Consider the following 88,209-nt stretch of genomic DNA (forward strand, 5'->3'; position numbering starts at 1 on the left):
GCGGTCGCCGACCGCGAGCCGCCCGACCGGCACCCGCACCTCCCGCCCGTCCCGCAGCACGGCCACGTCCTTGGCCCCCAGGTCGAGCAGCGCCTTCAGCGCGGCGCCCGCGGTCCGCTTCGAGCGGGCCTCGAAGTAGCGTCCGGCCAGGATGAACGCGGTGACACCGGCCGCCGCCTCCAGGTAGATGTTCGACGCGCCGTCCGAGCGGGCGATGGTGAACTCGAAGCCGTGCCGCATCCCGGTCATGCCCGCGTCGCCGAAGAACAGCGCCCACAGCGACCACAGGAACGCGGCGCCGGTGCCGACCGAGACCAGGGTGTCCATGGTCGCGGCGCCGTGCCGGGCGTTGGTCCAGGCGGCCTTGTGGAACGGCCAGGCGGCGTACGTCACCACGGGCGCGGCCAGGGTCAGCGACAGCCACTGCCAGTTGTCGAACTGCAGGGCGGGCACCATCGCCATGGCGATCACCGGCACCGCCAGCGCGACGGCGGTGACCAGCCGCTGCCGCAGCGGCGCCAGCCCGTCGGCGGGGCCGGTGGCCGCGGTGGTCGCGGTCTCCGGCGCCGCCGGGGGCTCGGGGACGGCGGCGGTGTAGCCGGTGGCCTCGACGGTCGCGATCAGGTCGGCGACCTCGACCGGCCCGTCGACGACCACCTTGGCCTTCTCGGTGGCGTAGTTGACGGTGGCCCGGACGCCGTCCATGCGGTTGAGCTTCTTCTCGATCCGCGCGGCGCAGGACGCACACGTCATGCCGCCGATGCGGAGTTCCACCTCGGTGGAGGCGGGTGCTGCCTGGGTGGTCATCAGGGCTCCTCGTGGTCTCTCCCGGCCGCGGGCCGGATTCCTACGGGTGGGGGCCGGGCTCAGACCCGGCCGGTCAGCTCGTAGCCGGCCTCGTCGATCGCGGCGCGCACCGCCGCGTCGTCCAGCTCGGCGGCCGAGTCGACGCTCACCAGGCCGCCCTGCACGTCGACCCGGACGGCCCGCACGCCCTCCAGGGCGCCGACGGCCTTGCCGACCGCCTGCTCGCAGTGGCCGCAGGTCATTCCGGCGATGGTGAACACGGTGGTGACGGCGGCCGGGGCGGTCGCGGTCGTGGTGGTGGAGCAGGTGCCGTCGGTGGAGCAGCAGGACACGGGAACCTCCGCAGTGATCCGGTGATACCCAGTGGGGGTATCGGCTTCGATGGCTCCAGTTATACCCGCGGGGGGTATGCGGCGCAAGCACTCCTTCCGATGCCCCCGCACTCCATCCGTTCCCGGGCGAATTTCAGGGCCCCGCCGCGCCTGCTCTGACCTGCATGGATGGCGACCCGTGCGGGTGCGGTCGCCCCGCCCTCCCGCTCCCACCCCGATTGACACATACCCCCTGGGGGTATCTACTCGCTGCGTCGGAACGCCCCGGATCCCACCGGGGCGGCCCCCTCACCCCACCCGCAGGAGCGCGCCGTGAACACCGCCCTCAAGGTCACCGCCTTCGCCACTGGCCTCGCCGCCGCCTTCACCGCCGCGTACGGCGTCGGCCGCGCGGTCGGCCCCGTCCCGGCCCGCGCCGCCCAGCCGCACACCGCCCACGCCGCCCGCGGCGAGGATCCCGCGGCTGCCCACGGCGAGGAGCCCGCGGCCGCCCACGGCGACCACCGGGTCGGCGGCCTGCAGGTCGCCGACCGCGGCTACGCCCTCCGCCTGGACCGCACCGTCGTCCCGGCCGGCGGCCCCACCGAGCTGCGCTTCCAGGTGCTGGCCCCGGACGGGCGCCCGCTCACCGCCTACCGGCCCGCGCACGAGAAGGAGCTCCACCTGATCGTCGCCAGCCGCGACCTGACGGACTTCCAGCACCTGCACCCCGTCCGCGCCGCCGACGGCACCTGGACCGCCCCGGCGGACCTCCCCGCGGCCGGCGACTACCGGGTCTTCGCCGACTTCACCCCGGCCGCCGAGACCGACCCGCTCACCCTCGGCGCCGACCTGCACGCCGCGGGCGACTACCGCCCCGCCGCCCTCCCGCAGACCGGCCGCACCGTCACCGTCGACGGCTACACCCTCACCCTCACCGGCGACCTCACCCCGGGCCGCCCCGGCCACCTCGCCTTCACCGTGAGCCGCGACGGCCGCCCGGTCACCGACCTCGACCCGTACCTCGCCGCGTACGGCCACCTGGTGGTCCTCCGGGCCGGCGACCTCGGCTACCTGCACGTCCACCCGGACGGCGAACCGGGCGACGGCGCCACCGCCCCCGGCCCGGAGGTCGACTTCACCGCGACCGCGCCCAGCCCCGGCGACTACCGCCTCTTCCTGGACTTCCGGCACCAGGGCGCCGTCCACACCGCGGCCTTCACCCTCACCGCCGCCGAGGCTCCCGCCGCCGAGGCCCCCGCGGCCGAAACCCACCAGCACTGAGGTCACCCCCCTCCCGTCCGCCCCACCCATCCGTCCCCCACATACCCCCTCCCCGTATATCACCAGAGGAGCCCCCGGCCATGTCCGACCTCAGCGCACCACCCGCGCCGCGCCGCTGGACGGCGCTCACCCTGATCGCCCTCGCCCAGTTCATGGTCATCATGGACACCTCGATCATCGGCGTGGCCCTGCCCGAGATGCAGTCGGCGCTCGGCTTCTCGCAGGAGAACCTGTCCTGGGTGTTCAACGCCTACGTGATCGCCTTCGGCGGCCTGCTGCTGCTCGGCGGACGGCTCTCCGACCTGCTCGGCGCCAAGCGCGTCTTCGCCACCGGCTGGGCGGTCCTCGCCGTCGGCTCCCTGCTGGCCGGCCTGGCCGGCACCGCCTGGGTCGAACTGCTCGGCCGCGCCGTCCAGGGCGCTGGCTCGGCCCTGATCGCCCCGGCGGCGCTCACCCTGCTGATGACCCTCTTCGGCCCGCGCCCCGCCGAACTCCCCAAGGCCATCGCCCTGTACGGGGCGGCCGCCCCGGCGGGCGGCACCGCGGGCGTCTTCCTCGGCGGGCTGATCACCCAGTACGCCAGCTGGCAGTGGGTGTTCTGGATCAACGTCCCGGTGGCGCTGGCCGTGCTCGCCGCGACCCCGTCCGTGATGCCCGCCGCCGCGGCCCGCCGCGGCTCGATCGACTGGCTCGGCGCGGCCACCGTCACCACCGGCCTCGCCGTCACCGTCCTCGCGATCGTCCGCGCCCCGCAGGCCGGTTGGGGCTCGGCGCAGACCTGGCTGGTGCTGGCCGCCGGGCTCCTGCTGATCGCCGTCTTCCTGCTGCTGCAGTCCCGCCGCCGCGAACCGCTGATGCGGCTCGGCATCTGGCGCAGCCCGAACCTGGCCGGGGCCAACCTGGCGCAGCTGCTGATGGCCGCGGCCTGGATCCCGATGTGGTTCTTCCTCAACCTCTACCTGCAGCAGGTGCTCGGCCTGGAGGCGTTCGCCTCGGGCGCGGCGCTGCTCCCGATGACCGCCGCGATCATGCTGATGATGATCGTCCTGGCGCCCCGGCTGATCGCCCGCTTCGGGCCCAAGCCCCTGGTCGTCACCGGCCTCGCCGCCCTCGCCGCGGGCATGTACTGGCTCTCGCTGGCCCGCCCGGACGGCAGCTTCGCGGTCGACGTGCTGCCCGCCTCGCTGCTCGCCGCGCTCGGCATGGCCCTGGCCTTCATCCCCTCCCTGGGCACCGCCCTCGCCGTCCCCGACCCCGCCGAGGGAGGCCTCGCCTCCGGCATCGTCAACACCTCCTACCAGGTCGGCTCCGCCCTCGGCCTGGCCGCCATGACCGCCGTCGCCGCCGCCAACGGCGCCCGCGACCTCACCGACCCCACCGCCCTCACCCACGGCTTCTCCGCCGCCTTCCTCGGCGCCGCCGTCCTCGCCCTCCTCGGCGCCCTCGCCTCCCTCCTCACCCTCCGCTCCCGTCCCTCCTGACCCCGCCCCCTCCGCGCGGAAGCCGGGCCCGGCCGATTCCCGGCCGCGGCCCAGTCGCTTCGGCGTAGCCTTCGTGCATGGCAGAGAGCAAGGTCGCGAAGGTCGGGCGGAAGAAGCCCGAGACGCACCTGGGGATGGTGCGGCGGGCCCGGAGGATCAACCGTGAGCTGGCGGAGCTCTATCCGTACGCGCACCCGGAGTTGGACTTCGACGGGCCGTTCCAACTGCTGGTGGCGACCGTGCTGTCGGCGCAGACCACCGACCTGCGGGTGAACCAGACGACGCCGGCGCTGTTCGCGAAGTACCCGACGCCGGAGGACCTCGCGGCGGCCGTCCCGGAGGAGCTGGAGGAGGTCATCCGGCCCACCGGGTTCTTCCGGGCCAAGGCGAAGTCGCTGATCGGCCTGTCGATCGCGCTGCGCGACCGCTTCGACGGCGAGGTGCCGCGCAAGCTGGAGGACCTGGTCACGCTGCCGGGGGTGGGCCGCAAGACCGCCAACGTGGTGATCGGCAACGCGTTCGGCGGGGCCGGGATCACCGTCGACACCCACTTCGGACGGCTGGCCCGCCGCTTCGGCTGGACGGCGGAGGAGGACCCGGAGAAGGTCGAGGCCGACGTGATGGCGATCTTCCCGAAGTCGGAGTGGACGATGCTCTCGCACCGGGTGGTGTTCCACGGCCGCCGGGTCTGCCACGCCCGCAAGCCCGCCTGCGGGGCGTGCCCGATCGCGCCGCTGTGCCCGTCGTACGGGGTGGGGGAGACCGACCCGGAGCAGGCCCGCAAGCTGCTGAAGTACGAGCTGGCGGGGCAACCCGGCCAGCGCCTGCGCCCTCCGGCGGACTTCCCGGGGGAGGCCGCTGCCCGCTCCGAGCTCGCCGCCGGGCACCCGCTGCCGGACACCGACCCGCGGGCCCTGCCGTCCGCGAAGCCCACGAAATCCGCGAAGTCCGCGAAGCCCGCGAAGGCGACCGCGAAGCCCGCCGAGGAGACGACCTCATGACGACGACGCCGCAGCCCGCGCTGGTCCGCGACGGCCTGCCGCAGTGGCTGCTGCCGGTGCGGGACGCCGCCGAGCGGGCGGCGCCGGAGCAGCTGAGCCGGTTCCTGCCGCCCCCCGAGGGCGGCCGTCCGTCGGCGGTGCTGATGCTGTTCGGCGAGGGCCCGGCGGGGCCGGACCTGCTGCTGATCGAGCGGGCCCGCAGCCTGCGCTCGCACGCGGGCCAGCCGTCCTTCCCGGGCGGCGCGCTGGATCCGGAGGACGGCGACCCGGCGGGCGACGGCCCGCTCGCGGCGGCGTTGCGCGAGGCGGTGGAGGAGACCGGCCTGGACGCGTCGGGCGTGCAGCTGTTCGCCCGGCTCCCGGCCCTGTACATCCCGGTCAGCGGGTTCGTGGTGACGCCGGTGCTGGGGTGGTGGCGCCGGGAGTCGCCGGTGGCGGTGGTCGATCCGGCGGAGACCGGCGCGGTGTTCCGGGTGCCGCTGGCCGAGCTGACCGACCCGGCGAACCGGGCGAAGCTGCGCCACCCCTCGGGGTTCACCGGGCCCGCGTTCCAGGTGGCCGGTCGGCTGGTGTGGGGGTTCACCGCGGGGGTGATCGACCGGGTGCTGCACTTCAGCGGTCTGGAGCGGCCCTGGGACACCCGGCGGGTCGTGGAGCTCTCCGAGGAGGCCGTCGAACTGTCCCGGCGCAGCGGCTGAGCGCCCTCAGCGGGGCGGCGCCATGGTCGACACGGTGTCCCCGCCGTCCTCGTACCCGTTCCAGTCGTTGGTGACCGAGCTTGCCGCCGACCCGATCACCCCGAGCACCAGGTAGACCACCAGCAGCGCCTTCGCGGCCCCGGTCAGCACCAGCGGCCGGGTCGCGGAGCGGACGGGCTCGGAGTCGGCGGGGTCGCCGAACACGGCCTTGGGGTAGGCGGGGGTCAGCATCATCAGGTACGCCTGGAACCGCATCCGGTAGCGCAGCACCGCCGCGGTGGCCCCGAACAGGGCCTCCGGCATCCGGCCGAGCACCAGCACCACCAGCCAGCTGACGAACGACAGCGCCCACCAGCCGGTCTGCAGCAGCCCCTGGACGATCGCGGCGGGGATCACCAGCAGCAGTCGGAAGAACACCGCGAGCCGGTTCAGCGGCCCGCCCGCCCGCAGCTCGATCCGGACGGGGTGGTCGGGGGCCGCGAACCGGAACGGCGGGTAGCGGTCGGTGACCAGCAGCGAGGAGGCGTAGACCCGGGTGTCGTACGCCAGGTAGCCGCCGAGCCAGTCGGCGGCGAAGCGCGGCAGCCGACCGGCGAACAGCGCGCCGAACCAGCCGATCACCACGACCACGAAGGCGACGATCGACAGCAGCCACAGCACCACGTACTGCGGGAGCAGCAGCAGCAGGCGCAGCAGCACGGTGAGCCGGTTCTGCGGGCCGGGCGGTGGGACGTCCAGGGCCGGTTGGAACTCGGTGCGGTCCACGGCCGGCACGTCCCACCTGGGCTGTTCCATGGTTCGGCTCCCTGCTTCCCGGTCGTTCTCGCTCGTTCGCGGTCGCTTCCGGTCACTCCCGGCATGTCCCGCGGTCCCCGTCCGGTCGGCTGCTGACGAGGTCGGATGATCAGACCGTCCCAACCGCTCCGCACCTGCTGCCCGCCGGGTTGACCCGATCGGGCGACGGCCGGGGACCGGTGTCCCCCGCCCGGCGGGACGTGGGAGGGTGTTCGGGTGAATGTCCTGGATCTGCTGCTGATCGCCGCCGCGCTCGGCTTCGCCGTGTCCGGCTATCGGCAGGGGTTCGTGGTCGGCGCGCTCTCGGTGCTGGGCTTCCTGGGCGGCGGCCTGATCGCCGTCCAGCTGCTGCCGCTGCTGCTGCACCACCTCTCGCCGGGGACCACCGCCTCGGTGGTGGCCGTGGTGGTGGTGATCGTGCTGGCGGCGGTCGGGCAGGCGGTCACCACGCACTTCGGGTGGAAGCTGCGGGGGCGGATCGGCCGGAACAGGGTGAGGACCCTGGACGCGGTCGGCGGCTCGCTGGTGAACGTGCTGTCGATGCTGCTGGTGGCCTGGCTGATCGGGTCGGCGCTGGCCGGGACCTCGCTGCCGACCGTCTCCAAGCAGGTCCGCAGTTCGAAGGTGCTGGGCACGGTGCAGGAGGCGCTGCCGGACGACGCCCCGAACTGGTTCTCCGACCTCAGCCAGGACCTGGCCCGCAACGGCTTCCCGCAGGTGTTCAACCCGTTCGAGCAGGAGCCGATCACCGAGGTGGCGCCGCCCGACCCGGCGCTGGCCAACAGCCCGGGCGTGCTGCGGGCCAAGGGATCGCTGGTGAAGGTGCTGGGCACGGCGACCTCCTGCGGCAAGACGCTGGAGGGCTCCGGCTTCGTGTTCGCCCCGCACCGGGTGATGACCAACGCCCACGTGGTCGGCGGCGTCGACGAGCCGACCGTGCAGGTCGCCGGGGCGGGGCAGCTGTACGACGCGACGGTGGTCCGCTACGACTGGCAGCGCGACATCGCGGTGCTGGACGTGCCGAAGCTGAACGCCCCGCCGCTGGCCTTCGCGGGCGAGGCCCGCTCCAACGACTCGGCGATCGTCGCGGGCTTCCCGGAGAACGGCGCGTTCAACGTCCAGCCCGCCCGCATCCGCGGCCGGATCCAGGCCAACGGCCCGGACATCTACCACCGCGGCCAGGTCGTCCGGGACGTCTACTCGGTGCGCTCGCTGGTCCGCCAGGGCAACAGCGGCGGCCCGCTGCTGACCCCGGACGGGCAGGTGTACGGGGTGGTGTTCGCCAAGTCGCTGGACAGCTCCGACACCGGCTACGTGCTGACCGCCGCCGAGGTGCGGGAGGACGTCGCGCAGGGCGCCACCGCGAGCGGGAAGGTCAGCACCGAGGGCTGCGCGCTGTGACCGGCCGGAGGCCGGAACCACTCTGACGGTCCGTCCGTCGCTGCTGGTAGCGTCGGCCGAGCTCACCCGAACGGCCGCACCGGGCCGCCGCGGCAGGAGCCTTCCGGGAGGTCGGACACACGTCATGATGGGTCACTCGCACGCGGTCAGCGGCGCCCTGCTGTTCGCGGCCACCGCGCCGTTCGTCCCGCCGCTGATGGGCATGCACCTGCAGCCGGCGGACGTGCTGATGGGCACCGTGCTGTGCGCGGGCGCGGCCCTGCTGCCGGACCTGGACCACCACGACGGCACCATCGCCAACTTCCTCGGCCCGATCTCCAAGGTCCTGTGCCAGTTCGTGGCCTGGGTCTCCGGCGGCCACCGGCACGCCACCCACTCGCTGCTGTTCGTGGCGCTGATGGGCGGCGGCAGTTGGGCCGGGATCACCTACGGGGGCCGGAACTTCACCATCGGCCTGACGTTCTTCCTGCTCGCGATGGCGATCAAGGCACTGCACCTGCACCCGCCGGGGGACGGTCCGCAGGGCTGGATCACCGTGATGGGCCTGGCCGCGCTCGGCACCTTCGGCATGCTCAACTGGCTGCCCAGCGCCCCGGGCTGGCTGCCGTACGCGGTGGCCCTGGGCACGCTGGCGCACCTGCTGGGCGACTGCCTGACCAAGCAGGGCTCACCGCTGCTGTGGCCGCACAAGGAGCGCTACGAGGTCGTGCTGATCAAGCGCACCGGCAACAAGGTGGAGACCAAGATCCTGGTGCCGGTGATGACGCTGGCGACCTTCGCGCTGCTGCTGTGGTCCACCGCGATCTCGCCGACCGTCCTGAGCTGAGCGCCCGCCGACGGGGCCGGGGGGGGGGGGGGGGGGGGGCCCCCCCCCCCCCCCCCCCCCCCGCCCGTCCGTGCGGGCCGCCTGCGGGCGTCACCCCTCCCGGCGGAGTCGGGCGCCGACCCAGCGGGCGCGCCGTCCGATGATCTTCGGAATGCCGAGCCGGTACCCCGCGCCGCGTGGTGCTCGCCCGGTCGGCTCGTAGGGCCACTCCGGCTGCGGGACGTGCTGCTGCGAGCTGCTGCTGCCACGGCGGCGTCGGCGCGGCTGGGCTTCTCGATCGGGCATCCAGGTCATACCGGAGGGATTCCCCTGGGCCGCCCGGAGTAACCGTGTCCGCGGCCGCCGACTGGCCTATGCACTTGTCATATGAACGCCACCAACTCGGAGGCAGCGAAGCCGGGTTGGGCCCCGCCGCTCAGTCCTCCCCGTGCTGCCGGACCCACTCGATCAGCTCCGCGGTGAACTCCTCCGGGACCTCCTCGTGCGGGAAGTGCCCGACCCCCGGCAGCAGCCGCCACCGGTACGGCGCCGACACGAACTCGCCCGCCCCCAGCGCCGTCCGCGGCAGCAGCACCGGGTCCGAGGCGCCCTGCACGTGCAGCACCGGCGCGGTGATCTGCCGCTTCATCCGGCGCGCGAACTGGATGCCGTCCGGCCGCGCCATCGACCGCATCAGCCAGCGGTACGGCTCGATCGAGCAGTGCGCGGTGCTCGGCACCTGGATCGCCTTCCGGTACGCCGCCACCGCCTGGGCGGGCAGCATGTTCGGCCCGGTCCAGGCCCGCAGGTACTCGCCCACCAGCGCCCCGTCGTCCGCGACCAGGCGGCGCTCCGGGAGCCACGGCCGCTGGAAGCCCAGCACGTGCTCGAACGCGGCGATCTGCTTGCGGTCGGTCAGCAGCGCCCGGCGCAGGTGCCGCGGGTGCGCCGCCGACACCACCGTCAGGCTGCGGATCACCGAGGGGCGCATCACCGCGGCCACCCAGGCCAGCGTGCCGCCGGTGGCGTGCCCGACCAGGTGCGCCCGCCGCTCGCCGAGCGAGCGGATCACGCCGGTGACGTCCAGCGCCAGGTTGCCCGGGTCGTAGCCGCGCGGGGTGCGGTCCGAACCGCCCGTGCCGCGCAGGTCCAGCGCGACCGCCCGGAAGCCCGCCCCGGCCAGCGTCGTCAGCTGGTGCCGCCACGCCCACCAGTACTCGGGCCAGCCGTGCACCAGCAGCACCAGCGGGCCCTCGCCGAGCTCGGCGATGTGGAAGCGCGCCCCGTTCGCCGCCAGGTCCCGGTGCGTCCACGGCCCGGCCGAGCGGACGCTCCACGGCTCCGCGGGCACCGGCGGGACGGGAGCGGGAGTGGTCTCATCCACGGGCTTCTGGTCCAACGACATACCCGCAGCCTGTCATACCCGCCCTTCCCGCACCCGCCCGGCACTCGTGCACGCGCGCAACCGTTACCGGCCGCCGCTCACTGGATCCGGCCGAGCGCCCGGTCGATCTCCTCCTTGGTGGCCGGCCGCGGCCTGGCGTTCTTCAGCACCTTCGCGGTGGCCTGGGCGCCCGCGATGGTGCGCTCCGGCTTCTTGACCTTCTTGAAGTACCGGACCATCAGGAACGCCAGCAGCAGGGCGATCAGCACGTACGCCCCGCCCACGATGGCGAACGACCAGCCGGTGGTGATGCCCAGCGCCTGCAGGCCCCAGGCGAAGGCGAAGGAGAACATCGGGATCGAGGCCAGCGCCACCACGCCCGCCACCACGCCCGCCGCGGTGCCGATGCCGCCGCGCACCACGTCGGCCTTGATCTCGGCCTTGGCCAGCGCGATCTCGTCGTGCACCAGGCTGGACAGCTCGGCGGTGGCGTCGGCGAACAGCTCGCCGATGGTCCGCTCGCCCTCGTGCGGGGTGCGGCCGTTCGGGGGTAGGGCTCCTGCGGCCATCGGGAGGTCTCCGTTCGAAGGGCTGGGTGAGGCGTCCTGAGCGGCCGTCACGCGTGGGTGTGTCAGCTCAGCATCATGCCCCTACCGGCGAGTCGGGCACCACTCCGGGTACCCGCCCGACGGCGTGTCACCCCTGGCGTTGGTACACATCGGGGACGCCGTCGCCGTCCTCGTCCCGGTTCTCCTCGTCGTACAGCTCCCGGTAGTGCCGGTTGCGCCGCTTCAGCAGCAGCGAGCCGACCACCGCGCAGGCCAGCGAGCCGACCAGCACCGCCTCCTTGCACAGCTGGGCCAGGTGGTGGTCGTCCGGGAACGCCAGGTCGCTGATCAGCAGCGAGACCGTGAAGCCGATGCCCGCGACGGTGGCCAGCGCCACCAGGTCGGACCAGGTCAGCTGCGGGTTCAGGGTGGCCCGGGTGAAGCGGGCGGCCAGCCAGGTGCCGCCGAAGATGCCCGCCGACTTGCCGACCAGCAGGCCGATCACGATGCCCAGCGGCGCGGGCCGGGTGAACACCTCGCCCAGGATCTGCGCCGACACCGGCACGCCCGCCGCGAACAGCGCGAACACCGGCACCGCCAGGCCCGCCGACAGCGGCCGCACCAGGTGCTCGATGTGCTCGCCGGGGGAGTGCTCCTCGCCCTCTTCGCGGTGGCAGCGCAGCAGCAGGCCCATCGCCACGCCCGCCACCGTCGCGTGCACCCCGCTCTCGTGCATCAGCGCCCAGATCGCCACCGCCAGCGGCACGTACAGCCACCAGCCGTGCACCCCGCGCCGGTGCAGGAACCAGAACAGCACCAGCCCCGCCAGCGACGCCCCCAGCGCCCAGAACTCGATCCCGGACGAGTAGAAGACCGCGATGATCAGGATCGCGATCAGGTCGTCCACCACCGCCAGGGTCAGCAGGAACGCCCGCAGCGCGGACGGCAGGTGACTGCCCACCACCGCCAGCACGCCCAGCGCGAAGGCGATGTCGGTCGCGGTCGGGATCGCCCAGCCCGCCGGGTGCCCGTTCGGCGCCGCCACGTTGATCACCGTGAACAGCACCGCGGGCAGCAGCACCCCGCACACCGCCGCCACCACCGGCAGCGCCGCCGCGCTCGGCGTCCGCAGCTCCCCGGCCACGAACTCGCGCTTCAGCTCGATGCCCGCCACGAAGAAGAAGACCGTCAGCAGCCCGTCCTGCGCCCAGGCCTCCAACGGCAGGTGCAGGTGCAGCGCACTCGGCCCGACCGTGTACTCCAGCACCGCCTCGTAGGCGTGCGGCCACAGGTTGGCCCAGAGCAGCGCGGCCGCCGCGGCCACCAGCAGCAGCACGCCGCCGACCGTCTCGGTGCGCAGCGCGTCGGTGAGGTAGCGGCGTTCGGGCAGCGACAGCAGGCCGAGGAACTGGCGGCGGTCGTCGGCACTGCGGCGGTCGTCGGACGGGCTGGCCACGGCGGGGGACCTCCTGGGGCGGGCGGCATGCGGACACACGGGTGGTGCAGTGCCGACCAGACTTCCCGGCGCGCCTCAGGTTCTTCGATGCTTTCCCGACATCCTACGGCGCGTGACGAGCGGGCAGTCGGTTCGTCCCACTTTATGGCGGTTGCCGGGAGGCGGGCGGCCGGGCCCCGGCGCGCTGACCCGGATGGGTTCGGCCGGATGCGGACGACCCGGCGCCTTCCTAGGGTCGGCCGCAGAAGCGGTGCCGCCGTCCCGGCGGCCCGCCCCGACCTGGAGGAATCGATGCCCAGTCAGGAGACCGAACCCATACCGGTGCAGGCCGTGGGTCCGCAGGGGAGAGGAGGCGTGGGCGCCGGCACCGCCCAGCCCCCGTTAACCGACCCGGACCTCGAACGCCTGCTGCGCCCGCTGTTCGCCGCCGCCGCGCCCGAGGGCGGCATCGCCGTCGCGGTGATCCGCGGCACCGAGCGAACCGTGGCCTGCCGCGGCTACGCCGATCGGGCCGGGGAGCGCCCGGTGCGGGCCGACACCCGGTTCGAACTCGGCTCGGTCACCAAGACCTTCACCGCGCTGCTGCTCGCCGACATGGTCGCCCGCGGCGAGGTCGGCTACGACGACCCGATCGACCGCTACCTGCCCGCCGAGGCGCTGCCCGGCTACCCGCACGAGCGCCCGATCACCCTGCTGCACCTGGCCACCCACACCTCCGGGCTGCCCCGGCTGCCGGTCGGCCTCGCCCCCGCCGCGGTGCCCCGCTGGTTCACCAGCCCGTACGCCACCTTCAGCGCCGCCCACCTGCTGCGGGCGCTGCCCCGCACCCCCGTGCGCGGCACCCCCGGCACCCGGGTGCGGTACTCCAGCCTCGGCGCCGGACTGCTCGGCCTGGTGCTGGAACGGGCCGCCGGGCAGCGCTACCAGGAACTGCTCGCGGGGCGGGTCTGCGAGCCGCTCGGCCTGATCGACACCTCCTGCGGCACCGGCCGGGACGAGACCACCGGCTACCGGCGCGGCCGCTGGATCCCCTCGTTCAAGCTCCCGGCGCTGCCCGGCGCGGCGGCGCTGCGCTCCACCGCCGACGACATGCTGCGCTACCTGCAGGCCCACCTGGCGGTGGACGCGGTGCCGATCCCGGAGCGGACCGGCGCGGCGGCCAGCCTGCGGACCGCGCTGCGCGAGGTATCGCTGCCCCGGGTCGCCCGGCGCGGGTTCGGGCAGCGGATCGGCCTGAGCTGGCACCACCGCCCCGCCGCGGGCGCCGCGGACCGCGAGGTGGTCTTCCACAGCGGCTCCACCGGCCGCTGCACCGCCTTCGTGGGCTTCGACCGGGCCGCGCAGACCGGCCTGGTCGTGCTGGCCGGGCCGCTCGCCACCGGGCGGCGCCGCTTCGCCCAGAGCGCGCACGAGACGCTGCGGGCGCTGGCGGGCTGACCGGCGGCCGCCACCGACGGCCGGGGCCCCGTCCCGCTTCGCGCGGAACGGGGCCCCGGCCCGTGGTGCGGTGGATCAGCCCTCGGAGCCGGCGGCCGGCAGCTGGGACTGGATCAGGTTCATCACCGTGGAGTCGGCCAGCGTGGTGGTGTCGCCCACCTCCCGGCCCTCGGCGATGTCGCGCAGCAGGCGGCGCATGATCTTGCCGGAGCGGGTCTTCGGCAGCTCGGAGACCACCTTGATCTGCTTCGGCTTGGCGATCGGGCCGAGGGTGCGGCCGACGTGGTTGCGCAGCTCCGCGATCAGCTCCTCGCTGTCCGCGGCGGTGCCGCGCAGGATCACGAAGGCCACGATCGCCTGGCCGGTGGTGGCGTCGGTCGCGCCGACCACCGCGGACTCGGCGACCGCAGGGTGGCCGACCAGCGCCGACTCGACCTCGGTGGTGGAGATGTTGTGGCCGGAGACCAGCATCACGTCGTCCACCCGGCCGAGCAGCCAGATGTCGCCGTCCTCGTCCTTCTTGGCGCCGTCACCGGCGAAGTAGCGGCCCTCGAAGCGCGACCAGTAGGTGTCGACGTAGCGCTGGTCGTCGCCCCAGATGGTGCGCAGCATGGACGGCCACGGCTCGGTCAGCACCAGGTAGCCGCCGGAGCCGTCGGGCACCTCGCGGGCCTCGTCGTCCACCACGGTGGCGGCGATGCCCGGCAGGGCGCGCTGGGCGGAGCCCGGCTTGGTCTCGGTGACGCCCGGCAGCGGGCTGATCATGATCGCGCCGGTCTCGGTCTGCCACCAGGTGTCGACGATCGGGGTCTTCCCGGCGCCGATGTGCTCGCGGTACCAGACCCACGCCTCGGGGTTGATCGGCTCGCCGACCGAGCCCAGCACCCGCAGGCTGGAGAGGTCGAACCGCGCCGGGATGTCGTCGCCCCACTTCATCCAGGTGCGGATGAGGGTGGGCGCGGTGTAGAGGATGGTCACGCCGTACTTCTGCACGATCTCGAACATCCGGCCCTGGTGCGGGGTGTCCGGGGTGCCCTCGTAGATCACCTGGGTGGCGCCGTTGGAGAGCGGGCCGTAGACGATGTACGAGTGGCCGGTGACCCAGCCGATGTCGGCGGTGCACCAGTAGACGTCGGTCTCCGGCTTGAGGTCGAAGACCGCGTTGTGGGTGAAGCTGGCCTGGGTGAGGTAGCCGCCCGAGGTGTGCAGGATGCCCTTGGGCTTCCCGGTGGTGCCCGAGGTGTACAGGATGAACAGCGGCTGCTCGGCGTCGTGCGCCTCGGGGGTGTGCTCGGCCGACTGGCCGTCCACCAGCTCGTGCCACCAGACGTCGCGGCCCTCGGTCCAGGCCACCTCCTCGCCGGTGCGGCGTACGACCAGGACGTTCTCCACGCCGTCGACCTTGGTCAGCGCCTCGTCGATGGCGGGCTTGAGCGCGGACGGCTTGCCGCGGCGGTAGCCGCCGTCGGCGGTGATGACCAGCTTGGCGTCGGCGTCCTTGATCCGGGAGGCCACCGCGTCGGCGGAGAAGCCGCCGAAGACCACCGAGTGCGCCGCGCCGATCCGGGCGCAGGCGAGCATCGCGACGACCGCCTCGGGGATCATCGGCAGGTAGACGGCGACCCGGTCGCCCTTGGCCACGCCGAGCTGCTGCAGGGCGTTGGCGGCCTTGGAGACCTCGTCCTTGAGCTGGGCGTAGGTGATGGCGCGGCTGTCGCCGGGCTCGCCCTCGAAGTGGATGGCGACGCGGTCGCCGTGGCCGGCCTCGACGTGGCGGTCCACGCAGTTGTACGCCACGTTCAGCTTGCCGTCGGCGAACCACTTGGCGAACGGCGGGTTCGACCAGTCCAGGGTCTCGGTGGGCTCGACCGCCCAGCTCAGTCGGCGGGCCTGCTCGGCCCAGAAGGCCAGCCGGTCCTCGGAGGCCTGGGCGTAGGCGTCGGCGGTGACGTTGGCGGAGGCGGCGAGCTCCGCGGGCGGGGCGAAACGCCGCTCCTCCTTGAGCAGATTGGCCAGGCTCTCGTTGCTCAACGCGCACTCCTCATCGAGTCTCAAATACCGGGGAACCCCGTGCGGAGGGATTGTCCCGTGTGTCCCAGCGCACAGCTCACCAGGCCGACCGCTCCGTTGACAAGAGCTGCCGGAAAATTGGTGTAGACCTTTGATCGATCGAGGGCCCGATCCCGGGCGGGCGCCGCCCCGGACCTCCCGCCGGTCCCCCTGCCCCTTCCCGTCCCCCGCTCCGATCAATCCCGTGCAGCGCCTTGACGCCCCCCTCCGCCGGTACTCCACTGAAAGTGCACGACTCATCACTTTGAGCAACTGCTGCGGGAGTACCGCCATGAACACCACCCCTCCCCTCCCCGGCGACTTCGCGGTCGTCCGGATGGGCGGCCGCACCGGCCGCCTGATCCGGATCGGCCAGTTCCTCAACGGCGACGGGTTCGCCGACTACGAGCACGCCTTCGTCCACGTCGGCGACGGCGAACTCGTCGAGGCCCAGCCCGGCGGCGCGGAACTCCGCCCGCTCTCCGTCTACGACGACCGGCCGGCGCTCTGGTCCACCGGCCGGATCCCGCTCACCGACGAGCAACGGTCCGCGATCACCGCCGCCGCCCGCTCCTACGTCGGCACCCCCTACAGTTTCGCCGACTACCTCGCCCTCGCCGCCGTCCGCCTCCACCTGCCGATCGGCCCCCCGCTGCGGCGCTACGTCGCCAGCACCGCGCACATGATCTGCTCCCAACTCGTCGACCAGTGCTACCAGGACGCCGGGGTCCACCTCTTCGCCGACCACCGCTGGCCCGGCTACGTGACCCCGGCCGACCTGGCCCGGCTGCTGCTCTGACGGCCCCTAGGCCGCGAGGTCCTGCTCCGGCTCGGCGTGCGCGTGCACCGGCGCGAAGCGGCCGGTCCGCGCGTCCAGCACGTAGGCCTGCGCGGTCGCGAAGTCGAAGTACATCCCGACCAGTCGCAGCGAGCCCTGCGCGACCCGGCGCCCCACCGCCGGGTTGGCCAGCAGCTGGTCGAGCTGCTGCACCACGTTGGTGATGCACAGCTGCTCCACCACGTCCGCCGCGGGGCGGCCCTCGAACTCGGCGGGGGCGCGCCGCAGCCGGTCGAGCGAGCTGCGGCCGTTGCGCAGCCAGCGCGCCAGCGCGGTGGGCGGACCGGCCGCCTCGGTGACGCCGTCCAGCAGGGCCTTCATCGCCCCGCAGCCGGAGTGCCCGCAGACCGTGATCGAGGCGACCTCCAGGACCTCCACCGCGTACTGGACGGCGGCGGCCACCGAGTCGTCCGCGGCGCCCGGCTCGTACGGGGCGGGGACGAGGTTGCCGACGTTGCGGACGGTGAAGAGGTCTCCGGGGCCGGAGCTGGTGATCATGCTGGTGACCATCCGGGAGTCCGCGCAGGTGAGGAAGAGCTGCGAGGGCGTCTGGCCGTCCCGGGCGAGGCGGGCGAGCTCCTGGCGGACCAGCGGGGCGGTGTGCTGCTGGAAGCCGCGGACGCCGTCGAGCAGCCGGACGTGCGGGTCGTCCTCGCGCTGCTCGACGCAGTGGTGGCCGACCCAGGGCGTCCAGGCGCGGCAGCGGTGCGGCCCGGGGGAGCTGCCCGCCCGGACGGTGCCGTCCGGATCCAGCACGTCCTGCGGGCGGCGCTCGGTCACCATCGCGACCTGGGCGCCGCTCGCCTGGTGGCCGGTGCGCCAGGCGTGCAGCGCCTCGTACGCGGCGTGGTCCAGGAACGAGCCGTCGTGGTGGACCGTCACCCGCGCCCCGGCCGGGATCCGGGACAGCGCCCGGCTCAGCTTGGGGACGGCCGCGAACGTCAGCGGGCCGTGGGTGCGGACGGTGTACGAGCCGTCCGCCTCGGCCAGCACGTCGACGTGGGCGCGGGTCAGCCGGTAGAGGGCGAGCAGCACGGCGACCGCACCGCCCAGCGCCACCCCGAGCGGGACGCCGAGCAGCACCACCCCGAGCACGGTGGCCAGGTACACCGGGAACTCGCGGTGCCGGTGCACCCGGCGGATGTGCGCGAAGCTGACCATCTGCACGCCGACCACCAGCACCAGCGCGGCCAGCGCGGCCAGCGGGATCCGCCGCAGCCCGGCGGTCAGCACCAGCGCGGCGACCAGCACCCAGCAGCCGTGCAGCACCGCGGAGGCCCGGGTGGCCGCACCGGCCTGCACGTTGGCGGTGGAGCGGACGGCGCCGCCGGCCACCGGGAGGCCGCCGAGCAGCCCAGAGGCCAGGTTGGACGCGCCCTGGGCGCGCAGCTCGCGGTCCAGGTCACCGCTGCGGCGGGTCATCCGGTCGACCGCGACGGAGGACAGCAGGGACTCCACGCCGGCCACCACGGTGACCGTCAGCACCAGGCCGAGCAGCGCCGCCCAGTGGCCGGACAGCAGGTCGGGCGAGGGCAACGAGAAGAACTGGTGGTGCTCCCAGACCGGGAGTTCGACCCGGGCCAGCCGCAGCCCGGCGATCAGCGACAGGGCGGTGGCGGCGGCCACCGCGACCAGCGCGGCGGGCAGCCGGGCCAGCCGGGCGCCGACGCGGCCGGCCGTGCCGGGCAGCAGGCCGAGCCTGGGCCAGCCGTACAGGACCGCCAGCGCCAGCAGGCCGACCACCAGCGCGGGCAGGTGCGGCCCGGCCAGTTCGCCGGGCAGCGAGAGCAGGTCGGCCAGTGCCGAACTGTGCGGCGTACCACCGAGGATGACGTGCAGTTGGGCGATCGCGATGGTCAGGCCGACGCCCGCCAGCATGCCGTGCACCACGGCGGGCGAGACGGCGAGCGCGGCGCGGGCCACCCGCAGCGAGCCGAGCAGCAGTTGCAGCAGGCCCGCGGCGACGGTGACCAGGCAGGCGGTCGGCCAGCCGTACTGGGCGATCACCCCGGCGGTGACCACCGTCAGGGCCGCGGACGGGCCGCTGACCTGCAGGTGGGTGCCGCCGAGGAGGCCCGCCACCAGGCCGCCGACCGCGGCGGCGACCAGGCCGGCCGTCAGCGGGGCGCCGGTGGCGAGGGCGATGCCGAGCGAGAACGGCACCGCGATGAGGAACACCGCCAGGGAGGCGGGCAGGTCGTGCGCCAGCAGGGCGCGGGCCCGGCCCGGGGCCGCGTCGGCCTGCGGCGGGGCGTGGTCGGTGGTGTCGGAGGCGATGGGTGCGCTGGAGACGTCGAGGGTCATGGTGTCTTCCCGTCTTCTTCCGGGGGAACGAACGCAGTCAGGTCCGGCGGTGTGGTGTGCCTGGTCGGATCGGCTGTCGTGGGTCACAGCGGGTGTGGCGGGGTGGGCGCGGCGGCGGCGGCCTGCGGCGACCCGAGGGTTCAAGACTTGGTAAACCGAGAGTAATGGAACCTTTGCACAGCGTGCGCTTCGAGTGCCAGTACAAATAGGGGCGTTCACCACATCGTGTGGCGCCCGAGCGAGCGGGAATTTCCTGGGGGAACGCCTGAGAGGCCGGACCGGCCGTGGTGGCCGGACCGGCCCCTCGGGGACGGACGGGTGCGGGTGCGGTTCAGACTCCGGCGGTCCGGGGCTGTTCGGCGCCCAGCACGTAGTCCGGGTCGACCTGGTCGGCCAGGTCGGTGCCGACCTTGGCGTTGCCCCAGCTCTCCGCGTTGCGCAGGTGGAAGCGGACCGCCTGGGCGCTGTACCGGCGCGGGTCGCGCAGCCCGTGGGCGGTGTCGGCGGCGGTCTGCAGCCGGGCCAGCACCTCCCGGTTCGCGGGCTCCAGTTCGCGCAGCGGCGGCTCGTCCCCGCGCTCCAGCCGGCGCACCCAGCCGGACTGCCCGAAGCAGGCGTACAGGTCCTCGCCGACCTCGCGGCGCAGGAACTCCAGGTCGTCCGGACCCTGCACCTTGTTGCCGACCACCCGCAGGTGGACGTCGAAGTCCTGGGCGTACTCCTTGTACTGGCGGTACACCGAGACGCCCTTGCGGGTCGGCTCGGCGACCAGGAGGGTCAGGTCGAAACGGGTGAACAGGCCGGAGGCGAAGGAGTCGGAACCGGCCGTCATGTCGGTGACCAGGTACTCGTCCGGGCCGTCCAGCAGGTGGTTCAGCAGCAGTTCCACCGCGCCGACCTTGGAGTGGTAGCAGGCCACCCCGAGGTCCTCCTCGGTGAACGCGCCGGTCGCCATCAGCCGGACCGAACCCTCGTCCAGGGCGACCGGGCGGGCGCAGGCCGCGTACACCGGGTTCTCCTCGACGATCCGCAGCAGCCGGGAGCCGGGGCCGGGCGGGGTGGTCTTGATCATCTCCTCGGCGGAGCGGATCAGCGGGTTGTCGCCGCGCAGGTACTCCTTGATCTCCGGCAGGTGCGCGCCGAGCGAGGGGAGCGCGGCGGCCTGGTCGTCCGTCAGGCCGAGGGCCGGGCCGAGGTGTTGGTTGATGTCGGCGTCGACGGCGAGCACCGGGCGACCGGCGGCGGCCAGGTGGCGGATGAACAGTGCGGACAGGGTGGTCTTGCCGCTGCCGCCCTTGCCGACGAAGGCGATCTTCATCTCTGAGTCTCCGGCTCTCTGGCTGTGGCACCCGCCGGTCCTCGCCGACCCGATGCTTGTTGGAAACCGTTATCGTCACCGATTATTGGCCATGCTAGCGGTGGTTTGGGGCCTCGCACACGAGGGAATGGCGGATTGCCACGAAAGGGTGACCCGGGGGTTGCCTCCCGTCCGCTCCGTGGACTCATTACCCTCGGGTAGGTGACCACAGGAACTGACCCGCTCGCCCCGCTGGCCCAGCTCGACGGCGTCCCCGAGGCCGTCGCCGAGGTGCGCAAGAACGTCGACCGCCTCTACGGGCACCGCGTGATGCGGCGCCGGGCGGGCGAGGTGACCTCCGAATCGGCCCTGCGCGGCGCCCGCGCCTCGGCCGCCCTGGAGGGCGCGGACTGGCCGCTCGAGGAGGTCCGCCGCCGCACCGACTTCGGCGCCGACCCCGAGGCCCGCACGGTCGGCGCCGCGCTGCGCCTCTCCGCCGAGGCCGGTCAACTGCTCAGCGTCTGGCGGACCTCCCCGCTCCAGGTGCTGGCCCGGCTCCACCTGCTCGCCGTCGGCGACGACGATCCCGCGGCCGGCCGCCCCCGCCGGGACGGCGAGCAGGCCGGACCGCTGTTCCCGGTGGAGGTGGCGGCCACCGAGACCGCGGCCGCCGGAGCCCCCGACGGCCCGGTCGGCGAACTCCCGCCGCCGCCCCCGCCCGCCGAGGCGGCCGCCCGTCTCGACCAGCTCGCCGGGCTGCTCGCCGCCCGCGCCGAACGCCCCACCGGCGGTGCGCCCGCCCTGGTGGTCGCCGCCGTGGTGCACGGCGAACTGCTCGCGCTGCGCCCGTTCGGCAGCCACAACGGCCTGGTCGCCCGGGCCGCCCAGCGGATCGTGCTGACCGCCGAGGGGCTCGACCCGAAGGCCATCTGCCCCGCCGAGGTCGGCCTCGCCGAACTCGGCACCGCCGCCTACCGCCGGGCCCTGCTCGGCTACCTGGAGGGCACCCCCGAGGGGGTCTCCCGCTGGGTGGTGCACTGCGCCGCCGGGCTGGGCCTGGGCGTGCGCGAGAGCACCGCGGTGTGCGAGGCGATGCAGCGCGGCATGGTCTGAGGCCGGTCGGCGCGTTCCGGCGGCGCGTTCCGCCGGTGCCGGAACGCGGTTGCGGCGACGTCCGAGACTTCCGGGCGTCGCCGCTGGCACGGAGACCGGGTTACCAGAGCATGCACCGTTCAGTGCCCATCAGGCGGGGTCCTGTGCCCGTTCGCCTGGTGCGGCGGCCCGTCAGCGGGTCGGCTGCATGTGGGTGCCCGATTGTCCGTACGTCGGTCCGTGGGGCCTTAACTGCGTTGTCGGTTCGACCTCTTGGGGTCCTGACCGGGTCTCGCGGGCCGTAACCCATTTCTACCTCAAATCGCCCGAAAGAGGAACCCGAAAACGGAGTCTTTGACGGCTTGCGTCGAGTTTTGTCCGATTTGGCGCACCGGTCGGCGCGCCCGCCGCGGGAGCCGCGAGCGGGCCCGCCGGGCCCGGAGCGCCGCGGCTCAGGCCGCGGCCGGGCGCCGCCGCCGAGCGCTGTACCAGAGCACCCCGGCCGTCAGCACCGCCGCGCCGACCGCCACCGCGGCCACCACCGAACGGCTCGGCGCGTGGAACTCCGGCAGCCTGCGGGTCAGTTCGACCGGCCGGCTGAACACCAGCACCGGCCACTCGCGGGCCGTCGCCTCCTTGCGCAGCGCCCGGTCCGGGTTCACCGCGGCCGGGTGGCCGACCGTCTCCAGCATCGGCAGGTCGGTCGAGGAGTCGCTGTACGCGTAGCAGTTGGCGAGGTCGTACCCCTCCCGCTCGGCCAGCTCGCGGATCGCCGCGGCCTTGTTCTCGGCGTACGCGTAGTACTCGATCTCGCCGGTGTAGCGGCCCTCCTCGACGTGCAGCCGGGTGGCGATCACGTGGTCCGCGCCCAGCAGTTGGCCGATCGGCTCGACCACCTCGGAGCCCGAGCTGCTGACGATCACCACGTCGCGGCCGGCCGCGTGATGCTGCTCGATCAGCGAGGCCGCCTCGTCGTAGATGATCGGGTCGATCATGCCGTGCAGGGTCTCCGCGACGATCTCCCGGACCTGCTGGACGTTCCACCCGCGGGTCAGCGCGGACAGGTAGGCCCGCATCTTCTCCATCTGGTCGTGGTCCGCGCCGCCGACCAGGAAGACGAACTGGGCGTACGCGCTCTTCACCACCGAGCGGCGGTTGATCAGGCCGCCCTGGTAGAACGGCCGGCTGAAGGCGAGCGCGCTGGACTTGGCGATGATCGTCTTGTCGAGGTCGAAGAAGGCGGCGGTGCGGGGCACGCCGTAGCCGGTCCGGCCCGGGCCGCGGTCGGCGATGTCGGCGTTCTCGTCGGCGTTCTCGGTGGTGTCCACGGGATCCGAGGATAGAGGGGCGACCAAAAGGGAGGGCCATTCGGTGGACCTGCGGGCGTGCGGGTTTGTGTTTCTGGCCGGTCGGGTACACCATGGAAGTCACGGATCGTTCGCGCGACCGTGCTAACCCGGTCCGGCTCCTCCCCCCCGAGCCGGGCCGTGGATAGACGACCCCCGCTCTCCCCCCCGGCGGGGGTCGTCGCATGTCCGGGCCCGTTTTCCTTGGTAGTTGAGCTTCCAGGGAGTGGTGGTGCCAGTGGTTGCAGGGGGTGCTCCAGCGGCTCGGGAGTCGTTGTCGAGGTTCCTTCGCACCCCAAGTTTTTGTCACTCTGCGTAGTGGCGCGAGTGTCATATCGGTATGCCCGATGCGTCAATTCCCAGTCGCTTTAGCCCCCGTCCGAGTGACCTCGGTTATCCACAGGGGCGGGTTATCCACAGGCAATCGGAAGTCGACTGACGCATTCCCCGCCGTCCTTCACCGTGGTGTCCGCGCCACCCCGCAGAGCCCCGTCCGGGGCGCCGCGGCAGACGCGCCGTCAGACCGTCCCCGCACCACGGGAGGACCGCCTTGTCCGCCTCCGTCACCGACCCGCACGCCACCGCGCCCGGGCCCCCGCCCGGGCCGTTGATCCTCACCGCCGACGACGCGCTCGCCGAGCAGCTCGTCCGCCTGTGCGCCGCCGCCGGGGCCGAGCCCCGACTCCTCAGCGGCGCCCCACCGCCCGCCCGGCTCTGGGAGGACGCCCCGCTGGTCCTGGTCGGCGACGACCTCGCCGAGCAGTGCGCCGGCCTGGCCCGGCGGCCCGGCGTCCTGCTGCTCGGCCTCGACCTCGACGACGGGGAGATCTGGGTCCGCGCCGTCCGGCTCGGCGCCGAGCACGTGCTCTTCCTGCCCGACGCGCAGCCCTGGCTGCTCGACCGCATCGCCGACGCCACCGAGGGCGTCGGGCCGCCCGCGCTCACCGTCGCCGTGCTCGGCGGGCGCGGCGGCGCCGGAGCCTCCACGCTGGCCTGCGCCCTGGCGGTCTGCGCCGCCCGGGCCGGGCACCGCACCATGCTGATCGACGGCGACCCGCTCGGCGGCGGGCTCGATGTCCTGCTCGGCGCCGAACAGGCCGACGGGCTGCGCTGGCCCGACCTGGCCGCCTCCCGCGGCCGGATCAGCGGGGCCGAACTGGCCGGGGCGCTGCCCGAGCCGCACCGGCTCAGCGCCCTGTCCTGGGACAGGTCGGACACCCTGGCCATCCCCGCCGAAGCCATGCGCAGCGTCCTGGCTGCCGCCCGCAGACGCGGCGGGCTGGTCGTCCTCGACCTGCCCAGACAGCTCGACGCGGCGGCCGCCCAGGCCCTCGAACAGACCGACACCGGGCTGCTCGTGGTGCCCGCCGAACTGCGCGCCCTGGCGGCCGCCGACCGGGTCGCCGCAGCCGTCCGGATGCGGCTCGCCGACCTGCGGGCCGTCGTCCGCACCCCCGGCCCGTCCGGGCTCACCGCCGCCGACGTCGCCCGCGGCCTGCACCTGCGGCTCGCCGGGGAGCTCGCCCCCGAGCCCGGCCTCGCCCTGGACGTCGAACGCGGCGCCCCGCCCGGCCTGCGGGAGCGCGGGCCGCTCGCCCGGTTCTGCGGGCGGTTCCTGACCGAAGCGATGCCGCCCGTCGTGGCGGCCTGAGGAGCAACCGTGACCAACCGTCTGCGCACCGTCGACGCCCACACCGTCGATGCCCCCACCGACCCCCGCGCCGATCTCCGCAGCGACTCCCGCACCGCGGAGGGCCACCAGGGCGAGCAGCGGGCCCTCCGGAGGCCGCTCGCCCGAGCCCACCGGCGGATCGCCGTGCCACGCGCCCGGAACCTCGTCAGCGCCCCGTCAGGGCCCGCGGACGCCGCCCGGCCGGTCGGGGAGGGGCCGCCCGCCCCCGAGCCCCGACAGGCCCCTCCGGTGCGCTACCTGGTGCACCGGCAGCCGCCCGCCGCCCCGGCGGACGACGGGCCGCCGCCCGGCCACGCCACCGGGCCGAGTCCGGAGGAGGCCGCCGAACTGGTCGACGCCGTCCGGATGCGGCTCGCCGAGGCCGGGGCGCCGCCCACCGCCGGTTCGGTCGCCGCCGCCCTGCGCGCCGCCGGGCCCCCGCTCGGCGGGGCCGACGTACTGACCGCGGTGCGCGCCCTGCGCGCCGAGATCGTCGGCGCGGGCCCGCTCGACCCGCTGTTGGCCGAGAACGGCGTCACCGACGTCCTGGTCAACGGCCCCGACCGGATCTGGGTCGACCGCGGCAACGGCCTGGAACGCGTCCACCAGGTGCGGTTCCCGAACGCCGACGCCGTCCGGCGGCTCGCCCACCGGCTGGCCACCGCGGCCGGACGCCGCCTCGACGACGCCCGCCCCTGGGTCGACGCCAGGCTGCCCGACGGCACCCGGCTGCACGCCGTCCTCCCACCGATCGCCGCCGACTGCACCCACATCTCGCTGCGCACCAGCCGCAACCGGCCCTTCACCCTCGCCGAACTGGTCACCGCCGGGGCGCTCCCCCCGAGCGGGGCGGACCTGCTCGCCGCCGTCCTGCGGGCCCGGCTCTCGCTGCTGGTCTCCGGCGGCACCGGCACCGGCAAGACCACCTTGCTCGCCGCCCTGCTCGGCCTCGTCCCCGGCAACGAACGCATCGTGCTGGCCGAGGACTCCGCCGAACTGCGCCCGGACCACCCGCACGTGGTCCGCCTGCAGTCCCGCCCGCCCAACCAGGAGTCGCTGGGCGAACTGACCCTGCGCGACCTCGTCCGGCAGGCGCTGCGGATGCGGCCGGACCGGCTGGTGGTCGGCGAGGTCCGCGGCGCCGAGGTGGTCGACCTGCTGTCGGCCCTGAACACCGGCCACGAGGGCGGCTGCGGCACCGTGCACGCCAACACCGCGGCCGACGTGCCCGCCCGGCTGGAGGCCCTCGGCTCGCTCGCGGGCCTCGATCGGCACTCCCTGCACAGCCAACTCCGGGCCGGCCTCGACGCGGTCGTCCACCTCGACCGGGACCGCGCCGACGGCCGCCGCCGGGTCACCGGGCTCCACCTGCTGATCGGTGGACCCGACGGCCTGACCTCCACCACCGCGGCCGTCCGCTTCGAGCGCGACGGCCGGGCCCGCCCGGGCCCCGGCTGGGCCCGGCTGCGGGAGCTGTGCGCCGGACGCGGCGTCGACCTGCCGCCGTGCCCGGACGGGGCGGGCGTGGCGGTCGGGGCGCCCGAGGTAGCCGGGGTGCCTGAGGTAGCCGAGGTGCCCGAGGAACCCGGAACGGATGTCACCGAGACCGCTGAGGAGACGACATGACGACGGGCCGACTGGAGTGCGTCTGGGTGTTCGGGCTGTGCGTGATCGGGGCGCTGGCGTGGTACCTGCTGCGCTCCGCGGTCAGGAGGCCGTGATGGTGGTGGCGGTGACGACGGGCGCCGGGGCGCCCGCGGGAGCGGTCGGACCGTACGGTGCGGCCTGCGTGGCGACCTTGCTGGGGGGCGTCACCGGGGCGGTCGGCGGACTGCTCGGGACGGGCTGGCTGCTCGGGGTGGGCCGCCGGGCGCGCGGCGGCGGCCGGGCGCGGCGGCTGCTCTCCGGGCGGCGGGGCCGGGCCGGGGCGGGCGGCCGGTTCGGCCGGTCCGACCGGGTGCGGGCGCTGTGGCGGCGTCGGCGGCCGGTCTGGTTGGTGCCGGAACTGCTGCTGCTCCCGCTCGGGGCGGTGGCCGGGCACCGCACCTCCTCGGTGCTCCCGCTGCTCGGGGCGGCCGGCGGGATGGTTCCGCTCCGGCGCTGGCGGGCGGGACGGAGCGCGGCCCGGGCGGCGCGGCGGCGGGCCTCGGCGGTGATCGACCTGTGCGCGGGCCTGGCGGGCGAGTTGCGCAGCGGCGCCACCCCCGGGCAGGCCATGCACGCGGTCCTCAGCCGGGCCGCCCCCGACTGGGGCCGTCGGCTCGGCGCCGAACCAGCGGCCCGGCTGGTGGCGGGCCGCTACGGGGCGGACCTGCCCGCGGCGCTCCGCCTGGTGGCCGAACTGCCGGGCGGGGCGGGCGCGGCGGCGATGGCGGCCTGCTGGCAGGTCAGCACCGAGAGCGGCACCGGCCTGGCCGTCGGATTGGAACAGGTCGCGGACGCACTGCGGGCCGAGCAGGCACTGGCCGAGGAGATCGCGAGCGAACTCGCGGGCCCGCGCACCACGATGGCGGTGCTCGCGGCGCTGCCCGCCGTCGGCCTCGCCCTGGGCGCGGCACTCGGGGCGCACCCCGTCCACGTCCTGCTGCACACCCCCGTGGGCCTGCTCGGCCTGCTGGCCGGGGCCGCGCTGGAGGCAGCCGGGATCGTCTGGACGGCCCGGATCGTCCGGGCTGCCGAGGCCGCTCCGGCCCGTCCCTGACCGGCCGGGCCCGAGGCCGACCGCTGTGGGATCTCCCGGCGGCGCGATGCGCTCCCGGCCGGGGGCCTGCCGCAGTCGGCGCCGGGGTGGGCGAGCCGGTGGGGGTGAGCGGGCCTGCGGAACGGCGAGGGGTGGTGCGGGTGCGCGGCGACCCAGCGGCGCGGCCGGACAGGGTCGGTGCCGGTGCCGGTGCCGGTGCCGCTGTCGAGGTCGGTGTCGGTGTCGACGAGTGGCGGACGAGGGAGGCGAGGTGAGTGCGATGACGTTCCTGGTGCCGACGGCGGTCGCCGGGCTGACCGGGGAGGTGCTGGTGGGGCTGCGCCAGCGGGCGGTTCGCCGACGGATCGCGCGGTGCGTTCCGGCGGTGTCGGCCTCCGCGGTGCGCGATGGGCGGTGCGCGCGGGCCGGGGCGACCGTACGGCGGTGGCTCGGCCGGTTGGCGGGCGACCGGCCGCTGGCGGTGCTGCTGGGCGTGTCGGCCGGGGTGCTGGTCGGTGGCGGGGTGGGCGCGGCGGCCGGGTTGCTGGTCGGCTGGGCGGCCTGGCGACTGCTGCCCCGGGTGCGGTCGCCGGACGAGCGGCGACGGGCCGCGGAGCACGACTGGCTGGTCCGTCAGCTCCCGCTGACCGCAGAGCTGTTGGCGGCCTGCCTGGGGTCGAGCAGCTCTCCGGCCGCGGCGGCCGCCGCGGTGGCGGACAGCGTGCCGTCCCCGATGCGGGAGCGCCTCTCCGGAGCCGCCGCCCGGCTCGCCCTCGGTGCCGGGCCGGAGCACTGCTGGGGGCAACTGGCCGACGACTGCCCGCCGTTGGCCCCGCTCGCCCGCTGTCTGGCCCGTACCAGCCTCAGCGGTGCCCCACCGGCCGCGGCCCTGGTGGGCCTGGCCCAGTCCCAGCGAGCGGCCGCCGCCCGCGCGGCGCACGCAAGGGTCCGACGGGCGGGCGTGCTGGCGACCGCACCGCTCGGGCTCTGCTTCCTGCCCGCCTTCGTACTGATCGGCGTGGTGCCGGTGGTCACGGGATTGACCGCGGCCTTCTCCCAGCGCCTGTGAGGCCGTGCCGCCCGTGCGCCGAGCCCGTTCGGGGCCGAGCAGTTCCACGCACACCACCAGCTCGCGCCGATCCAGGTTCGCGCAAGCCAGTCCAAGCCAGTCCAAGCCAGTCCAAGCCAGTCCAAGCCAGTTCGAGCCAGTTCGAGTCCATTCAATTTCGACCAATTCCGTTCGAATCCGTTCCCGTGGAAGGGCCCCCTCATGAAGAAGTCCGTCCTGGCCGCCCGGCCGACCGCCGTGCTGCTAGCCGCCCGTCGACTCGGCGGTCGGCTCCGACACCGCTACCGGAGGAGGGTGGCGGCCGGTCCGTCGGACGCCGGGATGAGCACGGCCGAGTACGCGATCGGCACCGTGGCGGCCTGTGCCTTCGCGGCCGTGCTCTACAAGGTGGTGACCAGCAGCACGGTCTCCGGGGCGCTGGCCGAGATCCTCGGGCGGGCCCTGCATGCGGTCTGACCGGAGACCCGCGGGCGGCGGCCGGGGCGCGGCGGACGGCGGGATGGTCACGGCCGAGACCGCGGTCGGGTTGCCCGCCCTGGTGCTGCTGGCGGCGATGCTGACCTGGGGCGTGGTGGCGGCCGGTGCCCAGATCCGCTGCGTGGACGCGGCCCGGATCGGGGCCCGGGCCGCTGCCCGCGGCGACACCGACGCGCTGGCGAGGGCCACCGCCGCAGCGCCGAGCGGTGCGAAGGTCGCCATCGACCTGGGCGCCGCCACCGTCCGAGCCACCGTCGAGGCCCCCTGCCCGGGTCCGGGAAGGCTGGCGGCCCTGCTCTCGGTCCGGCTCACGGCCACGGCGGTGGGTGCCCGGGAGGACGTGCCGGTGGGTGACGGGTGATGTGGACGGCGGTTCGGAACGGACAGGAGGAGGTGGGGCCGTGCGGGGCAACGGGGCGTCGTCGGGGGCGGTGGACGACCGCGGGTCGGCGACGGTTTGGCTGGTGGCCCTGGGGTCGCTCGGGGTGGTGGTCTTCTCGGCCTGCCTGGCGCTGGGGTCGGTGGTGGCCGCCCGCCACCGCGCCGAGTCGGCGGCCGACCTCGCGGCCCTGGCCGCCGCGGGCCGGCTGCTGCTCGACGAGGACGGCGGCTGCGGGCGGGCCGCGGAGTTGACGAGGGCTCAGGAGGGGGTCGAGTTGGTCTCCTGCCGGGTGTTCCCGGAGCAGGACGCGGTGGAGGTGGTGGCCCGGGCGCCGGTCCGCGGCGTCCCGGTGCCACTCGCCCCGGCCCTGGCCCGCGCCCGGGCGGGACCGATCCGGTCCTGGGCCGGGGAGTTGGACGAGACGGCGTTCACCGGCGGGCCCGGCGGGTCCGATCGGTCCGGTGGGCCCGGCCGTCGTACCGGGTCAGTCGCTTCCGGTCGGCTCCTCCCCGGTGGCGGGCGGGGTCGGGGCTCCGGCGAGGAGGGCGGTGAGGAGGCGGATCGCGGCGGCCTTGTCGAGCGGTTCGTTGCCGTTGCCGCACTTCGGGGACTGGACGCAGGACGGGCAGCCGCGCTCGCACTCGCAGGCGGCGATGGCGTCCCGGGTCGCGGTCAGCCACTCGACGGCGCGCCGGAAGCCGCGTTCGGCGAAGCCCGCGCCGCCGGAGTGGCCGTCGTACACGAAGACGGTGGGCAGCCCGGTGTCGGGGTGCAACGGGACGGAGACACCGCCGATGTCCCAGCGGTCGCAGGTGGCGAACAGCGGGAGGAGGCCGATGGAGGCGTGCTCGGCGGCGTGGGCGGCGCCGGGGAGCTGGTCGAACGGGACGAGTGCGTCCAGGAGTTGGTCCTCGGTGACGGACCACCAGACGGCGCGGGTGCGCAGCGTGCGGGGCGGCAGGTCGAGCTTGCTCTCGCCGAGGACCTCGCCGGTGGAGATCCGCTTGCGGAGGTAGCCGACGACCTGGTTGGTGACCTCCACCGAGCCGAAGCTGAGCCGGGCCTCGCCCCACTCCTCGGTGGTGTCGGTGGACAGGATCGCGATGGAGGTGACGTCCCGGGCGGAGGTGGTGTACGGCGGGTTCGCGGGGGAGACCAGGGCGACCGAGGACTCCAGGTCGAACTCGCGGACCAGGTAGGTGCGCCCCTGGTGCAGGTGGACGGCGCCGGTGTGCACGGTGGTGTGCGCGGCCTCGGCGTCCACGGTGCCGAGCAGCCGCCCGGTGTCGGCCTCGACGACCTGCACCGGGCTGCCGCCGCTGCCGCGCAGGTCGACGCCGTCGGCGGCGCGTTCGCGGCGGGTCCAGTACCAGGACCCGTCCGAGCGCCGCCGGAGCAGCCCGCGCCGCTCCAGCACCGGCAGCAGCGGTGCGGTGGACGGACCGAACAGCTCCAGGTCGGCGTCGGTGAGCGGGAGTTCGGCCGCGGCGGCGCACAGGTGCGGGGCGAGCACGTGCGGGTTGTCCGGGTCGAGGACGGTGGCCTCCACCGGGGTGGCGAACAGCGCCTCGGGGTGGTGGACGAGGTAGGTGTCCAGCGGGTCGTCCCGGGCGATCAGCACCGCCAGCGCGCCCTGCCCCTCCCGCCCCGCGCGCCCGGCCTGCTGCCACAGCGAGGCCCGGGTGCCGGGGTAGCCGGCCAGCAGGACGGCGTCCAGGCCGGAGACGTCCACGCCGAGTTCGAGGGCGGAGGTGGAGGCGAGGCCGAGCAGCCGACCGGTGTGCAGGTCGCGCTCCAGGGCGCGGCGCTCCTCGGCCAGGTAACCGCCGCGGTACGCGGCGACCCGGGCCGCGAGCGGCTGGCCGAGCTGCTCCTGGGCCTGCAGGGCGACCAGTTCGGCGGCCCGCCGGGAGCGGACGAAGGCCACCGTCCGGGTGCCGCCGTGCACCAGGTCGGTGAGCAGGTACCCGGCCTCGGCGGTGGCGCTGCGGCGGACGGGCGCGCCGTGCTCGCCGGTGTTCTCGGTCAGCGGCGGCTCCCAGAGCGCGAACACCATCGGGCCGCGCGGGGAGCAGTCCTCGGTCACGGCGGTGGCGGGCAGGCCGGTGAGCCGTTCGGCGGTGAGGGCCGGTTCGGCGGTGGTCGCCGAGGCCAGCAGGAAGGTCGGCTCGGAGCCGTAGCGGGCGCACAGCCGCCGCAGCCGCCGCAGCACCTGGGCGACGTGCGAGCCGAACACGCCGCGGTAGGTGTGGCACTCGTCGACCACGACGTACCGCAGCGCCTTCAGGAAGGAGGACCAACGCGGGTGGGCCGGGAGTATCCCGCGGTGCAGCATGTCCGGGTTGGTCAGCACGTAGGACGCGTACTGGCGGACCCACTCGCGCTCCTGCGGCGGGGTGTCGCCGTCGTAGAGCGCGACCCGGACGCGGTCGGGGACGAGTTCGGCGGCGCGGCGGCGCTGGTCGGCGGCCAGCGCCTTGGTGGGGGCCAGGTACAGGGCGGTCGCGCCGCGGCCGTTGCGGGCCTCGGTGCCGGTCAGCAGCTCGCTCAGCAGCGGGGCCAGGTAGCCCAGCGACTTGCCCGAGGCGGTGCCGGTGGCGATCACCGTGGTCCGTCCGGCGCCGGCCAGGTCCATCGCCTCCGCCTGGTGCGCCCAGGGCAGCACCACGCCGAGGCGGGAGGCCGCGGCGACCACCTCCTGACGGATTCCTTCCGGCCAGGGCGCATACCGGGCCGCGCGGGCGGGCAGGTGCTCCGTATGGGTGAGGCGATCCGACCTGCCGCGCTCGGTGGAAAGGGTCGCGAGCAGGGCTTCGGGCTGGTGGTGACGGGGCGGCATGAAGACCCAGTGTGTCACCGGCGTGACGGAGAATCGCTGTTAACCATCGTGCGCCCGTGGTCGCAGGTGGTTGAATGAAGCCCGTGACGGCCGCATGGCCGAGGGCCGCAACGCCGAGGCTCCGACCTGCCGGTTTGCCGCGCCCTGGCCCTGCGACCCTGCGGTGGCAGCCGCCGGGTTGAAGATCGCAATGACGTAGCAAGGCAAGGTGCTGGAGGTTCCGTGGACCTGTCCCTGTCGACCCGTACTGTCGGCGATCGCACGGTCGTCGAGGTTGGCGGCGAGATCGATGTGTACACCGCCCCCAAGTTGCGCGAGCAGCTTGTCGAGCTCGTCAACGACGGCAACTACCACCTCGTGGTGGACATGGAGGGCGTCGACTTCCTCGACTCCACCGGCCTCGGCGTGCTGGTCGGCGGCCTGAAGCGGGTGCGTGCGCACGAGGGCTCGCTGCGCCTGGTGTGCAACCAGGAGCGCATCCTCAAGATCTTCCGGATCACCGGTCTGACCAAGGTGTTCCCGATCCACAACTCGGTGGACGAGGCCGTCGCCGCGACCGACTGACGACTCCTGTCGATCGGTCGTTCCAACCGAATCACTTCGATCGACCGCCGCCGGTCGGCCGGGCCCCGTGCCCTGCCCGGCCGGCGTGGTCGGTGTCCCCGCCCCCGCCGTGCGGGCCGGTGCGTCCGGCGAGCGGGGAGCAACCCCGGAGGGGAGACATGGCAACCGTCGAACTTCGATTCAGCGCGCTTCCCGAGCATGTGCGCACCGCCCGGCTGGTGGCCGCCGCGGTGGCCAGACGGGCCGGGGTGGACGAGTCGGTGCTCGACGAGTTGCGCCTCGCCGTCGGCGAGGCCTGCTCGCGCGCCGTGGCGCTGCACCAGCGCAACGGCGTGGACGGCGCGGTCCGAGTGGCGCTGACCGAGCAGGAGAAGCGGTTCCTCATCGAGGTCGCCGACGAGGCCGGCCCGGCGCACGCCGCCGGGGCCGCCGCGAACGGCGGCGACCCGGAGGACGAGGACGCGCTCGGCCTCGCGGTGATCACCGGCCTGGTCGAGGACGTCGAGGTCGGCAACGGCTCCGACGGCGGCGTGATCCGGATGAGCTGGCCGGTCGCCCCGGTCTCCGTCACGGTCTGAACCCGCCGGACGGCCGGTTCCCGACGGTCGGGCCCCGGTTCGGTCCTGCCGCGGTGCGGCCTGCCCGGCGGGCGGGGCCGGACGGGCGTGTAGGTTCGCTGGCGATGCCCGGAGCCGGGCGTCAGTGACCGAAAGGGCCTCCGGTGAAGAAGCGACTGGTGACCGTTCCCGCGCTCGGCGCGCTGCTCGCGCTCGCTGCGGTCGGCTGCACCGCCGACGATTCGGCGGCGAAACTCGACGGTTGGGCGAAGAGCGTCTGCGACGCGGCCAAGGACCCGGTCGCGCAGTCCCGGACCGCCCTCGCGGACACCGCGAACGTCAAGGAGGGCGAGTCCCCCGCCGACCTGCAGAAGCGGCTCTCCACCGACCTGGCCTCGCTCGCCACCACCAACCAGCAGTTGGCCGACGCGGTGCAGAAGGCCGGTGCGCCGAAGATCGACGACGGGGCGAAGGTCCAGCAGGACGCCGTCAACGAGCTGAAGCAGGTGGCCCAGGGCTACCTGGACGCCCAGAAGAAGCTCGACGCGCTGGCCAGCACCGACCAGGCCAAGTTCGCGGACGGGCTGCGCAGCGTCGGCGACCAGGTGCAGCAGCTCTCCCAGGTCTCCACCTCCGCGCTGGCCGCCCTGCAGAGCGGCGACCTGGGCAACGCGATGAAGAAGCAGCCCGGCTGCAAGGCCGGTGCCGCGGGGACGGGCGCGGCCTCCGAGCAGCCGTCCTCCGGTGCGACCGGCACCCCGACACCCGGCGACGGCGCCTCCCCGGCGGCCTCCGGCAGCCCGTCCGGGGACGCCGCGCCGTCCGGTTCGCCCTCGCCCGCCAAGAACTGAGGCTCCGGCGTTGGGACGTCGCCGGGCCGGGTGCCCTTCCGGCGAGACGGGTTGACGTGCCGTCGGATCGGCCGTTCCCCGTCCGCCCGGGCGGACCGCGGGGCGGACCTCGGGGCGGACGGCGGGCGCGGACCGGTCGGCGGGGCGGACGAGGTACCGGGCGGGGGAGAATGGCGGGGTGACGAACAGCCCCGTTCTTGATTCCGGCCGGATGGCGGAGTTCCGCGAGGCGCTGCTGAGCGCCTCCTTCACCGCCGACGGACTGCTGGACCTGCTCGGCCCGACCGCGTACGCGGCGCTGGCCCGGAGCGAGGCCGTTCCCGCGCTGCGGGCGACCCGCGGCGGCTCGCCGCTGGAGACCCTGGTGCGGCTGTTCCTGCTGCAGCGCCCGGTGCCCCGGGCCGCGGCCGCCGCCGCGCTGCCCGGTGGCGGGCTGCTGGAGGGCCTGCTGGCCGACGGCTGGCTGACGGCCGACGGGGACGGACTGCGCGCCACCGTGGACGTGCGGCCGTACGCCGACGAGGTGGCCGGGCTGCCCAGCGCCGACGCCTGGGTGGTGTCCGACCTGGGCTGCGCCGTCGGCGGCGCGGGCGGGATCGGTTCGGGCCGGACGGCCGCCGGGGTCGAGCGGCGCGACCTGGTGCTCGGGGTCGGCGGGGCGTCCACCACGCTGGCCAACCTGACGGTGCGCCGACCGGTCCGCGAGGTGCTGGACCTGGGCTCCGGCTCCGGCGTGCAGGCCCTGCACGCGGCCCGGCACGCCCAGCGGGTCACCGCCACCGACCTCAACCCGCGCGCCCTGCACTTCACCCGGCTGACCGCCGCGCTCTCCGGCTTCGACCAGGTGGAGACCGCCGAGGGCAGCCTGTACGAGCCGGTCGCCGACCGGCGCTTCGACCTGATCGTCTCCAATCCGCCGTTCGTGATCTCCCCGGCGGGCCGGTTCACCTACCGGGACGGCGGGATGCCCGGCGACGAGCTGTGCCGCAGCGTGGTCCGCGGCGCGGCCGCCCACCTGGCGCCCGGCGGCTGCTGCCAGCTGCTGGCGAACTGGCAGCACGTCAAGGGCGAGGACTGGCACGACCGGCTGGCCGACTGGGTGGCCGGCACCGGCCTGGACGCCTGGGTGGTGCAGCGCGAGGTGCAGGACGTCGCCCAGTACGCCGAGCTGTGGCTGCGCGACGGCGGCGACCACCGCGGCGAGGAGTACGCCGCCCGGTACGAGGAGTGGCTGGACGGCTTCGAGGCGGCGGGCGTCGAGGGCATCGGCTTCGGCTGGATCACCCTGCGGGCCTCCGGCGCGGCCGAGCCCGTGGTGCGGATCGAGGAGTGGCCGCACCCCGTCGAGCAGCCGCTCGGCCCGCACATCGAGGAGTGGTTCGCCCGGCAGGACTTCCTGCGCGCCCACGACGACGCCGGGCTGCTCGCCGCCCGCTACCTGCTCGCCGACGAGGTGGTCCAGGAGCAGATCGGCGACCCCGGCTCGGAGGACCCGGAGCACGTGGTGCTCCGGCACAACCGGGGCATGCGCCGGGCCACCAAGGTCGACACGGTCGGCGCGGGCTTCGTGGGGGTCTGCGACGGCACCCTCGCCGCCGGGGAGATCGTCGACGCGATCGCCCACCTGCTCGGCGAGGACGCGGCGCAACTGCGCGAGCGGGTGCCCGAGTCGCTGCGGCTGCTCACCGAGCAGGGGTTCGTCGAACCGGTGCGCTGACCCCGCCTGCCCGCCTGCCCGCCTGCCCGCCTGCCCGCCGTGCCGAGGGCGTGCCGGGCCGTGCCGGGGCCGTGCCTGTCGGCCCCGGGCCGCGGTGACGTTGGTCACCAGGCGGGGGCGGTGACCCGCGCGGTCCGGGCTCGCCCCGCAGGGCGGCCGGGCTGCCGTCGGCGGCGTGTTCACCTCGTCGTTCCCCGCGCGTGGCCGGGCGTACTCCGGGCGTCCGCCGCCGGTTGTCCACCGGCTGCCAGGGTGCTGTCCACAGGCTGTGGAAGCGCAGGGGAGGGCCGGGATGGAGACGCCGACGACGCTGGTGGGCGGGGCGGTCCTGACGGTCTTCGGGAGCGCGCTGCTGCTGTGGTGCGCCGTGGAACTGCGCCTTCGCCACCACCTGCGTCGGCGTGGCGTGCCCGCCACCGCGCAGGTGGTGGCCGACCCGGACCAGGCCGGTGCGATGGACAGCAGCCCGCTGCTGTCCTACCCGGTGGAGGCGCCCGGCGTCCGGACCGTCGGCACCGCGGACACCGGCGTCGGCAGCGGCGTCGGCGCCGGGCCCGTCCACGGCGTCGTCCACGAACTGCACCCGGCCGCCGGGCCGGACGGGCCCGGCGAGTCGTACCGGCTGGTGCTGGCCCGGCCGCGGGGCGGCACGCCGCTGCGGCGGCCGGTCCGGCTGGCGCCGGGCGCGGCCGTCCAGGTCGCCTACGACCCGCGTCGGCCGGAGCGGGTGGTGCTGGCCGCGCACGAGGAACTGCCCTCGCTGCCCGCCGACCTGTTCTGGGCGCTGCTCGCCACGTCGGCGCTGGCCGGAGGCCTGACGCTGCTGGCCGTGGCGCTGCGCTGACGCGCCCGCGCCGGGGGGCGGCGGAGCGGGTCGGACGGTCACGGAGCGCGTTCCTCCGGATCCGGGAGCGGGTCGTCCGGCGGCCCCGGGGGCGGGTTCCGGCCGTTCCCCGGGGGGCCGCCGACACCCAGCCGGCACCCGGCGAAGGGCGTGGTTGCCGGGGAAAGACATGCCCCCGGGCCTGCCATCGGGTTACCGTTCGAGTGGCGTCGGTCGGCCTTGCCGGTGAAAAAGCAGGTTCCGTCCGTTTGACAAGGGTGGCCGGGGTACGGTCACACTCCGCTGGTGGGGGTGCCGCGCTACGGCAGCCCAGGAGCTTTGGTGAACGACCGGGAGAGAAGAGCGAAGGTGTCCCCGAGCAGCGAGACCGCGCACGGCAAGCGACTCGTCATCGTCGAGTCGCCGGCCAAGGCCAAGACGATCAAGGGCTACCTCGGGCCCGGCTACATCGTCGAGGCCAGTGTCGGTCACATCCGTGACCTGCCCGGCACGGCAGCCGAGGTCCCGGACGAGTACACCGGCGAGGTGCGTCGCCTCGGCGTCGACGTGGACCACGACTTCGCTCCGATCTACGTGGTGAACGCGGACAAGAAGTCCCAGGTCACCAAGTTGAAGTCGCTGCTGAAGGAGTCCGACGAACTCTTCCTCGCCACCGATGAGGACCGCGAGGGCGAGGCCATCGCGTGGCACCTGCAGGAAGTGCTGAAGCCCAAGGTGCCGGTGCACCGGATGGTCTTCCACGAGATCACCAAGGACGCGATCCAGGAGGCCGTGCGCAACCCGCGGCACCTGAACAAGCGCCTGGTCGACGCCCAGGAGACCCGCCGCATCCTGGACCGCCTCTACGGCTACGAGGTCTCCCCCGTGCTGTGGAAGAAGGTCATGCCGAAGCTCTCGGCGGGCCGCGTCCAGTCGGTGGCCACCCGGCTCGTCGTCGAGCGCGAGCGCGAGCGGATCGCCTTCACCTCGGCCTCGTACTGGGACCTGATCGGCACCTTCGGCACCGGCCGCACTGCCGCCGACGCGGCCAACCCGGAGTCCTTCGGGGCCCGCCTGGTCTCGGTCGACGGCAAGCGGGTCGCCACCGGCCGCGACTTCGGACCGGACGGCCGCCTGAAGAGCGCCGCGACCACCCTGCACCTGGACGAGCAGGCCGCCCGCGCGCTGGCCGCCGCGCTGCAGCAGACCGCGTTCAGCGTCCGCAGCGTCGAGTCCAAGCCGTACCGCCGCTCCCCGTACGCGCCGTTCCGCACCACCACGCTGCAGCAGGAGGCCAGCCGCAAGCTGGGCTTCGGCGCGAAGCGGACCATGCAGGTCGCGCAGAAGCTGTACGAGAACGGCTTCATCACCTACATGCGCACCGACTCGACCACGCTGTCGGAGACCGCGGTCGCCGCGGCCCGCGCCCAGGTCACCCAGCTCTACGGGGCCGACTACCTGCCGTCCGCGCCGCGCACCTACGCCTCCAAGGTGAAGAACGCGCAGGAGGCGCACGAGGCGATCCGCCCGTCCGGGGACCGCTTCCGCACGCCCGCCGAGACCGGGCTGGGCGGCGACGACTTCCGGCTGTACGAGCTGATCTGGATGCGCACCGTCGCCTCCCAGATGAAGGACGCGGTCGGCCAGTCGGTGACCGTCAGGGTCGGCGGCCGGGCCGCGGACGGGCGGGACGCCGAGTTCTCCGCCTCCGGCAAGATCATCACCTTCCACGGCTTCCTGAAGGCGTACGTCGAGGGCGCGGACGACCCGAACGCCGAACTGGACGACCGCGAGCGCCGCCTGCCGCAGGTCACCGAGGGCGACCCGCTGGCCGCCGAGAAGCTCACCCCCGAGGGCCACGCCACCAAGCCGCCGGCCCGCTACACCGAGGCCTCGCTGGTCAAGGAGCTGGAGGACCGGGAGATCGGCCGCCCGTCCACCTACGCCTCGATCATCGACACGATCATCAACCGCAAGTACGTGTTCAAGAAGGGCACCGCCCTGGTGCCGTCCTTCCTGTCCTTCGCGGTGGTCAACCTGCTGGAGAAGCACTTCGGCCGACTGGTCGACTACGACTTCACCGCGAAGATGGAGGACGACCTCGACCGGATCGCGGCCGGCCAGGCCGAGTCCGTGCCGTGGCTCAAGCGCTTCTACTTCGGCGCGGGCGAGGCGGACGCGGCGGTCGGCGTCGCCGCCGACGCCGGGAACGGCGACGGCGACCACCTCGGCGGCCTCAAGGAGCTCGTCACCGACCTGGGCGCGATCGACGCCCGGGAGATCAGCTCCTTCCCGATCGGCGACGGCATCGTGCTCCGGGTCGGCCGCTTCGGCCCGTACGTCGAGCGCCCCGCCGCCGTCGAGGGCGAGCCCGGCCAGCGCGCCGACGTGCCCGAGGACCTGCCGCCGGACGAGCTGACCGTCGAGCTCGCCGAGGAGCTGTTCGCCAAGCCCAGCGGCGAGCGCGAGCTCGGCACCGACCCGGTCAGCGGCAACCCGCTGGTCGCCAAGGCCGGCCGGTACGGCCCGTACGTCACCGAGGTGCTGCCCGAGGGCACGCCGAAGACCGGCAAGAACGCCGTCAAGCCGCGCACCGCGTCGCTGTTCAAGTCGATGGACCTGGACACCGTCACGCTGGAGGACGCGCTGAAGCTCCTCTCGCTGCCGCGGGTGGTCGGCACCGACGCCGAGGGCAACGAGATCACCGCGCAGAACGGCCGCTACGGCCCGTACCTCAAGCGCGGCACCGACTCGCGCTCGCTCACCAGCGAGGACCAGCTGCTGTCCATCACCCTGGACGAGGCGCTGGCCATCTACGCCCAGCCCAAGGCGCGCGGGCGGGCCGCCGCCGCGCCGCCGCTCAAGGAGCTCGGCAACGACCCGGTCAGCGAGCGGCCCGTGGTGGTCAAGGACGGCCGGTTCGGCCCGTACGTCACCGACGGGGAGACCAACGCGACGCTCCGCAAGGACGACGAGGTCGAGACCATCACCCCCGAACGGGCGTACGAGCTGCTCGCCGAGAAGCGCGCCCGCGGGCCGGTGAAGAAGACCGCCAAGAAGGCCCCGGCGAAGAAGGCCACCGCGACCAAGACCGCGGCGAAGAAGGCGACGGCGACCAAGACCGCCGCCAAGAAGACCGTGGCCAAGAAGACCACGACCGTGAAGAGGACGGCGGCGAAGAAGACCACCGCCAAGGCCGCGGCCACCCGGGAGACCGGCGCCGCGGACGGCGGTTCCGAGGAGAGCTGACGGACACTCCGTAACGGGCCTGTTCGAATCCGGGCGGGCCCGTTAAGGACGGGCACCCGCACTCGCTACGCTGACCGTATGACGAGCGAGGAGCTGCCCCCCACCGCACGCACCGCCGCCCCCGGCCTCCCGGAGGTCGCCCCCGCCGGGACGCCCGGCGAGCGGGCCCGTGCGCTGCTGAGGCTGCGGCCCTACCGGAAACTCTGGACCACCCAGCTGCTCGGCGGGGCCGCCGACCGGCTGGCCCTCCTGGTGCTGGTGCCGCTCACCGTGGTCGCCGCCGCGCTCGGCGGCCAGTTCGGGCACGGCTACCGGGCGCTCGCGCTCGCCGTCGCCGCGCTGTTCGCGGCCCGGCTGTTCGCCACCGGGCTGATCGGCGCGGCCCTGCTCGGCCCCGTCCACGCCCTGGTCGGCGGCAGGCTCGACCGCCGCTGGAGCCTGCTCGGCGCCGACCTGTTCCGCGCCCTGCTGATCGGCCTGGCCCCCTGGTGGGCCGTCTGGTCGCCCGGCTCGGCGACCTGGCTGCTGCTGGGCACCGCCTTCCTGGCCGGCGCCGCCGAACGGGTCTGGACCGTCGGCAAGGCCGCCGCCGTCCCCGGCCTGCTGGCCGTCCCCGAGCAGCCCGGACCGCCGCCCGCCGCCGCGCTGGACGCCGTCCGCACCCTCGACGCCCGCACCGGCTGGGCCGCGCTGCCGCTGGCCGCCGTCGGACTGATCGGCTTCACCCTGCTCAACAACGTGCTCGCCGCGCTCGGCCTGGACTGGTTGCGCACGCACCAGCTCACCGTCGCCGGGCTCGGCGCCGCCGCCCTGTTCGTCACCAACGCCGCGCTGCTGTACCTCCAGGAGCTCCCGGCCGGGGCCGGCGCCGCGCCGCGCTCCCCGCTGCAGGGCCTGCGCGCGCCCACCGACGCCACGCCCGGCCCGTCCCTGAAGAAGGGCCGCACCGGCTCCGCCCCCTACTTCACCTTCTCGATCGCCGCCGCGTACGCCTCGATGGCCGGGGTCGCCGCGGTCGGCCTGCTCACCGCGGGCGAGCACCTGGCCGGGCCGATCGGCTACGGCCTGCTGGTGCTGGCCGCCGCGGGCGCCCCCGCCGTCGGCGTCCGGCTCAGCCGGGCCACCCTGCCCGGCCTGTCCCGCCGCCGACTGCTGGCCCTCGGCCTGGTCACCTCCGGCGTGGCGCTGATCCTGGCCGGGCTCGTCCTCGACTTCGTCCTGGTGCTGATGTTCACCGTGCTGGCCGGGCTGGCCGCGGGCGTGGTCATCGCCACCGGGCGCGGCCTGCTCGCCCAGGAGATCGAGGAGATCCGGCTCGGCAAGGTCACCGAGCACCTGTACGCCGTCCTGCGGGCCGTCGTCGGCGCCGCCCTGGTCGGCATGCCGCTGCTGGCCGCCGCGTACGGGCAGGTCACCCTCGGCGAGGTCGGCCGCGGCCACTTCACCTTCATCCACGACGGCGCCGCGCTCGCCGTCTCCACCGCCGGGCTGCTGACCCTGGTGCTGGCCGCCGTCGTGCTGCTCAAGACCGACGACCAGCGCGGCGTCGTCCCGTTCGGCCGCCAGCTCGCCCAGGCCGTCCGCGGGCAGGCCGAGGTCGCCCCGCACCGGGCCGCGGGCCAGGGCTACTTCATCGCCCTGGAGGGCGGCGACGGGGCCGGCAAGTCCACCCAGGCGCAGGCCCTGGCCGAGTGGATCCGCGCCAAGGGCCACGAGGTCGTCCTCACCCGCGAGCCCGGCGGCTCCCCGATCGGGCAGCGGTTGCGCGCCCTCGTCCTGGACGTCGGCAACACCGGGCTCTCGCACCGGGCCGAGGCGCTGATCTACGCCGCCGACCGGGCCGAGCACGTCGAGAACGTCATCCGCCCGGCGCTGGAGCGCGGCGCGGTGGTCATCACCGACCGGTACATGGACTCCTCGATCGCCTACCAGGGCGCGGGCCGCGACCTCGCCGCCACCGAGGTCGCCCGGATCTCCCGCTGGGCCACCGGCGGGCTCGTCCCCGACCTGACGGTCGTCCTGGACGTCGATCCGACCGCCGCCCGGGACCGCTTCACCGAGGCGCTGGACCGGCTGGAGTCCGAGCCCACCGAGTTCCACCAGCGGGTCCGCTCCGGCTTCCTGGCGCTCGCCGCGGCCGACCCGGCCCGCTACCTGGTCGTCGACGGCACCCAGGCCCCCGCCGTCGTCACCACCTCGATCCGGCACCGGCTCGACCGCGAACTGCCGCTCTCCGGCCAGGAGAAGGCCGCCAAGGCCGAGCAGGAGCGCAAGGCCCGCGAGGAGGCCGCCCGGCGCGCCGCCGAGGCCGAGGCCGCCCGCAAGGCCGCCGAGGAGGCCGAGCGCAAGCGGCTCGAACTGCTGGAGCAGTTGCGCGCCGAGCAGGCCGAGAAGGACCGGCTCGCCGCCGAGGAGGCCGCCCGGGCCGAGGCCGAGGCCGCCCGCAAGGCCGCCGAGGAGGCCCGGATCGCCGCCGAGGCGGAGGCCGCGCGCCGCGCCGAGGAGGACGCGAAGCGGCGCGCCGAGGAGGCCGCCCGGGCCGAGGCGGCGGCGGAGGCGGCCCGCAAGGCCGCGGCCGAGGAGGCCGCCCGGGTCGAGTTCGCCCGGCAGCGCGAGCTGCAGCGGGAGGAGCAGCGGCGGCGCGCCGAGGAGGCGCTGCAGCGGGCGGAGGCCGCGCGGCGGGCTGCGGAGGCGGCGACCGCTGCGGAGGCGGCGTCCGCTGCGGAAGCTGCTCCTGCCGCCGTGCCGGTGGCCGACGAGACCGCGGTGCTGCCGAAGGTCTCGGACAGGGGGGCGGCGGACACGGAGACCACTCGCGAGCTGCCCAAGCCCGCGCCGGGTGCCCCGGCGACCGCTCCGGCGGTCGACGAGACCGCGGTGCTTCCGGCGGTCGCTCCGGCGGTCGACGAGACCGCGGTGCTTCCGGTGGTCGAGGACGGCGGTGCGGACGTCGAGGAGACGGCGGTGCTGCCCAAGGCGGACGATCCGACCGCGCGGGTGCCCAGGGGCCTGTTCCGGGACGAGGACGACTCCGCGCGGACCCGCGAGCTGCGCCCCCGGCCGGAGTGGGCCGAGGAGACGCCGCTCGACGACCTGCCCAGCCTGACCGACAGCCTGCTCGGCTCCCGCGAGGAGTGGGCCCGCTGGGAGGCCGACGAGCCGGAGGGCGGGACGGACGAGCAGCCGAAGAAGGGTGGCTGGCGGCGGCGCAAGGACTGACCGTCCGAGCACCGGGCGGAGGCGCGCGGCGCGTGCGACGAGGTCGCGACGGGACGGCAGGTCACTGCCCGCGTCGCGGCCTCGTCGGCGTACGGCGCCCGCTGCGTCCGGGTTGTCCGCGGGCGGGGTTAGGCTCGGCGGGGCGGTGGCAGCAGGTGGCAGTGGTGACGAGGAGCGCGGCGTGAGTGTCTGGGACGACCTGGTGGGGCAGGACCGGGTGGTCGAGCAGCTGCAGGCGGCGGCGCGGGCGGCCCGGGCGAGCGTGCTGGCGGGCCGGGGGGAGACCCCGGCGGGCAACGCCTCGCTGATGACGCACGCGTGGCTGTTCACCGGGCCGCCCGGGGCCGGGCAGGTGACGGCGGCGCGGGCGTTCGCGGCGGCGCTGCAGTGCACCAGTCCGGACCTGGAGCTGGGCGGCGTGCCGGGCTGCGGGTTCTGCGACGGGTGCCACACCGTGCTGTCGGGCAGCCACGCGGACGTGAAGCAGGTGCGCACCGACGGCCTGTCGATCGGCGTCGGCGACATGCGCGACCTGGTGCTGCGGGCGGCGAGCTACCCGACCGGCGGCCGCTGGTCGGTGATCCTGGTGGACGCCGCGCACCGGCTGACCGAGGCGGCGGCGAACGCCCTGCTCAAGGGCGTCGAGGAGCCCTCGCCGCGGACGGTGTGGCTGCTGTGCGCGCCCTCGGTGCAGGACGTGCTGCCGACGATCCGCTCGCGCTGCCGCCTGCTGGTGCTGCGCACGCCCGCCGCGGAGGCGGTCGCCGACATGCTGGTGCGGCGGGACGGGGTGGAGCCGGAGGCGGCCCGGGTGGCGGCGCTGGCCGGGCAGGGCGACATCGACCGCTCGCGGCGCCTCGCGGTGGACGAGCAGGCCCGGGCGCGCCGGGCCGAGGTGCTGCGGATCCCGCTGGAGGTGGCCGACCTGGGCGGCTGCCTGGCGGCCGCGCAGCGACTGGTGGACACCGCGAAGGCGGACGCCGAGGCGCTGGCCGAGACCCAGGACGCCCGGGAGACCGAGGACCTGCGGGCCGCGTACGGCGCGGCGGAGGGCAGCCGGGCGCCGCGCGGCATGGCCGGGGCGGTGAAGGAGCTGGAGAAGCGGCAGAAGAGCCGGGCCACCCGGACCCGCCGCGAGACGCTGAACGTGGCGCTGGGCGACCTGCTGGGCTTCTACCGGGACGTGTTGGCCCTCCAGTTCGGTGCGGGCGGGGCACTGGCCAACGACGACCAGCGCCCGGCGCTGCAGCGGGTCGCGGGCCAGGGCGCGGCGGAGAACACGCTGCGCCGGATCGAGGCGGTGCTGGCCTGCCGCCGGGCGCTGGACCGGAACGTGGACCCGCTGCTGGCGGTGGAGGCGATGACGGTGGCGCTGCGGGCGGGCTGAGCGCGCCGGTGGGTCGAGCGGCCCGGGGCTCGGGAGGGTGCGGGTGCCCGGGGCCGTCCGGTCGTCGCTCGTTCGAGTGAACGTGCGGAGACGCCCGTACCGCCCCCGGGCGAGTGGGCACCTGGTCTTGCACCCTGTGCACTGACCACGCGCCCGCGTCCGGCGGCCGGTCCTTCCCCGAGGTGGTGCGTCCCATGCCCCGTTCGCTCCTCGTCCTGTCGTTGCTGGTGGCGGTGGTGGCGGGCAGTTGGCTCGCCCGGTCGGCGATGGTGCGCTGGCGGGACCTGCGGGCCGCGCAGACGTACGAGCTGGCGGCGGAGGTGCGGCCGGTGCTGGTGCGGGCGTTCGCCGCGGCGCTGTGCCTGACGTGCGTGAGCGCGCTGGGGGTGGCGGTGCTGGTGGGGGAGCGCGGCGGGCGCGGGGCGGTGCGGGCGGTCGCGGCGGAGGCGGGCAGCGCGGACCGGGTCGCGCCCCCGCCGGTGTCCTCGCCGTCGGCCCCCTCGGCTCCGGCCCCGTCCGCTGCCGTCGCCCCCTCGGCTTCGGCGGTGGCGTTCGCGAGCGTGGGCCGTGCGGCGGGCGGGGAGTTGATGCAGGGCTCGGTGCCCGGGCCGAACGGGCGGTCGCGGACGGTGCGGGTGTGGCTGCCGGCCGAGTACGGGAAGAGCCCGGCGGAGCGGTTCCCGGTGATCGTGCTGCACTCCGGGACGCCCGGACGGACCGCCGACGCCGACCTGCCGGACGTGTTCGACGGGGTGGCGTCGGCGGTGCAGCAGGGCAAGGCGCGCCCGTTCGTGGTGGTCGCCCCCGAGGCGCCCGGCGGCACCGGCCACCCCTGCGACCTGGTGGCGGCCGCCCCGCAGGCGGTCGCGGACGACGCGGCGCTGCGCTCGGCCGTCGGCGCGGCCTTCCGCACCCTGCCGCCCGGCCCCGCGGGCTGGAGCGTCCTCGGCGTGGACGGCGGCGCCCCCTGCGCGGCCGCGGCGGGACTGGCCCGGCCCGACCTGTACGGGGCGGCCGCGGCGGTCTCCGGCCGGTACGACGCGCGGGCGCTGGCCGGGGCGGCGGCGGAGGCGCCCGGCGCGGTGACGGCGCGGCTGCTGCTGGCGGCGGCGAAGCGCGACACGGACGGGCTGGCGTCCGGGCGGGCGGTGCAGGCGGCGCTGCAGGGCGCCAAGTCGCGTGCCCAGGTGCGGACTTCGGAGGTGGTGCAGGACTACACGCCGGAGCGGGAGCGGTTGCGGCTGGTGCGGGTCGCGGTGCAGTACCTGGCGGAGGGGCTGGCCAAGTAGCAGGCCCTCTGTCGGGGGGCGGGTTGGGCCGTTTCTCAGGGGGGTGGGTTGGCCGTTCGGCGTGGGGCCGGGGTTGGGCCGTTCGGCGTGGGCCGTGGTGCGATCGGCGGTGTGCCGGTCGGCCGGGCGGGGTGGTGCGCGGAGCGGGTCGCCGGGCGTGGCGGTGCCGCCCGCTAGGCTCGGCCTCCCGGTGTCGGCCCCGGCTGCCGCACCGTTTCCCAGGGGAGAGGACCCACCTTCATGAGAGTCGCCCGGAGCCGTCGGTCGGTGTCCGCCGCCGCGCTGGCCGCCGCCCTGTCGCTGCTGCTGGCGGGCTGCAGCTCCGGGCACCCGACCTCGTCCGGCACCCCGTCCGGCAGCCCGGACAGCTCCACCGACAGCGTGGCGACCGGCGCGCCCCCGTCCGGAGCCACCCCGCTGGAGCCGCTGCCGGTCCAGCGGCCGGCCGGCCTCGACCCGTACTACGCGCAGAAGTTGAGCTGGCGGGCGTGCGACTCCGGTTTCGAGTGCGCGACCTTCAAGGTGCCGCTGGACTACGCGCACCCGGGCGGGCGGGACGTGGAGCTGTCGGTGGTGCGCAAGCCCGCGGGCGACCCGGCGCACCGGGTCGGTTCGCTGCTGCTCAACCCGGGCGGGCCGGGCGGGTCGGCGGTCGACTACCTGGAGCGGGTCGCGGCGCGCTACGACGCGGGGGTGCGCTCCGACTACGACCTGGTGGGCTTCGACCCGCGCGGGGTCGGGCGTTCGGCCCCGATCACCTGCCTGACCGGCGACCGGATGGACGCGTACACCACCGTCGACCTCACCCCCGACGACCAGGGCGAGATCGACGCGGTGGTGACGGCCGACAAGGAGCTCGCGGCCGGCTGCCGGGCGGAGGCGGGCGACCTGCTGGGCCACGTCTCCACCGTGGAGGCGGCCCGCGACATGGACGTGCTGCGGGAACTGGTCGGCGACCGGAAGCTCAACTACGTCGGCAAGTCGTACGGCACCTTCCTCGGCGCGACGTACGCGGGCCTGTTCCCCGGCAAGGTCGGCAAGGTCGTCCTGGACGGCGCGATGGACCCCTCGCTGGACGCTGCCACCGGCAACCTCACCCAGGCGGGTGGTTTCGAGACCGCCTGGACGGCGTTCGCCAAGGACTGCGCCAAGCGCGACGACTGCCCCGTCGGGCGCAGCGTCGAGGAGGCCGGGAAGAAGCTCACCGCGCTGTTCGCGCAGCTCGACGCGAAGCCGCTGCCCACCGAGCAGAACCGTCCGCTGACCGAGCCCCAGGCGCTCACCGGCGTCGCCGAGGCGATGTACGCCGAGTCGCTCTGGCCCTACCTGCGCGAGGCGCTGACCACCGCGCAGGCGGGGGACGGCAGCGGGCTGCTCAAGCTCGCCGACAGCTACTACGGGCGCAACGCCGACGGCAGCTACGACAACCTGATGTACGCCAACTCGGCGGTCAACTGCCTCGACCTGCCCGCCCCGTTCGCCGACCCGGCCGCGGTCGCCGCGGCCGTCCCGGCCTTCGAGAAGGCCGCCCCGCACTTCGGCCGCAACATGGCCTGGATGGCGCTCAGCTGCGCGTACTGGCCCGACAGGGCCACCGGCGCCCCGCACACCGTCCGCGCCGCCGGGTCCGACCCGATCGTGGTCGTCGGCACCACCCGGGACCCGGCCACCCCGTACGCCTGGGCGAAGTCGCTGGCCGGGCAGCTGGAGGCCGGGCGGCTGCTCACCTACGAGGGCGACGGGCACACCGCGTACCAGCGGCAGAACGCGTGCATCGACGACGCGATCAACGACTACCTGCTCGGCGGGCAGGCGCCTGCGAACGGGAAGGTCTGCAAGGACTGATCCGGGTGGGCCGGGGGGGTGGGCGGGGCGAGCGACTGACAGGAGTGTTTCGGGCCGACGGAGCTGGCGGGTAGCATGGCGCAGCCTCATCGGCGTCCCCCGCCTGCCCGCTCCCTGGAGACCGAAGTGCTCGGAGTCCACGACCTGGCCACCTACGTCCTCGGCGCACTGGCCATCGTCCTGCTGCCCGGACCCAACTCCCTCTACGTGCTCTCCGTCGCCGCCCGCCGGGGCGTCCGCACCGGCTACCGGGCGGCCTGCGGCGTCTTCCTCGGCGACCTCGTCCTGATCAGCCTCACCTCCCTCGGCGCGGCCTCCCTGCTCCGGGCCAACCCCGCGGTCTTCGCCGTGGTCAAGTTCGGCGGCGCCGCCTACCTGCTGTGGATCGGCTACGGCATGCTGCGGGCGGCCCGCCAGATGTGGCGCGAACGCGCCCTGGCCGAGGCCCCCGCCGAGGACGCCGCCGTCGCGACGGCCGGCGAGCGGCCGTTCCGGCGCGCGCTGATGATCAGCCTCTTCAACCCCAAGGCGATCCTCTTCCTGCTCTCCTTCTTCACCCAGTTCGTCGACCCCTCCTACGGCGCCCCCGTCCTCTCCTTCGCCCTGCTCGGCGGCGTCCTGCAGGCCTTCTCCTTCCTCTACCTCTCCCTGCTGATCTTCACCGGCACCACGCTCGCCAACGCCTTCCGCCGCCGCAAGCGCCTCTCCGCCGGCCTCACCTCCTCCGTCGCCGTCCTCTTCGCCGGCTTCGCCGCCAAGCTCGCCGTCTCCTCCGCCTGACCCGCCCGCCCCGCCCGCCGCGGCCTCCCAGCTGCACCGGCCCGGCCACCGCGTACGGATCACCCCCGGAAACTGTGTAGACTGGCGCGCGTTGCCGATGCGACCCTTGCCCTCACGGGCCGGGTCACTGGCAGCGGTGCCGCCTTAGCTCAGTTGGCCAGAGCAACGCACTCGTAATGCGTAGGTCATGGGTTCGAATCCCATAGGCGGCTCAGTCAAGGCCCAGGTCAGATAGCCCCTGACCTGGGCCTTTTTCTTTTCCTTGGCCTTTGCTGTCCGGCCTGCGTGCGCTGAGGGCGCCCCATGATCGCTACCGGTGGACAACCGTGCAGCGAGCGTGCACGCCGGCGCTACGCCGCACCAACGCCTACGTTCCCCAGACGGTGGTGCGCACCCAGCACGACGATCGGCCGCCCGGACACGTTGCCCACCTGTACTGGAAGGAGGTGTCCCCGAACCTTCGCGAAGCGCTCGTTCAGGAGGGGTTGGCGATCAATACGGATCGGCCGACATACGAGGGCGGCAACCCGCTGGGCACCTGGATCTCGATGGACCCGATGCTCGCCTGGGTCTACAAGTGCGCCCTCACCGACGAGCTGGCCCGCCGCAACCGCCTGCTGCCAACGACGGACCAGATCGCGGCCCACGCGGCGAACGAGGAGTGGAGCACCGAGCGGATCAGCAGGGTGCTGCTGCGCGGTCGACCTCCCAAGGCCGACGATCCGGTGACGGCGGTGCTCGGCGAACTGGCTGTCCGGATGGTGTTGCCCACCGACATGGCGAACGTCCCCGTCGAGAAGGTCATCGAGCTTCGGCAGAAGCACGCGACGGAGCCGCATTCGTTGAGGGCTTGGCTCGGTCCGTGTGGCTGGCGGCCCCACTGTCCTCGCCCCACCGGATCGGGCCCCTTGGCCGGGGAAGGGCTGCGGCGCGCTTCTCGTTCGTGATCCGCTGCTGGTTCCGGTGTCGAGCGTCCGCTCGGGCCTCGGGGCTGACGGGGGCGCCGGGAGTTCGGCGCGAAGCGCGCCGTGCCAGTGGACCCACAATGCGGGGTGCCTGTCGCGAAGCTTGTCCACCGCAGTGCTGTCGTCAACGCGGTCGATCGCAGTGGGAAGACAACTAGCCATTGCCATAAGTGATTTCATCGGAAGGGCGGTTGTGGGCGGCGACTCGACCGGTGTTCGGGGCGACGCATACGCTCATGGTCATGAGCACCTTCAAGCCGGGTGCCCGGCTGTTCGGGCCACCGGGGAACGTCGGTCGGGCAGTTGGGGTCGCACGTGCATGAATCAGGAGGTCAGCCCCCACTGCGGGTTCCCGGAATTCCAATACCGCCACGGCCCCCTCTGCCGGAGTCCGTGGTCGAGCTTGCCGACATGGTGCTCGCCGCCGCATCCGACGCCCTCTTGGAGCAGCTCGTCGGAGCGCTTGACGCCCGAGGGGTTCCGGAAATCCGCCCTCTCGTTGAACCACTTATCCCTGAGCTTCCGGAGTCGTGTCGCCGTACCTGGGAGACCGACGGAAGAGGGCTGGAAGACGCGCTGCGAGCGATCCTGGACGGTTCGAACGAGCATCAGCGGCGCAGGTCGCGCCTCCGCGACAAGCTGGTCAGGGAGGAACGCGAACGGCAGGCTGGCCTGGCGAAGTCGTGGGAGCCCGCGAAGCCTCGACTCGCGATCCAGATCAGGTGCGCGGGCAACGGCAGGCGCTGCAAGGTTGTTCGAGGAAACGTGTTCACGCTTCCCGGGCGAGCGCCGGGTACTCCTGTCCTGCTCGTCGAGAACGACATGATCGCCTACGGGGGAGGCAAGCTCCAATTCCTGGTACCGGACGATTTCGGTGGCGGCGTTGACATCCTGTACAGCGCCCGGTGCGATCACAACAGTCTCGTCACGCACCGGGAAGGGGAGAGGATCATCAGCCGAGGGACGAGTGTCCGGATGCCCGCCCACCTGCTCCAGCCGCCCTACTTCGCCTATCTGCAGACCGCCACGCCGCAGACGCTCCGGTGGGCACCCGGTGCGGCCCCGACCGTGCACACCTGATATGGCATTCTGATACAACGTCAGATAAACCGTCGCCCGCAGCAGCGAGCTGCAGACATTCCCGGAGCTGGCACGCCGGAAGCCCCTGGGAGGGGTTTCCAGTGGTGCTCGGAGATCTCAGTTTCGTAGGACTCGGCGTCAGTGCGGTTCTCGTTGCGGTAGGCCGGACCGTTGTGCGGCGGCTCTCGGGACGGACCGGTTCGTCTTGGGTGAAGCTGGTTCTAGCTCGACCGCTGTGGTGGGTAGGGGCCGTGCTCCTGAGCGTTCCTGACCGGCAGGAGAGGTGGCCGGCCTTTCGGGATCGGATCTTCCAGGCGTGGCAGGATCGCTTGCTGCCCACGTCGGGGCAGGAGGGTCTGAGCAGCGGTGCCGAGACGACGACGGACCCGGTGGCCTGATGGCCCGATCCCCGTACGGTGCTTGGAAGGCATCTCATTTGGGGAGTCGGCGGGTGCGGATGAGGGCGGCGGCGATGCTGGCGAAGGCGGTGAAGTGGTCGGCCTTGCGTGCGTAGCGGCGGTGCGGTCGGCGGGAGGTGCCGCACCAGGCCGCGGTGTGTTCGATCGCCCGGCGGCGGCTGAGGCGCTGGAAGGAGTCGGTGCCCCGGCGGGCGATGTGGGCCTGGGTCTGTCGTCGTCGCAGGTGGGAGCGGATGAAGCGGTGGTCGTAGGCTTTGTCGGCGTGCGGCTTGCCGGGTCTGCGACGCCTGGGTCCGCGGCGCGAGCGGATCGGTGGGACGGCATCGACGAGCGGTGTCGGGGCCTGGCTGTCGTGGAGGTTGGCACCGGGGACGGCGAGTGGCAGGGGCGGGCCGGTGCTTCCGGTGGGCAGGTGGGTCTTCGACCCGTACTTGCCCCGGTCGACGAGGGTCGGCCCTGTCGGATCTCCCTTTCAGGGCTCGTGTGTTCACCGAGTCGACCGCGCACCGCGACCAGTCCGACTCGCCTTGCGCGTCGAGCTCGTCCAGGACGACGCGGTGGAGCCCGGCCCGGACCCCGGCCCTGCCCCACTCGGTGGAGCGGCGGTGCGCGGTGGGCCCGGACGGGTCGAAGCAGGGCGGCAGTTGGGACCAGGTGCACCCCGACGTGGCGACGGAGACGGTCGCCGCCGACACCTCGCGGTTCCCGTAGCGGCGCCGGCCACCCCCCCCGCGGCCGGCTCGGCGCGGTCGGCACCACCAGTTGGAACTGCTCCCACAACTCGTCCGGCACCAAGCGCTCCACGATCGTCGTGCGAGCAACTTGCGAATCCGAATGAGATGACTTCCAAGCCCCAGGGCAGCCCCGTCGCTGTGCTCGGCCTGGCAGCCTCGGGCGGGAGCGAGCACAACGGCGGCCCGCGGCCAGCGCCAGCAGAGGTGACCTCCCGGCTTCCGGGCTACCTCGAGCGGGCCGACTGGCTGCTCCGGGAAGCTGTCGAGTGCCGAGAGGGGTCTATGTGACGGAGCGAGCCTCCCGTCTGAACCGACAGCGCGAACTCCAACAGCGGGTCCGTCACAACCTCGCGCCAGCGTTCGCGGTGGCCGGCGGCGCGCAGCCGGAAGTACACGGTCTCGCGGCGCTCGTCGTCGGCGGTGCCGAAGTGGCCGCCGATGTTGTGGGCGAGCAGGTAGTGGACGAGGACCAGGCTTCCGGCCGTGCCGGTCACCTGGAGCGGGGCGGGCAGGTCCACGGGCGGGTAGGGCGTGGCGTCGCGCAGCGCGTCCGCGCCGTGGTGGCGCAGCCACGTTGCCGTGCTCTGGTGCGTGCCCGGCCAGACCCAGAGGTTGCCGCGGTCGTGCTGGCGCTGGTCGGTGAGGAGGAGGCCGGCCAGGACGGTGAACGTGCCGGGGCGGCCGTCGTCCTCGGTGGGGGTGAGGCCGTCGATGTGCGGGGCGCCGGGATGGTGCAGGTGTGGCGGCAGGGTGAGCGCCAACTGGGCGACCTCCGGGGCCGGCAGGGCGAGGTCGGGCCGCAGAAACGCGCGGACGGCGTCGCCGATGCCGCTTTCCTCGTAGAGGGCGCGCAGGTCGGCATGGTCGGCGAGGGCCGGCCACAGGAAGTACGGGCCGGTGCGGCCGGACTCGGGCGGCTGGGCCGCAACGTGCCGCGCGAGCGCCGAACGCCAGTGGTCCACCTGCTCGGCGGTGAGGACATCGGGCACAACGCAGTAGCCGTCACGGTGAAAGCTGCTGACAGCCGAGGGAGTTGTCATCTCCATTTGGTCATGGAATCGCCAGTCGGCCCGGGCGGGCAACGGAATTTCCGCCGCCTGCCCGGGGACCCGACGAGACGGACCACCGCCAAGTCGGGCAGAAGACCTGACCCCGGCATCCGGCCACCCGGAGCCCGCCGACTACTTGCCGTTCCGCTTCCTCTTCGGCTGGCGCCCGGGCTGGACCCGCTTGCCGACCGGGCGCACCGTGGGCGCCTTCGGCTGCCCAGACCGGCGCCACGCTCCTGGGCTGGCTCGCGGATGAACTGCACGAGAGTGCCGCCGTGCGGAAGGACGTGCCGCTCCACGCCGGAGCGGACGAGAAGGCCGGGTGCCTGGCCGATCTGAGAGCCGCGATGCTCGCCGCACTGTCGGACCCTGACCTGGTCGACCGCTGGGCGACGGCCTCCGGCACCACCCACTTCGGCCGCCCGGCCCCGTCCCTGCCCTTCGTGGACGCCCTCCCCGTGGAGCCGGAGATCAAGGTGCGGATCACCGCTCCTCGCGCCGAGCTCACCAGCGACCCCACCCCGCCCGGACCGTCACCCTGTTCGCCGCCGGAACCGCGTGGGACTTCTCCGCGCGGGTCGAGCCCGTCCTGCAAGCCCTGCTGACCGGAGACCCGGTCGGCATCGGGGAACTCGCCGAAGCTGCCGGCCCGGAGGTCAAGGACGTGGCCAGCGTCCCCACCGTCCTCGGTCGTGCCGACATCGTCCTCGTTCACCACCCCGAACGGTCCGCCCACGACCGGCAGCAGCCGCACCACGACCTCCGTGCCGCGTTCGCCGTGCTGGAGGACTTCGCGCAGGCCGGCCGTATCGGGGGTACGGCGTCGCCACCTGGGTCGGCTTCACCCACCAGGCGTTCACCGGCGAAAGCAGCCGGGTCGGCGAACCACCGTCTCGCTGGCGTCCAGCTGCCGGTCGGCTACGACCCTGCGGTCCTGTGAGTCAGCAGTCTCCTCGTGCCCGCCGTCGCGGACCGCATCCGTACGGAGTTCGCCGACATCCTCGACACCCCGGCCGACCGCGTGGGGCAGCTCATCGCCATTGCGGAGATGCTCCAGGCCGTTGACCGCGGGTGCTACCCAGAACCCGCCCCGCTCCTCGCCGAGCGGGCACGGGAGCTGACCGGTGTCGCCCCGCTGCAGGCACCGACGCCAGCCGCGTACGGTAGACCAGGACCCCCGGCGGGAGCCCGTCGATCACATCCTGGACCAGGTGGAGCAGAGCCTCGGCACGAGGCCGGACCGGCGAAGCGTGGTGCGCAAGCGCCGGACGGTCGGGGCCGCGGTGGTGACCGTCGATCAGGAGCCGCCGGACGACTGGTGGTGCTCGTTGAACGCCTCGCTGGCAGTGCTGGCCGCTCACCGAACGGCTCGGGTGGCGGCGCCGGACACCGAACGGATCACGCAGCGGCTGGTCGACGACACCGTCAAGGCCGCCCTTCCCGGAGCGCACGACACTCGGGTGGAGCAGTGGTGTCCCGCTCACGCCGACCTGAACCGGGCGAACTCACCGGCCCTGGTGAGTTCTGCGTGTTCGACCGGGAGGACCGGGGAATGGCGCCACGTGGACTCGATTCGCCGCCTCCCCCGCCGTACCGGCGCTCGTTGGCCGGTCGCGCAGGGAGGCCGCGCGGCTGATCCGGACTCTTCGAGGGGGCTGGACGTCCACCTGCCGGCAAGGCACCAACGTCAGCGCACAGGGAAGGAACACGCATGGACCCCAGCAAGCGCCGTCCGGCCAGTCACGACGTCGAGGACATCGCGAGCGCGAAGGAGCGGGGCTGGAGGGATCTGGCACCCATCGACGACGCGTACCGGGCGGGCGACATCACGGCCACCGAGTGGCACGCCGCCGTCCGGGGCGTCATCGAACAGGCCTACCTCAACGGCGACAACCCGCGGGCCCAGTCCGGCCACAGCGGTGACGAGAGCCGCTGGCGAGAAGCCCGCAGCCTGCTCGTCGACCTGCTCCCGCCCCACGGTGGGACGTTCCTCGACATCGGATGCGCCAACGGCCACCTCATGGAGAGCCTGACCGACTGGGCGGCCGAGGCCGGGATCACCATCGAGCCCTACGGGGTGGAGATCTCCCCCGCCCTCGCCGACCTCGCCCGAACCCGCTGCCCGCAATGGGCACATCGGATCTGGACGGCCAACGCGATGGGCTGGAAGCCTCCCCACCGCTTCGACGCCGTCCGCACCGGAGTGGACTACGTGCCGGCGGACCTGCGGGGAGCGTACGTGGCCCATCTGCTGGACCATGTCGTCGCCCCGGGCGGCCGATTGATCATCGGCGTCTACAACGAGGAACGAGACCAGCGCACGACGGCGGACCTGCTGCGGTCCTGCGGCTACGCCCCGGCCGGTACCACCACGAGGGACCACCGGCACCCCGAGATCCAGTACAAGGGCCTGTGGCTGGCCAACGCTTGAGCAAGCGCCTCGCCGCCGGTGTGTCACCCCGCCGCAGGGCACCGATCCCGGCCTCGTCCAGCAGACCAGCCGGGGGGGGGGGGGGGGGGGGGGGGGGGGGGGGGGGGGGGGCGGGGGGGGCGGGGGGGGGGGGGGGGGGGGGGGGGGGGGGGGGGGGGGGGGGGGGGTACCCCCCCCCCCCCCCCCCCCCCCCCCCCGCCCCCCCCCCCCCCCCCCCCCCCCCCGCGGCCGGGGGGCGCCCCCCCCCCCCCCCCCCCCCCCCCCCCGGCTGTGGAGCGGCGCTTGGGTCAGGGCTCCGCTGAGGGATCAGGCGTTCGCGTCACAGGAGGTTGGGCACCCGGGTGATGAGGCCGGCGACGACGAGGTCGGCGACTGCCATTTCCGCGGTCTTCGGTTCCACGTCGGTGGCGGCCTCGTCGAGGCTGATGGGGAAGGCCGCGTGTACGCGGGCCAGCACGGTGACGGCTTCGGGGGTCGCTGCGTGAACGCTTCCGGCGGCCGGGAGGAGCAGACGGCCGTCGCCGGTCGAACCGAGGAGCTTCGCTCCGACGGGTGCCCGGGTCAGCAGCCAGCGGCGGTCACCGTCGGGGTCGGAGATCGGGATGGACGGGTCGGCCGAGGCGTTGCCCGGCACCACCGGCACCTGCTCGCACAGCATCGCGGAGGGCAGCACGAAGACGATGTCCGCGCCGCCGTCGAGCTGCGACGGGTCCGCCTCGAACTCCGCCACGTTGGCGGGGTCGAGGAGGTAGGTGGTCTTCGTCGAGGGATCTCGTACAGCGATTTGCCCAGGGCACCTCCCGCTGTCGGAAGCGCAGCCGCCCGGCTTCTCCGAGCCTGCGCGCGGTGACGCGCGACGTACCACAACGAGGCTGCTCCAACCCTCCGGGGCCATGAGCACGCGGGTGCACGAGGGCGCGTACGGGCGCCGGAACCGGCCCTTCTGGCCAGAGTGCGGGAGTCCGGCTGTTACCAACTATCCATCCCTGCAACGGAAAAGGCGGTGGCGGCTCCGTTTCGAGCCGCCACCGCCGTCGACCGTCGAGTACTACAGGACGATCTCGTAGGCGAGATCCTCGCTCTCGGCCGCTTCGAAGATCAGCTCAGCGACGCGGCCGGCGGAACGCACGTCCGGCGCGACCCTCTGCAGAGCGGCCAGCAGCTCGGCCGGCCCCCGGGCGGTCACCTTGGCCACCTCCGCCCGCATGGACAGCTGGGCGCTGCTCTTCGCCTTGCGGATCGCCGTGATCGCGCTCGCCGCGACGTCGAGCAGGCCGGCGTCGCCCTTGGACGAGAGCTCGGCCGACGCTTCGGCGGGCCACTGGGCGCGGTGAACGGACCCGTCCTGCCACCAGCTCCACGCTTCCTCGGTCGCGAACGGGAGGTACGGCGCGAGCAGCCGAAGGAGTACCGACAGAGCCCGCGACAAGGTGGCCCGGGCCGACTCGGCCCCCGCATCGCCGCTGTCACCGTAGGCCCGGTCCTTCACCAGCTCGACGTAGTCGTCACAGAAGGCCCAGAAGCACCGCTCGGTGACTTCAAGCGCACGGGCGTAGTCATACCCCTCCAGAAGTGCCGTGGCCTCGGTCGTGACCTGTGCGAGCCGGGCGAGCAGGGCCTGGTCGATCGGTTCGGTGACCTCGGCGTGCGGTGCGCCCGCACCCAGGCCGAGGACGAACTTCGTCGCGTTGAGGACCTTGATCGCCAGGCGGCGCCCGATCTTCATCTGCGCGACCTCGAAGGCGGTGTCCGTGCCGGGGCGGGCCGACACCGCCCAGTACCGCACAGCGTCCGACCCGTGTTGGTCCAGCAGATCCAGCGGGGTGACCACGTTTCCCTTGGACTTGGACATCTTCTTGCGGTCCGGGTCGAGGATCCAGCCGCTGATCGCAGCGTTGCCCCAGGGCAGTTCGCCGTGTTCGAGCTCAGAGCGGACCACGGTGGAGAACAGCCACGTGCGGATGATCTCGTGGGCCTGCGGACGCAGGTCCATGGGATAGACCCGCTGGAAGAGGTCGTCGTCGGAACCCCAGCGGCCGGCGATCTGCGGGGTCAGGGACGAGGTCGCCCAGGTGTCCATCACGTCCGGATCGCCGGTGAAGCCACCGGGCGCGTCCCGCTGGTCGCTGGTGAACCCCGGCGGCACGTCGCTGGTCGGATCGATCGGCAGCGCATCCTCGGACGGCACGATCAACTCGTCGGTCGCATGGCCCGCCGAGTCGCACCGATACCACACCGGCACCGGTACCCCGAAGTAGCGCTGACGGCTGATCAGCCAGTCGCCGGCCAGACCTTCCACCCACGACTGGTAGCGGTTGTGCATGTGCTCCGGGTGCCACGCCAGCTCCCGGCCGCGCGCCAGAAGCTGCTCGCGCAGCTCGGCATCCCGGCCGCCGTTGCGCAGGTACCACTGACGGCTGGTGACGATCTCCAGGGGCTTGTCGCCCTTCTCGTAGAACTTCACCATGTGGTTGAAGTGCCGCGGCTCTCCGACCAGCGCGTCGTCGGCGCGCAGCAGTTCGACGATCCGCTCACGGGCGGTGTGAGCGGTCGCACCCGCCAGCCGCGCGTACGCCGCCGTGGCCTTGTCGGTGTCGAGACCGGCGGGGGGCTCCGGCAGGAAGCGGCCGTCGCGGCCGAGCACGCAACGGGTGGCCAGGTCGAGCTCGCGCCACCACACCACATCGGTCGTGTCGCCGAAGGTGCACACCATCACCAGGCCGGTGCCCTTCTCCGGGTCCGCCAGGCGGTGAGCGAGGACCGGTACCTCGACTCCGAAGACCGGCGTGCTCACCGAAGTGCCGAACAGCTTCTGGTAACGCTCGTCCTCCGGGTGCGCCACGACGGCCACGCACGCGGGAAGCAGCTCGGGCCGCGTCGTCGCGATCTCCAGCGGCTGCCCGGACTCGGCCCGGAACAGGATGTGGTGGTACGCGCTGGGCCGTTCGCGGTCCTCCAGCTCGGCCTGGGCCACCGCGGTCTGGAAGGTGATGTCCCACAGCGTCGGCGCCTCGGCCTGGTACGCCTCCCCCCGCGCGAGGTTGCGCAGGAACATGCGCTGGGACACCGCCCGGGCGTTGCCGTCGATCGTCTGGTACGTGTGCCCCCAGTCCACCGAGAGCCCCAGGCGGCGCCACAGGCTCTCAAAGACCTTCTCGTCCTCGATCGTCAGGCGCTCGCACAGCTCGATGAAGTTGCGCCGGGAGACGGGGATCTGCTGCTTGCCGGGATTTTCCGGCGGCGTGAAGTCCGGGTCGTACGGGAGAGAGGGTTCGCAGCGGACGCCGAAGTAGTTCTGCACCCGGCGCTCGGTAGGCAGCCCGTTGTCGTCCCAGCCCATCGGATAGAAGACCTGCTTGCCCCGCATCCGCTGGAAGCGCGCGACGGCATCGGTCTGGGTATAGCTGAACACGTGGCCGACGTGGAGTGAGCCGCTGACCGTAGGCGGGGGTGTGTCGATCGAGAACACATGCTCACGGACCGCGGAGCGATCGAATACGTATACGCCCTGCTCGTCCCAGAGCGGGGCCCACTTGGTCTCAAGACCGTCGAGGGTGGGCTTGTCGGGTACGCCCGGGCGAGGAGATGCGTTCGTCATGGTCCCAGATGGTATCCGCTCGCTGCGGTGCGCAATTACTGCTATTTAGTAGGTAGTTGATGGAATGTCAACAAGGCCGGTTGTGACAGCTGGCCGGACCTGCCGCATGGTCACGCGGCCGTTCGACGGCTGGCGCCATAGGGGCAGGTGCACTGTGGCGACTCCGACCGCGCCGACGACGGTTTCGGACCTCCACTGCAACGAGGCGTAGATTCGCTCACGGGAACGGAAGTATTTCCGCGAATTCTTCCCATGGTGGATCTACCGGCAGGGAGCTGCACCTGGCGCGGGCCGCCGGACGAATCCAGCGGCCCTACCCTGTTTCGTCCTGGACTCAGAGGCGTTCGGGGGTTCCGATGCCGAGGAGGTCCATGCCTTGGCGGAGGGTCTGGCCGGTGAGTTGGCAGAGCAGGAGGCGGGTTTCCATGATCGCGGGGTTGGGGGCTTTGAGGACGGGGCAGTGCTCGTAGAAGGTGGTGTACGCCGCGGCGAGGTTGTGCAGGTAGGCGCAGAGGCGGTGGGGTTCGAACGTCTCGGTGACGAGGTCGATGGTGGCGCCGAATTCGTCGAGGAGGAGGCCGAGGGTGCGTTCGGCCGGCTCGAGGGCGAGGTCCTGGTGGGCGGTCGGGGTGACGCTTTCGGGGGCCTTGCGCAGGATGGACTGGATGCGGGCGTAGGCGTACTGGAGGTAGGTGCCGGTGTCGCCGTTGAGGGAGACCATGCGGTCGGTGTCGAAGATGTAGTCGCGGGTGCGGGAGGTGGAGAGGTCGGCGTACTTGACGGCGCCGATGCCGACCTGTCGTGCCCGTTCTTCGAGTTCCTCGGGGGCGAGTTGGGGGCTCTTCTCGGCGACGACGGTGCGGGCCCGGTCGACGGCTTGGTCGAGGAGGTCCATGAGGCGGACGGTCTCGCCGGAGCGGGTCTTGAAGGGTTTGCCGTCCTTGCCGAGGACGGTGCCGAACGGCAGGTGCAGGGCGCGGACGTTGTCGGGGAGCCAGCCGGCACGGCGGGCGGTGGCGAAGACCATCTGGAAGTGGAGGGCCTGGCGGCTGTCGACGACGTAGAGGAGTTGGTCGGCGCCGAGCAGGCCGACGCGGTCGCGGATGGCGGCGAGGTCGGTGGTGGCGTAGCCGTAGCCGCCGTCGCTCTTCTGGACGATGAGCGGGGTCGGTTCGCCGTCGGGGCCCTTGATGTCGTCGAAGAAGACGCACAGGGCTCCGTCGGAGCGGACGGCCACGCCGGAGGCTTCGAGGTCGGCGCAGACGTCGGCGAGGCGGGGGTTGTAGTGGCTCTCGCCGATGGCGTCGGCGTCTTCGAGGAGGACGCCGAGGCGGGCGTAGACGGCCTCGAAGTAGGCCTTCGACTCGTCGACCATGCCCTGCCAGGAGGCGACGGTCTCCGGGTCGCCGGCCTGCAGGTCGACGACGCGCCGCCGGGAGCGGTCGGCGAAGTCGGCGTCGCTGTCGAACTTGGCGCGTGATGCCTTGTAGAGGCGGTTGAGGCGGGACATCGACGGGCCGGCGTCGTCCGGCTCGGTGTCGTCGCCGGGTTCGTCGGGGTGCTCGAGGAGGTACTGGATGAGCATGCCGAACTGGGTGCCCCAGTCGCCGAGGTGGTTGCGCCGGATGACCTTTTCGCCGGTGAACTCCAGGGCGCGTACGAGTGCGTCGCCGATGATCGTCGAGCGCAGGTGGCCGACGTGCATCTCCTTGGCGATGTTCGGCTGGCTGTAGTCGATCACCGTGATGCCGGGTTGGGCGGCGCCGCCGACGCCGAGTCGGGTGTCCGCGGCGCGGGCGGCCAGCCGTTCCAGGATCGCGGCATCGGTGACCGTGACGTTGACGAATCCGGGGCCGGAGATCTCCAGGCCCGCGAGGATCTCGTCCGCGGTCAGGTGTTCGAGGACGCGCGTGGCCACCTCGCGGGGGTTGGTCCGCAGGGGCTTGGCGAGGCTCATGATGCCGTTGGCCTGGAAGTCGGCGCGGTCGCTTCGTCGCAGCTGGGGGTCGCTGTCCGCGGCGTCGGGGAACGCGGTGGAGATCGCCTGAGCGAAGCGCTGCCGCACCGCGTCGGCGATGGAGAGGACCGTAGCCATAGAACGAAGGACCACTTCTGTGAGAGGGCGGGCTGCGGGAATCGCACAGCAACCGCACCAGGTGGACGATCGGCGCCGCACGCCGATCATCCCACGTCCTCGCGGGCGGGAGGCCGAATAAGGACGGCTGCACTGGGCGCCACAACGCCCGAACAGCATTGATGGTCAACGGAACTGATTGGTCATCAGCACGCGAGAGCCCTTCCGCCGCTTTCCGTGGTTCCGTGCGGCTCGGAAGTCGGTGGCCGAATCCGCTCATTCGATCGAACGCACGGTGAGCGCCGGGGCCGCGCCGTGTCGTAGCCGCCCGTCACGTGGCGGCAGGAGGCGCCGCCGCCCAGCGATCCCCGTGCCCGGGCAGGACGGCATCGCGAGCCGACGGAGCGGTGCCGCCCACCGGGCGCTCATCGCTCGGGCGCTCGGCGACCGCGATGAAGGCCAGTTCGGAGAAGAAGAACCCGCCGAGGCGATCGGCCTCCCGCACCGCCGCGTACCACTTCTCCACCTCAGCCGCGCTCACCGCGCCTCGATCGTGCCGGTCTGCGGACAGCAGCGCTTTGCGGATCTCGTCGATCCTCGCCTTCGCGTGTCCTGACAGCGTGGTCGACCAGGTCAACAGCGGCTCGACGCTCACCAGCCTCAGCGCACTCCGCGCGAGGAGCAGGCCCAGCTTGCGGCCGATCCGCCCGTCCGCGCGATCCATCCAGCTCTGCACGTCATCCGCGAAGGCGTGGCAGACCCGCCGATCAAGGTCCGCATCCGCGCCGGTGATCACTACGGAATCGAAGTCGACGTGTGCAAGGACTGCCCGCCCTCCCGGCCGAAGAACCCGTGCAACCTCTGCCAGCAGCTGCTCCGGATCCGGCAGACACTCCACGGTGTTGTACGACAAGATGACATCAGCGCTCTCATCCCGGCACGGCAGCGGAGCCCGCAGATCCGCAGCGAGCGCCATCACGGGGCCGAGGTGACCTTGGAGTTCCTGTTGGGCGTGCCGGAGGAAATCCGCGGACCTGTCGATCCCGATCAACACGGCCTCGGGGGCCACGCGGCTCAGCGCCAGAAGCGTCGGTCCGGCGCCGCACCCCAGGTCGATGACTCGGCTGGCGGCCGTCGGAGCGGCGAGTTCGGCAAGCCGGCTGTGGACCGCCTCGGCGCTGTCCGACACGGCACGACCCTCTCTCCCGTGACGCGCCGAAGCAGCGCATCCGATGCACAAATGCACAATAGGTGACAAAACGGGTGACATCCTCTTGGGCGGGGGCGGCCCGCAGAGCGCGACGGACGTGGGGAAAGCTGCTGCGTGGACGGCGCTGATCCGTTCGTTCGGCTTCGCGGCTGTCGGTTGTTGAGCGCCCGCATGCCGGACGTTGGTCGAATCGGTCGCGGCGGTGTGGCCATGCGCGGCCGGTGTCGACCCGGGCCGGGTGACGCGGCGGAACGGAGGCATCTCCGCGACGGCGGCCTTGGCCGCGCGCCGCGCGGTACGGCCGACGACCAGCTTGAGACCGTTGACCGCCTGGCGCCGCCGGGCGTTCTGCTCGACGGGATCGGCACGCGGACGTACTCCTCCCGCCGGTAACCGGCGACTGTCCGCGCTACGGTGGCCGCAGTGGTCTCGGGGCCCCGAAGAAGCCGTGCTCGTCAGCGAGTTGCGGAGATTTCCGGCACCGCCATGAACCGTTCGCTACCGTGGGGGAGCCCACCACTCGGGATCACGGTCACGACTGCGTACACCCTCGGCGGCCCAGCCGGGACAGGACGGCACGGGCCCGCCGGAATCCGCGCCGCCCGTGCTGCCGCGGGCCCGGGCCCCTTCCGCTCCAGGGACGGGATCGTGACAGCCCGCTCTCCTCGACCCGCAACCGGGGGCGCCAGTGCAGTACGACCTCGCCGACGTGTTCACCGATATCGCGCTCGGGGGCAACCAGCTTGCCGTGTTCACCGACACCACGGCGGTCGACCCCGACCTGATGCAGGCCATCGCCCTGGAGATGAACCTCTCCGAGACCGTCTTCCTGCGCCCCGCCTCGGCGGGCGGCGACATCCGGGCAAAGCTGTACTCCACCGTGACCGAGGTGGACTTCGCCGGCCACCCGCTGCTCGGCACCGCGGCCGTCCTGGCCCGGCGACAGGCCGCCGACGAGACCACGCTGCACATCGAGACGAACGTCGGCATCGTGCCGGTCACCACCCGTCGCCTGAACCAGGACAGGTACACCGCATGGATGCGCCAGCCCATCCCGAAGGTCTCACCCGTCCCGGACGACCAGGCCGACGGGCTGCTCGCCGTGCTCGGGCTCCAGCGGAGCCTGCTGCCCGTCACCCTGTACGACGCGGGGATCCCACACCTGTACGTGATGGCCGACTCCCCCGAGGCAGTGCGCGCCATCGTCCCCGACTTCCCTGCCCTGGGCCGAGCCGCCGGCCCGGGTCGGGCCCGCATCAACGTCTTCGCCCTCACCGGCTCCGACACCGCGGTCACCCGCATGTTCTCCCCCTACGACCGAGTCCCCGAGGACCCCGCGTGCGGATCGGCGGCCGGCCCGCTCGCCGCGCACCTCGTACGCCACCGGATCCTGGCCTCCGGCGTCCAGCTCACCCTCAGTCAAGGCGAGGCCGTGAACCGGCCGTCCACCTTGTACGCGCAGGTGGTGGCCGACAAGGACGACATCCGGTCGGTCGATGTCGGCGGGGGCGTCTGCCTCATCGGCTCCGGGCGCCTGCGTCTTCCCGGCCTCGGCGGTAGTGCCGCGCGCCTGGGCGATCGCACCGCAACCGCATGACGAGGGGAAGCGCGACGTAGGCAGGGGCAAGCGGCTGGGGGCGCTTCCCCTTCGCTACCGATCGATCGCCGTGGCCACTCCGCCGATCCAGCCGGTGCCGCACCGGGAACCGGCGGCTTCCGGCCGGGTGCCCGCGACGGGCCGGGCAGACTCCGCGTCATGCGGAAGAACACCGTCTGGGCCGCTGCGGGTGCGCTGGCCGTTGTCGTCGCCGTACTGTCCGGGCGGTGGCGGCTGGTGCGCGGGTACGGGCGGCGGTCGGGGTGCCGGTGGGACGGCCATCGTGCTCTATCCGGCTGTTTCGGTCCGACGGGCGGAGCGGGATCTGATGGACGTGTGGAACGGCAGCAGGACGGTCAGCACGGTGGATGCGGCCATCCACGCGAGGAGTCCGAGAAGAGCGGTGATCAGGGCCGGCAGTTGCGTGCCAGCAAGGAGGCCGGTTGCGAGCGCGGCATTCACCAGCCCGGCGCTGACTGCCATCTGAACTTCGGCCCGGTGTCGCACGAATGCCTGGCCGAGTCCGCGAACGAGCGGCTTTTGCAGTCCCAAAAGGATGGGGCACATCACCCAGCTGAGGATCAGCACGCCCCACCAAGGCATCGGCGAGATGATCAGGAGCAGCAGGCAGGAGATCGTGGTCACGCCCATGGAGACGAAGAACCCGCCCGTGCCGTCCTCGTCCGTGGCCCCGGGCACGTCGAGCTTCATTCCGAGGGCCAGAAGCAGGGCCACGACGATGGCAACGGGGACCGTCCAGCGCACCGACCAGGAGGCGAAAGCGACCAGTTGAAGTCCGATCAGCGCGGCACCTGCCAGCACGCTTCGTCCCACGGCGACGTTCCTCGCTGTCCGCGGCTTCGTGGGTGCGGCCGTCGGCTCCAGCTCCGGCGGGGCGTCGAGAGGTGCGGGCTCACGCCGAGCAGGTGCGGGGCTGGCCGGAGTGCGGGCCGGGGGCGCGTCGAGAGCCGTCGGGGGGTGTGGCGCTTCGGGCTGCGCCCACCAGGCGGTCCTGGTCGGGGCTGAGGAGAGGTCCGGGGTGACCCTTGCGGGCGGCGTGGAGTGCGGGCGCTGTGCGGGGACGGCGAGCAGCGCCTCGATCGCCTCGATGACCTGGGCGGCGCTTGCGGGCCGGTCGTCGGGCTCCTTCGCCAGGAGCTGAAAGACGAGTTCGTCGACCGCGGCCGGAATGGATGCGCGGTGGCTGCTGGCGGGTTGGGGCTGCCGGGTCAGGTGCTGGTGGAGGACGGCCAGCGGTGCTCCGGTGAAGGGTGGTTGGCCGGTCAGGAGCGTGTGGAGCAGGCATCCGACGGCGTAGAGGTCGGCGGAAGGGCCGATGTTTCGGTCGCCCCGGGCTTGTTCAGGTGCCATGAAGGCGGCCGTACCGATGACGTGGCCGGTCCCGGTGAGGGCGAGGTCCTCATACAGGTGCTTGGCGATCCCGAAGTCGAGGATCTTGACGGTGCCTCCGGGCAGGAGCATGGCGTTCGCGGGCTTGATGTCCCGGTGGACGAGGTCGGCCCGGTGGGCGGTGGCGAGGCCGTGCACACCTGCAGGGTCCAGTCGAGGGCGTCCTCCACCGGTGGCAGCGCGCCTTGGGAGATGATCTCCTCCAGGGACTGCCCTTCCAGGAGCTCCATGACGAGGAACGGCGCACCGCCCTGTTCGGGTCCGGTGCGGCCGAAGTCATGGATGGTCACGATGTGCGGGCTGCTGAGGTTTCCGGCGGCCCTGGCCTCGGCGGCGAATCGCTCGATGCTGGCGGACGCCGGGTCGGCACCCGTCAGCAGCTTCACCGCTACCGGGCGGCCGACCCGTTCGTCGAAGGCTCGCCAAACCTGGCCCATCCCGCCGGAGCCCAGGATCGCTTCCAGGCGGTACCGGTCGTCGAGTCTTGCTCCACGCATGTCCACCCCGTCACGGCCTTGAGAATGCGGTTGGTCCGGGTGCGCTCTACCGGCCACGCACTCTATCGGGCTGCAGCCCTGACTGTCCGTGGTCCGCCAGTTGGTGGGCCGAGCGCGGCAGGTTCAGGTCACGCACCAGCCGGAGTCGCAGCCGCTGCCCTCCGTCTCCTCGGGCGAGGTCGAAGAGCTCCGGTTCTGTCCGCCGTTGCCGACGCCAGGCGTCGACGGTCCGGAATGGGCAGAAGAAGCGCGAGCTTTGCGGAACCAGCCGTCACGAGCGCTGATGGACTCGCCATGCGCAGGGCATGGGTTCGAATCCCATGGGCGGCTCGGTGGAGGCCCGGATCGGATGGTTTCCGGTCTGGGCTTTTTGGGTTTCTCTGGCTTGAGGGGCGGGGCGGGGCGATGCGGGGGGCGGGTCAGGAGGCGGGGTGGCCGAGGCGGAAGCCGATGCCGCGGATGGTGACGATCCAGGTGGGACCGAGTTTGGCGCGCAGGGTGCTGACGTGGGTGTCGACGGTGCGGCCGCGGGTGGACCAGGTGTCGGACCAGACGCGGGCCATGATCTGGGGACGGGGGAGGACGGTGCCGGGGTGGGTGGCGAGGAGGTGGAGGAGGTCGAACTCCTTGCGGGTGAGGTCGATCCGGGTGCCGTGCAGGGTGGTGAGGCGGGTGCCGGGGTCGATGCGGAGGGGGCCGTGGGTGAGGACGGGGCGGGGGGAGGGGCGGGGGTGGGTGCGGCGCAGGACGGCGTCCATCCGGGCCAGGAGTTCGCGGAAGCCGTAGGGCTTGACCAGGTAGTCGTCCGAGCCGGCCTGCAGGCCGAGGACGCGGTCGAGTTCGGAGCCGCGGGCGGTGACGGTGATGATCGGGGTGTCGCTGACCGCGCGGATGCCGCGGCAGACCTCCAGGCCGTCGAGGTCGGGCAGGTCGAGGTCGAGCAGGACCAGATCGGCGGTGGGGTGGTCGCGCAGGGCCGCGGCTCCGGTGGCCACACCGCGGGCGGCGTAGCCCTGGCGGGTCAGGGCCCGCAGCAGGGGCGCGGCGGCGCCGGGGTCGCCCTCGACGAGCAGGACGCGTAGGGCCCGGACGCCGCGGTGCGGTGCGGGCGGGGGGTCGAGCAGTTGTGCGGCGGGCCGGTTCATCTGTCCCCCTCGGGTGCGCTCCGGTCGGCACGGGCGAGGTCGTGTCGACGGGGTCGGGCGCGCGCTCGACGAGGATAGCAAACAGACCTGTCTGGTTGTTAGTGGGTTATGGGGTGAGGGGCGAGGGTTGATTGGGTCGGTTGGTGCGGGTTATGGGGGGATCGGAAGCGTGTAGGTCTGGATGTTTTGGTGCGGCGCGTCAGGACCCGGCCAGGGGTGTCAGGGGTTGTTCCGCGGACTGTCAGGGGTGTGGAAAGGCGCTGTCCGGCCGGGGCGGTGGGCCCGCATCCTCGGGTGGCGGGCAGCACGGGAGGAGGATCGGACGGGCCCGCCCCGGGCGGTCAGCTGCCGGTCGCGTCGAAGGTGGCGCGGGCCTGCTCGACCTCGGGCAGGTGCTCCTCCGACCAGTCGGTGAGGGCGGCGAACAGCGGGGCGAGGCTGAGGCCCAGTTCGCTGATCTCGTACTCGACCCGGGGCGGCACCTCCGGGTGGTAGGTGCGCACCACCAGGCCGTCGCGCTCCAGTTGGCGCAGGCGCTGGGTGAGCACCTTCGCGGTGATGGCGCCGACGTTCCGGTTCAGCTCGACGAAGCGCTGCCGGCCGAAGCGGTTCAGCGTCCACAGGATCGGCGTCGTCCAGCGGCTGAACACGATGTCGAGCACCGGCGTGATCGGGCAGGCCTGCGGGCCGCCGTCCATCGGGGTGCTGTTGCCCGGGGTGTTGGCGCTCGAGGTGTTGGCGTTCCGGGTGCTGGCGTTCGGGGTGCTGGTGCCCTCGCTCTGTGGGCCGTGCCAGGCGGGGGCCCGGTTCGTCGTGGGTCGGTCCGGTGCGGCCATCGTGTCCACCCTCTCGTCAGTCACTTTCTTCTAGGTACCCACTGTATCGAGGGTGCTAGCTTCCCAAAAGCTAGCGGCCCGGTTCCGTTCCCGCACCACCACGACCTCCAGGAGTGAGATGTCCGTGCAAGACACGCTGCGCACCCCGGTCGCCGCCTCCGCGGCCGGGCCCGTCCGACGCCCCGGCCTGATCCTGGCCTTCCTGTGCGTGGCCGGTTTCATGACCTTCCTCGACGTCTCGATCGTCAACGTCGCCCTGCCCACCATCGAGCACGAACTGGGCATCTCCCAGACCACTTTGGAGTACGTGGTCACCACCTACGGCATGGTGCTCGGCGGCTTCCTGCTGCTGGCCGGTCGACTGGCCGACACCCTCGGGCGGCGCCGGATGCTGCAGACCGGGCTGGTCCTGTTCGCCGCGGCCTCACTGGTCGCGGGCCTCGGCCGCAGCGCCTGGGAGCTGATCGCCGCCCGCGGTGCGCAGGGCCTGGGCGCCGCGTTCATCGCCACCGCCGCGCTCGCCCTGCTCAGCGGCAACTTCGCGGAGGGCGCCGAGCGCAACCGGGCGCTCGGCGCCTGGGGCGCGCTGTCCGGGCTGGCGGCGGTGGTCGGGGTGACCCTCGGCGGGGTGCTCACCGACGGTCCCGGCTGGCGCTGGATCTTCTTCGTCAACGTGCCGATCGGCCTGCTCGGCGCGGTGCTGGCGCCCCGGGTGGTCGGCGAGAGCCGCTCCGCCGAGCGCGGCCGCGGCTTCGACGTGGCCGGGGCGGTCTCGCTCACCGCCGCCCTGGTGCTGCTGATCTTCACGCTCGGCCAGACCGTCTCCGACGGCGAGCTCCCCTACGCCCGGATCTACGGCGGGGCCGTGCTGGTGGTGCTGCTGCTGGTGGCCTTCGTGCTGGTCGAGCGCCGCAGCGTGAACCCGCTGGTCCCGTTCTCGGTCTTCCGCCGCAAGTCGCTGCGCGCCGCCAACGTGGTCGCGGTGCTGCTGCTCGGCACCTGCGTGACGCTGTTCTTCTTCGCCTCGCTGTTCCTGCAGCAGGTGCTGGATTACTCCGCGGTCCGCACCGGCTTCGCGTACGTGCCGCTCGCGGTGCTGACCGCGGTCGGGGCGGGCGTCGCCTCCCGGTTGGTCACCAAGGTCGCCGCCAAACCGGTGCTGCTGGTCGGCCTGGCGCTGGCCGCCGCGGGCATGCTGCTGCTGTGGCGCGTCCCGGCGGACGCCTCGTACCTCACCGACGTGCTGCCCGCCTTCGTGCTGATGGGGCTGGGGTTGGGCGCCTCGTTCGTGCCGGTGCAGGTCTCGGCGTTCGCGGGGAGCACCGAGGAGGAGTCCGGGCTGGCGGCCGGGCTGATCAACACGGCGCAGGAGGTCGGTGGCGCGCTGGGCCTCGCGGTGGCCGCCACCTGGGCGTTCCGGCGGGTCGCCGAGCTCACCGAACGGGCGCACGGCGTACCGGAGTTGGTGCTGCGGGCGCGTACCGAGGTGTTCCACGACGCGTTCCTGGTCGGCGGGGTGTTCGCCGGGGCGGCGTTCCTGGTGGCCCTGGTGCTGCTTCCCCTCACCAGGGCCACCGGCGAGCCGCCGGTGCCGCGCGGCTGACGGTCCGGCTGCGGGTGGCGGGTGGTGCGGCGGGGGGGGGGGGGGGGGGGGGGGGGGGGGGGGCCCCCCCCCCCCCGCGCGGGTGGGGCGGGCGTCAGGGGCGGCGCCCGTACCAGCCGACCAGGCGGTCGATCGCGGGTGCGTCGGCGGGCACCGGGACGACCGGCCCGTACGGCACCTGCCCGCCGCGCGGCTCGGCCGGGACGGCGCGCTCCATCGCCGCGAGCGGGCCCGCCAGCGCCTCGGCGGGCCAGTCGACGGGGCGGCCGGTGGCCCGGGCGAGGTCCCAGGCGTGCAGCACCAGCTCGTTGGTCCAGATCACCGCGGCGACCGCGCCCGGGACGGTGCCCCACGGCAGCGCGATGCTCCGGCCCAGTACGGCCGGGTCGTCCCAGGCCGCGCGGAACCCGGCGCCGGCCGCCTCCCAGGCGGCGGCCCACCCACCGTCCGGGACGTCGGTGGCGAGGTGCGGCACCGCCGCGAACGGGCCGCCGCCCGCCATCGCGGTGCTGCGGCGGAGCACCGAGACGACGTGGTTGGCCAGGTCGCGGACGGTGTAGTCGGGGCACGGGGTGGTCAGGCCGTACTGGTCGGGGCGGAGGTCGGCGAGGACCGCGCCGAGGACCTCGGCTGCGGCGTAGAAGCCCGGGCGGGGGTCGGTGGGGGCGGTGGGTGTGGTGGGTGTGGTGGTTTCGGTCATGGGGTCAGCCTGTGCGGCGCTCCGGCGGGTGGCCGGGGACTTTGCAGAACCCTGTAGAAGAACCGGCAGACCTGTCGGATCCGGGGTGGAAGTGGGGGTCGGTTTCCTGTAGGTACCTAATATCTTCGTGATGCTAGCGTCGTGGACGTAGCCGAAAGGGCTTCCACAGCAAGGGACTTGGGTCCCACTGAATTGAGGAGCGCACTCATGATCGTCGTCACCGGAGCCACCGGGAACGTCGGCCGTCCACTGGTCTCGCTGCTGGCCGCAGCGGGGGAGCAGGTCACCGCGGTCTCCCGCCGGATGCCGGCCGAGGGCTTCCCGGCGGGCGTCGCCCATGCCGTCGCGGACCTCGCGGACTTCGCGAGCCTCGGCCCCGTACTGAAGGGGGCGGACGCGCTGTTCCTGCTGCTGGGCGGGGAGCTCAACGGCCCCGGCGCCCCCGCCGAGGAACTGTTCGCCCTCGTACGGGAGTCCGGCGTCCGGCGGGTCGTCCTGCTCTCCTCGCAGATCAACGGGACCCGGCCGGACGCGCCCTCGCACGCCCGCCTCCGCGAGTTCGAACGGGCACTCCAGCTCGGCGAGTTGGAGTACACCGTGCTGCGCGCCGGGGGGTTCGCCTCCAACGCGTACGCCTGGGCAGAGGGCGTTCGGACGCGGCGCACCGTGCACGCGCCGTTCGCGGACGTCGCCCTGCCGGTCGTCGACCCGGCGGACCTGGCGGCGGTCGCCGCGGTCGCGCTCCGCGAGGACGGGCACCGCGGGCAGGTGTACGTCCTCACCGGGCCGGAGGCGATCACGCCCCGGCGGCAGGCGGCCGTGCTCGGCGAAGTCCTGGGCGAGACGGTCGAGTTCGTGGAGCTCAGCCGTGAACAGGCCCGTGCCCACCTGGCCCGCTTCATGCCCGACGAGGTCATCGACGGCACCCTCGACATCCTCGGCACGCCGCTCCCCGAGGAGCAGCAGCCCGGCCCGGACGTCGAACGCGTCCTCGGCCGCCCGGCCCGGAGCTTCGCGGACTGGGCGCGGGACGCGCGAGGGGCGTTCCAGTAAGGCGGCCCTGCTGGCGGACGAGGCGGCCCTGCGGCGGGCCCGGCGGGTGGCGGCAGGGATCCTCGCGTTGCACGGGTGGCCGGGCCGTCCCCCGGGCCCCGGCTGCTCACCGCTCCGCGAGGTACTCCGCCCAGGTGCGGCTGCCGTACGCGCTCTGCGGCGCGGTGAGGGCGCCCGCACGGAGGGCGCGGCCGGCGCGGCCGGGGAGGTGGAGGGGGAGGACCCGGCGGGGGCGGCCGTTGGCGCGGAGCCAGTCGGCGGCGAGGTCGGTGGCGAGGCGGGTCTCGGGCCCGGCGAAGTCGGGGGCGTGGCCGACCGGTTCACCGAGGGCGAGCTCGACCAGGCGGGCGGCGACCTCGGCGGGGTGGACGGGCTGGACGGGGGTGCGGGAGACCATGGGGAGGAGGGGGAGCTTGGCGAGGGAGCCGATCATGCCGTCGAGGAGCTGGGGGAACTGGGTGGCGCGCAGGTTGCTCCAGCCGAGGCCGGACGCGGCGAGGAGTTCTTCGCCTTGGAGCTTGATCCGGTAGTAGCGCATCGGGATCCGGTCGACGCCGACGATCGAGATGTTGACCAGGTGCTGGACCCCGGCCCGCCGGGCGGCGTCCAGCAGGTGGCGGAAGGCGGGCAGGTCGTTCCCGGGGTGGCGCGGGTCGCTCGCGCAGTGGATCACCGCGTCGATGCCGGTGAGCGCCTCGTCCAGACCGGTGCCGGCGGTGAGGTCGCCGGTGTGCCAGTGGGTGGTGGCGGGGGTGGGGCCGGGGGTGGTGGCGGGGAAGTCGGTGCGTCGGGTGAGGGCGTGGGCGGGGCTGCCGGTGGTGTGGGCGTGGCGCAGTACCTCGCGGCCGAGGACGCCGGTCGCGCCGGTCACCAGCAGGGGGAGCCGGGGGCGGTCGGGAAGGTCGGGGCGGTCGGGGAGGTCGGGGGACTGGGGGCGGTCGGTGCGGTCGTTCATGGTCCGGTTCCTTCCGGGGAGGGGTGGCGTGGCTCTCCCTGGTAGGAACCGGACGGTCAGCCGTTCTGTGACAGCGCGCGGTGCCGGTGTGCGTAGTGGGCGAGTTTGTCCGGGTTGCGCAGGATCCGGATGTCGGTGACGCCGTCGGGGCCGACGTCCACCGTGCCGATGGCGGTGAGCTCCTCGCCCTCCCAGCCGAGCAGGGCGGGGGCGCCGTTGGCCTCGGCGAGTTCGAACCGGACGCCGTCCGTGAAGCGCTCGAACAGGCCGGCCAGGAAGCGGGCGGCGTTGACCCGGCCGTGCACCGGCCGGAGCGCGGCGCGGGCCTTGCCGCCGCCGTCCGCCCACACCACGACCTGCGCGGCGAGGAGCTGTTCGAGCTGCTCCAGCGCCCCGTCCGAGGCGGCCTGCAGGAAGCGGCCGAGCAGGGCGGCGTTCTGCTCGGCGTCGACGGTGCCGGGGTGCGGGGCACCCTCGGCGAGGCGCTTGCGGCCGCGGTGGTGGAGCTGGCGGGCGGCGGCCTCGGTGCAGTCCAGGACGCCCGCGACCTCCCGGTGGCTGTACCCGAACGCGTCGCGCAGGACGACGGCGGCGCGCTCGGGCGGGGAGAGCCGCTCCATCATGGTGAGCACCGCGAAGGACACCGCCTCGCGCTGCTCGGCCCGCTCCATCGGCCCGAGCGCTCCGCTCGCCACCGGCTCCGGCAGCCACGTCCCCGGGTACTCCTCGCGCCGGGCCCGGGCCGAGGTGAGCCGGTTCAGGCACAGGTTGGTGACCACCTTGTTCAGCCAGGGCCCGGGCGCGGCGACCTGTCCCGGTTCGGTGCCGTGCCAGCGCAGGTACGCGTCCTGCACGGCGTCCTCCGCCTCGGCGGCCGACCCGAGCATCCGGTACGCCAGCGAGAACAGCCGCTGCCGGTGGCTCTCGAACTCCCGTACCGCTTCGTCCCGTTCCCCGTCCATGGGTTCCACGCTAGAGCACCTCACCGGTCGTGCCGCAGCGGGTTCAGCCCGGTGGGTTCGGGTCGGATCGGTGGGTTCGGGTCGGTGGGTTCAGCCCAGTGGGTTCGGGGCGGTGGGTTCGGGTCGATGCGGTCGGGTCGGTGCGGTCGGGTCGGTGGGTTCAGTCCGGTGGGTGGAGGCCGATCCAGTCGGCGAGGCCGGTGGCGCCGGAGGCGGTGAGGTGGACGACGCGGGGGCTGGTGCCGTGCCGGAGCCAGCGCAGGGTGAGCAGGCGGGCGGTGAGGGCGGCTCCGGCGGCGCCGGCCAGGTGGTGCTGCTGCTCGCTCCAGTCGACGCAGTAGCGGACCAGCGGGCGGCGCGGCGGGAGGGCGTCGAGGTCGATGCCGAGCTGGTGCAGGGCGGTCCGGCCGGACGGGGTGAGTCGGTAGTGGTGGTCGTGGCCGTAGCCGGAGGAGCGGTCGCGGACGGCGGTGGCGGGGCGGTGGGTGCCGTCGTGGCCGGTGAGTAGGCCGCGGTCGAGCAGGGTGCCCATCAGGGCGACGCCGAGTCGGCCCGCGAGGTGGTCGTAGCAGGTGCGGGAGCGGCGCAGCGCGCTGGTGGTTCTGCTCTCGCGCAGTGAGGTGATCGGCAGCGGGGGCGCGATCAGGGCGAGGGCCTCCAGGGCGTGGCCGACCTCGGGACCGGACAGTCGGTAGAAGCGGTTGCGGCCGCTGCTGCGGACGGTGACCAGTCCGGCGTCGAGCAGCCGGGTCAGGTGGGCGCTGGCGGTGGGCGCGCCGATGCCCGCTTCGGAGGCGAGGACGGCACCGGTCAGGGCGCGGCCGTCGCTGAGCGCCTTCAGGATCCGGGCCCGGGACGGGTCGGCGAGCAGGGCGGCGGCCCGGGCGACGTCGGGCTGTCCGGCGGCCTGGGCGGGGATGGGGCGGACGGGCGGGCCGAAGCGGGGTGAGGAGGGGGCGGGGGAGGCAGGCGCTGGGGAGGCGGGCGCCGGGGAGACGGAGTCGGCAGAGGTGGGGCGGAGGGAGGCAGGCACGGGGTCAGCTTAGGGCGGGCACGGTTCGTTGGACGGCGAAGTGTTCCGTGTCGGGGGAGCCGTCCTTCCTCGGGGCGGCATGGTTCGTTGAGTGGCGAACTGTGCCCGCGCGAGGCCTGTCGCCCTTCTCCGAACGGCCACAGTTCGCCAGGCAACGAAGTGTTCCGCGCAGAGACTGCCCTCATGACTTCCGTACCGCAGGTGCTCGCGTCCCCCGTCAGGCCATCGGTGGAGCGGCTCGCGCTGCCGCCGTTGGTCGCGCTGAGCGTGGGGCACTTCCTGGTGATGCTCGACGTGACGGTGGTGAACGTGGCGGGGCCGGGCGTGCGGGCCTCGTTGGGGCTGGGGGCGGCGGGGCTGCAGTGGGTGGTGGACGGGTACAGCACGGTGTTCGCGGGACTGCTGTTGCTCGGTGGGGGGCTCGGTGACCGGTTCGGGCACCGGCGGTTGTACCTGGCGGGGCTGGGGTTGTTCGCGGTGGCGTCGGCGGGGTGCGCGGCGGCTCCGTCGGGGGCGGTGCTGGTCGGGGCCAGGTTCGGGCAGGGGGCGGGGGCGGCGCTGTTGGTGCCGGCTTCGTTCGCGTTGCTGCGGGCGGCGTACCCGGACGGGGCGCTGCGGGCGCGGGCGGTGGGGGTGTGGGGACTGGTCTCGGCGGTGGCGTTCGGGGCGGGGCCCGCGGTGGGCGGGCTGTTGGTCGCCGGACTGGGCTGGCGGTGGGTGTTCTGGGTGAACCTGCCGGTCGCGGCGCTGGGAGCGGCGCTGACCTGCCGGCACGTCCGCCCGTCGGCGGCAGGACGGCCGGGCGTCTCGGAACAGCCGGGTGCCTCGGGAGGGCCGGGTGTCTCGGCGGGGACGGGTATCCCCGGGACGGCCGGGTGCCTCGGAACAGCCGGGCGTCTCGGAACAGCCGGGTGTCCCGGGACGGCCGGGTGTCCCGGGAGGGTCGGCCAGGTCGGGGCGGCGGGGTGACCCGGTGGGCCAACTGCTGGGCGTGGTCGGGCTGGTGGGTCTGGTCGGGGGAGTGAACGAGGCGGGTGCGCGGGGCTGGGGCTCGCCGTGGGTACTGGCCGCCTTCGGGGTGGGGGCGGTGGCGCTGGCCGGGTTCGTCCGGGTGGAGTGGGTGCTGGAGCGGCGCTCGGCGGCGGGTCGGGGCGGCCGGGTGCCGTTGCTGCCGCCCGCGTTGCTGCGGGACGGGCGGCTCGCCGCGGTGGACGTCGTCGGTCTGCTGCTCAGCCTGGGCTACTACGGAATGCTGTACGTACTGACGCTGCATTTCCAACTGGTACGCGGCTATGGTTCGTTGGGGGCAGGCCTGGCGCTGCTGCCCTCGGTGGGGATGGGTCTGCTCGCGGCTCCGCTGTCGAGTCGGCTGGCGGCCCGGTACGGCCCCTACCCGCCGATGGCGGGGGCGCTGGTGCTGGGGGCGGCGGGGTTCCTGGGCTGGCTGGTGGCGGAGCCGGAGACGCCCTACCCGGTGCTGCTGTTCGCGTTGGCGGCGACCGGTCTGGCGACGCCGGTGACGGTGGTGGCGGCCACCGTCGCGGTGCTGGAGGCGGCGCCGTCGGCCGTGGCGGGGACGGCTTCGGCGGTGTTCAACGTCTCGCGCCAGGTGGGCAGTTCGCTGGGCGTGGCGCTGTTCGGCACCCTGACGGGCAGCCTGGGCCCGGTGCGCGGACTGCACGCCTCGGCGCTGGTCGCGGCGGGCGCCTTCCTGCTCGGGGCGGCGCTCGCGGGACGGGTGGTGCGGCGGGGGCGGCGGCCGAGGTCTCAGTCGGCGGCGTCGTAGGCGCGGCGGGCGGCCTCGACGGCGGGCAGGTGCCGGCCCTGCCAGGCGGTGAGGGCGGCGAAGAGCGGGGCGAGGCTGCGGCCGAGCGGGGTGATCGCGTACTCGACCCGGGGCGGGATCTCGGGGTGGTAGGTGCGGGTGACCAGGCCGTGGCGTTCGAGGTGGCGCAGGCGTTCGGTGAGCATCTTGGGGTTGATGTCGCCGATGTGGCGCTGGAGTTGGATGAAGCGGAGCGGGCCGCGGTGGTCGAGGTTCCACAGGACGGGGGTGGTCCAGCGGCTGTGGACGAGGTCGACGGCGGCGGCGACGGGGCAGGGGCGGGGCGGCACGGCAGGCTCCTCGGGTAGCGGCTTTCGTCTGGGTACCTAGTGTCCTCGAGGTGCTAGCTTCGCGGTGGCGAACGTCCGAACGGTACGGATCTCGCCTCAACTGGCATGAAATAAAAGGGAGTTGTTGGTAGATGATCGTGGTGGTGGGGGCGACCGGGAACGTCGGTCGGCCGCTGGTCGCGGAGTTGGCGGCGGCGGGGGAGCAGGTGGTCGCGCTCTCCCGGAACGTGACGGCCGGGGAAGTGCCGGACGGGGTGCGACCGGTCCGGGCGGACCTGGCGGACTTCGCCGGCCTCGGCCCCGTGCTGAAGGGTGCGGACGCGCTGTTCCTCATGCTGGCACCGGAGTTGAACGCGCCGGGGGCCCCGGCGGCGGAGCTGCTGGAGGTGGTGGCCTCGGCGGGGGTGCGCCGGGTGGTGCTGCTCTCCTCGCTGATCACCGCGACCCGGCCCGCGGAGCGCTGGCACGGGCGGATGGGCGAGTTCGAGGCGGCGGTGCGCGGCAGCGGCCTGCGGTGGACGGTTCTGCGGCCGGGCCCGTTCGCGTCCAACACCTTCGCCTGGGCGGAGTCGGTGCGTGCCCGGCGTACGGTGTTCGCGCCGTTCGGCGGGATCGCGATGCCGGTGCTGGACCCGGCGGACGTGGCGTCCGTCGCGGCGGCGGCACTGCGCACCGGGGAGGTGCGCGGGGGCGTCGCGGACGAGCACGTCGGCCGGGTGTACGCGCTGACCGGCCCGGAGGCCGTCACCCCGCGCCGCCAGGCCGAGCTGCTGGGTGAACTCCTCGGCGAGAAGGTCGAGTTCGTTGAGCATACCCGCGAGCAGGCGCGCGCCCACCTGGTGCGGTTCATGCCGCCGCAGGTCGCCGACGGCACGCTGGAGGTGCTGGGTGCGCCGCTGCCGGAGGAGTCCGCGGTCCGGCCGGACGTCGAGCGGGTGCTGGGCCGTCCGGCGCGGACGTTCGCCGACTGGGCGGCGGGGGCGCTGCCGGTCTTCCGCTGAGCCCCGGGCGCGCCCCCACCCCGCCGCCGAGGGCCGGGGGTGGGAGGACGCCGGGGCCGTCAGCTCTGGGTGGCGGCGTAACGGGCGCTGACGTCCTGCCAGTTGACGACGTCCCACAGGCGGGTGACGTAGTCGGGGCGGACGTTGCGGTACTGCAGGTAGTAGGCGTGCTCCCAGGCGTCGAAGGCGAGCAGCGGGACGCTGCCCTGGCCGACGTTGCCGTGGTGGTCGTAGACCTGCTCGACGATCAGGCGCTTGCCGAGCGGCTCCCAGGAGAGGATGCCCCAACCGGAGCCCTGGACGCCGACGGTGGCGGCGGTGAGCTGCTGCCGGAAGGCGTCGAAGCTGCCGAAGTGCTCGGTGATGGCGTCGGCGAGGGCGCCGTCGGGGCGGTCGCCGCCGTCGGGGGAGAGGTTCTCCCAGAACAGCGAGTGCAGGACGTGGCCGGAGAGGTGGAAGGCCAGGGTCTTCTGCAGGCCGACCAGGGCGCCGAACTGCTCCTTGTCACGGGCCTCGGCGAGCTGGTCGAGGGTCGAGTTGGCGCCGTTGACGTACGCCAAGTGGTGCTTGGAGTGGTGCAGTTCGAGGATCTCGGCGGACATCGCCCGTTCCAGGGCGGAGTAGTCGTACGGCAGGTCAGGCAGCGTGTAGGCACCCATGGCGGAGCAGCCCTTCTCGTTCGACGGAGGGTCAGTTGCGAGTGCCACCTTATTGCAACTTACTTGCAGGAACGATAACTGATCATTAAGGCCGGGTGTCGCCGCATGACGGCCGCCGCCCCGGCCGCCGTACGACGGAGGCCCGCCCGGGTTCCCGGGCGGGCCTCCGCGGCGGAGCGGGGATCAGGACGGCTCGGCGTACGCCTCCTCGCGCAGCCGGTCCTCGGACGCGCCGCGCCGCCAGTAGCCGGAGAAGGCCACCGCCCGCCGGTCGACGCCGCGTTCGCGCACCAGGTGCCGGCGCAGTTCCTTGACGGTGCCGGACTCCCCGGCGATCCAGGCGTACGGGACGCCGCCGGGTAGTTCGGCCGTCCGCAGGGCGGGCAGCAGGCCGGAGGGTGCGCCGGGGGCGCGGACCAGCCAGGTGAGTTCGACGCCGTCGGGGGCGGGCAGGTCCTGGATGTCGGCGGCGTGCGGCACCTCGATCCAGACCAGGGCGCGGGTGCCGGTCGGCAGCCACTCCAGGATGCCGCCGACCGCGGGCAGTGCCGTCTCGTCGGCCAGCAGCAGCACGAAGTCGGCGTTCGCGGGCGGCCGGAAGGACACCGAGCGGTTGTCGGCGACGGCCGGGCCCAGCAGCACCACCCGCGCACCGGGCACCGCCGCGGCGGCCCAGGCGGCGGCCGGTCCGGTCGACGCACCAGTGGACGCTTGGCTGTCCGGGCCGTGGCTGTCCGGGCCGTGGCTGTCCGGGCCGGAGCCGTCCGAGCCGTGGCCGACGCCCTCCGCCCCGACCCCGTGCAGCGCGAAGTCGACGTCGACCTCCGGCAGTTGACCGTCGCCGCCCCGCTGCGCACGGACCGTGTAGGAGCGCATCACGGCCCGCTCGTCCGCCGGGATCGCCCGCCAGGCGGCGAACCAGCCCTCGCCCTCCCGGTACGGGAGGTTCGGCTCGTCCTGGCCGGGCTGCGGCAGGAACAGCGAGAAGGACTGGTCGCGCCCGCCGCTCGCGAACGAGCGCAGCGCCTCGCTGCCGAAGGTGACCCGCAGCATGGTCGGGCCGAGCCGACGGGTGCGCACCACCTGGGCGGGGAAGAAGTCGTACTCCTGGGCCGGTGCCCGGTTGGTCATCGGACGGCCCTTCAGCTCAGCTTGCGGGACTGCTGGATCGCGGCGGTCAGCCGCTCGATCAGCGGGGCGAACCCGGCGTACGAGAAGCGCGGCACCGCGTCCCAGGGGGTGATCTGCCCGGCCTTGACGGCGGGCAGCTGGCCCCAGGAGGGCTTGGCGGCCAGGTCCTTGGGCTGGAGGGCGGTGGAGCGCTGGTCGAGCAGCAGCAGGTCGGCCGGGTACTTGCCCGCGTTCTCCCAGCTCAGGCCCTCGTAGTAGTCGCCGCCGTCGGTCTTCTCCGGCTGGATGAACTCGACGCCCAGCTCGGCGAAGTAGATCAGGTCGCAGGAGATCTTGGGGTTGGAGACGTAGAACAGGTCGGCGCTGCCGGAGCAGGCCATCACCTTGACGCCGCCCGCCGCCTTGACGGCCTGCCGCAGCTCCTCGGAGGCCTTCTCGAAGCGGGCCTTGGCGTCGACCACCTTCGCCGCCCCGAGGTCGGCGCCCAGCGACTCGGCGAGCTTGGCGTAGTGCTCGATCGGCTGGGTGATCGTGACCCGGCCGGTGGAGATCAGGGCCTGCGGGGCCAGCTGCAGGATCTTGTCCTTGGACTCGTCCGGCACGTACCAGTACGCGCCCGGGTCGTACATGTGGGTCACCAGCAGTTCGGGGCGCAGCGCCGCGTACTTCTCGATCGAGAACTCGCCCCAGGCGTTGCCGATGATCTCGATCCTGTTCACGTCGAGGCTGCCGGCCTGCGGGTCGGCCTTGCCGTCGGCGGCCTTGGTCTCGCCGAAGACGCCGACCAGCTGCCGGTCCAGGCCGAAGTCGGCGAGCGCGGCGGCGGCGCCGGTGAAGGCGACCACCCGGGCGGGGGTGGTCTTCGCGGTGACGGTCTGCGGGCGGTCGTCGGTGAAGGTCCACGGGCCGCCGGTCGCCGCGTCCCCGGAGCCGGGGCCGCCGGACGCCTTGTCACCGGAGGATCCGCAGGCGGCGAGCAGCGCGCCGAGGGCGGTGGCTCCACCCGCGGCGAGCAGGCCGCGGCGGGTCAGGCGGGGGGAAGGCGACATGGCGGTACCTCGGTTCGGGCGCTTCGGGGCAGGGGGGAGCGGCACGTCGCTGGGAGTGCCGAGGTGCGGGGCCCGGCGGCGACCGCCGGGCGTACGTAGGTTAACCTAACCTAAGTTGTGGCACGGAGGGCCCCCGGGGCCCGCCGACCCGTCCCCCGACCGATCCGGAGCACCCTTGAGCACCACCGGCTCCCTCCCGATACCCGGCCCAGGCGCCACCGGTACGGGCCCAGGCCCCGGCGCCGCCACTGCCGCCACCGCCCGCCGCGGCCCGTCCCGCGCCCTCGGCCTGGCCGCCGGGCTGCTCGTGCTGCTCGCCGTCCTGGTGCTCAGCCTCGGCCTCGGCGCCAAGCAGTTGAGCCCCGCCGAGGTCTGGCACGGACTCCTCGACCCGGACGCCCCCGGCTACACCGTCGTCCACCGGATGCGCCTGCCCCGCACCCTGCTCGGGCTGCTCGCGGGCACCGCGCTCGGCCTGGCCGGCGGCGTCATGCAGGCCCTCACCCGCAACCCGCTCGCCGACCCCGGCCTGCTCGGCATCAACGCGGGCGCCTCCGCGGCCGTCGCCACCGCCGTCGCCCTGCTCGGCGTCACCTCCTTCACCGGCTACGTCTGGTGGGCGCTGGCCGGGGCCGCCGTGGTCTCCGTCCTGGTGTACGCGGTCGGCGGCGGCCGCGGCGCCACCCCCGCCCGGCTCGCCCTGGCCGGGGCCGCGCTCAACGCGACCCTGTACTCGTACGTCAGCGCCGTGATGCTGCTGGACACCGCCTCGCTCGACAAGATGCGCTTCTGGACGGTCGGTTCGCTCGCCGGCGCCCAGTCCTCCACCGTGCTCGGCGTCCTGCCGTTCGTCGCCGTCGGCGCCCTGCTCGCGCTCGGCCTGGCCCGCCCGCTGAACGCGCTCGCGCTCGGCGACGACGCCGCCCGGGCGCTGGGGGCCCGGCCGGCCGCCGTCCGGGCCGCCGCGATCGCCGCCGTCACCCTGCTGTGCGGGGCGGCCACCGCGGCGTGCGGCCCGATCGTCTTCGTCGGCCTGATGGTCCCGCACCTGGTCCGCGCCCTCACCGGCCCCGACCTGCGCTGGCTGCTGCCGTACTGCGCGGTCCTGGCCCCCGTCCTGCTGCTGGGCGCGGACGTCCTGGGCCGCGTCCTGGGCCGCCCCGGGGAGTTGCAGGTCGGCATCGTCACGGCCGTCCTCGGCGGCCCGTTCTTCCTGTACTTCGCACGACGGGGGAAGGCCCGCGCATGAAGACCCTGAGGATGGCCCGGTTCTCGGTGCGGTACCGGCCGCGGGCGCTGGCCGTGTGCGCGGGGACGCTGGCGGTCGCGGCGGCGGTCGCGGTGCTGGCGCTCGGACGCGGCGACTACCCGATCGCGCCCGGCGAGGTGGTGCGGGCGCTGCTGGGCGACGGCGGCGCCGCCGAGGACTTCGTGGTCAACCAGCTGCGGCTGCCCCGGGTCGTCACCGCGCTGCTGGTCGGCGCGGCGCTGGCGCTGGCCGGGGCGCTGTTCCAGACGCTGGTGCGCAACCCGCTGGGCAGCCCGGACGTCCTCGGCTTCACCCAGGGCGCGGCCACCGGCGCGCTGCTGGTGGTGGTCGCGGGCGGCTCCAGCGCCGCGCTGGCGGGCGGGGCGGTCACGGGCGGGCTGGTCACCGGTGCGCTGATCTACGCGCTGGCCCGGCGCGGCGGTGTGCAGGGCGCCCGGCTGGTGCTGGTCGGCATCGGGACGGCCGCGATCCTCACCGGCCTCAACGGCTACCTGCTGACCCGCACCCAACTGATGGACGCCGCCCGCGCGGTGCTCTGGCTGACCGGCAGCCTGGACGGCCGCGGCTGGGAGCAGGCCCGGCCGCTGGCGCTCGCGCTGGCCGTGCTCGTCCCGCTGGTGCTGCTGGCCTGCGGGCCCGCGCTGCGCGCCCTGGAGCTGGGCGACGACGCGGCGAGCGGCCTGGGCGTGCGCCCCGAGCGGCTGCGGACGGCGCTGCTGGGCGCGGCCGTCCTGCTGGCCTCGCTGGCCGCGGCGGCCGCCGGACCGGTCAACTTCCTGGCCCTGACCGCCCCCCAGCTGGCCCGCCGGATCACCCGCTCGCCGGGCCCGAACCTGGCCGCGTCGATGTGCACCGGCGCCGCGCTGCTGGTCACCGCGGACTTCGTCGCCCAACACCTGTTCGGTGAGCGCCAGTTGCCGGTCGGCGTGGTCACCGGCGTCCTCGGCGGCGGCTACCTGGTCTGGCTGCTCGCCACCCAGCGCCGGGCCGGTCGCCTGTGAACGCCCCCGGCCCGTCCGCGAACCCGTCCACCCACGCCCCGTCCACGCCCGTCCCGCCGTCCCGAACGGAGCCCCCGATGGCCCAGACCGAGCCGCGCCTGGCCGGCCGCGACCTGACCCTCGCCTACGACAGGCGCACCATCGCCGAGGGCCTGACCGTCGACGTCCCCGACCGCTCCTTCACCGTGGTGGTCGGCCCGAACGCCTGCGGCAAGTCCACCCTGCTGCGCGCGCTGTCCCGCACCCTCAAGCCGGTCGCCGGGCAGGTGCTGCTGGACGGCCGGTCGATCGCCACGCTGCCCGCCAAGCAGGTCGCCCGCACCCTGGGCCTGCTCCCGCAGTCCTCGATCGCCCCGGACGGCATCACCGTCGCCGAACTGGTCTCCCGCGGCCGCTACCCGCACCAGGGCGTGCTGCGCCAGTGGTCGACCGAGGACGAGCGGGTGGTCGCCGAGGCGATGGCCGACACCGGCGTCGCGGAGCTCGCCGACCGGCCGGTGGACGAGCTCTCCGGCGGCCAGCGCCAGCGGGTCTGGATCGCCATGGCGCTGGCCCAGCAGACCCCGCTGCTGCTGCTGGACGAGCCCACCACCTACCTGGACATCGCGCACCAGATCGAGGTCCTCGACCTGTGCGCCCGCCTGCACCGGGAGCAGGGCCGCACCCTGGTCGCCGTCCTGCACGACCTCAACCAGGCCGCCCGTTACGCCACCCACCTGGTCGCCCTGCGCGACGGGAAGCTGGTCGCCGCCGGGCCGCCCGAGCAGGTGGTCACCGCCGAACTCGTCGAGGAGGTCTTCCGGTTGCCGTGCCGGGTCATCCCCGACCCCGAGACCGGCACCCCCCTGGTCGTCCCGTCCGCGAACCGCCGGGCTCCCGCCGCCGTTCCCGCCCCCACCGAGGCCTGAAACCGCCGGGGAACGGCCGGATGCGAGACCCGCCGCCGGAAAGGCTCGGGTTCGCGCCGGATCGGTCGGATACTGGCGCTATGCGTGCCAATACGGAGAACCCGGAGTTTCCCGAGGACGACGACGTGCAGTCCCCGACCGTGCTGGAGGCCGCCGACGAGGAGCGGGCGGCGGTCGAGCCGGAGGTGGACGACCTGGAGGTGTTGCGGCAGCAGCGCGAGCGGGGCACCGAGCCCGCGGACGAGGGCGACGCGGTGGAGCAGGTCCGGGAGGTCGCCCTGGAGGACGAGGACTACCGCGAGTAGCCACGGGGGTGCCCCGCCGGAGGGGGAGCCGCCGGAGGGGGAGCCGCGCTCGCTCCCGCCGTCGGCGGTGTTGCGCAACCGGGTCCGGGCGGGGTTGCGCACGCGCGCGGTTGCGCATGCGCAGGGGGAGCGTGCACGTACGCACGGAACGGGCGTGTGTGCGCGCATGCGCAGCCGTCCACCCCGCGCAGTCGATCGGATGATCCTGCGCGGGGGTCGGCGCAGCGGGGGGTGAGCGCTTCCCCACGGGACGGCAGACGGTGTCGGGGGCGCAGGGGTGCGGGGGGTGGGTAGGCCGACGTGAGCTGAAGTCGGCCCGAGAGGGGCGCTGCCCGGCCCGGGGCCGCCAAGGTTCGACGGTGCCCGGGCCGTGAGACGGCCGTGACGGCCACCGGACGTGGCGCGGCGGTGCGGACGTCCCGCCAAGGTTCGGCCCGGCAGCACCAAGGTTCGATTCGACGCCCCGTCAAGGTGCGGCGCCGCGTCGGCCGCCGGACCTTGGTGCGGCGGCGCGCACGCTCCCGTCAAGGTTCGCCCAGGGCCACCAAGGGATTCCCGACGGCGCAGGTCGGAGCGTTGGTGGTCGTCGTTGCGGAGGAGTTACCCCGCGGGCGCCGTCCGCCAAGGGTTCCGCCAAGGGTCGCGGGGTCTCCTGCAGTCGTAGCCGATCCACTTACGACCGCAGGAGCCTTCCGTGAGTCCCTTGTCTGCCCGGCGCGGTCGAGCGCCGACCCCTCCCCCGATTGCCGCCGGCGGTGAACTCCGCCGGGCCCGGGTGCGCACCGCACTGGTGCGCGGTGGCGTGCTGGCCGCCTTGGCGGCGGCGCCGCTCTCCCTGGCGGTCTCCGCCGTGAGCGCCCTGGGCACCGCGGCCGCCCCGGCCGCCGCCCCCGCCGCGCCCAACGTGATCGCGCCCCCCACCGGGTACGCCGAGAGCTTCGTCGACCTGTGGCTGCGCAGCTCCGCGGAGGACACCGTGACCAGCGAGACGCTGCGCACGATGGCGCCCGGGGTGGACCTGCCCCGGCCCAGGTCGACTGCGCGCCTGATCGTCCAGAAGACGATCGCCGTGCGCAGCCAGCCGATGGGCGGACGCACCTGGCAGGTGACGGTGGCGGCCTCCGTGGTGGTGCCGCCGAGCGTCTCGCAGAGCGCGCGGCCGTCGTCGAGCCCCGCGCAGGGTGGTGCGCAGGGCGCGCAGGGCCGGGGCGCCGACAGTGGCACGGCGGAGGTGCGCTACTTCTCCGTCCAGGTGTCGATGACCCGGGCCACCGGATCGGGCGGCTCACCGGACGCGCTCGTCGTCACGTCCGCCCCGGCCCAGGTGGCGCCGCCCGCGGCGCTCGCCGACCGGGACCCGGCCGTCGCGGCCTACGGCGCCCAGGTCTCCGAGGGGCCGCTGCGCGAGACGGTGGCGGGCTACCTGACCGCGTACCTGACCGGTGTCGGGGACAGCACCCGGTACCTGGCGCCGGGGACGCGGATCCCGGTGCCGGGGGCGGCGTACACGCAGGTCGCCCTCAAGGACCTCTCCGCCACGACGACGGTGCCCTCCTCCCCGGCGGACGGCACGGTGATCCAGGCCGAGGCCTCCGTCCAGGCCCAGGACGCGCTGGGCGAGTGGCCGCTGAGCTACCCGCTGCGCCTGACCGCGCGGGCCGGACGCTGGGAGATCTCCGCGATCGCCCCGGTCTCCGCCGCTCCGGCTCCGGCCTCCTCCACCACCTCCTCCCTCTCCTCTCCTTCCTCCATCCCGACCGGGGCACCTGTGCCCGCCCCGTCCACCTCCTCGAACGGAGCACGTCCGTGACGCACCTCGCCGGCCCCCTGCAGAACTTCGGCAACTCCTGGGCGACGACCCTGATGGGCTGGGTCGCCACCGGCCTCATGATCGGCATGACCGCGATCGTGATCATCCACGCCATCCGGAAGATGTCCATCAAGGCCGCGATCGGCGGCGCGATCGGCCTCGTGGTCGTCTGGGGGATCTTCGCCAACCGCATCAGCTTCTCCGACATGTTCCGGGACGAGGTCACCGAGACGCGGAACACCTCCACCGTCCCCTACCAGGGCGCGGGCGAGTTGCCCCGTGAGCTGTCGGCCGACGTCTTCACCGGACAGCTGGGCCGGGCGTGAGCAACGCCGCGAGGCCCAGGATCGGACGCTCCTACACCAAGGCCCGCCGCCATCCGTGGGTGCTGGGCAAGATCGGCGACTGGCGCATCCCGATGGGCCCCTACACGCCGCCGCAGCTGGTGGTGGCCGCCCTCGGAGCGTTCCTGCTGATCAAGACCGCCAAGTGGTGGATACCGGTCGTCGGTCCGCTGCCGGTGGTGGCGTGGGCGGTGGCGGTCTGGGCCGCGCGGCACTCCCGGATCGCCGGCCGCTCACCGTTCCTGGTGGCCGCCGACGCCCTGTCGCTGGCCCTGTCCCCCAAGGCGGGGCAGATCGACGGCCGGGCGGTGCGCCCGCACCGGCCGGTCGTCCTGGCCCGGTCGGTGTTCACCTTCGAGCCGGGCCCGCAGGACGGGCCGGAACCCGCCTGGCCCGCCGCGCGCCCCGAGCGTCCGGCCCGTCCCGAGCGTCCGGTCGGCCCAGCGGCCGCCCTGCCCGCCGAGGACGTCGAGGCGCGGACGCCCCCGCGCACGCTCAGCTTCTTCGAACCCCGCGAACCCGAGTCCGGACCCGTGCCCGCCGCCGTTCTTCCCGGCCCCGGACCCGGGGCCGTCTCCCCCGCTCTCACCCCGCTCCAGCGCATGCTCGCCGCGGCCGCCGCCGGCCCCGCCCAGAAGGGAGACCCGCGATGAGGGTCGCCGCTTTCCGTCACCTCTCCGGCCACCTCCTCTGGTCGACCACCGGCACCGTCTGGGCGGTGTGGCGCATCAGTCCGGTCGGGGCCCGGTACGCCTCCGACCTGGAGCGCCAGGAGGTCCTGCGCCGCGTCACCTCGTTCGTGCGCTCGCTGTCCGGCAACGCCCGGCTGTACAGCCTGTGCGCACGGGTCGAACCCTCCGAGGTGTTCGAGCGCGTGGCGGAGGGCGTCGACCTGGACGCCAACCCCGGTACGTGGGAGAGCGCGGCCGCCGCGGCGTCCATGCTGGCCGAGGCGGAGATGCACCGCCGGACGCTGTGGTTGGCCCTGCCGCTCCAGGTGCCCGGGCGCGCCGCGCAGCTGACCCAGGCCGGCGGTTCGGTCTGGGCCACCCTGGGCGAGCAGGTCGGCCTGCCGGTGGCGCCGGTGCCGATCAGCGAGGTGCAGATGTACCGGGGCATCGCGCGGCAGGTCGAGTCGGGCTTCGGCGGCGGCCTGCACGTGCGGCCCGCCGTCCCGGCCGAGATCGTGTGGATGCACCAGCACGCGGTGCACCGCGGGCAGGTCGAGCCGCTGCTCGCCGACGCCGAGGGCAGCCGGGCCTACGAGGGCACGCTGGTCGGCGCGCAGCTGCGCAGCCCCGGCTACGCCGGCCTCGGGCAGGCGCGGCTGCTGGAGGGGGGCCAGGAGCCGGGGCTCGGCGTGCCGGAGAAGGAGGCCGGCTGGCGCGGCTGGTTCTCCTCGCGGTTCGACGGCGGGGCGCTGTCGAAGCTGTGGCTGCAGGTGGAGACCGAGGACGGCACCGGGTACCAGGCGCACCTGGCGCTGGAGGAGATCCCGGAGGCCGTCGCGGAGGGCTCGGCGGACATCCTGGCGCAGTTGGAGCTGCTGCCGTACCCGGTGGACGCGGTGGTGGACCTGACGCTGGTGGACTCGGCGAAGGCCCGCCGTTCGATCGCGAAGAAGAAGGCCGAGCTGGTCGACCAGGCGGACCAGTGGGCCGCCCACCCGACCGGGACCCCGGACTCGCTGCAGGGCGCGGCCGAGGTCCTGGGCGAGCAGGAGGCGCGGCTGGGGCGCACCAGCGTGGAGATGGAGGTGCAGTCCCGCACCGTGTTCACGGTGTGGGGGTCGACGCCGCAGGTGTGCGACGACCGGGCGCGGGACCTGAAGGCCCGCCTCGGCGGCGCGGACTACCGGGCGATCAGGCCGCGGGGCGGGCAGGTGCGGATGTTCACCTTCGGCCTGCCGGGCGCCGGTCCGGCGCTGCGGGCCCGCGAGTGCACGCAGTACCAGCTCTCCGAGGACTGGGCGATGACCGGTCCACTGACGGTGGGTGAGGTGGGCGACGACACGGGACCGATGCTGGGGCGGTCGATCGACTGCGGGACGGCGCGGCCGGTGTACCTGGACCTGGCGGCCGCGCCGGCCAGCAACATCGCGGCCTCGCTGGCGGTCCTCGGCGACCTGGGCTCGGGCAAGAGCGTCCTGCTGAAGAAGATCACCACGGACCTGATGGACCGCGGGCACCGGGCGATCGTCATCGACCGCACCGCCAAGCGGGAGTACGCGCACCACGCTCGGGCCACCGCCCCGGGGCGGCACCAGGTGATCGACGCCGCCGAGGCGACGATCAGCATCGACCCGCTGCGGGTGCTGCCGGCCGGGCAGGGCGAGGCGGCGGCGCTGAGCTACCTGCTGCTGCAGACGCAGTCGGAGGCCATGTCGCCCGGCGGCGCGGTGCTGAGCCGGGCGGTGAAGGCCGCGGCCGGCGGGCGGCGCCCGCACATGGGCCTGGTGTTGGAGGAGCTGCAGGCCATCGCGACCGAGGGCGGCAACCGCGGGGACGCGGCGGCCGACATCCTGGACCTGCTGGGGACGGTGGCCGACCAGCGCCTGGCGCGGATGGTCTTCGACCCGACGCTGCCGGCGCTGAGCATGACGGACCTGAGCGCGGACCTGATCGTGTTCACCACGTCCGGGTTGCGGCTGCCGCCGAAGGAGGCGCTGGGTCGGCCGGAGGTGCTGCGGATGCAGCCGCTGGAGGCGCTGATCGGCCGGGCGGTGCTGTACCTGATCGCGGCGATCTCCCGGCACGTCGCCTTCAGCGACCTGAGCCGCTTCGCCGCGCTGGTCTTCGACGAGGTGTACTGGCTGACCGACAGCGCGGAGGGCACCGCGCTGCTGAGCGAGCTCGCGCACGACGGCCGCAAGCACAACGCGGGGTGGGTCGCGGGCGGCCACGACGCGCCGGACCTCGGCGACGAGACGATCCGCGGCCTGATCGTGCAGCGGGTGCTGGCGCGCACGACGGACGAGGCGATGGCCCGGCGCGGATTGGAGTTCCTGGGCCTGCCCGCCGACGACGAGGCGCTGATCCAGCTGGTCACGGGCGGGCTGTCACCGCACAACCAGCCGGACCGGGCCGGGGAGATGCTGCTGCTCGACACCCGCGGACGGGTCGGGCTGGTCCAAGTGCTCATCCCGCAACTGCCCAAGTTCGACTCGATCTTCACCACCCCGGTCACCAAGGCGAAGACCGGTGCGGCCCGCGGCGCGAACCGGCTGCAGCAGGCGGTGGCGCGATGAGGGCCGGGCTGACTCCCGCCGCCGGCCGTGCGGTGACGGGCCTGGCGGCCCGCGCCCGCGGCGCGGCCCGTGCCTGGCGGCGGCTGCGCGCGGTGGCGGCGCTGTACTGGCCGGGCCGCCGGACGGTGTTCATGACCGTCGGCATGGTGGTGCTGTTCATGTTCGCCGGGGCGGGGGGGGGGGGGGGGGGGGGGGGGGCGGGCCGGCCCCCCCCCCCCCCCCCGCGCCCGCGCCCCCCCCCCCCCCCCCCGCCCCACCCCCCCCCCGGGGCGGGGGCGCGACCG

The 88,209-nt window shown here is 74.0% G+C and carries 71 protein-coding genes, 1 tRNA gene and 3 pseudogenes; 46 read left to right on the forward strand and 29 right to left on the reverse strand.

All coding sequences use genetic code 11. The annotated features are described in order from the left end of the window. Both ACFY00_RS24715 and ACFY00_RS24720 read right to left on the reverse strand, forming a co-directional pair. Positions 1-807 (reverse strand): cation transporter (locus ACFY00_RS24715; RefSeq protein ID WP_388033726.1); only part of this gene is annotated, 807 nt, incomplete at its 3' end. A 59-nt stretch (positions 808-866) separates the two neighbouring features. Continuing rightward, positions 867-1,139 carry a heavy-metal-associated domain-containing protein gene (locus ACFY00_RS24720; RefSeq protein WP_388033727.1) on the reverse strand — a complete coding sequence of 91 codons (273 nt, stop codon included), beginning with the start codon at positions 1,137-1,139 and terminating at the stop codon, positions 867-869. A 312-nt stretch (positions 1,140-1,451) separates the two neighbouring features. Here ACFY00_RS24720 and ACFY00_RS24725 point away from each other — a divergent pair, with 312 nt between their 5' ends. The 4 genes from ACFY00_RS24725 (at position 1,452) to ACFY00_RS24740 (ending at position 5,582) form a co-directional block, all read left to right on the forward strand. Then, entirely contained in the window at positions 1,452-2,402 is a 951-nt protein-coding gene (locus ACFY00_RS24725) for a hypothetical protein (RefSeq protein WP_388033728.1), read from the forward strand. Between the two features lie 80 nt (positions 2,403-2,482). Further along, complete coding sequence (locus ACFY00_RS24730) at positions 2,483-3,883, forward strand: MFS transporter (protein ID WP_388033729.1); 1,401 nt, start codon at positions 2,483-2,485, stop codon at positions 3,881-3,883. A gap of 77 nt (positions 3,884-3,960) precedes the next feature. Beyond that, the gene (gene nth, locus ACFY00_RS24735) at positions 3,961-4,884 is read left to right on the forward strand and encodes an endonuclease III (RefSeq protein WP_388033730.1); all 924 of its coding nucleotides are present in this window, start codon (positions 3,961-3,963) and stop codon (positions 4,882-4,884) included. Next, a complete protein-coding gene (locus ACFY00_RS24740) occupies positions 4,881-5,582 on the forward strand; it encodes an NUDIX hydrolase (protein ID WP_388033731.1) in 702 nt (233 codons plus the stop codon). The genes nth and ACFY00_RS24740 overlap by 4 nt, the downstream gene beginning before the upstream one ends. A gap of 6 nt (positions 5,583-5,588) precedes the next feature. On the opposite strand, the gene ACFY00_RS24745 is transcribed toward ACFY00_RS24740, so the two are convergent. Next, positions 5,589-6,377, reverse strand: a complete 789-nt coding sequence (locus ACFY00_RS24745; protein ID WP_388033732.1) for a DUF4389 domain-containing protein — start codon at positions 6,375-6,377, stop codon at positions 5,589-5,591. A gap of 216 nt (positions 6,378-6,593) precedes the next feature. Between ACFY00_RS24745 and ACFY00_RS24750 the strand changes: the two genes are divergently transcribed. Next, positions 6,594-7,778, forward strand: coding sequence for a MarP family serine protease (locus ACFY00_RS24750; protein WP_388033733.1), 1,185 nt, complete (start codon positions 6,594-6,596; stop codon positions 7,776-7,778). Positions 7,779-7,902: 124 nt separating this feature from the next. Beyond that, a complete protein-coding gene (locus tag ACFY00_RS24755) occupies positions 7,903-8,604 on the forward strand; it encodes a metal-dependent hydrolase (protein ID WP_285735958.1) in 702 nt (233 codons plus the stop codon). 415 nt (positions 8,605-9,019) lie between these two features. Here ACFY00_RS24755 and ACFY00_RS24760 read toward each other — a convergent pair whose 3' ends face one another. The 3 genes from ACFY00_RS24760 to nhaA all read right to left on the reverse strand — a co-directional run bounded on the left by ACFY00_RS24760 (position 9,020) and on the right by nhaA (position 11,971). Further along, positions 9,020-9,988, reverse strand: coding sequence for an alpha/beta fold hydrolase (locus ACFY00_RS24760; RefSeq protein ID WP_388033734.1), 969 nt, complete (start codon positions 9,986-9,988; stop codon positions 9,020-9,022). A gap of 77 nt (positions 9,989-10,065) precedes the next feature. Continuing rightward, a complete protein-coding gene (locus ACFY00_RS24765) occupies positions 10,066-10,536 on the reverse strand; it encodes a phage holin family protein (protein WP_388033735.1) in 471 nt (156 codons plus the stop codon). A gap of 127 nt (positions 10,537-10,663) precedes the next feature. After that, positions 10,664-11,971 (reverse strand): Na+/H+ antiporter NhaA, encoded by a 1,308-nt coding sequence (nhaA, locus tag ACFY00_RS24770; protein ID WP_388033736.1) that lies wholly within the window; start codon positions 11,969-11,971, stop codon positions 10,664-10,666. Between the two features lie 354 nt (positions 11,972-12,325). On the opposite strand from nhaA, the gene ACFY00_RS24775 reads away from it, so the two are divergent. Next, entirely contained in the window at positions 12,326-13,408 is a 1,083-nt protein-coding gene (locus ACFY00_RS24775; RefSeq protein ID WP_388033737.1) for a serine hydrolase domain-containing protein, read from the forward strand. Positions 13,409-13,483: 75 nt separating this feature from the next. Here the strand turns inward: ACFY00_RS24775 and acs are convergent, their stop codons facing one another. Then, positions 13,484-15,439, reverse strand: coding sequence for an acetate--CoA ligase (gene acs, locus ACFY00_RS24780; RefSeq protein WP_388033738.1), 1,956 nt, complete (start codon positions 15,437-15,439; stop codon positions 13,484-13,486). 310 nt (positions 15,440-15,749) lie between these two features. Between acs and ACFY00_RS24785 the strand changes: the two genes are divergently transcribed. Continuing rightward, positions 15,750-16,256 carry a hypothetical protein gene (locus ACFY00_RS24785; RefSeq protein WP_388033739.1) on the forward strand — a complete coding sequence of 169 codons (507 nt, stop codon included), beginning with the start codon at positions 15,750-15,752 and terminating at the stop codon, positions 16,254-16,256. A 6-nt stretch (positions 16,257-16,262) separates the two neighbouring features. Here ACFY00_RS24785 and ACFY00_RS24790 read toward each other — a convergent pair whose 3' ends face one another. After that, the gene (locus tag ACFY00_RS24790; RefSeq protein WP_388033740.1) at positions 16,263-18,599 is read right to left on the reverse strand and encodes a SulP family inorganic anion transporter; all 2,337 of its coding nucleotides are present in this window, start codon (positions 18,597-18,599) and stop codon (positions 16,263-16,265) included. Positions 18,600-18,930: 331 nt separating this feature from the next. Continuing rightward, positions 18,931-19,917, reverse strand: coding sequence for an ATP-binding protein (locus tag ACFY00_RS24795; RefSeq protein ID WP_388033741.1), 987 nt, complete (start codon positions 19,915-19,917; stop codon positions 18,931-18,933). 201 nt (positions 19,918-20,118) lie between these two features. Here ACFY00_RS24795 and ACFY00_RS24800 point away from each other — a divergent pair, with 201 nt between their 5' ends. Continuing rightward, a complete protein-coding gene (locus tag ACFY00_RS24800; protein ID WP_388033742.1) occupies positions 20,119-21,009 on the forward strand; it encodes an oxidoreductase in 891 nt (296 codons plus the stop codon). Positions 21,010-21,440: 431 nt separating this feature from the next. Here ACFY00_RS24800 and ACFY00_RS24805 read toward each other — a convergent pair whose 3' ends face one another. Then, positions 21,441-22,280: an HAD family hydrolase gene (locus tag ACFY00_RS24805; protein ID WP_388033826.1), complete on the reverse strand. Its 840-nt coding sequence runs from the start codon at positions 22,278-22,280 to the stop codon at positions 21,441-21,443. 604 nt (positions 22,281-22,884) lie between these two features. On the opposite strand from ACFY00_RS24805, the gene ssd reads away from it, so the two are divergent. The 7 genes and pseudogenes from ssd to ACFY00_RS24840 all read left to right on the forward strand — a co-directional run. Then, positions 22,885-23,985 carry a septum site-determining protein Ssd gene (ssd, locus tag ACFY00_RS24810; RefSeq protein WP_388033743.1) on the forward strand — a complete coding sequence of 367 codons (1,101 nt, stop codon included), beginning with the start codon at positions 22,885-22,887 and terminating at the stop codon, positions 23,983-23,985. Between the two features lie 387 nt (positions 23,986-24,372). Further along, on the forward strand, positions 24,373-25,632 hold the full coding sequence (locus ACFY00_RS24815) for a TadA family conjugal transfer-associated ATPase (protein WP_388033827.1): 1,260 nt from the start codon (positions 24,373-24,375) through the stop codon (positions 25,630-25,632). Between the two features lie 163 nt (positions 25,633-25,795). Further along, positions 25,796-26,707, forward strand: a complete 912-nt coding sequence (locus tag ACFY00_RS24820; protein ID WP_388033744.1) for a type II secretion system F family protein — start codon at positions 25,796-25,798, stop codon at positions 26,705-26,707. A 259-nt stretch (positions 26,708-26,966) separates the two neighbouring features. Further along, the gene (locus tag ACFY00_RS24825; RefSeq protein WP_388033828.1) at positions 26,967-27,755 is read left to right on the forward strand and encodes a type II secretion system F family protein; all 789 of its coding nucleotides are present in this window, start codon (positions 26,967-26,969) and stop codon (positions 27,753-27,755) included. A gap of 201 nt (positions 27,756-27,956) precedes the next feature. Then, positions 27,957-28,211, forward strand: coding sequence for a DUF4244 domain-containing protein (locus ACFY00_RS24830; RefSeq protein ID WP_388033745.1), 255 nt, complete (start codon positions 27,957-27,959; stop codon positions 28,209-28,211). A 43-nt stretch (positions 28,212-28,254) separates the two neighbouring features. Continuing rightward, positions 28,255-28,593 (forward strand): TadE family type IV pilus minor pilin, encoded by a 339-nt coding sequence (locus ACFY00_RS24835; RefSeq protein WP_388033746.1) that lies wholly within the window; start codon positions 28,255-28,257, stop codon positions 28,591-28,593. Between the two features lie 127 nt (positions 28,594-28,720). Then, positions 28,721-28,945: pseudogene (locus ACFY00_RS24840) on the forward strand (Rv3654c family TadE-like protein); the annotation flags it as partial. Here ACFY00_RS24840 and ACFY00_RS24845 read toward each other — a convergent pair. After that, a complete protein-coding gene (locus tag ACFY00_RS24845; RefSeq protein ID WP_388033747.1) occupies positions 28,873-29,046 on the reverse strand; it encodes a hypothetical protein in 174 nt (57 codons plus the stop codon). The pseudogene ACFY00_RS24840 and the gene ACFY00_RS24845 sit on opposite strands and share 73 nt — an antisense overlap. 52 nt (positions 29,047-29,098) lie before the next feature. Further along, on the reverse strand, positions 29,099-31,453 hold the full coding sequence (locus ACFY00_RS24850; protein ID WP_388033748.1) for a DEAD/DEAH box helicase: 2,355 nt from the start codon (positions 31,451-31,453) through the stop codon (positions 29,099-29,101). A gap of 222 nt (positions 31,454-31,675) precedes the next feature. Between ACFY00_RS24850 and bldG the strand changes: the two genes are divergently transcribed. The 14 genes from bldG (at position 31,676) to ACFY00_RS24920 (ending at position 49,779) form a co-directional block, all read left to right on the forward strand. Then, entirely contained in the window at positions 31,676-32,017 is a 342-nt protein-coding gene (gene bldG, locus ACFY00_RS24855; RefSeq protein WP_014136695.1) for an anti-sigma factor antagonist BldG, read from the forward strand. A gap of 158 nt (positions 32,018-32,175) precedes the next feature. Next, positions 32,176-32,595, forward strand: coding sequence for an ATP-binding protein (locus tag ACFY00_RS24860; RefSeq protein ID WP_388033749.1), 420 nt, complete (start codon positions 32,176-32,178; stop codon positions 32,593-32,595). 158 nt (positions 32,596-32,753) lie between these two features. Further along, entirely contained in the window at positions 32,754-33,425 is a 672-nt protein-coding gene (locus ACFY00_RS24865; RefSeq protein WP_388033750.1) for a small secreted protein, read from the forward strand. Positions 33,426-33,636: 211 nt separating this feature from the next. Next, entirely contained in the window at positions 33,637-35,142 is a 1,506-nt protein-coding gene (locus ACFY00_RS24870) for a methyltransferase (protein WP_388033751.1), read from the forward strand. A gap of 292 nt (positions 35,143-35,434) precedes the next feature. Then, positions 35,435-35,986, forward strand: coding sequence for a DUF3592 domain-containing protein (locus ACFY00_RS24875; protein WP_388033752.1), 552 nt, complete (start codon positions 35,435-35,437; stop codon positions 35,984-35,986). A gap of 348 nt (positions 35,987-36,334) precedes the next feature. Further along, a complete protein-coding gene (topA, locus tag ACFY00_RS24880) occupies positions 36,335-39,214 on the forward strand; it encodes a type I DNA topoisomerase (protein ID WP_388033829.1) in 2,880 nt (959 codons plus the stop codon). 78 nt (positions 39,215-39,292) lie between these two features. Continuing rightward, positions 39,293-42,433 (forward strand): dTMP kinase, encoded by a 3,141-nt coding sequence (tmk, locus tag ACFY00_RS24885; RefSeq protein WP_388033753.1) that lies wholly within the window; start codon positions 39,293-39,295, stop codon positions 42,431-42,433. Positions 42,434-42,614: 181 nt separating this feature from the next. Further along, positions 42,615-43,820, forward strand: coding sequence for a DNA polymerase III subunit delta' (locus ACFY00_RS24890; RefSeq protein ID WP_388033754.1), 1,206 nt, complete (start codon positions 42,615-42,617; stop codon positions 43,818-43,820). A gap of 194 nt (positions 43,821-44,014) precedes the next feature. After that, positions 44,015-45,109 (forward strand): alpha/beta hydrolase-fold protein, encoded by a 1,095-nt coding sequence (locus ACFY00_RS24895; RefSeq protein ID WP_388033755.1) that lies wholly within the window; start codon positions 44,015-44,017, stop codon positions 45,107-45,109. Between the two features lie 240 nt (positions 45,110-45,349). Beyond that, the gene (locus ACFY00_RS24900) at positions 45,350-46,954 is read left to right on the forward strand and encodes an alpha/beta hydrolase (RefSeq protein WP_388033756.1); all 1,605 of its coding nucleotides are present in this window, start codon (positions 45,350-45,352) and stop codon (positions 46,952-46,954) included. Positions 46,955-47,080: 126 nt separating this feature from the next. Beyond that, the gene (leuE, locus tag ACFY00_RS24905) at positions 47,081-47,734 is read left to right on the forward strand and encodes a leucine efflux protein LeuE (RefSeq protein WP_388033757.1); all 654 of its coding nucleotides are present in this window, start codon (positions 47,081-47,083) and stop codon (positions 47,732-47,734) included. A gap of 138 nt (positions 47,735-47,872) precedes the next feature. After that, positions 47,873-47,946 (forward strand) — tRNA-Thr (locus tag ACFY00_RS24910). A gap of 171 nt (positions 47,947-48,117) precedes the next feature. Continuing rightward, a complete protein-coding gene (locus ACFY00_RS24915; protein WP_388033758.1) occupies positions 48,118-48,681 on the forward strand; it encodes a DUF6236 family protein in 564 nt (187 codons plus the stop codon). Between the two features lie 411 nt (positions 48,682-49,092). Next, complete coding sequence (locus ACFY00_RS24920; RefSeq protein WP_388033759.1) at positions 49,093-49,779, forward strand: hypothetical protein; 687 nt, start codon at positions 49,093-49,095, stop codon at positions 49,777-49,779. Between the two features lie 432 nt (positions 49,780-50,211). Here the strand turns inward: ACFY00_RS24920 and ACFY00_RS24925 are convergent. Beyond that, a pseudogene (locus ACFY00_RS24925) lies at positions 50,212-51,005 on the reverse strand (IS5 family transposase). 151 nt (positions 51,006-51,156) lie between these two features. Continuing rightward, positions 51,157-51,978, reverse strand: coding sequence for a phytanoyl-CoA dioxygenase family protein (locus tag ACFY00_RS24930; protein WP_388033760.1), 822 nt, complete (start codon positions 51,976-51,978; stop codon positions 51,157-51,159). A 278-nt stretch (positions 51,979-52,256) separates the two neighbouring features. Between ACFY00_RS24930 and ACFY00_RS24935 the strand changes: the two genes are divergently transcribed. Both ACFY00_RS24935 and ACFY00_RS24940 read left to right on the forward strand, forming a co-directional pair. Then, on the forward strand, positions 52,257-52,586 hold the full coding sequence (locus ACFY00_RS24935; protein WP_388033761.1) for a hypothetical protein: 330 nt from the start codon (positions 52,257-52,259) through the stop codon (positions 52,584-52,586). A gap of 1,106 nt (positions 52,587-53,692) precedes the next feature. Beyond that, positions 53,693-54,412 (forward strand): class I SAM-dependent methyltransferase, encoded by a 720-nt coding sequence (locus ACFY00_RS24940; protein WP_388033762.1) that lies wholly within the window; start codon positions 53,693-53,695, stop codon positions 54,410-54,412. Between the two features lie 319 nt (positions 54,413-54,731). Here ACFY00_RS24940 and ACFY00_RS24945 read toward each other — a convergent pair whose 3' ends face one another. The 4 genes from ACFY00_RS24945 to ACFY00_RS24960 form a co-directional block, all read right to left on the reverse strand. After that, positions 54,732-55,142, reverse strand: coding sequence for a hypothetical protein (locus ACFY00_RS24945; protein ID WP_388033763.1), 411 nt, complete (start codon positions 55,140-55,142; stop codon positions 54,732-54,734). A gap of 318 nt (positions 55,143-55,460) precedes the next feature. Beyond that, the gene (gene valS / locus ACFY00_RS24950; RefSeq protein ID WP_388033764.1) at positions 55,461-58,010 is read right to left on the reverse strand and encodes a valine--tRNA ligase; all 2,550 of its coding nucleotides are present in this window, start codon (positions 58,008-58,010) and stop codon (positions 55,461-55,463) included. A gap of 334 nt (positions 58,011-58,344) precedes the next feature. Continuing rightward, positions 58,345-60,105, reverse strand: coding sequence for an arginine--tRNA ligase (gene argS / locus ACFY00_RS24955; RefSeq protein ID WP_388033765.1), 1,761 nt, complete (start codon positions 60,103-60,105; stop codon positions 58,345-58,347). Positions 60,106-60,415: 310 nt separating this feature from the next. Continuing rightward, on the reverse strand, positions 60,416-61,273 hold the full coding sequence (locus ACFY00_RS24960) for a methyltransferase domain-containing protein (RefSeq protein WP_388033766.1): 858 nt from the start codon (positions 61,271-61,273) through the stop codon (positions 60,416-60,418). A gap of 709 nt (positions 61,274-61,982) precedes the next feature. Here ACFY00_RS24960 and ACFY00_RS24965 point away from each other — a divergent pair. Beyond that, positions 61,983-62,891 carry a PhzF family phenazine biosynthesis protein gene (locus ACFY00_RS24965; protein ID WP_388033767.1) on the forward strand — a complete coding sequence of 303 codons (909 nt, stop codon included), beginning with the start codon at positions 61,983-61,985 and terminating at the stop codon, positions 62,889-62,891. A gap of 288 nt (positions 62,892-63,179) precedes the next feature. Here ACFY00_RS24965 and ACFY00_RS24970 read toward each other — a convergent pair. From ACFY00_RS24970 to ACFY00_RS24980, 3 genes and pseudogenes are all read right to left on the reverse strand, one after another. Then, a pseudogene (locus tag ACFY00_RS24970) lies at positions 63,180-64,798 on the reverse strand (protein kinase). Between the two features lie 419 nt (positions 64,799-65,217). Continuing rightward, positions 65,218-65,943: a response regulator transcription factor gene (locus tag ACFY00_RS24975; RefSeq protein ID WP_388033768.1), complete on the reverse strand. Its 726-nt coding sequence runs from the start codon at positions 65,941-65,943 to the stop codon at positions 65,218-65,220. Positions 65,944-66,284: 341 nt separating this feature from the next. Then, positions 66,285-66,641, reverse strand: coding sequence for a winged helix-turn-helix transcriptional regulator (locus ACFY00_RS24980; protein WP_388033830.1), 357 nt, complete (start codon positions 66,639-66,641; stop codon positions 66,285-66,287). 256 nt (positions 66,642-66,897) lie between these two features. Between ACFY00_RS24980 and ACFY00_RS24985 the strand changes: the two genes are divergently transcribed. Continuing rightward, positions 66,898-68,382: an MFS transporter gene (locus ACFY00_RS24985; RefSeq protein ID WP_388033769.1), complete on the forward strand. Its 1,485-nt coding sequence runs from the start codon at positions 66,898-66,900 to the stop codon at positions 68,380-68,382. Between the two features lie 94 nt (positions 68,383-68,476). On the opposite strand, the gene ACFY00_RS24990 is transcribed toward ACFY00_RS24985, so the two are convergent. Further along, the gene (locus ACFY00_RS24990) at positions 68,477-69,082 is read right to left on the reverse strand and encodes a TIGR03086 family metal-binding protein (RefSeq protein ID WP_388033770.1); all 606 of its coding nucleotides are present in this window, start codon (positions 69,080-69,082) and stop codon (positions 68,477-68,479) included. A 207-nt stretch (positions 69,083-69,289) separates the two neighbouring features. On the opposite strand from ACFY00_RS24990, the gene ACFY00_RS24995 reads away from it, so the two are divergent. Then, positions 69,290-70,135, forward strand: a complete 846-nt coding sequence (locus ACFY00_RS24995) for an NAD(P)H-binding protein (protein WP_388033771.1) — start codon at positions 69,290-69,292, stop codon at positions 70,133-70,135. Positions 70,136-70,241: 106 nt separating this feature from the next. On the opposite strand, the gene ACFY00_RS25000 is transcribed toward ACFY00_RS24995, so the two are convergent. The 3 genes from ACFY00_RS25000 to ACFY00_RS25010 form a co-directional block, all read right to left on the reverse strand. Beyond that, positions 70,242-71,090, reverse strand: coding sequence for an SDR family oxidoreductase (locus tag ACFY00_RS25000; RefSeq protein WP_388033772.1), 849 nt, complete (start codon positions 71,088-71,090; stop codon positions 70,242-70,244). 56 nt (positions 71,091-71,146) lie between these two features. Continuing rightward, positions 71,147-72,052: an RNA polymerase sigma factor SigJ gene (gene sigJ, locus ACFY00_RS25005; RefSeq protein WP_388033773.1), complete on the reverse strand. Its 906-nt coding sequence runs from the start codon at positions 72,050-72,052 to the stop codon at positions 71,147-71,149. Positions 72,053-72,212: 160 nt separating this feature from the next. Continuing rightward, positions 72,213-73,085: an ArsR/SmtB family transcription factor gene (locus ACFY00_RS25010; RefSeq protein ID WP_388033774.1), complete on the reverse strand. Its 873-nt coding sequence runs from the start codon at positions 73,083-73,085 to the stop codon at positions 72,213-72,215. Between the two features lie 183 nt (positions 73,086-73,268). Between ACFY00_RS25010 and ACFY00_RS25015 the strand changes: the two genes are divergently transcribed. Both ACFY00_RS25015 and ACFY00_RS25020 read left to right on the forward strand, forming a co-directional pair. Beyond that, entirely contained in the window at positions 73,269-74,054 is a 786-nt protein-coding gene (locus ACFY00_RS25015) for an MFS transporter (protein ID WP_388033775.1), read from the forward strand. Positions 74,055-74,058: 4 nt separating this feature from the next. Continuing rightward, complete coding sequence (locus tag ACFY00_RS25020; protein WP_388033776.1) at positions 74,059-74,871, forward strand: MFS transporter; 813 nt, start codon at positions 74,059-74,061, stop codon at positions 74,869-74,871. Here the strand turns inward: ACFY00_RS25020 and ACFY00_RS25025 are convergent. Next, positions 74,853-75,200 (reverse strand): winged helix-turn-helix transcriptional regulator, encoded by a 348-nt coding sequence (locus ACFY00_RS25025; RefSeq protein WP_388033777.1) that lies wholly within the window; start codon positions 75,198-75,200, stop codon positions 74,853-74,855. The two genes, ACFY00_RS25020 and ACFY00_RS25025, sit on opposite strands and share 19 nt — an antisense overlap. Before the next feature lie 131 nt (positions 75,201-75,331). Here ACFY00_RS25025 and ACFY00_RS25030 point away from each other — a divergent pair, with 131 nt between their 5' ends. Further along, positions 75,332-76,201 (forward strand): NAD(P)H-binding protein, encoded by an 870-nt coding sequence (locus tag ACFY00_RS25030; RefSeq protein ID WP_388033778.1) that lies wholly within the window; start codon positions 75,332-75,334, stop codon positions 76,199-76,201. A 59-nt stretch (positions 76,202-76,260) separates the two neighbouring features. On the opposite strand, the gene ACFY00_RS25035 is transcribed toward ACFY00_RS25030, so the two are convergent. The 3 genes from ACFY00_RS25035 to ACFY00_RS25045 all read right to left on the reverse strand — a co-directional run bounded on the left by ACFY00_RS25035 (position 76,261) and on the right by ACFY00_RS25045 (position 79,040). Next, a complete protein-coding gene (locus tag ACFY00_RS25035) occupies positions 76,261-76,860 on the reverse strand; it encodes a superoxide dismutase (protein ID WP_388033831.1) in 600 nt (199 codons plus the stop codon). Between the two features lie 183 nt (positions 76,861-77,043). Next, positions 77,044-77,991 carry a siderophore-interacting protein gene (locus ACFY00_RS25040; RefSeq protein WP_388033779.1) on the reverse strand — a complete coding sequence of 316 codons (948 nt, stop codon included), beginning with the start codon at positions 77,989-77,991 and terminating at the stop codon, positions 77,044-77,046. Positions 77,992-78,002: 11 nt separating this feature from the next. After that, complete coding sequence (locus ACFY00_RS25045; RefSeq protein ID WP_388033780.1) at positions 78,003-79,040, reverse strand: ABC transporter substrate-binding protein; 1,038 nt, start codon at positions 79,038-79,040, stop codon at positions 78,003-78,005. A 175-nt stretch (positions 79,041-79,215) separates the two neighbouring features. On the opposite strand from ACFY00_RS25045, the gene ACFY00_RS25050 reads away from it, so the two are divergent. The 8 genes from ACFY00_RS25050 to ACFY00_RS25085 all read left to right on the forward strand — a co-directional run bounded on the left by ACFY00_RS25050 (position 79,216) and on the right by ACFY00_RS25085 (position 87,925). After that, the gene (locus tag ACFY00_RS25050; RefSeq protein WP_388033781.1) at positions 79,216-80,289 is read left to right on the forward strand and encodes a FecCD family ABC transporter permease; all 1,074 of its coding nucleotides are present in this window, start codon (positions 79,216-79,218) and stop codon (positions 80,287-80,289) included. Next, entirely contained in the window at positions 80,286-81,311 is a 1,026-nt protein-coding gene (locus tag ACFY00_RS25055) for a FecCD family ABC transporter permease (RefSeq protein ID WP_388033782.1), read from the forward strand. The genes ACFY00_RS25050 and ACFY00_RS25055 overlap by 4 nt, the downstream gene beginning before the upstream one ends. A gap of 77 nt (positions 81,312-81,388) precedes the next feature. Continuing rightward, positions 81,389-82,219 carry an ABC transporter ATP-binding protein gene (locus ACFY00_RS25060; protein WP_388033783.1) on the forward strand — a complete coding sequence of 277 codons (831 nt, stop codon included), beginning with the start codon at positions 81,389-81,391 and terminating at the stop codon, positions 82,217-82,219. 80 nt (positions 82,220-82,299) lie between these two features. Next, a complete protein-coding gene (locus ACFY00_RS25065; protein ID WP_388033784.1) occupies positions 82,300-82,524 on the forward strand; it encodes a hypothetical protein in 225 nt (74 codons plus the stop codon). Between the two features lie 775 nt (positions 82,525-83,299). Further along, a complete protein-coding gene (locus ACFY00_RS25070; RefSeq protein ID WP_388033785.1) occupies positions 83,300-84,334 on the forward strand; it encodes a hypothetical protein in 1,035 nt (344 codons plus the stop codon). Next, positions 84,331-84,660 (forward strand): hypothetical protein, encoded by a 330-nt coding sequence (locus ACFY00_RS25075; RefSeq protein ID WP_388033786.1) that lies wholly within the window; start codon positions 84,331-84,333, stop codon positions 84,658-84,660. The genes ACFY00_RS25070 and ACFY00_RS25075 overlap by 4 nt, the downstream gene beginning before the upstream one ends. Further along, positions 84,657-85,331, forward strand: a complete 675-nt coding sequence (locus tag ACFY00_RS25080) for a hypothetical protein (protein ID WP_388033787.1) — start codon at positions 84,657-84,659, stop codon at positions 85,329-85,331. The genes ACFY00_RS25075 and ACFY00_RS25080 overlap by 4 nt, the downstream gene beginning before the upstream one ends. After that, positions 85,328-87,925 (forward strand): ATP-binding protein, encoded by a 2,598-nt coding sequence (locus ACFY00_RS25085; RefSeq protein WP_388033788.1) that lies wholly within the window; start codon positions 85,328-85,330, stop codon positions 87,923-87,925. The genes ACFY00_RS25080 and ACFY00_RS25085 overlap by 4 nt, the downstream gene beginning before the upstream one ends. Positions 87,926-88,209 lie beyond the last annotated feature (284 nt).

It is taken from the genome of Kitasatospora sp. NPDC001540 (genome assembly GCF_042894345.1).
GTDB lineage: Bacteria > Actinomycetota > Actinomycetes > Streptomycetales > Streptomycetaceae > Kitasatospora > Kitasatospora phosalacinea_C.

Excerpts from the sequence above, each read along its gene's own strand:
- ACFY00_RS24730 (WP_388033729.1), top strand. The coding sequence starts at position 2,483 with ATGTCCGACCTCAGCGCACCACCCGCGCCGCGCCGCTGGACGGCGCTC.
- nth (WP_388033730.1), top strand. The coding sequence starts at position 3,961 with ATGGCAGAGAGCAAGGTCGCGAAGGTCGGGCGGAAGAAGCCCGAGACG.
- ACFY00_RS24740 (WP_388033731.1), top strand. The coding sequence starts at position 4,881 with ATGACGACGACGCCGCAGCCCGCGCTGGTCCGCGACGGCCTGCCGCAG.
- ACFY00_RS24745 (WP_388033732.1), bottom strand. The coding sequence starts at position 6,377 with ATGGAACAGCCCAGGTGGGACGTGCCGGCCGTGGACCGCACCGAGTTC.
- ACFY00_RS24755 (WP_285735958.1), top strand. The coding sequence starts at position 7,903 with ATGATGGGTCACTCGCACGCGGTCAGCGGCGCCCTGCTGTTCGCGGCC.
- ACFY00_RS24760 (WP_388033734.1), bottom strand. The coding sequence starts at position 9,988 with ATGTCGTTGGACCAGAAGCCCGTGGATGAGACCACTCCCGCTCCCGTC.
- ACFY00_RS24765 (WP_388033735.1), bottom strand. The coding sequence starts at position 10,536 with ATGGCCGCAGGAGCCCTACCCCCGAACGGCCGCACCCCGCACGAGGGC.
- ACFY00_RS24785 (WP_388033739.1), top strand. The coding sequence starts at position 15,750 with ATGAACACCACCCCTCCCCTCCCCGGCGACTTCGCGGTCGTCCGGATG.
- ACFY00_RS24790 (WP_388033740.1), bottom strand. The coding sequence starts at position 18,599 with ATGACCCTCGACGTCTCCAGCGCACCCATCGCCTCCGACACCACCGAC.
- ACFY00_RS24795 (WP_388033741.1), bottom strand. The coding sequence starts at position 19,917 with ATGAAGATCGCCTTCGTCGGCAAGGGCGGCAGCGGCAAGACCACCCTG.
- ACFY00_RS24815 (WP_388033827.1), top strand. The coding sequence starts at position 24,373 with ATGCGGCTCGCCGAGGCCGGGGCGCCGCCCACCGCCGGTTCGGTCGCC.
- ACFY00_RS24825 (WP_388033828.1), top strand. The coding sequence starts at position 26,967 with ATGACGTTCCTGGTGCCGACGGCGGTCGCCGGGCTGACCGGGGAGGTG.
- ACFY00_RS24830 (WP_388033745.1), top strand. The coding sequence starts at position 27,957 with ATGAAGAAGTCCGTCCTGGCCGCCCGGCCGACCGCCGTGCTGCTAGCC.
- ACFY00_RS24835 (WP_388033746.1), top strand. The coding sequence starts at position 28,255 with ATGGTCACGGCCGAGACCGCGGTCGGGTTGCCCGCCCTGGTGCTGCTG.
- ACFY00_RS24850 (WP_388033748.1), bottom strand. The coding sequence starts at position 31,453 with ATGCCGCCCCGTCACCACCAGCCCGAAGCCCTGCTCGCGACCCTTTCC.
- ACFY00_RS24860 (WP_388033749.1), top strand. The coding sequence starts at position 32,176 with ATGGCAACCGTCGAACTTCGATTCAGCGCGCTTCCCGAGCATGTGCGC.
- ACFY00_RS24870 (WP_388033751.1), top strand. The coding sequence starts at position 33,637 with ATGGCGGAGTTCCGCGAGGCGCTGCTGAGCGCCTCCTTCACCGCCGAC.
- ACFY00_RS24875 (WP_388033752.1), top strand. The coding sequence starts at position 35,435 with ATGGAGACGCCGACGACGCTGGTGGGCGGGGCGGTCCTGACGGTCTTC.
- tmk (WP_388033753.1), top strand. The coding sequence starts at position 39,293 with ATGACGAGCGAGGAGCTGCCCCCCACCGCACGCACCGCCGCCCCCGGC.
- ACFY00_RS24895 (WP_388033755.1), top strand. The coding sequence starts at position 44,015 with ATGCCCCGTTCGCTCCTCGTCCTGTCGTTGCTGGTGGCGGTGGTGGCG.
- ACFY00_RS24900 (WP_388033756.1), top strand. The coding sequence starts at position 45,350 with ATGAGAGTCGCCCGGAGCCGTCGGTCGGTGTCCGCCGCCGCGCTGGCC.
- ACFY00_RS24930 (WP_388033760.1), bottom strand. The coding sequence starts at position 51,978 with ATGGAGATGACAACTCCCTCGGCTGTCAGCAGCTTTCACCGTGACGGC.
- ACFY00_RS24940 (WP_388033762.1), top strand. The coding sequence starts at position 53,693 with ATGGACCCCAGCAAGCGCCGTCCGGCCAGTCACGACGTCGAGGACATC.
- valS (WP_388033764.1), bottom strand. The coding sequence starts at position 58,010 with ATGACGAACGCATCTCCTCGCCCGGGCGTACCCGACAAGCCCACCCTC.
- argS (WP_388033765.1), bottom strand. The coding sequence starts at position 60,105 with ATGGCTACGGTCCTCTCCATCGCCGACGCGGTGCGGCAGCGCTTCGCT.
- ACFY00_RS24975 (WP_388033768.1), bottom strand. The coding sequence starts at position 65,943 with ATGAACCGGCCCGCCGCACAACTGCTCGACCCCCCGCCCGCACCGCAC.
- ACFY00_RS24980 (WP_388033830.1), bottom strand. The coding sequence starts at position 66,641 with ATGGACGGCGGCCCGCAGGCCTGCCCGATCACGCCGGTGCTCGACATC.
- ACFY00_RS24985 (WP_388033769.1), top strand. The coding sequence starts at position 66,898 with ATGTCCGTGCAAGACACGCTGCGCACCCCGGTCGCCGCCTCCGCGGCC.
- ACFY00_RS24990 (WP_388033770.1), bottom strand. The coding sequence starts at position 69,082 with ATGACCGAAACCACCACACCCACCACACCCACCGCCCCCACCGACCCC.
- ACFY00_RS24995 (WP_388033771.1), top strand. The coding sequence starts at position 69,290 with ATGATCGTCGTCACCGGAGCCACCGGGAACGTCGGCCGTCCACTGGTC.
- ACFY00_RS25000 (WP_388033772.1), bottom strand. The coding sequence starts at position 71,090 with ATGAACGACCGCACCGACCGCCCCCAGTCCCCCGACCTCCCCGACCGC.
- sigJ (WP_388033773.1), bottom strand. The coding sequence starts at position 72,052 with ATGGACGGGGAACGGGACGAAGCGGTACGGGAGTTCGAGAGCCACCGG.
- ACFY00_RS25015 (WP_388033775.1), top strand. The coding sequence starts at position 73,269 with ATGACTTCCGTACCGCAGGTGCTCGCGTCCCCCGTCAGGCCATCGGTG.
- ACFY00_RS25030 (WP_388033778.1), top strand. The coding sequence starts at position 75,332 with ATGATCGTGGTGGTGGGGGCGACCGGGAACGTCGGTCGGCCGCTGGTC.
- ACFY00_RS25035 (WP_388033831.1), bottom strand. The coding sequence starts at position 76,860 with ATGGGTGCCTACACGCTGCCTGACCTGCCGTACGACTACTCCGCCCTG.
- ACFY00_RS25040 (WP_388033779.1), bottom strand. The coding sequence starts at position 77,991 with ATGACCAACCGGGCACCGGCCCAGGAGTACGACTTCTTCCCCGCCCAG.
- ACFY00_RS25045 (WP_388033780.1), bottom strand. The coding sequence starts at position 79,040 with ATGTCGCCTTCCCCCCGCCTGACCCGCCGCGGCCTGCTCGCCGCGGGT.
- ACFY00_RS25055 (WP_388033782.1), top strand. The coding sequence starts at position 80,286 with ATGAAGACCCTGAGGATGGCCCGGTTCTCGGTGCGGTACCGGCCGCGG.
- ACFY00_RS25060 (WP_388033783.1), top strand. The coding sequence starts at position 81,389 with ATGGCCCAGACCGAGCCGCGCCTGGCCGGCCGCGACCTGACCCTCGCC.
- ACFY00_RS25065 (WP_388033784.1), top strand. The coding sequence starts at position 82,300 with ATGCGTGCCAATACGGAGAACCCGGAGTTTCCCGAGGACGACGACGTG.
- ACFY00_RS25085 (WP_388033788.1), top strand. The coding sequence starts at position 85,328 with ATGAGGGTCGCCGCTTTCCGTCACCTCTCCGGCCACCTCCTCTGGTCG.